Annotated in this window: 103 protein-coding genes and 1 pseudogene (2 of these 104 only partly in view); 56 read left to right on the top strand and 48 right to left on the bottom strand. The window is 70.3% G+C overall.

The genetic code is table 11. The features are described 5' to 3' along the window. From ACFYPA_RS02275 to ACFYPA_RS02265, 3 genes are all read left to right on the top strand, one after another. Positions 1 to 1,385 carry the 3' portion of an ABC transporter ATP-binding protein gene (locus tag ACFYPA_RS02275; protein WP_359084193.1) on the top strand. 388 nt of this gene lie to the left of the window's left edge, so 1,385 of the gene's 1,773 nt are visible here — the last part of the coding sequence; its start codon lies beyond the left edge, outside the window; it ends in the stop codon at positions 1,383 to 1,385. Further along, a complete protein-coding gene (locus ACFYPA_RS02270; protein WP_359084192.1) occupies positions 1,378 to 2,166 on the top strand; it encodes an SDR family oxidoreductase in 789 nt (262 codons plus the stop codon). Before ACFYPA_RS02275 ends, ACFYPA_RS02270 begins: the two co-directional genes overlap by 8 nt. A gap of 84 nt (positions 2,167 to 2,250) precedes the next feature. Beyond that, positions 2,251 to 2,625 carry a nuclear transport factor 2 family protein gene (locus tag ACFYPA_RS02265; RefSeq protein ID WP_389128906.1) on the top strand — a complete coding sequence of 125 codons (375 nt, stop codon included), beginning with the start codon at positions 2,251 to 2,253 and terminating at the stop codon, positions 2,623 to 2,625. A gap of 558 nt (positions 2,626 to 3,183) precedes the next feature. On the opposite strand, the gene ACFYPA_RS02260 is transcribed toward ACFYPA_RS02265, so the two are convergent. From ACFYPA_RS02260 to ACFYPA_RS02240, 5 genes are all read right to left on the bottom strand, one after another. Beyond that, positions 3,184 to 3,702 (bottom strand): hypothetical protein, encoded by a 519-nt coding sequence (locus ACFYPA_RS02260; protein WP_359084225.1) that lies wholly within the window; start codon positions 3,700 to 3,702, stop codon positions 3,184 to 3,186. A gap of 193 nt (positions 3,703 to 3,895) precedes the next feature. Continuing rightward, positions 3,896 to 4,150, bottom strand: coding sequence for a hypothetical protein (locus tag ACFYPA_RS02255; RefSeq protein WP_359084224.1), 255 nt, complete (start codon positions 4,148 to 4,150; stop codon positions 3,896 to 3,898). 983 nt (positions 4,151 to 5,133) lie between these two features. Further along, entirely contained in the window at positions 5,134 to 7,149 is a 2,016-nt protein-coding gene (locus tag ACFYPA_RS02250; RefSeq protein ID WP_359084190.1) for a DNA recombination protein RecN, read from the bottom strand. After that, positions 7,146 to 7,724, bottom strand: a complete 579-nt coding sequence (locus tag ACFYPA_RS02245; protein ID WP_359084189.1) for an ABC-three component system middle component 2 — start codon at positions 7,722 to 7,724, stop codon at positions 7,146 to 7,148. Before ACFYPA_RS02245 ends, ACFYPA_RS02250 begins: the two co-directional genes overlap by 4 nt. 35 nt (positions 7,725 to 7,759) lie before the next feature. Next, a complete protein-coding gene (locus ACFYPA_RS02240) occupies positions 7,760 to 8,629 on the bottom strand; it encodes a serine/threonine protein kinase (protein ID WP_359084188.1) in 870 nt (289 codons plus the stop codon). 574 nt (positions 8,630 to 9,203) lie between these two features. On the opposite strand from ACFYPA_RS02240, the gene ACFYPA_RS02235 reads away from it, so the two are divergent. The 5 genes from ACFYPA_RS02235 (at position 9,204) to ACFYPA_RS02215 (ending at position 13,298) form a co-directional block, all read left to right on the top strand. Beyond that, positions 9,204 to 10,436 carry a TIGR02391 family protein gene (locus ACFYPA_RS02235; protein WP_359084187.1) on the top strand — a complete coding sequence of 411 codons (1,233 nt, stop codon included), beginning with the start codon at positions 9,204 to 9,206 and terminating at the stop codon, positions 10,434 to 10,436. A 464-nt stretch (positions 10,437 to 10,900) separates the two neighbouring features. After that, positions 10,901 to 11,320, top strand: coding sequence for a hypothetical protein (locus ACFYPA_RS02230; protein WP_359084186.1), 420 nt, complete (start codon positions 10,901 to 10,903; stop codon positions 11,318 to 11,320). A 386-nt stretch (positions 11,321 to 11,706) separates the two neighbouring features. Then, positions 11,707 to 12,444 carry an HNH endonuclease gene (locus ACFYPA_RS02225; protein WP_359084185.1) on the top strand — a complete coding sequence of 246 codons (738 nt, stop codon included), beginning with the start codon at positions 11,707 to 11,709 and terminating at the stop codon, positions 12,442 to 12,444. Positions 12,445 to 12,538: 94 nt separating this feature from the next. Then, the gene (locus ACFYPA_RS02220; RefSeq protein WP_359084184.1) at positions 12,539 to 12,736 is read left to right on the top strand and encodes a hypothetical protein; all 198 of its coding nucleotides are present in this window, start codon (positions 12,539 to 12,541) and stop codon (positions 12,734 to 12,736) included. Between the two features lie 196 nt (positions 12,737 to 12,932). Continuing rightward, on the top strand, positions 12,933 to 13,298 hold the full coding sequence (locus ACFYPA_RS02215; protein ID WP_359084183.1) for a catalase-related domain-containing protein: 366 nt from the start codon (positions 12,933 to 12,935) through the stop codon (positions 13,296 to 13,298). Positions 13,299 to 14,425: 1,127 nt separating this feature from the next. On the opposite strand, the gene ACFYPA_RS02210 is transcribed toward ACFYPA_RS02215, so the two are convergent. From ACFYPA_RS02210 to dnaK, 8 genes are read right to left on the bottom strand one after another with little or no spacing between them, the layout of a single operon-like run. Then, a complete protein-coding gene (locus tag ACFYPA_RS02210; protein WP_389128898.1) occupies positions 14,426 to 16,177 on the bottom strand; it encodes an FAD-dependent oxidoreductase in 1,752 nt (583 codons plus the stop codon). Further along, positions 16,177 to 16,440 carry a UBP-type zinc finger domain-containing protein gene (locus tag ACFYPA_RS02205; RefSeq protein WP_359084181.1) on the bottom strand — a complete coding sequence of 88 codons (264 nt, stop codon included), beginning with the start codon at positions 16,438 to 16,440 and terminating at the stop codon, positions 16,177 to 16,179. Before ACFYPA_RS02205 ends, ACFYPA_RS02210 begins: the two co-directional genes overlap by 1 nt. A 28-nt stretch (positions 16,441 to 16,468) precedes the next feature. Further along, positions 16,469 to 16,912 (bottom strand): thioredoxin, encoded by a 444-nt coding sequence (trxA, locus tag ACFYPA_RS02200; RefSeq protein ID WP_359084222.1) that lies wholly within the window; start codon positions 16,910 to 16,912, stop codon positions 16,469 to 16,471. A 5-nt stretch (positions 16,913 to 16,917) separates the two neighbouring features. Further along, entirely contained in the window at positions 16,918 to 19,560 is a 2,643-nt protein-coding gene (gene clpB / locus ACFYPA_RS02195) for an ATP-dependent chaperone ClpB (RefSeq protein WP_389128895.1), read from the bottom strand. After that, positions 19,551 to 19,961, bottom strand: a complete 411-nt coding sequence (locus ACFYPA_RS02190; protein WP_359084179.1) for a chaperone modulator CbpM — start codon at positions 19,959 to 19,961, stop codon at positions 19,551 to 19,553. The genes clpB and ACFYPA_RS02190 overlap by 10 nt, the downstream gene beginning before the upstream one ends. Then, positions 19,958 to 20,905, bottom strand: coding sequence for a DnaJ C-terminal domain-containing protein (locus ACFYPA_RS02185; RefSeq protein WP_359084178.1), 948 nt, complete (start codon positions 20,903 to 20,905; stop codon positions 19,958 to 19,960). Before ACFYPA_RS02185 ends, ACFYPA_RS02190 begins: the two co-directional genes overlap by 4 nt. 6 nt (positions 20,906 to 20,911) lie before the next feature. Next, entirely contained in the window at positions 20,912 to 21,427 is a 516-nt protein-coding gene (locus tag ACFYPA_RS02180; protein WP_359084177.1) for a nucleotide exchange factor GrpE, read from the bottom strand. A gap of 9 nt (positions 21,428 to 21,436) precedes the next feature. Next, positions 21,437 to 23,347 (bottom strand): molecular chaperone DnaK, encoded by a 1,911-nt coding sequence (gene dnaK / locus ACFYPA_RS02175; protein ID WP_359084176.1) that lies wholly within the window; start codon positions 23,345 to 23,347, stop codon positions 21,437 to 21,439. Positions 23,348 to 23,615: 268 nt separating this feature from the next. On the opposite strand from dnaK, the gene ACFYPA_RS02170 reads away from it, so the two are divergent. Together ACFYPA_RS02170 and ACFYPA_RS02165 are read left to right on the top strand one after the other, a co-directional pair. Further along, positions 23,616 to 25,316: a helix-turn-helix domain-containing protein gene (locus tag ACFYPA_RS02170; protein WP_359084174.1), complete on the top strand. Its 1,701-nt coding sequence runs from the start codon at positions 23,616 to 23,618 to the stop codon at positions 25,314 to 25,316. A 20-nt stretch (positions 25,317 to 25,336) separates the two neighbouring features. Then, positions 25,337 to 25,981 carry an MEDS domain-containing protein gene (locus ACFYPA_RS02165; protein WP_359084173.1) on the top strand — a complete coding sequence of 215 codons (645 nt, stop codon included), beginning with the start codon at positions 25,337 to 25,339 and terminating at the stop codon, positions 25,979 to 25,981. Positions 25,982 to 25,989: 8 nt separating this feature from the next. On the opposite strand, the gene ACFYPA_RS02160 is transcribed toward ACFYPA_RS02165, so the two are convergent. Together ACFYPA_RS02160 and uvrA are read right to left on the bottom strand one after the other, a co-directional pair. After that, positions 25,990 to 28,173 carry an FUSC family protein gene (locus ACFYPA_RS02160; RefSeq protein WP_359311748.1) on the bottom strand — a complete coding sequence of 728 codons (2,184 nt, stop codon included), beginning with the start codon at positions 28,171 to 28,173 and terminating at the stop codon, positions 25,990 to 25,992. A 280-nt stretch (positions 28,174 to 28,453) separates the two neighbouring features. Beyond that, positions 28,454 to 30,922, bottom strand: coding sequence for an excinuclease ABC subunit UvrA (gene uvrA / locus ACFYPA_RS02155; protein WP_389128889.1), 2,469 nt, complete (start codon positions 30,920 to 30,922; stop codon positions 28,454 to 28,456). Positions 30,923 to 31,146: 224 nt separating this feature from the next. On the opposite strand from uvrA, the pseudogene ACFYPA_RS02150 reads away from it, so the two are divergent. The 4 genes and pseudogenes from ACFYPA_RS02150 to ACFYPA_RS02135 all read left to right on the top strand — a co-directional run bounded on the left by ACFYPA_RS02150 (position 31,147) and on the right by ACFYPA_RS02135 (position 33,910). Continuing rightward, positions 31,147 to 32,006 (top strand): annotated as a pseudogene (locus ACFYPA_RS02150) (transposase). 381 nt (positions 32,007 to 32,387) lie between these two features. After that, the gene (panD, locus tag ACFYPA_RS02145) at positions 32,388 to 32,813 is read left to right on the top strand and encodes an aspartate 1-decarboxylase (protein WP_389128887.1); all 426 of its coding nucleotides are present in this window, start codon (positions 32,388 to 32,390) and stop codon (positions 32,811 to 32,813) included. Positions 32,814 to 32,842: 29 nt separating this feature from the next. Further along, a complete protein-coding gene (locus ACFYPA_RS02140; RefSeq protein ID WP_389128884.1) occupies positions 32,843 to 33,205 on the top strand; it encodes a GNAT family N-acetyltransferase in 363 nt (120 codons plus the stop codon). Between the two features lie 66 nt (positions 33,206 to 33,271). Further along, on the top strand, positions 33,272 to 33,910 hold the full coding sequence (locus tag ACFYPA_RS02135; protein WP_389128881.1) for an aspartate/glutamate racemase family protein: 639 nt from the start codon (positions 33,272 to 33,274) through the stop codon (positions 33,908 to 33,910). Positions 33,911 to 34,344: 434 nt separating this feature from the next. Here the strand turns inward: ACFYPA_RS02135 and ACFYPA_RS02130 are convergent, their stop codons facing one another. The 6 genes from ACFYPA_RS02130 to ACFYPA_RS02105 form a co-directional block, all read right to left on the bottom strand. Then, a complete protein-coding gene (locus tag ACFYPA_RS02130; protein WP_389128878.1) occupies positions 34,345 to 34,788 on the bottom strand; it encodes a hypothetical protein in 444 nt (147 codons plus the stop codon). Then, on the bottom strand, positions 34,785 to 35,297 hold the full coding sequence (locus tag ACFYPA_RS02125) for a MarR family winged helix-turn-helix transcriptional regulator (protein ID WP_389128875.1): 513 nt from the start codon (positions 35,295 to 35,297) through the stop codon (positions 34,785 to 34,787). The genes ACFYPA_RS02130 and ACFYPA_RS02125 overlap by 4 nt, the downstream gene beginning before the upstream one ends. Before the next feature lie 61 nt (positions 35,298 to 35,358). Then, complete coding sequence (locus tag ACFYPA_RS02120; RefSeq protein WP_389128872.1) at positions 35,359 to 36,720, bottom strand: diaminopimelate decarboxylase; 1,362 nt, start codon at positions 36,718 to 36,720, stop codon at positions 35,359 to 35,361. A gap of 222 nt (positions 36,721 to 36,942) precedes the next feature. Next, the gene (locus ACFYPA_RS02115; RefSeq protein ID WP_389128869.1) at positions 36,943 to 37,740 is read right to left on the bottom strand and encodes a family 1 encapsulin nanocompartment shell protein; all 798 of its coding nucleotides are present in this window, start codon (positions 37,738 to 37,740) and stop codon (positions 36,943 to 36,945) included. Next, positions 37,740 to 38,810 carry a Dyp-type peroxidase gene (locus ACFYPA_RS02110; protein WP_389128866.1) on the bottom strand — a complete coding sequence of 357 codons (1,071 nt, stop codon included), beginning with the start codon at positions 38,808 to 38,810 and terminating at the stop codon, positions 37,740 to 37,742. The genes ACFYPA_RS02115 and ACFYPA_RS02110 overlap by 1 nt, the downstream gene beginning before the upstream one ends. A gap of 469 nt (positions 38,811 to 39,279) precedes the next feature. Beyond that, complete coding sequence (locus ACFYPA_RS02105; protein WP_389128863.1) at positions 39,280 to 40,239, bottom strand: LysR family transcriptional regulator; 960 nt, start codon at positions 40,237 to 40,239, stop codon at positions 39,280 to 39,282. 140 nt (positions 40,240 to 40,379) lie between these two features. Between ACFYPA_RS02105 and ACFYPA_RS02100 the strand changes: the two genes are divergently transcribed. Then, positions 40,380 to 41,075: a type 1 glutamine amidotransferase domain-containing protein gene (locus ACFYPA_RS02100; RefSeq protein ID WP_389128861.1), complete on the top strand. Its 696-nt coding sequence runs from the start codon at positions 40,380 to 40,382 to the stop codon at positions 41,073 to 41,075. Positions 41,076 to 41,271: 196 nt separating this feature from the next. Here ACFYPA_RS02100 and gndA read toward each other — a convergent pair whose 3' ends face one another. Beyond that, the gene (gene gndA / locus ACFYPA_RS02095; RefSeq protein ID WP_389128858.1) at positions 41,272 to 42,711 is read right to left on the bottom strand and encodes an NADP-dependent phosphogluconate dehydrogenase; all 1,440 of its coding nucleotides are present in this window, start codon (positions 42,709 to 42,711) and stop codon (positions 41,272 to 41,274) included. 527 nt (positions 42,712 to 43,238) lie between these two features. On the opposite strand from gndA, the gene ACFYPA_RS02090 reads away from it, so the two are divergent. Both ACFYPA_RS02090 and ACFYPA_RS02085 read left to right on the top strand, forming a co-directional pair. Beyond that, the gene (locus ACFYPA_RS02090; protein ID WP_359084154.1) at positions 43,239 to 43,832 is read left to right on the top strand and encodes a TetR-like C-terminal domain-containing protein; all 594 of its coding nucleotides are present in this window, start codon (positions 43,239 to 43,241) and stop codon (positions 43,830 to 43,832) included. A 207-nt stretch (positions 43,833 to 44,039) separates the two neighbouring features. Continuing rightward, on the top strand, positions 44,040 to 45,395 hold the full coding sequence (locus ACFYPA_RS02085) for an ROK family protein (protein WP_389128855.1): 1,356 nt from the start codon (positions 44,040 to 44,042) through the stop codon (positions 45,393 to 45,395). Between the two features lie 26 nt (positions 45,396 to 45,421). Here the strand turns inward: ACFYPA_RS02085 and ACFYPA_RS02080 are convergent, their stop codons facing one another. Both ACFYPA_RS02080 and ACFYPA_RS02075 read right to left on the bottom strand, forming a co-directional pair. Then, positions 45,422 to 45,739: a hypothetical protein gene (locus ACFYPA_RS02080; RefSeq protein WP_389128853.1), complete on the bottom strand. Its 318-nt coding sequence runs from the start codon at positions 45,737 to 45,739 to the stop codon at positions 45,422 to 45,424. A gap of 43 nt (positions 45,740 to 45,782) precedes the next feature. Further along, positions 45,783 to 46,883, bottom strand: a complete 1,101-nt coding sequence (locus tag ACFYPA_RS02075) for a LacI family DNA-binding transcriptional regulator (RefSeq protein ID WP_359311769.1) — start codon at positions 46,881 to 46,883, stop codon at positions 45,783 to 45,785. 183 nt (positions 46,884 to 47,066) lie between these two features. Here ACFYPA_RS02075 and ACFYPA_RS02070 point away from each other — a divergent pair, with 183 nt between their 5' ends. Next, positions 47,067 to 48,419 (top strand): transglycosylase family protein, encoded by a 1,353-nt coding sequence (locus ACFYPA_RS02070; RefSeq protein ID WP_359311772.1) that lies wholly within the window; start codon positions 47,067 to 47,069, stop codon positions 48,417 to 48,419. On the opposite strand, the gene ACFYPA_RS02065 is transcribed toward ACFYPA_RS02070, so the two are convergent. After that, positions 48,389 to 49,729 (bottom strand): DMT family transporter, encoded by a 1,341-nt coding sequence (locus ACFYPA_RS02065; RefSeq protein WP_389128849.1) that lies wholly within the window; start codon positions 49,727 to 49,729, stop codon positions 48,389 to 48,391. The two genes, ACFYPA_RS02070 and ACFYPA_RS02065, sit on opposite strands and share 31 nt — an antisense overlap. Before the next feature lie 234 nt (positions 49,730 to 49,963). Between ACFYPA_RS02065 and ACFYPA_RS02060 the strand changes: the two genes are divergently transcribed. The 3 genes from ACFYPA_RS02060 to ACFYPA_RS02050 all read left to right on the top strand — a co-directional run bounded on the left by ACFYPA_RS02060 (position 49,964) and on the right by ACFYPA_RS02050 (position 56,212). Next, positions 49,964 to 50,677 (top strand): (2Fe-2S)-binding protein, encoded by a 714-nt coding sequence (locus ACFYPA_RS02060; protein WP_359311777.1) that lies wholly within the window; start codon positions 49,964 to 49,966, stop codon positions 50,675 to 50,677. Between the two features lie 437 nt (positions 50,678 to 51,114). Continuing rightward, a complete protein-coding gene (locus ACFYPA_RS02055; protein WP_389128846.1) occupies positions 51,115 to 53,721 on the top strand; it encodes a PA14 domain-containing protein in 2,607 nt (868 codons plus the stop codon). Positions 53,722 to 53,860: 139 nt separating this feature from the next. Beyond that, positions 53,861 to 56,212 (top strand): GH92 family glycosyl hydrolase, encoded by a 2,352-nt coding sequence (locus ACFYPA_RS02050; RefSeq protein ID WP_359084143.1) that lies wholly within the window; start codon positions 53,861 to 53,863, stop codon positions 56,210 to 56,212. Positions 56,213 to 56,284: 72 nt separating this feature from the next. Here the strand turns inward: ACFYPA_RS02050 and ACFYPA_RS02045 are convergent, their stop codons facing one another. Next, positions 56,285 to 56,617: an STAS domain-containing protein gene (locus ACFYPA_RS02045; RefSeq protein ID WP_389128844.1), complete on the bottom strand. Its 333-nt coding sequence runs from the start codon at positions 56,615 to 56,617 to the stop codon at positions 56,285 to 56,287. A gap of 250 nt (positions 56,618 to 56,867) precedes the next feature. Beyond that, positions 56,868 to 57,380, bottom strand: coding sequence for a MarR family transcriptional regulator (locus ACFYPA_RS02040; protein ID WP_359084141.1), 513 nt, complete (start codon positions 57,378 to 57,380; stop codon positions 56,868 to 56,870). Between the two features lie 80 nt (positions 57,381 to 57,460). Between ACFYPA_RS02040 and ACFYPA_RS02035 the strand changes: the two genes are divergently transcribed. Continuing rightward, complete coding sequence (locus ACFYPA_RS02035; RefSeq protein ID WP_359311783.1) at positions 57,461 to 58,639, top strand: PP2C family protein-serine/threonine phosphatase; 1,179 nt, start codon at positions 57,461 to 57,463, stop codon at positions 58,637 to 58,639. Positions 58,640 to 58,667: 28 nt separating this feature from the next. Here ACFYPA_RS02035 and ACFYPA_RS02030 read toward each other — a convergent pair whose 3' ends face one another. The 5 genes from ACFYPA_RS02030 to ACFYPA_RS02010 all read right to left on the bottom strand — a co-directional run bounded on the left by ACFYPA_RS02030 (position 58,668) and on the right by ACFYPA_RS02010 (position 63,716). Beyond that, on the bottom strand, positions 58,668 to 59,123 hold the full coding sequence (locus ACFYPA_RS02030) for an ATP-binding protein (protein ID WP_359084220.1): 456 nt from the start codon (positions 59,121 to 59,123) through the stop codon (positions 58,668 to 58,670). A 97-nt stretch (positions 59,124 to 59,220) separates the two neighbouring features. Further along, the gene (locus ACFYPA_RS02025) at positions 59,221 to 59,664 is read right to left on the bottom strand and encodes a response regulator (protein WP_359084139.1); all 444 of its coding nucleotides are present in this window, start codon (positions 59,662 to 59,664) and stop codon (positions 59,221 to 59,223) included. Continuing rightward, the gene (locus ACFYPA_RS02020) at positions 59,661 to 61,307 is read right to left on the bottom strand and encodes a CHASE3 domain-containing protein (protein WP_389128838.1); all 1,647 of its coding nucleotides are present in this window, start codon (positions 61,305 to 61,307) and stop codon (positions 59,661 to 59,663) included. The genes ACFYPA_RS02025 and ACFYPA_RS02020 overlap by 4 nt, the downstream gene beginning before the upstream one ends. Then, positions 61,297 to 62,556 carry a SpoIIE family protein phosphatase gene (locus ACFYPA_RS02015; RefSeq protein WP_359084219.1) on the bottom strand — a complete coding sequence of 420 codons (1,260 nt, stop codon included), beginning with the start codon at positions 62,554 to 62,556 and terminating at the stop codon, positions 61,297 to 61,299. The genes ACFYPA_RS02020 and ACFYPA_RS02015 overlap by 11 nt, the downstream gene beginning before the upstream one ends. A 260-nt stretch (positions 62,557 to 62,816) precedes the next feature. Beyond that, the gene (locus ACFYPA_RS02010) at positions 62,817 to 63,716 is read right to left on the bottom strand and encodes an RNA polymerase sigma factor SigF (RefSeq protein WP_359084137.1); all 900 of its coding nucleotides are present in this window, start codon (positions 63,714 to 63,716) and stop codon (positions 62,817 to 62,819) included. A 360-nt stretch (positions 63,717 to 64,076) separates the two neighbouring features. On the opposite strand from ACFYPA_RS02010, the gene ACFYPA_RS02005 reads away from it, so the two are divergent. Next, a complete protein-coding gene (locus tag ACFYPA_RS02005; RefSeq protein ID WP_389128835.1) occupies positions 64,077 to 65,561 on the top strand; it encodes an SDR family NAD(P)-dependent oxidoreductase in 1,485 nt (494 codons plus the stop codon). 332 nt (positions 65,562 to 65,893) lie between these two features. Next, on the top strand, positions 65,894 to 66,070 hold the full coding sequence (locus ACFYPA_RS02000) for a hypothetical protein (RefSeq protein ID WP_359350029.1): 177 nt from the start codon (positions 65,894 to 65,896) through the stop codon (positions 66,068 to 66,070). Between the two features lie 115 nt (positions 66,071 to 66,185). Here the strand turns inward: ACFYPA_RS02000 and ACFYPA_RS01995 are convergent, their stop codons facing one another. Then, the gene (locus ACFYPA_RS01995) at positions 66,186 to 66,560 is read right to left on the bottom strand and encodes a CrcB family protein (protein ID WP_359084134.1); all 375 of its coding nucleotides are present in this window, start codon (positions 66,558 to 66,560) and stop codon (positions 66,186 to 66,188) included. Next, positions 66,557 to 67,027: a CrcB family protein gene (locus ACFYPA_RS01990; protein ID WP_359084132.1), complete on the bottom strand. Its 471-nt coding sequence runs from the start codon at positions 67,025 to 67,027 to the stop codon at positions 66,557 to 66,559. The genes ACFYPA_RS01995 and ACFYPA_RS01990 overlap by 4 nt, the downstream gene beginning before the upstream one ends. Before the next feature lie 199 nt (positions 67,028 to 67,226). Here ACFYPA_RS01990 and ACFYPA_RS01985 point away from each other — a divergent pair, with 199 nt between their 5' ends. The 9 genes from ACFYPA_RS01985 (at position 67,227) to ACFYPA_RS01945 (ending at position 75,433) form a co-directional block, all read left to right on the top strand. Continuing rightward, entirely contained in the window at positions 67,227 to 68,189 is a 963-nt protein-coding gene (locus ACFYPA_RS01985; RefSeq protein WP_359084130.1) for an urea transporter, read from the top strand. 63 nt (positions 68,190 to 68,252) lie between these two features. Then, positions 68,253 to 68,558, top strand: coding sequence for an urease subunit gamma (locus ACFYPA_RS01980; RefSeq protein WP_359084128.1), 306 nt, complete (start codon positions 68,253 to 68,255; stop codon positions 68,556 to 68,558). Positions 68,559 to 68,561: 3 nt separating this feature from the next. Further along, positions 68,562 to 69,470: a sirohydrochlorin chelatase gene (locus ACFYPA_RS01975; RefSeq protein WP_389128830.1), complete on the top strand. Its 909-nt coding sequence runs from the start codon at positions 68,562 to 68,564 to the stop codon at positions 69,468 to 69,470. Next, positions 69,467 to 69,958 (top strand): urease subunit beta, encoded by a 492-nt coding sequence (locus tag ACFYPA_RS01970; RefSeq protein WP_359084124.1) that lies wholly within the window; start codon positions 69,467 to 69,469, stop codon positions 69,956 to 69,958. Before ACFYPA_RS01975 ends, ACFYPA_RS01970 begins: the two co-directional genes overlap by 4 nt. Further along, a complete protein-coding gene (ureC, locus tag ACFYPA_RS01965; protein WP_359084122.1) occupies positions 69,958 to 71,682 on the top strand; it encodes an urease subunit alpha in 1,725 nt (574 codons plus the stop codon). The genes ACFYPA_RS01970 and ureC overlap by 1 nt, the downstream gene beginning before the upstream one ends. 5 nt (positions 71,683 to 71,687) lie before the next feature. Then, entirely contained in the window at positions 71,688 to 72,434 is a 747-nt protein-coding gene (locus ACFYPA_RS01960; protein WP_359084120.1) for an urease accessory UreF family protein, read from the top strand. A gap of 37 nt (positions 72,435 to 72,471) precedes the next feature. After that, complete coding sequence (ureG, locus tag ACFYPA_RS01955) at positions 72,472 to 73,092, top strand: urease accessory protein UreG (protein WP_359084118.1); 621 nt, start codon at positions 72,472 to 72,474, stop codon at positions 73,090 to 73,092. A 1-nt stretch (position 73,093) separates the two neighbouring features. Next, positions 73,094 to 74,053: an urease accessory protein UreD gene (locus ACFYPA_RS01950; RefSeq protein ID WP_389128825.1), complete on the top strand. Its 960-nt coding sequence runs from the start codon at positions 73,094 to 73,096 to the stop codon at positions 74,051 to 74,053. Positions 74,054 to 74,083: 30 nt separating this feature from the next. Beyond that, positions 74,084 to 75,433 carry an ammonium transporter gene (locus tag ACFYPA_RS01945; protein WP_359350036.1) on the top strand — a complete coding sequence of 450 codons (1,350 nt, stop codon included), beginning with the start codon at positions 74,084 to 74,086 and terminating at the stop codon, positions 75,431 to 75,433. Here the strand turns inward: ACFYPA_RS01945 and ACFYPA_RS01940 are convergent. The 3 genes from ACFYPA_RS01940 to ACFYPA_RS01930 are packed head-to-tail and all read right to left on the bottom strand — an operon-like array spanning position 75,396 to position 78,251. Continuing rightward, complete coding sequence (locus ACFYPA_RS01940) at positions 75,396 to 76,841, bottom strand: lipase maturation factor family protein (protein ID WP_389128822.1); 1,446 nt, start codon at positions 76,839 to 76,841, stop codon at positions 75,396 to 75,398. The two genes, ACFYPA_RS01945 and ACFYPA_RS01940, sit on opposite strands and share 38 nt — an antisense overlap. A gap of 34 nt (positions 76,842 to 76,875) precedes the next feature. Further along, complete coding sequence (locus ACFYPA_RS01935) at positions 76,876 to 77,400, bottom strand: DUF1990 family protein (protein WP_389128820.1); 525 nt, start codon at positions 77,398 to 77,400, stop codon at positions 76,876 to 76,878. Continuing rightward, on the bottom strand, positions 77,397 to 78,251 hold the full coding sequence (locus tag ACFYPA_RS01930; RefSeq protein WP_389128817.1) for a YndJ family protein: 855 nt from the start codon (positions 78,249 to 78,251) through the stop codon (positions 77,397 to 77,399). Before ACFYPA_RS01930 ends, ACFYPA_RS01935 begins: the two co-directional genes overlap by 4 nt. A gap of 199 nt (positions 78,252 to 78,450) precedes the next feature. On the opposite strand from ACFYPA_RS01930, the gene ACFYPA_RS01925 reads away from it, so the two are divergent. Further along, positions 78,451 to 79,647, top strand: coding sequence for a DUF6777 domain-containing protein (locus ACFYPA_RS01925; protein ID WP_389128814.1), 1,197 nt, complete (start codon positions 78,451 to 78,453; stop codon positions 79,645 to 79,647). A gap of 26 nt (positions 79,648 to 79,673) precedes the next feature. Here the strand turns inward: ACFYPA_RS01925 and ACFYPA_RS01920 are convergent, their stop codons facing one another. Next, positions 79,674 to 81,107, bottom strand: a complete 1,434-nt coding sequence (locus tag ACFYPA_RS01920) for a carotenoid oxygenase family protein (protein WP_389128812.1) — start codon at positions 81,105 to 81,107, stop codon at positions 79,674 to 79,676. Positions 81,108 to 81,288: 181 nt separating this feature from the next. Between ACFYPA_RS01920 and ACFYPA_RS01915 the strand changes: the two genes are divergently transcribed. Together ACFYPA_RS01915 and ACFYPA_RS01910 are read left to right on the top strand one after the other, a co-directional pair. Further along, positions 81,289 to 81,885: a hypothetical protein gene (locus tag ACFYPA_RS01915; protein WP_389128809.1), complete on the top strand. Its 597-nt coding sequence runs from the start codon at positions 81,289 to 81,291 to the stop codon at positions 81,883 to 81,885. Positions 81,886 to 82,008: 123 nt separating this feature from the next. After that, complete coding sequence (locus ACFYPA_RS01910) at positions 82,009 to 83,061, top strand: chitinase (RefSeq protein ID WP_389128806.1); 1,053 nt, start codon at positions 82,009 to 82,011, stop codon at positions 83,059 to 83,061. 65 nt (positions 83,062 to 83,126) lie between these two features. Here the strand turns inward: ACFYPA_RS01910 and ACFYPA_RS01905 are convergent, their stop codons facing one another. Beyond that, the gene (locus ACFYPA_RS01905; protein WP_359311813.1) at positions 83,127 to 84,494 is read right to left on the bottom strand and encodes an FAD-dependent oxidoreductase; all 1,368 of its coding nucleotides are present in this window, start codon (positions 84,492 to 84,494) and stop codon (positions 83,127 to 83,129) included. 284 nt (positions 84,495 to 84,778) lie between these two features. On the opposite strand from ACFYPA_RS01905, the gene ACFYPA_RS01900 reads away from it, so the two are divergent. The 6 genes from ACFYPA_RS01900 (at position 84,779) to ACFYPA_RS01875 (ending at position 91,591) form a co-directional block, all read left to right on the top strand. Continuing rightward, positions 84,779 to 86,845 carry a SpoIIE family protein phosphatase gene (locus ACFYPA_RS01900; RefSeq protein WP_359084104.1) on the top strand — a complete coding sequence of 689 codons (2,067 nt, stop codon included), beginning with the start codon at positions 84,779 to 84,781 and terminating at the stop codon, positions 86,843 to 86,845. A gap of 175 nt (positions 86,846 to 87,020) precedes the next feature. Next, positions 87,021 to 88,421 carry a wax ester/triacylglycerol synthase family O-acyltransferase gene (locus ACFYPA_RS01895; RefSeq protein ID WP_389128803.1) on the top strand — a complete coding sequence of 467 codons (1,401 nt, stop codon included), beginning with the start codon at positions 87,021 to 87,023 and terminating at the stop codon, positions 88,419 to 88,421. Positions 88,422 to 88,541: 120 nt separating this feature from the next. Continuing rightward, entirely contained in the window at positions 88,542 to 89,525 is a 984-nt protein-coding gene (locus tag ACFYPA_RS01890) for an aldo/keto reductase (RefSeq protein WP_389129294.1), read from the top strand. A 1-nt stretch (position 89,526) separates the two neighbouring features. Further along, on the top strand, positions 89,527 to 89,838 hold the full coding sequence (locus tag ACFYPA_RS01885; RefSeq protein ID WP_359084102.1) for an L-rhamnose mutarotase: 312 nt from the start codon (positions 89,527 to 89,529) through the stop codon (positions 89,836 to 89,838). A 1-nt stretch (position 89,839) separates the two neighbouring features. Further along, on the top strand, positions 89,840 to 90,697 hold the full coding sequence (locus ACFYPA_RS01880) for an amidohydrolase family protein (RefSeq protein WP_389128800.1): 858 nt from the start codon (positions 89,840 to 89,842) through the stop codon (positions 90,695 to 90,697). Positions 90,698 to 90,730: 33 nt separating this feature from the next. Continuing rightward, complete coding sequence (locus ACFYPA_RS01875) at positions 90,731 to 91,591, top strand: DNA-formamidopyrimidine glycosylase family protein (RefSeq protein WP_359084099.1); 861 nt, start codon at positions 90,731 to 90,733, stop codon at positions 91,589 to 91,591. A 20-nt stretch (positions 91,592 to 91,611) separates the two neighbouring features. Here the strand turns inward: ACFYPA_RS01875 and ACFYPA_RS01870 are convergent, their stop codons facing one another. Further along, positions 91,612 to 92,283 (bottom strand): zf-HC2 domain-containing protein, encoded by a 672-nt coding sequence (locus tag ACFYPA_RS01870; protein WP_359311820.1) that lies wholly within the window; start codon positions 92,281 to 92,283, stop codon positions 91,612 to 91,614. A 46-nt stretch (positions 92,284 to 92,329) separates the two neighbouring features. Here ACFYPA_RS01870 and ACFYPA_RS01865 point away from each other — a divergent pair, with 46 nt between their 5' ends. The 4 genes from ACFYPA_RS01865 to ACFYPA_RS01850 all read left to right on the top strand — a co-directional run bounded on the left by ACFYPA_RS01865 (position 92,330) and on the right by ACFYPA_RS01850 (position 96,174). Further along, positions 92,330 to 93,082 (top strand): LytTR family DNA-binding domain-containing protein, encoded by a 753-nt coding sequence (locus ACFYPA_RS01865; RefSeq protein WP_359084097.1) that lies wholly within the window; start codon positions 92,330 to 92,332, stop codon positions 93,080 to 93,082. A gap of 64 nt (positions 93,083 to 93,146) precedes the next feature. Next, the gene (locus tag ACFYPA_RS01860; protein WP_352120758.1) at positions 93,147 to 93,509 is read left to right on the top strand and encodes a hypothetical protein; all 363 of its coding nucleotides are present in this window, start codon (positions 93,147 to 93,149) and stop codon (positions 93,507 to 93,509) included. Further along, positions 93,506 to 94,987 carry a cation acetate symporter gene (locus ACFYPA_RS01855; RefSeq protein WP_389128795.1) on the top strand — a complete coding sequence of 494 codons (1,482 nt, stop codon included), beginning with the start codon at positions 93,506 to 93,508 and terminating at the stop codon, positions 94,985 to 94,987. The genes ACFYPA_RS01860 and ACFYPA_RS01855 overlap by 4 nt, the downstream gene beginning before the upstream one ends. Continuing rightward, entirely contained in the window at positions 94,984 to 96,174 is a 1,191-nt protein-coding gene (locus ACFYPA_RS01850) for a histidine kinase (RefSeq protein ID WP_359084094.1), read from the top strand. The genes ACFYPA_RS01855 and ACFYPA_RS01850 overlap by 4 nt, the downstream gene beginning before the upstream one ends. 18 nt (positions 96,175 to 96,192) lie before the next feature. Here the strand turns inward: ACFYPA_RS01850 and ACFYPA_RS01845 are convergent, their stop codons facing one another. Continuing rightward, positions 96,193 to 96,702: a hypothetical protein gene (locus ACFYPA_RS01845; RefSeq protein ID WP_359350063.1), complete on the bottom strand. Its 510-nt coding sequence runs from the start codon at positions 96,700 to 96,702 to the stop codon at positions 96,193 to 96,195. 124 nt (positions 96,703 to 96,826) lie between these two features. On the opposite strand from ACFYPA_RS01845, the gene ACFYPA_RS01840 reads away from it, so the two are divergent. Further along, a complete protein-coding gene (locus ACFYPA_RS01840) occupies positions 96,827 to 97,024 on the top strand; it encodes a zf-HC2 domain-containing protein (protein WP_359311827.1) in 198 nt (65 codons plus the stop codon). Here ACFYPA_RS01840 and ACFYPA_RS01835 read toward each other — a convergent pair. Further along, positions 96,958 to 97,527, bottom strand: coding sequence for a sigma-70 family RNA polymerase sigma factor (locus ACFYPA_RS01835; RefSeq protein WP_359084091.1), 570 nt, complete (start codon positions 97,525 to 97,527; stop codon positions 96,958 to 96,960). The genes ACFYPA_RS01840 and ACFYPA_RS01835 overlap by 67 nt on opposite strands. A gap of 187 nt (positions 97,528 to 97,714) precedes the next feature. Continuing rightward, positions 97,715 to 98,176, bottom strand: a complete 462-nt coding sequence (locus ACFYPA_RS01830) for a universal stress protein (RefSeq protein ID WP_359084090.1) — start codon at positions 98,174 to 98,176, stop codon at positions 97,715 to 97,717. Between the two features lie 164 nt (positions 98,177 to 98,340). Here ACFYPA_RS01830 and ACFYPA_RS01825 point away from each other — a divergent pair, with 164 nt between their 5' ends. After that, a complete protein-coding gene (locus ACFYPA_RS01825) occupies positions 98,341 to 99,186 on the top strand; it encodes a polysaccharide deacetylase family protein (RefSeq protein WP_359084089.1) in 846 nt (281 codons plus the stop codon). Positions 99,187 to 99,238: 52 nt separating this feature from the next. Here the strand turns inward: ACFYPA_RS01825 and ACFYPA_RS01820 are convergent, their stop codons facing one another. After that, on the bottom strand, positions 99,239 to 99,898 hold the full coding sequence (locus tag ACFYPA_RS01820) for a class F sortase (protein WP_359084088.1): 660 nt from the start codon (positions 99,896 to 99,898) through the stop codon (positions 99,239 to 99,241). 313 nt (positions 99,899 to 100,211) lie between these two features. Here ACFYPA_RS01820 and ACFYPA_RS01815 point away from each other — a divergent pair, with 313 nt between their 5' ends. After that, positions 100,212 to 100,928 (top strand): hypothetical protein, encoded by a 717-nt coding sequence (locus ACFYPA_RS01815; protein WP_389128789.1) that lies wholly within the window; start codon positions 100,212 to 100,214, stop codon positions 100,926 to 100,928. Positions 100,929 to 101,020: 92 nt separating this feature from the next. On the opposite strand, the gene ACFYPA_RS01810 is transcribed toward ACFYPA_RS01815, so the two are convergent. After that, complete coding sequence (locus ACFYPA_RS01810; RefSeq protein ID WP_359084085.1) at positions 101,021 to 101,575, bottom strand: hypothetical protein; 555 nt, start codon at positions 101,573 to 101,575, stop codon at positions 101,021 to 101,023. Positions 101,576 to 101,747: 172 nt separating this feature from the next. Then, the gene (locus tag ACFYPA_RS01805) at positions 101,748 to 102,515 is read right to left on the bottom strand and encodes a hypothetical protein (protein WP_359084084.1); all 768 of its coding nucleotides are present in this window, start codon (positions 102,513 to 102,515) and stop codon (positions 101,748 to 101,750) included. 82 nt (positions 102,516 to 102,597) lie between these two features. On the opposite strand from ACFYPA_RS01805, the gene ACFYPA_RS01800 reads away from it, so the two are divergent. The 4 genes from ACFYPA_RS01800 (at position 102,598) to ACFYPA_RS01785 (ending at position 107,429) form a co-directional block, all read left to right on the top strand. Further along, positions 102,598 to 102,981 carry a hypothetical protein gene (locus ACFYPA_RS01800; RefSeq protein WP_359311836.1) on the top strand — a complete coding sequence of 128 codons (384 nt, stop codon included), beginning with the start codon at positions 102,598 to 102,600 and terminating at the stop codon, positions 102,979 to 102,981. Positions 102,982 to 103,277: 296 nt separating this feature from the next. Then, positions 103,278 to 104,237: an SCO0930 family lipoprotein gene (locus ACFYPA_RS01795; protein WP_389128786.1), complete on the top strand. Its 960-nt coding sequence runs from the start codon at positions 103,278 to 103,280 to the stop codon at positions 104,235 to 104,237. A 202-nt stretch (positions 104,238 to 104,439) separates the two neighbouring features. Then, a complete protein-coding gene (locus ACFYPA_RS01790; RefSeq protein ID WP_359312405.1) occupies positions 104,440 to 105,258 on the top strand; it encodes an SAM-dependent methyltransferase in 819 nt (272 codons plus the stop codon). Further along, positions 105,255 to 107,429, top strand: a complete 2,175-nt coding sequence (locus tag ACFYPA_RS01785; RefSeq protein WP_359084081.1) for an EAL domain-containing protein — start codon at positions 105,255 to 105,257, stop codon at positions 107,427 to 107,429. Before ACFYPA_RS01790 ends, ACFYPA_RS01785 begins: the two co-directional genes overlap by 4 nt. Positions 107,430 to 107,449: 20 nt before the next feature. On the opposite strand, the gene ACFYPA_RS01780 is transcribed toward ACFYPA_RS01785, so the two are convergent. Further along, positions 107,450 to 108,367: a LysR substrate-binding domain-containing protein gene (locus tag ACFYPA_RS01780; protein WP_359084080.1), complete on the bottom strand. Its 918-nt coding sequence runs from the start codon at positions 108,365 to 108,367 to the stop codon at positions 107,450 to 107,452. 94 nt (positions 108,368 to 108,461) lie between these two features. Here ACFYPA_RS01780 and ACFYPA_RS01775 point away from each other — a divergent pair, with 94 nt between their 5' ends. Genes ACFYPA_RS01775 through ACFYPA_RS01765 form a run of 3 tightly spaced genes read left to right on the top strand, consistent with a single transcriptional unit; the run spans position 108,462 to position 111,863 of the window. After that, positions 108,462 to 109,169 (top strand): succinate dehydrogenase, encoded by a 708-nt coding sequence (locus ACFYPA_RS01775; protein WP_359084079.1) that lies wholly within the window; start codon positions 108,462 to 108,464, stop codon positions 109,167 to 109,169. Between the two features lies 1 nt (position 109,170). Beyond that, entirely contained in the window at positions 109,171 to 111,120 is a 1,950-nt protein-coding gene (locus ACFYPA_RS01770; RefSeq protein ID WP_389128781.1) for a fumarate reductase/succinate dehydrogenase flavoprotein subunit, read from the top strand. Then, on the top strand, positions 111,117 to 111,863 hold the full coding sequence (locus ACFYPA_RS01765) for a succinate dehydrogenase/fumarate reductase iron-sulfur subunit (protein ID WP_389128778.1): 747 nt from the start codon (positions 111,117 to 111,119) through the stop codon (positions 111,861 to 111,863). The genes ACFYPA_RS01770 and ACFYPA_RS01765 overlap by 4 nt, the downstream gene beginning before the upstream one ends. Positions 111,864 to 111,927: 64 nt before the next feature. On the opposite strand, the gene ACFYPA_RS01760 is transcribed toward ACFYPA_RS01765, so the two are convergent. Then, positions 111,928 to 113,177, bottom strand: the 3' portion of a protein-coding gene (locus ACFYPA_RS01760) for a glycosyl hydrolase family 18 protein (RefSeq protein ID WP_359084076.1). It continues 517 nt past the right edge of the window; the window shows 1,250 of its 1,767 coding nt (coding positions 518–1,767); its start codon lies off the right edge, out of view; the stop codon is at positions 111,928 to 111,930.

The raw sequence follows: 113,177 nt of genomic DNA, 5'->3' as shown, positions 1-113,177 counted from the left end.
CCACGACCGACGCCGGCCTGGTGTCGGTCGCTCTGCGCGACGCCGCGCCAGAGATGGTGTTCGCCCTTGCCCAGGCGCTGATCATCATCGTCGCCGTCGTCCTGCTCTCCCCCGTGCTGGGCGCCGTCGGACTGGTCGCACTCGTCGCCATCCCCGTGATCCTGCGCTGGTACCTGCGCCGCGCCCGGTCGGCCTATCTGGCCCAGGCAGCCGCGCATGCCGAGGTCGCCGACGTCCTGGCCGGCACCGCCGCCGGCGCCCGGACGGTGGAAGCGCTCGGCCTGCAGGAGCGGCGGGCCGCCGACTGCTCGGCCGCGATCGCCGCCGCGACAGCGGCCCAGCTGCGCACCCTTCGCCTGCGGAGCGTGTTCTTCCCGACCATCGACGCTTCCACCGCCCTTGCCGTCGGCGCCGCGTTCGGCGTGGGCGGCCTGCTCTACATGGACCACCAGCTCAGCCTCGGCACCGTCGTCGCGGTCGTCCTCTACCTGCGCCAGCTCACCACCCCGATCGACACGATCCTGATCTGGGTGGAGACGTTGCAGAGCAGCGCCGCTTCGTTCGCCCGCATCGAGGGCCTCGCCTCGTCAGCGGAACCGCCACGACGCAGCGCCGAGGGTGTCACGGCCGTCCCCACCGACATGGACATCGTCGTCACCGACGTCCGCTACGCCTACGACGGGGCCGACGTCCTCCACGGTGTCGACCTCGACGTCCGGGCCGGCGAGCATCTCGCCGTCGTGGGGACGTCGGGAGCAGGCAAGACCACCCTGGGTCGCCTCATTGCCGGCATCGACCGTCCCCGATCAGGAAGGGTCACCGTGGGCGGTGCGGACGTCGCCGACCTCGCACCCGAGCAGCTCCGCCAGCACATCGTCCTGGTGACCCAGGAGCACCACGTGTTCGCCGACCCTCTGCGCGACAACCTCACCATCGCGGCACCTCACGCCACCGACGCCGAGCTCCTCGAGGCCCTCGACGTCCTCGGCGCAGACTGGTTCGACGACCTCCCCGACGGGCTCGACACCGACCTCGGCACCCATCGGCTCGGCGGCGCCCAGGCCCAGCATGTCGCGCTCGCCCGAGTCGTGCTCGCCAATCCCCGCACCCTCGTCCTCGACGAGGCCACCGCCCTGCTGGACCCGACGACCGCTCGCCGCACCGAACAAGCCCTCGCCGCCACCATCCAGGGCCGCACCATCATCGCCGTCGCCCACCGACTCCAGACAGCCCGAGACGCTGACCGCATCGCCGTCATGGAAGGGGGCCGCATCACCGAGCTCGGCCACCACGACCACCTCGTCACCACCGCGACCTCCTACGCAGCCCTCTGGGAAACCTGGAGTGCAGACACCAGCCACGACAGGACTGACAACCATGAGTGACACACGAAGCCGAACCGCGGGACCCGTGCCACCGGCAGTCCGTCCGCTCACGATCGTCACCGGCGGGGCGCGGGGGATCGGCGCTGCCACCGTCGCGCACCTGGCGCGTGCAGGACACGACCTGATCGTCGGCTACCGCGACGACCGCGCCTCCGCCATGAGGGCTGCCGCGGCAGCACAGGACCACGGCGTGAGAGCTGTTGCCGTGGCCGGCGACGTGACCGACGAGGATGACGTTGCCGAGCTGTTCGCCGCTGCCGCGGACCTGGGCGCCGTCACCGGACTGGTGAACAACGCCGGACTGACCGCACACCTTGGAGACTTGGCGGACACCCCGGTCGCGGTGCTGCGCCGGGTCGTCGACGTGAACCTCGTCGGCGCGCTGCTGTGCGCGCGTGAGGCGGTCCGGGCAATGTCCACCACCCGCGGCGGACACGGTGGGGCAATCGTCAATGTCTCCTCGGCAGCAGCCACGCTGGGCTCGGCACACGACTACGTCCACTACGCCGCAGCCAAGGCCGGGGTCGAAGCGATGACCGTGGGACTCGCCAAGGAGGTCGCCGATCAAGGGATCCGGGTCAATGCCGTGGCGCCGGGCACGGTGCACACGAGGATCCACGCCGATGCCGGGGATCCGGACCGCGCCGGGCGCGCTGCCACACGCATCCCGTTGGGCCGAGCCGGAGAGCCCGACGAGATCGCTCCGGCCATCGTTTGGCTGCTCGGCTCCGAGGCCAGCTATGTCACCGGAGCCAGCATCCGAGCGGCTGGTGGACTGTGACCCGCTCGGCCGCTGACGATCGCGAAGGTCGGCGACGTCGAGCCCGCAGCACCAGCACGCGTGTTCTGGCGAGAGGATGATTCAGTGCCCCATAGTGACGACAGGCCGTCGACGTTCGCCCGATCGCGGGAGCTCCGAGAGCTGTACGAGGCATTCAACGCCCGCGAGATCGATCGGGTCCTCGCGGCCATGACCGCCGATGTCCAGTGGCCCAACGGCTGGGAAGGCGGGCACCTCGAAGGACGGGCGTCGGTCCGAGACTACTGGATTCGCCAGTGGGCTCAGCTTCGGCTGTCCCTCACGCCTGTGCAGTTTCGGGAACGGGGCGACGGCCGGATCGAAGTCGCGGTCAGACTGGTGGCTCGCGACCCGGGCGGTTCCGTTCTTGCTCGAGAGGAGGTCCGTCATGTGTACGAGTTCGAGGGTCGTCTGGTCCGTCGCATGCAGGTCGAGCAGTAGTCGGCGATCGCCCGAATCGGGTCACGGTCTCAGAGGGCGGTATGCGAGTCGTTGTCTGATATCTGACTCTGTCATGGGATTGGCGTGCAGGTCAGGGCTGGTGACGATCGCCGGTTGCATGGCGAGGGCGAAAAAGTCAGCGGGCTGCCCCAGCCTGGGCTCTGCGACATACTGCGGTCATGAGCGGAGAGGAATCTGCGCGGCTGGCGAGAGCCTCATCGAGTTCCGTGAGGCCGAAGGCATCTCGGAACGTGAACTCGCGCGCTGCACCTGGCTGAGTGAGGCGACCTTCAGGACCTTCGAAGGCGACCGTGGGGACCTGCCCACCCCGATTGTTGCCCGAAGCTTCGAGGAAGTCCTAGGCTGGGCTCCGGGCACATCAAGGCCACGCCGTCCGAGGCGATGGGCCGTGAGCCATCGGCGGACTCGGCCATAGACCTCGAGTAGGCGCGCTGGGCAGGGCTGAAATACGAACGCAAGGCCGATCACTTCCTGGGCTTCACCAGTATCGCCTGCACGCTCATCTGCTACCGCAGACTCACCAAATGAGATGACTTTTCAGTCCATCGGATAGAAGTCAGGATCCGGAAACGGCCTCGCGATCGAGAACGGATCGAAATCGGGATCGGTCAGCACTCGGCAGACGAACTCGGAAGTGGACATGTTCACTTCGTGCCAGGGATACGGATCTCCCTGTGTGACGATGGGCCAGCTCGCCGGATCCTCATCCGCGGACGCCAGCCAGAAGTAGCTGCACTTCATCTCACCGAACGCCCAGGGAATGAGGCCGCGCTGACCTGGCCGGTACATCCGGTAAGGCTTGAAGGCGGGATCTGGGCCGCTCTCCGGGCCGCCCTCGAGATACTTCTTCCAGATCCTGACCAGGTCGAACTGCCTCGTGGTATCGACGGTGAAAACACGCAAGAACTCCGAGAATTCGCCCTTGCCGAACGTCTCGGCAAGCTTCTTGTAATCTTCGGGCAGTTGAGTACCAAGATCTTCCTCGATGCTGTTCCAGGGAATATTGAGCCGAAGCGGCTCCCAGTGCGTGGCCTCAGCGATTCGCTCGATCCACATTCTGTTCACATTCCGATCGAAGGCTTGGGCAGGGGGCGTATCAGATATACGACACGCCCCCGATCTCACTCTATGGGGTGTTGCAGACCGGTACCGCACCGCTTCGAACGACGGCGCATCGCCCGCCTGGCCTGCGGTCACGTGGAACGGGAACGGACGAGCGTGGCTGTCGCTGGCAAGATGCACCTTGTGCTCAGGCCGCCGCGGGAACGTCCGAGCCCGTGATCGTCAGGCTCAGCCCGATCTGGCGCCCCCTCTTCCTTGCTCCCGTTGCGTGCTGGTGGGCCCGGCGGACGGTGGAGTCCACAGATACCGTCCAGCCGATGTCGTTGCCCTCGTCGGCGGCTGCAGGGACCGCAGTGAGGATTCCCTCCCACGTTCCGTCCACGGCCCAGGCGTCGTCCGGCTCTACGTCTTCGTCACTGTCCTGCTGCTCTGGGTCTTCCATGGGCACCAGCATTCCCTGGCCCACCGACACCGGCCCCGCATTTTTTCGGGCCGCCTGCTTGGGGCCGCACGCCGTTGGCCACCGCCGTGCCGACGATGTCGGCCTCGGTGCCGACACCGGGCGGAGGGATCAGGGGAGTGGGTCCCGCACCTACGCCAGTATCCCGTGGAAGGGACCGGGTCGGACTCGTCTCGACGGTGAAGGTTTTGATCACCTACAGTCACGCGGGGTGTCGAGTAGCCTCCTTTTCTTGGATGCCTCGCCGGCGTGGCGGTCACCAGCGGAGCCCCACACTGTCGATCGAGAAGCGCGTGATCGGATGTGCTTGACGCGGCTTCTTGTGCCTCTCGTACCGGTGCAGCGAACGCTGCACCGGATCCGATGGAGCCGGATCGAGGGGGATTCAGCCGGATGGAAACAGGACGGTATATCCGTGTCTCTGAGAAAACCGCAGGTGAGACGTGTCACCGTTTTGGGTTCGAGTCCCACCCGCCCCACCCAGCATCCCCAGGCAGAATCGTTCTGACCTGGGGAAACGTGGATTGCACGGCTGTTTTCCGTGCGGTACTAGCCGCGCGCCGTGCGGTACTGACCCGCTGTCGCAGGCTGTCAGAGCACTTCAGATGCGTCTGACCTGGCCTTTTATGGTGGTTGCCTGAGGGAGCGTCGTGGCGCGGTCCCACGGCCGAGTTGACCTCGGGATCTGGCGCACAGGTTGGGTGATGCCGGTGCCGGTCCAGCCCTTCAGGAGGTCTTGAAGAAGGTCCAGGACCTGGTAGAGGGTCAGGTCGGCATGTAAACTTTTGGGTCGAGCCGCCTGAGGGTGAGGAATGCCTGGGCGGCGGTCACGAGGGACGTGTTCGTCCGCCATTACGTGGCCACCACCAGGGCGCGGCCGCGCCCTGAGACCGCTGGCGGCCGATCGCCAAAGCCGCGGTAGGCGCAGGCGCGGACGGGTGAATGGCCTAGGCAGGGTGAGGAGGTCATTCGGGGTTGCCTTCGTCTGTAGTGGTCTCGTCGTCGATCAGCCCGTAGGGGGGCCGGTCCTCGTTACGGCTGTACCTGACCACGACGTTCTCTTCTACGAGCATGGGCGGACTGTTGTCGACGATGATCACCTGGGCGCCGGCTCCCTGTTCAGCCAGCCAGCTGGTCAGGTGGCGGTAGAAGTCCTCGATGGCGATCGCGTCCGCAATTACCGCGTCCCGGGTGCCGCCGTGGCCCAGATTCTTCTGCGGGCTGTCGATCATGAGGAAGCCGGGGTGGGCGGCCGATGTTTCGACGGCCACCTCGAAGACGGCCAGCTGCCAGGCCAGGGTCAGGAGTGTTCGGGCGCCGGATGATGCCTCGCGGTAGGAATCACCGCGTACGTGAGGAACCAGGTTCGTGTCGATCATCGGCTGGCTGAGTTTCGGGTAGTGCCACTGCCGCAGGAGTTCGCTGTACCGGCCGTTGATTCGGCCGATGACCAAGTCCCGGTCCTGTGCGGCATCTCCCAGCCGGTCGCGTTCCTCCCGCAGGCGTTCGATCTGTGCCTCCTGCCGCTCCACGAGCGCGGCGCGCTTCTCCAGGCCAGCCTGAAGCTTCGTCGCGTTCTCGGCGTGCTGGAGGTGACGGAGGGCTTCCTCGCGCCGACGCTGGAGGTTGTCGCGAGCGGCGAGGAACGGGGTGACGGTGGGCGAAGTGGCTTCGTCGACCGCGGCCGCGGCACGTTCTTCGTCGGTGGCGGCGCCTTCTGCCTGAATCTTCAACGTGGCGAGCGAGCTGTCCAGGCCCTCGATGTAGGCAGTGATCTCCTTCAAACGGGCCTTGGTGGCTCTGACCTCGGCCGCGACATTCAGCCGCTCTTCATCCGACGAGTGTTCGGCCGTGGCGGTGCCGAGCGTCAGGTGCCCGTCGCCATGGGGCAGCTCGTGGCTGCACAGACTGCACGAGCCGTTCTCCACCGACGGGGGAGCGGGTAGCCGATTCAGGCACGCCGGGCAGGTTGTGACACTGAGTGGGTCGAACAGGCGCTGCGCTTCGGCCAGCATATTGAGCTTGACGAGGTCGTCCGCGTACTGCGCCCTCAGGGGCATCATCCGGGTGAGTTGCGTCTCGCAGTCACGTACCACGCCTGCGGCTCGCCGGGCGCGCTGGGCAGCTTGCTGGTGTTCGCGGCGCAGACGTCCAGCGAAGGTGGTGCCGGCTTGCGCTGCCTCGTCGAGGGCCCGTAGCTGCTCGGTCAGCTCCCGCAGCTCGCCTTCGTATTGCTCAGCGATCAGCGCGCCAACGGTGGGAACGTCCTGCTCGTCGACGAACGCCCGTGCTGCGGCGAGTTCGGAGCGTGCCTGGGTGAGCCGGGCGCCCAGTTCCTTGATGCGTTGCCCAAGCTCGACGGCGCGGTCGTCATGAACGCCGAAGACGACGTCGACCACCTGCTTCAGCTTGTGCTTCTTCATGTACTCGTTCTCGAACAGGAAGTTCTTGGAGGCTATGCGCTCGTTGGGCAGGAACGCGAGGTTCATGAGGTCGCGGATGCTCAGGGGGTCGGTCCGGGACTCACGGCTGGAGGGGGCCTCCCGCAGCTGGACGCCTTCGAGCTTGCAGTGCCCCAGCAGCAGAGCGGAGAGGCTCTCGGGGGCTCCCGCCGGCTCGATGGTCCTGCCTTCAGGTTTGGAAAGCAGCGGGCTGTCCAGTGTCCCCCGGCGTACGTAGGCGACCTTCGACGGCTCCCCGACGGGCCGCTCGATGACGTGCGGTTCGCCGGACAGCTCGACTTCCAGAAGGCAGGAACGGACCTTCCGCAGCACCTCAGGATGCCGTGGATGGCGCTTCCCACCGAGGCCGTAGGCGATGAACTCCAACACCGCGGTCTTGCCCGAGCTGAATGCCCCGGCCACCACGGACAGGTCCCGCACCCGCTGGTCCTGCGTGAAATCGACGTCATAGTTCCGGCTGACGCCAGCAAGGCGCAGGCGCCGGATCCGGATGCCGGGCAGAGGCTGCATGGTGGTCATCCCTCCCAGGGCATGTCAGGTGCCTGCGGTCCCGGTCCCAGGACGCTGAGGAGCGCGGCACCGGGCCCGCCCTCTCCATCCGGCCGTAGCCACCGTGCCGTCTGTTCCCGCAGCGCCTTGTCGCTGAGCTTGCGAAGGCGACGCACGACGATGGACGCCGCAGTGGCGAACGACGCGGCGTAGGTGGCGGTGAAGCGAGCCCCAAGTTCCCGACCGCGGTTGCTGATCGAATAGGCGAAGGCGCCGTTGCGGTTATGCACCTCGCAACACCCGTAAGCCACGAGCAGTCCGAGGTCGTGCTGGATGCGCTCGCGTCGACTGGTAAAGCGCTGCGAGGAGGACGCGTACGAAAGCACCTGCGGATCGAACCCGGCCAGCCGGAGCATATTGCCCTCCCGGCCGTCGGAATCGACGACGAGGAAGGGATTCGCCGACAGGAAGTCGTAGTAGCCGATGCGCTCCAGACTCGCCCCCTTGGCGTCCTGTCCGGCGACAGCGTCGAGAAGAAGCAGCAGCTGCGCCAGCCGGAAGGTCACCTCGTCCTCCGGCATCATGACCGGCCGGTGTGCTTCCACAGCGAACTCCTCGTAGGTCGGACAGGCGACGGCGGTCAGCCGTCGGAGTGCTCGGCGGCGATCTGCCGCCAGTGTTTGACCCAGCCCGCCTTGCGGTTGTCCACCAGCCGGTGGACCAGCCCCCAGCTATGCACCAGCTCCAGGCGGAGCGACTTCGGCAGTTTGTCGTGCTCGTTGCGTACATCCCGCCAAACACGGGGGTGGAGAACCCGAAGCGCGTCCTCGGCCGTGCATTCGTTGAACTGCATCTCCCATAGACCGTGGAGCGTCGCATCGGCGGAACTGAGCGCAGCCACCTCCGCCGGAACGTCCTTGTGCGCGATCTCGCGAGCCACAAGATCGGCATTGAAGAACTGCCTCTTGGCCGAGTCCAGCTCCACGTGACCGGCCTCGGCCATCTGCCGAATGAACAAGGCGGAGCCAAGGGCGGCTGCCTTGTCGTCCTCGACTTCGAGTACCAGCCGAAGCTGCTCCACGGAGGCGGGGGCGGCCTGAGCGTACGTCTCGTAGAAGCCGCGACGCACGTCGTCGCCTTCGGGGCTAAGCAGCTTCTTCCGGAGGGCGGTCTCGTCCCAGAGCTGGATGACGAGGCTGTGTTCCTTCTCCTTCGCCTTCGTCCACGTGTCCCACCATGCCGTCATGGGGCCGTCCATGCTGGAAGGGATGCACAGAATCCAGCTGGCGATGGTGTGGCCGTTCTTAACGGCTGCCTTCAGCACGTTGTCGAGCGAGTCTTCGACCTGCTGTACGTGCTTCTTGGTGGTGACATGCATGAAGTACTTCGACTGCCACACTGTGATCGCCCCGCCGAGGTTTCCAGCGAAGGTGTCGATACCCCAGTCGCCCGGGTTGGCAGCGACGGACCGTACGTTTGGGGTAGTTGCGGCGGCGAGCTGAGCGATCATCGTTTCGAAGTCGTCGCGGGCTCCGCCGAGGCCTCCCCCGCGGACTACGTGCACGTCAAAACTGATTGGCTGGACACCCGTCGGCACGGCTATTGAGTCAGGCACAGCCCACCCCCCTGGGCCGGTGGCTGCACACAAGATGTTCCCCGTGCGTCACACACCGTATCGGTGGAGCCTATCCAACGGCCACTCGTCTGATCAAGAAGTGGAACGCGCAGCATCTCAAATACGGCATGGGGTCTATCCGGAGCGAAGGACGTCATCGGCCGGACTACCGTGATAGCCCAAAGCCGTCCTGGCCCAGCTCGCCACGGACCACATCGGCATGGATAAGGCGACAGCTCTGGCCTCCCACCTACGCAGCATCCGTTCCGCCTCGGCAACCGCCTCGCTGTAACCGGCTAGCCCCGGCGCTGGCCGCAGCCCTGCACCCCCGGCAGGGCCGCCAGCCCCCTGAAGCCCGGACGTCCGCTGAGTTTTCCTCAGGGAAAAGAGCGCTGCGAAAGGAGGCGACGAGCCTCACGGCAGTGCGTACGCTTCCAACAGACTAGTGGCGCAGCAAAAAGGGGCATACGTGGGCGAGTTGACTGGACATCGGATAAATGTTCCAGCCGGTGCCGCCGGACAGCTGGTGATCGATCGCGTGTTCCAGCACTTCCGCGAGTCCAGTGCCTGGCCAGAGTTCGACCTCATCGACAGGACACTGTACGCGGAGGGAGTCAGCAGCGAGGAAGCCTTCGAGCAGCTTCCTGAGGGGCTGCTCATCGGGCCTGATCGGAACCGGTGGAATCATCTGCCCTCCCCTGAGACGCCACTGGAACTCACTCTGATGGGTGCGATCAACTGCTCCGGTGACTCTGCTCTACCCGAAGTAGAAGGTGCAGTTTTGTTGACTCGGCTTGCCGCAGAGGCGGACCGGCATTGGAAGCCCACTTCTGAGCGCCGTGATCCATTCCTCCGGAAGGGGCGGGCTATCAACATCCTCAAGGAATCCGGGTTGCCGTGGCCGAAAAGTATGTCTTACTTCGTGGACAGCAACTTTCCGTTTGCTGGTCTCTCTTTCCTGGGCCCTGACGCCGAGAAGAGGAACGCAGCGCGCCGTGAGGGACGCTTCGACCTAATGTTGAGGGCCGCAAAGCTATTGACGCGCGAACCACAGTTCAAGGGGGCGGGGTTCAGTGAGGAATTTGGGTGGGAGCTGCGATTCGATCGCGCGATCAGACCGTTCGCCGGCGTTGAGACGATCACCGACTACTGGCGTCGTCGGTGTGATCTGGTTCTAAACCTTGGCGTCGCAGGCATGATTGCAGCGGTTGTGACCGAACCGGACCGCGATGAGCGCGAAGTAGATTCTCCTGCTTGCAGCGAGGACGCCTCAAGATGGTCGGTCGAATGCTCACTTCATGACGGGATAGTGGAAGCTGTGGCGGACCGATACGCGTCCGGTCACCTCGCCGACGCTGTGCAGAAGGCGTTCCAGGCTGTGGAGTACCGAGTGCAGGGGCTCCTTGATTCGTCCGAGGTCGGGGCCAAGCTAATGGGCAGCGCCTTCGGTGGCGTGACTCCTCGGCTGATGGTGGTGCGGGCCGATGGTGCGTCTCAGGTCAGTGAACAGGATGGCTTCCGCGACCTGTACCGCGGCGCCATGTCGGGACTGCGCAACCCACGTGCGCACGGCCCTCATTACGCGGAGGAGGAGGCGGAAGTCCTTGAGATCCTGGCCTTCGCGAGCTTGCTGATGCGGAGACTCGACCTTGCCGAGCAACGGCTCCGCTCGGCAACGGAAGCTGACGGCTCGACAGAGTGATCCCGCGGCGCGGGGCCGACTGCCCGGGAGGACGTCGTGGGTCTGCGCTAGCCGATTACCGACGTCTGGAGTTGGCTGGACTACAAGCCAGTTATGGCAGACCCGCGCCGACCGGGCCGTAACGCCTGGGCGGAGCTGACCTCATCCTGGGTTCCCGACGAGGACCTGCGTCGCCTGGCGGCCTACCGCCTGCTTGCCGCTTACGACTCCAACCAGGCCGGCCAGGTTGCCGCGATCACCAGGGACGACGACTCCGGAACCGAGCGGCGTGAACTTGGCAACGCCTCACAGCTCATCGACACTGCCCTCGGCTACCTTCTTGGCTCCGAGCACAATCACCGTGGCGGGAGCGGAGCATCCCGACGACGAGCCGACGAACGACGCCGCGATGGCGCTCGCAGTACAGGACAAGCTGAGGCAGTGGCGGATAGGGAATTGCTGCCGCTGCGTATCCAGCAGGCGGAGTGGACCGCGATCTGCTGGGCGACGCGGTCTACAGTCTTGCCAAGGTCCGGGCCGGGATGGTCTGGCAGCTCAACGACAAGGGGTGCATGGGCGTCCTCGACACCTCCGCGCGGCTCTCTGAACTGCGCTCCCGCGTCGATCACATCATCGACCGGATCGCCGCGAACAGCCGCCTCACCGCCGCCGCCGGACTGGGCACCCCGCCCCGACCGCATTGCCTTCCGGCTGCGCTCTGCAACTGGCTCTCGGCCCGCTGGACCCCCTCGTCCGCCATCCGGTTGGCCCGGACCCACAAATGCGCCGTCCTGCTGTGCATGGAGCAACGCCTTCACCAGGCCGGGAAGGCCGAGGGATGGCCTGCGGGCGAGACTCTTGCCGCTCGCCTGATGTGGGGCCCACACACCGACGGGCCGTGCTGACGTCCTGGACGAAATGGTCAAGGCCGTCGCCCCCAGCGTCGTGTCGGTGGAGACGGTATTCGCATGCTGATCGACATCGGAGACCCGATCGATGACGCCCAAGCGGAGATCGCGCGCATCCAGTCCAGACCTTCGAGGGGCGCCGCCCGTCTCGCCGGCGTCACCGGGGACAACGCTGCGGTTCGCGAGTACCTGGGACTGCCCGCGGCGCTGACCACGGAGCTTCCGGTGCCACTCATTCCGTCCAACGGCGGGGACTTAGCAAGTCTTCGGGCACTCCGCCGGATGGCTGCCGTCTTGTTGCCGTCTGCTTGCCGTGAGGCTGCCAGGGCGGTAGAGTCCTGCGGCAGATGGCACACGAAACGTCAGGGTGAAGGAGGTGTCGGGTGAAGGGAGTATCGAATCCACCGCCAAATTGGCGTGATGGGGAGCTGAAGCTGGGTACCAAGGTTCGGGTCGCGGCCTGGCTCGCCTCGGAAGTGGGAGAGGGGAACACGTTCACTCGCGAGCAGCTGCGTGTGGCGTTTCCTGGGGCGACCCAGGTGGAGCGGCGTATGCGGGACCTGCGTGAGCACGGCTGGGAGATCGACATCGCGCGCATGGCCGATGGCGTGCACATGCGATTGGTGAAAATTGGGGAGCCGGTCTGGAGTCCCGAAGGGCGCCTAGTCGCGAAGCGCCAGATTGGAACCTCCGCAGTGCGTCGAAGCGAGATTCTCCGCCGTGACAATTACGTCTGCACGTCCTGCGGCGTCTCGGCTGGCGAACCCCATCTTGATGCCCAGAATTCGCTTGCCAGGCTGTCCGTCCGTCACCTCGTTTCGCTTGCAGAGGGTGGCACCGATGGGCCGGAAAATCTAGTCACTATCTGTGATCGCTGCAACCTCGGAGGAGCCTCTATCCCTAGCGTGAACCGGGAAGAGGTGGCGCGCCAGATTCAGGACTTGTCCATGCAACATAAAACGGTCCTGTTGGCGTGGATGGCCCGAGGGGAGCGGACGCCTTCGCCGCTTGACCGCGCTTGGGCAATGTTCCGACACCTTGACCCGGGAGGACGGAAGGAGGTCGTGCGCGTACTTGCTGAAGCCGTAGAGCGCATGGCTGGCGAGGATGGCGCGACCTAGCCCAAATGCACCGTCGACCCCGAGCACCTACCACAGCATCACGGGGCCGACGGCCGTCACGACCACCGCTATTACGAGAGGAGGTGACAACTCCATGATGACGTATCCGCATGAGAGGGGCCTACTGCCCCGCCTGGCCGGGTGGCAGAAGCTCTTGCTCTGGCTGCTGTTCCTGTTGGGCCTGCTGCTGCTCCTGAGTAGCTACAGTCCAGAGCAGGTCGGGGACCTGTTGGGCGCGCTGATCAGCGTCCTGATCGTGCGAATGGTCGAGGCCAAGGTTCGTACCGCGTGACCCAAGGCGGCGGAGCGGCACCGCTCCGCCGCCGAGCGGGCGGTTACTTGCGCAGCGCGGACTACTCTGTGGGGGCGCTGGAGAAGACTTGCGGATGGTTCATGCATGACGCGCCCCTTACTCCCCAACCCAGTTGAACCGGTCGGGTACCGCCATGATGGGCGGCTGATCTCCCTAATTCTCGGTGTTGCTCCCGATGACGACTCCAACAACCCCGGGACGAAGGCAGATGGTCCGCGGCCTACCCCCTGCACTCCGCGGCGACGACTTCACCCAGGCCGGCAACATGGTCCGCAAGGTCCTCGACGACGACGCCCGCGAACGACCGATCGGCAACGTGACCTGCTACCTCCTCAACAAGGTCTCCCGACCGGTCCTGGAACGCGCGGTCCATTACTGGCGGAACGTCGGCCGCATCACCGGAGACAGAAGTGCCCGGGGCGCCCTTGTCACCGGACGCCCGCGAACACTCCAACCCAACACCCCCCAGGCCCCACTACGAAGGTTGGGGCGGACGGCTATACGCCTGCGGCTCCCCGGGCCCGGTCGATACGGGGTGTGACTGCGCCGGGCAAGGGGAGAGGCGTTAACGGAGTCGGCGGCAAGCGCTACGGCTGAGCCGCACGGTTGGCTGCCTTGCAGCGGGTGTGCCGGGTGGGCCGTCTCCTACTGCAAGGACCGTGGATGCCCCGTAGCCGTGCGGTACGTACCGCACGGCACCGTGGTTGCCGGGGATCGAGGCGGACGCAGCGGGATCCAGCAGGATGTGAATGTCCGCCTCTGTGGCGTTTCCGCAGGTGAGAGGCATCACGCTTTGGGTTCGAGTCCCACCCGCCCCACCAGTTTCACCCTGAGGAAACCTTCTGACCTGGGGAAACAAGTTTTCTGGGGCCATTTTGCGTGTGGCGGACGGCTCGCGGGGTGCGGCGAACGTGGGTTCCCGTACAGCGATGGCGGTCCTTGAACGGCTTTGACCCGGACTTTTCCAGTCCCGCTACCGTGGGATCGTGGTCAGCGGTCCCAGCCTTTCCACCACAGGGCGCGCTGAGAATCGCCCTGACGAGCGGCGATTCTCGGCTTGGTCCGTGGTCCGTGGTCCGCCGACGAAGGCGAACAGCGTTACGCGATTTATCTGTGACGCGGAGTCCTGCGTCCCGGTCCTGAATCTTCGGTTCGGCAGCGGCAGCCGCACGCAGCCCACGAGCACACGAAGCGCCTGGCCATCGGAGCACCGACCGGGCGGTCCTCCGGCAGGACCTGCTGATAGGAGGGCAATACGGCTAGCCGTCAGGCGGACGCCCGCTCAGGGGGAAGGACCCGCACCTGTCGGCGGCGCCCGGCGGGCGGATCCGGGCCGGGCTGTTGTGCTGGTCGGGGCGCCCCCCCACCCGTACACCGGAGAGAGCCGGATGAGAACCTACCGCGTGGTACCGCCGCCGACTCCGATGCCCGTCACCGGGGACGGGGGACAGGCTGGACGGCCTGTTGCACCGCGCGGGGAGTGGGTGGTCATCGGCGCGCCTCCGGCCCCGGCAACTCCATTGTCGCCCGGGCCCTCCCGTGCCCGTACCTCCGTGCCCCGGCCTCCCGGTGAGCACACACTTGCAGGTGAGCCCCCGCCCCGGCGCTGGACGACGACAGGGCGGTCCGCCAAGCCGCCCATGGCACGCGCAGGCGGCAGGGGAAGCGTCAGGACGCCGACTGGCCGGGCACGGGCTGAGACTCGTTCCGCCCGGGCTCGCGGACGAGGTTGCCCTCCTGAGCCCGGTGTTCGTGGACGAGCCGGACAGCCATGGCGCCCTCGCCCGCGGCGGAGGCGACCCGCTTGACCGATCCGCTCCTGACATCACCCGCGGCGAAGACGCCCGGCAGCGTGGTCTCCAGCATCAGTGGTCCGCGCCCGAGCGATTCCCAGAGACTCTGGTCGGCCGATGCCCGGGCATCGGCGCCGGTGAGCACGAATCCGCGGGTGTCCAGCCCGACTACGCCCTTCAGCCATTCGGTGTGCGGCCGGGCGCCGATGAAGACGAAGAGGGCACGTGCCGGCAGTTCGTGCCGGTCGCCGGACTCGCTGTTTTCCACGGTCAACGAGTCCAGGGCCCCCTCCCCGTCGACCCGGCGCACTTCGGTGCGGGTCAGCACCTCGACCTTCGGATGGCGTGTCACCAGGTCCACGAGATAGCGCGACATGTCCTTGCCGAGGTCGCCACTGCGGACGAGCAGATACACCTTGGGCGCGTACTCGGCGAGGAAGAGCACCGCCTGTCCTGCGGAGTTGCCGCCGCCCACCACGGCCACGGGGTCCATTCGGCACAGATTGGCTTCGTGGAGCGTGGCGGCGTAGTAGACGCTGGTGCCTTCCAGCCGGTCGATACCGGGGACTTGGAGCCTGCGGTAGCGCACTCCCGAGGCCAGGACGACGGTGCTGGTCCGTACCTCGGAGCCGTCCGTGAAGGTGATGGCGTACCGCCCGTCGCGTTGTTTGAGTGCGGTGGCCTCGGCGGGGACGGTGATCCGGGAGCCGAATTTGCGGGCCTGGAGCACCGAGCGTTCCATCAGTTCACCACCCGAGATCCCGGACGGGAAGCCCAGGTAGTTCTCGATGCGCGAGGAAGTGGCCGCCTGGCCTCCGGTAGCTATGGCGTCGACGGTGACGGTGGCGAGGCCGTCGGATGCGCCGTAGACGGCGGCAGCGAGTCCGGCCGGACCGGCGCCGATCACCACCAGGTCGTATGCGCCGGAGTCGGGCACAGAGGGGGGGAGTCCGACGAGGCGGGCGAGGTCCGTGATGTCGGGATTGCGCAGTACCTGCTCGCCTCTCCATATGACGACCGGCGTCTCGTCCGGACGGATGCCGAAGCGGCGCAGCAGCGCCTCGGCTTCCGGGTCCTTCTCCAGGTCGATCCATCGGTGCGGAAGCCGGTTACGGGCGGCGAACTCGCGCAGCCGCAGGGTGTCGGGTGAGTAACGCGAGCCCAGGATCCGGAAGCCGGCGCCCAGGCCGATGAGCAGGGACCGGCGCCCCAGGTAGGCGCGCAACACCAGGTCTCCGAGGACCGGATCACGTGCCACCAGGGCCTGTTGACGCTCCACCGGGACCGCGAGGACCTGGCCGGGCACACGCACGATCGCGGTGTCGAATGCGGGCTGCCCTTCGAGCAGGCCGAGTTCGCCCAGGAACCGGCCGGGCCCGTGCATGGCCACGGTGCGTTCGTCGGGACCACCGTAGTCGTGGATGATCTCGACCATCCCGCTGGCGACGGCAAAGAACTCCTCGCCCGGCTCGCCCTCGCGAAACAGCACCTCGCCCTTCTGCGTGGGACGGTGCTCGCCATGCTGGGTCAGCGCTTCGAGCTGTTCCGACGTCAGCCGGGGGAAGGCGCCGAACCGGTCGGGGGTTTCGGCGATGGCCCCGTGTGGGTCCTCCGTACCCGCCCTCATCAGACCATTGCCTCGTGGACGTAGCACCAGCGCCAGTTCTCTCCCGGTTCGAGGGGCCGCACAATGGGGTGGCCGACGTTGGCGGCGTGCAGTCGAGCGTGCTTGAGCGGCGAGGAATCACAACATCCAACGTGACCGCAGGTCAGACACAACCTGAGGTGCACCCATGGGGAGCCCAGACGCAGACACTCCTCGCAGCCCTCGGGTGTGCGTGGCGTCACCGGGCGTACGAGCGACAGGTGCCAGTCGCTTTCGGTGGTCATGATGATCGTCCTTCCCTTGACGAGCGGCTCAGCGGCGCCCCGCGAGGGTGTCCTCCACCCATTGGCGCAGTGTTTTGGCGGGAGCGGCGCCGGCCTGCCGCGCTATGACCTTTCCCTTGTCGAGAAGGAGCAGGGTCGGCACGGCCTGCACCTGGAACCGCTGGGACAGCTGGGGAGCCTGGTCGACATCGACCTTGACGAGCTTGATCTTTCCCGCGAGCTCGCGGGCGACCTGTTCCAGCGCGGGACTGACCATGCGGCATGGACCACACCATGTGGCCCACAGGTCGACGAGGACGACGGGCGCCGCCCGCTCGGCGATCTCCGCGAAGTCGTCATCGCCGGCATCCACGATCCAGGGCAGTGCGGCCCCGCAGTTCCCGCACTGCGGGCGTCCCTCCGCTGCTGCCGGCACCCGGTTCTTACGGCCGCACTTCTCGCAGGCGACCGTCTTGCTCCGGTTCGTAGTCACCGTTCTCACGCAGCCATTCCATGGTCTGCCCGGGCCGGCCCGTCGTAGGTCACGACCAGTTCAGCGTTCTGGGCGTCGACCCGGATCGCCGAGCCGTCCTGCACATCGCCGCGGATCAGCGCCCGCCCGACGAGCGTTTCCACTTCATGGGAGATGAAGCGGCGCAGCGGCCGTGCCCCGTAGACGGGGTCGAAGCCCTGCTGGGCGATGAGCTCCCTGGCCCGTTCGGTGAGCTCGACGGTGACCTGGCGTTCGGCCAGGCGCCGGCGCAGGTCGTTGAACTGCAGCTCGACGATGTGCTTGATCTGCTCCATGCCCAGCGGCTTGAACAGCACGATGTCGTCAACGCGGTTGAGGAACTCGGGCCGGAGGTGGCTCTGCAGCTCACCCATCACCAGGGCCCGGGCCTCGGGTTTGATCTCGCCCTCGGCGCTCGCCCCGTCGAGCAGATGTGTCGATCCGATGTTGGAGGTCATGATGACGACGGTGTTGCGGAAGTCGACAGTGCGGCCCTGGGCGTCGGTGATCCGGCCGTCGTCGAGTACCTGGAGCAACGTGTTGAAGACATCGGCATGTGCCTTCTCCACCTCGTCGAACAGGACCACGGAGTAGGGCTTGCGGCGGACCGCCTCGGTGAGCTGGCCGCCCTCCTCGTAGCCGACGTATCCGGGCGGCGCCCCGACCAGCCTGCTGACGGTGTGGCGTTCCTGGTACTCGCTCATGTCGAGGCGGACGATGCTCTCTTCGGAGTCGAACAGTGCCGCGGCGAGCGTCTTGGCCAGTTCGGTCTTGCCGACGCCGGTGGGGCCGAGGAAGATGAACGAGCCGATGGGGCGGCGCGGGTCGCGGATTCCGGAGCGGGCTCGGATGATGGCGTCGCTGACCAGCTTGACGGCCTCGTTCTGACCGACCACGCGTTCGGTGAGGATCTCGTCCAGCCGCAGCAGCTTCTCCCGTTCGCCTTCCTGCAGTCGGGTCACCGGGATGCCGGTCCAGGCGGCGACTATCTCGGCGATCTCGTCTTCCGTGACGACCTCGCGCAGGAGCCGGGTTTCGCCCTGCTTGGCGGCGAGCGCCTCCTCTTCGGCGGCCAGCCGGCGTTCGAGCTCGGTGAGTGTGCCGTAGCGCAGCTCGGCGGCGCGGTTGAGGTCGTAGTTGCGCTCGGCCTCCTCGGCGTCCTGACGCACCTGTTCCAGTTCCTGACGCAGTTCCTGCACCCGCCGGATGGCCTGGCGTTCGGCCTCCCACTGGGCGTTCATGGCGTCGGCCTCGGCACGCAGGTCGGACAGTTCGCGCCGGAGCTCTTCCAGGCGTTTGCGGCTGGCGGGGTCGGTCTCCTTCGACAGGGCCGCTTCCTCGATCTCCAGGCGGGTCACCCGGCGGGTGCTTTCGTCGAGTTCGGCCGGCATGGAGTCGATCTCGGTGCGCAGCCGTGCGCAGGCCTCGTCGACGAGGTCGATGGCCTTGTCCGGCAGGAACCGGTCGGAGATGTAGCGGTGGCTGAGGGTGGCAGCGGCGACGAGCGCGGTGTCCTGGATCTTCACACCGTGGAAGACCTCGAGGCGTTCGCGCAGGCCGCGAAGGATGGAGACGGTGTCCTCCACGCTCGGCTCGTCCACCACGACCTGTTGGAAGCGGCGCTCGAGGGCGGCGTCGGATTCGACGTGCTTGCGGTACTCCTCCAGCGTGGTGGCGCCGATCATGTGCAGCTCACCGCGGGCGAGCATCGGCTTGAGCATGTTGCCGGCGTCCATCGCGCCCTCGGCGCCGCCACCGGCCCCGACGACCGTGTGGAGCTCGTCGACGAAGAGCAGGATGCGCCCCTCAGCGGCCTTGACCTCGCTCAGGACGGCCTGCAGTCGTTCCTCGAACTCACCGCGGTACTTGGCACCTGCCACCAGCGAGCTCATGTCGAGGGAGAAGATGGTCTTCTCGCGCAGCCCCTCGGGCACGTCGCCGCGGACGATCCGCTGTGCCAGGCCTTCCACGATGGCCGTCTTGCCGACGCCCGGATCTCCGATCAGCACGGGGTTGTTCTTGGTTTTGCGGCTGAGGATCTGCATCACCCGGCGGATCTCCGCGTCCCGGCCGATCACCGGGTCCATCTTGCCGTTCCGCGCCTCGGCCACCAGATCGCGGCCGTACTTCTCCAACGCCTCGTACGCACTCTCCGGCGTGGCCGAGGTGACACGCTGGTTCCCCCGGATCCGGGTCAGCGCGGACAGGAAGGAGTCCTTGGTGATGCCGTGTTCCTTGAGCAGGCGCCCCGCCGCGGTCCTGGATCCCTCGTCGGCCAGTGCCAGGACGAGGTGCTCCACGGACACATATTCGTCCTTGAGGCGCTTGGCCTCCTGCTCGGCGGTGTCCAGCAGCTTGGCCAGCCGCTGGGTGACGTATACCTGCCCAGGTGTGGCGCCGGGGCCGGTCACCTTCGGTCTGCGTGACAACTCGCTCATGAGCGAGGCGCGCAACGCCTCCGTGTCGGCGCCGGCTTGGTCGAAGAGCCGTGGAACCAGACCCTCCGGCTGGTCGAGGAGCGCCAGCAGCAGATGCTCGCCGTCGACCTCGGTCTGGTCCATCCGGCCGGCGATCGTCTGCGCTTGCTGAAGAGCTTCCTGGGACTTCTGGGTGAGCCGGTTCATATCCACGATTCATCACTCCTAGAGCCGGCGTTGCTGCGCCTCAACGCGGCCTCCAGTTCGCTGATCCGGTCGAGCAGGTCGAGCACCACACCGAGGGATGCGTAATTGAGGGGGAGCCCGGCCCGTAGCCGTTGGATCCGGGCGAGCGCGGCGGGGGCTGTCGGTTCGAACCACAGCCGCTCCTTGTCGTCCCGCGTGGCGTCGACCAGGCCGAGTGTGACGAACCGCTCGACGAGATCGGGGTGGAGTCCGGAGCGTCGGGCCACGACGTCGAGGCTGAGTCTGTGAACCGGCACGATGGCGTAGTTGCGGACAACGACATTCAGGGGCTGCTGCGGACCTGGGGCCGTCACCCGGCGATACCCGGCCTCCGGCCCGGCGGCAGCACGCCGCGGATCATGGGTCATCCTGGCTTCCTCGGGTCGAAGGTGGACACGGCAGCCAGCTCCTCGAAGAGCTCACGCTCCCGGTCGGTGAGTTCGGGCGGCACCATGATGCGGACCTCCGCGTAGAGGTCTCCGTCGGTGCCACGGGGGTTGGGCATGCCCTCGCCGCGCAGCCGCAGCCGGCGGGCGCTGGAGGAGCCCTTGGGTACGGTGACCTTGGCAGTTCCGCCGGGCGTGGGAACCGGTACCGTCGCGCCGAGCGCCGCCTCCCACGGCGTCACCGGCACCGCGACATGGATGTCCCGGCCCTCCAGGCGGAATCGCGAGTCGGGCTTGATCCGTACACGTAGGTACAGATCCCCCGGTGGGCCGTAGCCCCTCCCCGTTCCGCCTTCCCCGGCCAGCCGGATGCGCTGCCCGTCTATCACACCCCGGGGGATGTTGACGTCATAGGTCCGCTGTCCGCTGAGCCCGGCGAGGGTAACGCTGCGGTGGCCGCCGCGGTACGCCTCCTCGACACCGAGCTGAATCTCGGCCTCCTGGTCGGCGCCGGGTACCGGCCCCCCGCGCCGGCCGCTGTCTCCGCCGCCGAACATCCCGCCGAAGAGGTCCTCGAAGTTGACGCCGGAGCCGTCGAATCCCTCGCCGTAGTCGAACCGGACCCCGCCGTCGCCGCCCCGGCCGGACGCACCACGGCCACGGGCTCCTGCCCCTGCGGCCACCCGCTCGTCCCAGTCCTCCGGGATCTGCCGGAAGTCTTCGCCGAAGCGGTCGTAGCGACTGCGGGTCTTGGGGTCGGACAGCACGCTGTACGCCTCGTTGAGCTCCTTGAAGCGCTCCTCGGCCTGCGGATCCTTGTTGATGTCGGGGTGGTATTTGCGCGCCAGTCCGCGGAACGCCTGCTGTATTTCGTCGGAGCTCGCGTTGCGCTGCACCCCGAGCACGTCGTAGTAGTCCCGTGACATGGTGCGTCACTCCTGCCGCTTGGTGACCATGACGGCTGCGGGACGCAGCTGTTGGCCGCCCTCGCCGTACCCGGGACGCAGGATCTGGACGACGGTGTTCGGCTCGGCATCGGGGTCCTCGACGGTGCCGACGACCTCGTGCCTGGCTGGGTCGAAGGGCACGCCGGTCTCCTCGTACCGGGGGTACCCGAGTCGGCCGAGCACGTCGACCGCCTGGTCGCGTACAGCTTTGACGCCCTCCAGTACGGCCGACGTGTCGGATCCGGCGTGTGCGAGCGCCAGGTCCAGATTGTCGATCACGGGCAGCCAGGCCGCCGCGGTGCGGGCGCGTTCGGTACCGCGTTCGCGCTCCAGTTCCTTCGCGTGACGCTTGCGGAGGTTGTCCAGGTCCGCGAGCGCGCGACGCCATCGGTCCTGGAGTTCGTCGAGGGCTGCGGCGTGGTCGTCCACCTCCTGCTGCTCCGGGGACGGGGCCTGGGTCAGCTCCTCCTGGGGAGTGGTCGGCTCCTGTTCGGTGGACATCACCGCACCTCAGCTCTTGTCGAATTCGGCGTCGATCACGTCGTCGTCGGATCCGCCGGAGCTGCTCGGCCCGCCCGCTGCCGCGGAGCCTGCCGTGGCCTGGTCCTCCGCGGACGTGCCCGCGCCTGCCTGGTGGGAGGCCAGCGACGCGTGGATCTGCTGGAGCTCGGAGGTCAGCGACCTGACCCTGTCGAGCGGCGCTTCCTGCGTGACGGCTTCCCGGGCGTCGGTGACGAGCATCTCGGCACGTGCCCTCTCGTGCGCGGGCGCGGCGTCGGCCAGTTCGTTCAGCCGGCGTTCGACCTGGTAGGCAACGGCGTCCAATTCGTTGCGGGCGTCCACCGCCTCGCGCAACGCCTGGTCCTCGCCGCGGTTCTCTTCGGCTTCCCGGACCATCCGCTCGACCTCACTCTGGTCGAGGTTGGAGCCCTCGCTGATGGTGATGCCCTGCTCGGCTCCGGTGTTCTTGTCCCGTGCGGTGACGTTCAGGATGCCGTTGGCGTCGACATCGAAGGTGACCTCGATCTGCGGCTCACCGCGGGGCGCGGGCCTGATGTCCTTGAGCTGGAAGCGCCCGAGGACACGGTTGTCCTTCGCGAGCTCCCGCTCGCCCTGCAGGACGACGATGTCGACGGCTCCCTGATTGTCCTCGGCGGTGGAGAAGGTCTCCGTGCGGCGGACCGGGATGGTGGTGTTCCGCTCGATGAGTGTGGTCATGACACCGCCGCGGGTCTCCACCCCGAGCGACAGCGGGATGACGTCGAGCAGCAGGACGTCCTTGACGTCGCCCTTGAGTACCCCGGCCTGGATCGCGGCTCCCATGGCCACGACCTCGTCGGGGTTGACGCTCATGTTCGGGTCCTTGCCGCCGGTAAGCCGGCGGACGAGGTTCTGGACGGCGGGGATGCGTGTGGAGCCGCCCACCAGGATGACCTCGTCGATATCGTTCTCGCTGATCTTGGCGTCGGCCATCGCCTGCTTGACCGGTTCCATGGTTCGCTCGATGAGGTCCTCGGTGATCTGCTCGAACGTGGACCGCATGACCGTCTCGGTGAGATGCTTCGGTCCGGCGGCGTCCGCAGTGATGAACGGCAGGCTGACCGGAGTCTGAGTGACCGAACTGAGCTCGGTCTTGGCCTTCTCGGCGGCCTCGAAGAGCCGTTGCAGGGCCTGCGGGTCGCTCCGCAGATCGATGCCGTTGTCCCGTTGGAAGTTGTCCGCCAGGTGGTCCACCAGCCGCCGGTCGAAGTCATCACCGCCCAGGTGACTGTCGCCCGCGGTCGACCGGACCTCGACCACCCCGTCGCCGACGTCGAGCAGGCTGACGTCGAAGGTGCCGCCGCCCAGGTCGAACACGAGCACGGTCTCGTGTCCCTTCTTGTCCAGTCCGTAGGCGAGGGCCGCCGCTGTGGGCTCATTGATGATGCGCAGGACCTCAAGGCCCGCGATGCGCCCCGCGTCCTTCGTCGCGGTGCGCTGGGCGTCGTTGAAGTAGGCGGGGACGGTGATGACGGCTTCCGTCACCTTCTCGCCCAGCTGCTTCGCGGCATCGTCGGCGAGCTTGCGCAGAACCAGGGCGCTGACCTCCTCCGGCGCGTACAGTTTGCCGCGCACATCGAAGCGGGCATTGCCGTGCTCATCGGCGACCACGTCGAAGCCGACGGCCTTTGCCTCGTCGGATATCTCGTCGTAGCGGCGGCCGATGAACCGCTTGGCCGAGTAGATGGTGCCCTTGGGATTGAGGATCGCCTGGCGGCGGGCCAACTGTCCGACGAGCCGTTCGCCCGTGTCGGTGAACGCGACGACCGACGGAGTCGTGCGGTTGCCCTCGGAGTTCGGGAGAACCGCCGCCTCACCGCCCTCCCATGCGGCGATCACGGAGTTGGTGGTGCCGAGGTCAATCCCGACTGCCTTAGCCATGAGGTACTCCTTCGTTGCACATGGGATGACGGTCCTGCATGCACACGGCCCCTTCTCCGGACGACACGCGGCACCACTGGATCACCGCTGACCGCTTCAGTCTCACCGCCGATGGTGCCCCGCGGCCTGCGCCTGGGAGGCCGAAATCTCTACGCGAGCTCGGTCTGACAGGACGAGCACAGAGAGGGGCATCCACGGACAGGACCTACATATATGAGTAACGTGGGACTTCAGGGATTGTTCACCCAGGAAGGTCCCGGCAACAGACATGGCCACGACCTCGGGCGCCGCCGGTAGATCCACCGGAAACACCGGGGGCCGTGAGCATCTGGCGAGCGTGTTCAGCCTTTTCGTGCTCTCAATGATCATGAACGACGGGCCGGACGAGCGCGAAGTGCTGACGCTGGCGCTCACAGCCGTGGGCAGCCTCGGTCCGTTCAGGGCCGAGGCCGCCTACCTCACTTCCGACAGGGGCCTGACCCGAACCCCCGCCGACTGGTCGCACGCCACCCCCCACATCGATGCCCAGGTCACGATGGAGAGCGGCCGGGACGGGCCGGTCACGGTGCCGGACCGGGCATGGGGCTGGAACTTCGCACTGCGCGGCAAGGCGGACAGCATCGGACAATTGGTGGTCAGTTCTCGATCACAGCCCACGGGTGACGAGTGTTTCCTGCTGCGAGTCCTGGCGCAGCAGACCGCGGCGGCCCTGACACATGCCATGACCCGGCGGACCGAGCGAGCCGGCGCACAGCAGCTCCGGAAGGTGAACGAGGACCACTCGGCCACGAACGCCCGGCTCACCACGTCGCTCTCCGAACTGGAGCATCAGCGTTCCGTCCACGAGATGCTCAATGACGTCTCCGCGAACGATGACGGCGTACAAGGCATCGCCGGTGCCCTCCACCGGCTCACCGGCTACCCGGTCGCCATCGAGGACCGCTTCGGCAATCTGCGGGCCTGGGCAGGCCCGGGCCCCCCCGACCCCTACCCCAAGTCCGAGGCGGCCCCGCACGAAGAGCTACTGCAGGGGGCGGCCCGCCGGCTGCGGCCGGTGCGGATGGGGGAGCGGCTCATCGCCCTGGCCCGGCACCGTGGCGAGGTCCTCGGCACCGTCGCCCTGATCGACCCCGCGGCCAGTACCGGCGAGCAGGAGCAGTTCGCCCTCGATCACGCCTGCACCGTGCTGGCCCTGGAACTGGCCCACCTGCGCAACCTCGCCGAGGTGGAACTGCGGCTACGGCGCGAGCTGGTGGACGACCTGATCACCGGCACCGACGACGACAGCGCCTACGCCAGGGCCGCCGCGCTCGGCCACGACCTGCACCGCCCGCACTATCTTGCCGCGGTGCAATGGGTGGGCCAGCCGGCTGACGACACCTTCGTGCAGGCGGTCGGCCGGGCTGCGGCCGGGCTGTCGATGCGGTCAATGCTGGTCAGGCGGTCCGGGATGGCCGTCCTCGTCCTGCAGGGCCGTCCCCGGGCGACGGCCCTGTACGAGGCAGTGGCCGGCGAACTGGGCTCGCCCACCGGTTCCATCGGTGTGGGCGGACGCTGCGACACCCCGAGCGAGATCTCGCGCTCGTACCAGGAGGCGCTGCGCTCTCTGGAGGTCCGTCAGCACTCGCGGTCACCGCACGGCGCCACCACCTTCGACGAGCTGGGCTTCTATCGCATCCTTGGGCCGGGGGGCAGCTACCGCGAAGTCGAGCAGTTCGTCCGTGAGTGGCTCGGGCCGCTCCTGGACTATGACGCCGCACACCACTCGGACCTGGTCCAGACCCTTTCCCAGTACTTCGAGTGCGGCGGCAACTACGACGCCACGGCCGGCGCCCTCGCCATCCACCGCAGCACTCTGCGCTACCGGCTCCAGCGCATCCGCGAGGTCAGCGGTACGGACCTCGGCGACGTCGACAACCGGCTGAATCTGCACGTCGCCACCCGGGTGTGGAAAGTTCTGGGCGGATGACCCTGATCAGGAGGCGAGCGATGCATCGACGGACAGAGGAGACCCTCCGGGCATCCGTCGCTTCGGTGAGCGGTATTCCGCTGGCTGCTGGTGACCATGTCTGCGCCCTGTACCGGGGCCGCGCCGAGCGGGACCGGCTCGTGGCACCGTACTTCGCGGACGGCCTGGACAGGGGGCACACCTGTCTCTTCCTGGCCGCGGAGGGAGAGGGCCCCACGGTCCGCGACGTCCTGACCGCGGCCGGGCCCGCAGGCGGCCGGGGTCTGGAGAACCTCCAGATCAAGGGCCCGACCGAGTACCTGCAGAACGGGACCTTCGACGGAGACCGCACACTGGCCCGGATGTACGCCTGGTCCGACGAGACGTTCCCGGGCGGCAACGGCGCCCTCGCCCGGCTGGCAACCGATATGAGCTGGGCCCGGCCCCTCGTGCAGCTTTCCTTCGTCCGGGCACTCGTCCGGTACGAGGTGAACGCGACACGCTGGCTGCGGGCCTATCCCCAGGTGGGCATGTGCATGTACGACCTGGATGTATTCCGCAGCGATGTGATCCTTCCCCTGGTCAAGGCCCACCCGCTGGTCTGGCTCAACGGCATGATCATGGAAAATCCGTACTGCCCGGCGCCCGGGAAAGCGCCCGGCGCGACGGCCGCCGCCGAAGGCTGACGGCCCGCTCAGATGCCCTCCCGCGGCGGTCGGGCCGATACGTCGTCCTGCGCTCCCTCTTCCATGTCCGCTCGTGCCTGCCGATCCTGCCGGACCGACGCCACCTCCCGCTCCAGCGGCGACGTACCGATGGCGGTCGTCAGCTCCTCAAGTGCCCGGAGCACGAGTTCGGCACCGCGCCGCACCACCGGAGCCGGGCTGTCCTCGGCGCTCTCCCAGGCGGCGAGCGCCTCCTCGACCCGGTCCCAGGACGGGGTCAGCCGCTGACGTACCTCCCGTGCCGCCTGCGCGGTGTCCGCCCTCAGGGACTCGGCGAACCGCTCGGCGTCGGGGACAGGCCGCGTCCCCCGCGCCGGCAGATGGGCCTCCAGCAGCATCGCCGCTCGCCCCAGCGATTTGAGTGCTTCCCGGGCATCCTCTGCCGCACTGCGGCTCAGTCCACGGTGCTTGACGGGCTCCCGCCCGGCCCGGTCGAAGGCCTCGTCCCACGCTGCCTCCGCCGCACGGCTGGCGAGCAGGGCCCGCCGCACTTCCGCACGGTGCCGGTCCGCCGGATCCGCGTACGCGGCGATCACCGCCGCCGCGTAGCGCCCGCTCGCGGCGAGCCAGTCCGCGAGCCGGTCAAGCAGCCGCGGGGTCTCCCAGGCCGGGAAAACCACGTAGGCCAGCATCGCGAGCGCACCGCCGATCAGCGTGAGCAGCACCCGGTCCGGCACGGTCTGGTGCCACTCCTCGCCCCCCATCCCGAGCAGGAAGACGACATACGCCGCCACAAAGGACTGGGAGACCGCGTACCCGGTGTGCATCAGCAGGTACAGCAACGCGGCCGAGGACACGGCCAGCCCGCCCGCCAGATACGGGCCCGGATCCAGCAACTGAACCACCCCGGTGGCCAGCCCGACACCGATCAGAGTGCCGACGAACCGGGCCACGGCACGGGCATAAGTCTGATGAAAGTCGGGTCGCAGCACCATGACGGAGGTGATCGGCACCCAGTAGCCGTGCCCCAAGGGGAGCGCCGTACCGAGCAAGTAGCCGAGGGAGGCCACCACCGCCAGGCGTATGGCGTGCCGGAGGACCGGCGAGTCCCGCACGAGTTCGTGACGCATCGAACGCAGGACGGTCGGCACCATCCGGAGCACGGTCGGACGCAGCAGGGGCGAGGCACCCGGCTTCCCGGGGGCAGGGGCGAACCCCGCGTGGCTGTCACCGCACTCTGCGGTCTCCACGACTTCGCCGAGCAGGTCGACCAGCCGGGACGCGGCCGCCCTCGCCGGACCCTTCAGCACCTCCTCCCTTGCCCCGGCCCGAAGCGCCTCCATGGCCGGGGCAGGGACCTGGGCCGGGGCACCGCGGCGGATGGACCGAGCGGCGGAGTCCAGGACCTCGGCGGCCGTGGCCAGCAGTTCCCGCGCCCGGTCGCGTTCCGGGCCCTCCGCCGGTGCGCCCACCGCGGGGTCGGCGAGTGAGGCCAGGACGGGCCGGATGCGCTCGGCCAGGCCTCGGGGGCCGTGCAGGGCAGCGGGCCGCGTGCGTGCCTGCAACGGCGTGACCGCAGCGGCATCCCGGGCCGTCATCAACGGCTCCGGGTCGAAGCGGGCCGTGGGATCGTGCCGCAGCCGCCGGGCGTAGTCCGCCACGGCGGCGAGGGCGTCGGCGAGCGCGTCCCGGTGTGCTCCCCATCGGCGGATCGGGACCAGCAGGATGAGTGTCGCCTGCACCACTCCGCCGAAGGCGATGATCGCGGCGTGCTCCCCTGCCTCTCCGATGCTGGTGGGCAGGGTGACGGTCACCAGCATGATGCCGACGGTGGTGGTGGCGACGATCCCGGCTGTCGGGCTCGCGGCCCAGGCCACCCCGGCGAGAAACGCCCACACGGCGAGCAGTAGAAGGAACGCTACGAGGTGTGCCGCCGCGACATAACCCAGGAAGGTACTGAGCGCCAGACCGGCACCAGCAGCCAGCGCGAGCACCTTGCGCGGGCGCCAACTGCGCTGGAACGTGGCGGTGCCGGCAGAGAACGCGCCGAACGCCGCGGAGGCGGCGGAGGCCGGGGAGGAAAGCCACAGAGCGAGTCCGATCACGACTGCGAGACCGGTCGCAGCGCGCAGCGCGACCAGGGGTTCGAGCCGCGCGCGCTCGATCGTCAGCCCGGATCGCACGACCTCCACCAGCGCCCGCAGCCACGTCACGGCGCCGAGCTTAGGCCGAGGCCAGGGCCGTCCGCGTCAGCCGCACCGAGCCCCGGTCCGTGGATCGGCGCCGCGGTGTCAACCGGCACCCGCATCGCGGCCGCCTTCGACATCCCAAGATGCGCCACGCCGCCGAACTCATCGTGGAATGGGCCCAGACGGAGCACCTCCGGAGCGTGGCTCTGGCCACGAGAACGCCACAAGCTGGAACGCGCCAGGGCGACGCGGGCGGCCGTGCGCTCCGACCCCGGCTGATCGGTGCTCAGCCCTTCGCACGGCGTCAGGAGCGTGCGAGCCGGGCCGCGAGATAGGGCGCGGTGGCGCTGCGGCGGGCCCTCGCCAACTTGGCCGGCGGGCCCGCCGCGACCACCCGCCCTCCCGCGTCGCCGCCGCCCGGCCCGAGGTCGATGACCCAGTCGGCGGTGGCGATCGTGTCCAGGTCGTGCTCGACGAGGACGACCGTGTTGCCGGCGTCGACGAGCCGGTGCAGCTGTCGCAGCAGCAGCGCGATGTCCGAGGGGTGCAGCCCGGCCGTCGGCTCGTCGAGCAGGTAGAGCGCGTGCCCGCGGCGGGCTCGCTGCAGTTCGGTGGCCAGCTTGATGCGTTGCGCCTCACCACCGCTGAGTTCCGTCGCGGGCCGGCCCAGCCGTAGGTACCCCAGTCCCACCTCGCGCAACGTCTCCAGACTGCGGGAGGCGGCAGGAACGGCGGAAAGGAACTCGGCGGCGGCGTCGACCGACAGCGCCAGCACTTCCGCGATGTTCTTGCCGCGGTAGGTGACTTCCAGCGTTTCCGCGTTGTACCGGGCGCCCTGGCAGGTAGGGCATGGCGCGTAGGTGCCGGGCAGGAACAGCAGTTCTACCGCGACGAATCCTTCGCCCTGGCAGGTCTCGCACCGCCCTTCGGGCACGTTGAAGGAGAACCGCCCGGCCGAGTAGCCACGCGCCCTGGCCTCGTCCGTCGCCGCGTACAGCTTGCGCACCGCGTCGAACATCCCCGTGTACGTGGCCAGGTTGGACCGGGGAGTTCGGCCGATGGGCCGTTGGTCGACCCGGACCAGCCGGTCGAACGACTCGACCCCCGACGCGTCCTGGACGTCGACCTCCAACTGCGCCTCGTCGGGCTCCTCGGGTATGAGTCCGAGGTGGGCGCGGACGACCTCGGCGAGCACCTGCGTCACCAGCGTCGACTTTCCGGAACCGGACACGCCCGTCACCGCCGTCAGTACGCAGAGCGGTACATCGACGGACACGTCGTGCAGATTGTGGCGGGAAACGCCGCGCAGGTGCAGCCAGCCGTGCGGTGTGCGTGGGCGGTGATCGAGCGGCTGGGCGCGCCCGAACAGGTACTGGCTCGTGGCCGACTCCCCGACCCGCTCAAGACCGGCGACCGGGCCGCTGTACAGCACGCGTCCGCCGCCCTCGCCCGCACGGGGTCCGATGTCGACCACCCAGTCCGCCCGCCGTACGACGTCCATGTCGTGCTCCACGACGAACAGTGAGTTGCCTGCCGCCCTGAGGCGGTCCAGTACGTCCAGCAGCGGTTCCGCGTCAGCCGGGTGCAGGCCCGCGGAGGGTTCGTCGAGGACGTAGACGACGCCGAACAGACCCGAGCGCAGCTGGGTGGCGATGCGCAGGCGCTGCGCCTCGCCGGGTGACAGGGTCGTCGAGCGGCGTCCGAGGCTGAGATACCCGAGGCCCAGGTCGAGCAGTACGTCGACCCGCGCGACCAGATCGCCGCAGATCCGGACCGCGACCTCGGTCGTCTCCCCGGATCGGGCGGTCGCTGTGGTGGCGTCGGCCCTGGACCGTCCCGCGACGGGCCGCAGCATCGCCACGACCTCGGTGAGCGGCATCGCGTTGATCTCGGCGATGGATCGTCCGGCGAAGGTCACGGCGAGTGCCTCGGGACGCAGCCCGCTGCCGTGGCAATCGGGGCAGCGCACACTCCTGACGAACCGGAGCGCCCGTTCGCGCATCTTCTCGCTCTTGGAGTCGGCGAGGACGTGCATGACGTGCTTGCGGGCACTCCAGAACTTGCCCAGGTAGCCGTAGTCGACGCGGCCCTGCTCCGGCTCGATGTACACGGAGGGCTGCTCGTCCGTGTACAGCAGCCAGTCCCGGTCCTTCTTCCTGAGCCTGCGCCACGGGCGGTCGATGTCGATCCCCAAACCGCTCACGACACTGCGCAGGTTGGCGCCCTGCCAGGCACCCGGCCAGGCGGCGATCGCCCCCTCGCGGATGCTGAGCGAGGGGTCCGGGACGAGCAGGTCCTCGGCGACGTCGTGTACGAGGCCCAGTCCGTGGCACTGCGGGCAGGCGCCGGCCGGGGTGTTCGGTGAGAACGACTCCGCTTCAAGCCGTGCGGCCCGGGGCGGATAGGTGCCGGCGCGGGAGTACAGCATGCGCAGCAGATTGGACAGCGTGGTGATGGTGCCGACCGTCGAGCGCGAGCTGGGCGCCCCGCGGCGCTGCTGCAGGGCCACGGCCGGTGGCAGTCCGGTGATTTCCTGCACGTGCGGTGCGCCGACCTGCTGCAACAGCCTTCGGGCGTACGGTGCTACGGACTCGAAGTAGCGCCGCTGGGCCTCCGCGTAGAGCGTGCCGAACGCGAGCGAGGACTTGCCCGAAGCGGAGACGCCGGTGAAGGCGACCATCGCGTCCCGCGGAACATCGACATCGATGTCCCGCAGGTTGTTCTCACTGGCGCCCCGGACATGGACGAAGGGGTCGCTCGCGTCCTTGTTCACCGTTCCTGCTTACCTGATCGCGCCGTGAACCGCGCGACAGGTACCGTCACCGAGTTCGCTCACACGACCGTTCGAAGTGTCCCGGATCCATTCTCGACACACGGCTAGTAGCGCTTGGTTACCCTGGGTGATAGTTGCTGGTGGAGGGCGTTTTCCGGGCGTCTGGACGTGAATCTGAGCGATGTGGAGGGGCTCCGGCCTGAGATGACGGAGTTCGTGGCGAGATGTTCAGGTCGTTGCCGCCGCGCGATCAGTGGCGGTGGGGCGCCTGCTATCTGCGGGGCCTGATGCTGAATGGCCGGCGCAAGTCGATCCCGCCGATGGCTGCTCGTCTCCGGGACGGGAACGTGCAGGCAGAGGTTGCCCGGCAGTATTGCGGGGCGCTGGGCAACTGGGCGAACTGCCAGGTCGCGGTCAGTATGCATGCCGTGACCGACACAGCGTCCCGCCCTTGGAGTGGCAGTTGTATTTGCCGAGGGGCTGGACGGACGAGCCGGAGCGCTGCCGCCAAGCCGGTATCCCGGAGAACGCGGTGCGCCAGGAGCAGTGGCGTCTTGCGCTGAGCCTGCTTGACCACGTCCCCAGGCGAAATCTGAGCGACCCGGTCGTCGGCGACGCGGGTTACGGCGTCAGCACGCCCTCCCGTCCCGGTCTTGCGGAACGGGGCCTGTCCTACGTCCTCGCGCTGACAGGCAAGGAAGTCGCCCGCGGGCCGGCGGACGTCGTGCCCTACCGGCCCGGCGGGGACGGTGGCGCGGCATGCGGGGCAGGCGGGCGCGCGGTACCGAAGCGGGTGGCCGCGGTGACACACGCGATCATGACCTCGGTGGTGAGAGCAGGCTTTGTACTGGGCGACCGAAGAGATCTGCCCTACCGCCTGCACCGGTCGGCGGGAGCCAGCGTGTCACGTCGTGCCCACGCCACCCCGGGGGCATCTTGTGGGCACCCGCGATCGCGGGGGGACAGCCGACGAAAAGGGTCCAGCCATGCCGGTGTCCTCGCAGGGCGTTACGGTCGTGGCTCTCCTCGCGGACCCGGACGCGCCGACCGAGATCGCTCAGCGCATGGCCCAGACACTTCCTGATCGGCTCGCCGGCAAGTCAGGCCAGGGGCGACGGTTCGACGTCGAGGTGGTCCGTGAACCGGAGCGGTGTCGGTGCCCGACAGTGTGGTGGTGCGTGGGCGCACTTCGTCCGTGTGCTGAGGGGGCTTCGTGCTGAGGGGTCTTCCGCATGCATGATGACTCGTCAGGTATGTCAGCATCCGGCCAGCACGAGGCCCCCGCGCGTTCCGGGGCGATTGTCCCAACAGAGGCCTGAGCGAAGGGAAAGCCCAGGTAGGAAGCCACTTCGCCTGACCGGAGGCGATGTTCTTCACAAACATCGTTCGGCACGTGCCGGTGTACACTCAAGACCGCCCTTGACCTGCACAAAGCAGGCAGGGAGCCGTCTCGGAGGAGTCCCAAGTGCTGCGTACTCTGTTCAAGTCCAAGATCCACCGTGCCACCGTGACCCAGGCCGACCTGCACTACGTCGGCTCCGTCACGATCGACTCCGCGTTGATGGAAGCCGCCGACCTGCTGCCCGGCGAGCTCGTCCACATCGTCGACATCGACAACGGTGCCAGGCTGGAGACGTACGTCATCGCGGGCGAGCGCGGCTCCGGTGTCATCGGGATCAACGGAGCCGCCGCCCACCTCGTGCACCCCGGTGACCTGGTCATCCTCATCAGCTATGCGCAGGTCGACGACGCCGAGGCGCGCGAGCTGATTCCGCGTATCGTCCATGTCGACGCGGGCAACCGGATCGTCGAGCTCGGGGCCGACGCCTCCGCGCCCGTGCCGGGTTCCGACACCGAGCGCAGTCCGCACGCCGTGCCCGCGGCGCGCTGAAGCGCCTCATCAGCGAGGGAGCATCGACCATGGGAGAGCAGTCCGGACAGGCCGGTCCCGACATCCGTGACGACCGGGCGGCGGGCAGACTGCTCGCTTACGTGGAGGGCGAGGCCGCCGGGGTCATCGTCTACTTCGTGCTGGCCGGGACACCTGCGGCGCTCGTCGCCGTGCACACCGTCGTCGAGCAGGGGCACGAGGGCAAGGGCATCGGTGGCGCCCTGGTCAAGGAGTTCTACTCCATGGCCGCCCGCGAGGGCGTCCCGGTGGTCCCGCTCTGTCCGTACGCCGCCAAGTGGGCGTCACGTCACCCCGACGAGGCCCCCGAGGCCCCGGCGGAGCTGGTGGAGCGGGCAATGAAGGAGCTCGCTTCACACCCCGAGCTCCAGTGACCCGCTGTCCGGGCGGGCGGCGGACAGCTGCCGGGCGTGGGTCGGGCTGCCGGTAGCGTGTCGCGGATGAGCCTCGCACTTCTGCACACCTCTCCGGTCCACGTCCCGGTTTTCGATGCCCTGCGGGACGCCCACCATCCTGGTCTCGTCGTGCGCCACTTCGTGTACGAGGACCTGCTCGACCGGGCGGGCGTGCTGGGGCCGGAGGCGGTGGCGGGCGATGTCGAGGCGCTGGTGAGCAGCGCCGCCGCCGAAGGGGCCGCCGCGGTGCTCTGCACCTGTTCGACGATCGGTGGCGTCGCCGAGTCCGTCGGGGCGCGGCTGGGCGTTCCTGTTCTGCGCGTCGACCGGCCGATGGCGGCCGCCGCCGTCCGTGCCGGGAGGGTCACCGTCCTGGCGGCGCACCACGCCACCCTGGAACCGACCCGGGCTCTGATCGCCCAGGAGGCGGAGCGGGCGGGGAAGCGGGGCCTTGAGGTGCGCACGGTGCTGGTCGATGGTGCCTGGGAGCGCTTCGTGGCCGGTGATCAGGACGGCTACCTGGATCTCGTGGCGGCCGCGGCCGACGCCGTCACGGACGCCGATGTGATCGTGCTGGCCCAGGTGTCCATGGCGGGCGCGGCCGCGCGTACGGTCACCCGGATCCCGGTCCTTTCCAGCCCGCGCCCGGGGCTGGACGCCGCGGCGGTCGCGGCCGTGCGCTGACGGCGTCACCCGCTCACGGTCTCGACGGGCGAGGCGAACGGGTGAGGCGAACGGGTGAGGTCGTGAGCCGGCCCGGTGCATCCGCAGCCCGTACGTGTGGACTCGCCGGGCGCGGGCAGCCGCTCCGGGAGACGGTGGAGGAGATCCACCCCGACCTTTCGGAGGCCCGAGATGACCCATCCGTTCCCCGATCCGGTTCCGCCGGTGCCCACCCCCGGACCGATGCCGGGGCCGCCCGAGCCGCTGCCCGAGCCGACGCCGGTGCCGCCCGGCCCGGGGCCGACGCCGCCCGTGCCCACGCCGCCGGGCCCGGCTCCGGACCCGATCCCGCAGCCACCCGCGCCGAACCCCGAGCCGGTGCCGTCGCCCGAGCCGGAGCCCTCACCGGTCGGCTGACCTGCTCGCGGGCCCGGGTCCGGCACCGGTCGTTCGGCTCAGCCCCCGGCCAGCACGGTGTTGGCCCGTGCCGTGACCTCGGTCAGGACCCGGCCCGCCGCCGCCAAGTCGTCGGCCGGCAGGTCCGCGTACAGGCGGGCGGTGATCTCGGCGAGAGCGGCCCTGTGCGTACGGTGCAGCTCGCTGCCCCCGGCCGTCATGGTCAGCCGCGCAGGGTCTTCCGGCTCCACCTCCAGCAGCCCTTGCGCGATCAGCTCGGCCAGGGCCGTCTCCACGGTGGCGGCGTCGATCTTCAGCGTGGAGGTCATCCGCTCGACGAGCGGGCGGCGCTCGATGCTTCCGCCGTTGTCCGCCGTGGCGTTCAGCGCGACGGACTCGTGGAACGTGGTGCCGGTGGCGCCCAGCACCCCTTCGAGAACGGCGCGCGTGGCGTAGTGGGCCTGGCCGATGATCTGGCCGTTGACGGTCGGTGCGCTGGTCATGATGACTCCTCGGTGGAAGGACCGGTGACTGCGGGGACCGGCACGTCGAGCAGTGCCGTGAGTGCTTGGGCGAACGCCTCGGAGCCCGGGCCGTCGAGGCCGCCCAGAGGGGCGAGCAGCGCGTCGATGAGCCGGCCCACCACCTCGACCGCGCGGCCGGTGACCGTGAGGCCCTCGGCGGTCAGGGACAGCTGGACCGCACGGGTGTCGGCCGGGTCGGCCGCCCGCTCGACGAGCCCGGCGGCCTCCAGGCCGCGGGCCAGTTTCGAAACGTAGAGCGCTTCGAGTCCGGTGTGGTCAGCCAGTGCGCGCTGGCTCGGACGCAGCCCCGCTTGCTGCATCCCCAGCAGGGAACCCAGCAGCGAGTACTGCGCGTGCGTCAGTCCGAGCGGCGCCAGGGCCCGGTCGATGGCCACCCGCCATTTCATCGACAGGCGCCAGACCAGGAAGCCAGGGGTGGGGCCCGCGGGACCCGCTGGAGCGGCCGGAACCTCAGGTGCGTTGCTCATGGCCGATACGGTACATGGCTACTATGTACATGGCTAGTAAAAAGACGGACGGGGAGGTGGGTCAGGCGTCCAGCTGCAACAAGGCCTCGACGTGCGCCAGTCCGCTCTCCGCGGCGATCGAGTCCAGCGACTGGGCGTCACGCACCGGAGCGAAGCGGACCGTCGGGCCGTCCTGTCCCGCGCCCGCCGCCGCGCTGAATCCGTACACCGCGGGCCGCGGCAGGCTGCCGCAGGCCCACGGCGTGGAGAAGCAGCCCGCCCCGGTGTCGTACAGCACCACGTAGTCGCCCGCCCTCAGCTCGGGCAGCTCCCGTGCGGGAGCGACGACGTCACCGGCGAATCCGCACGGCCCCGCGATGTCCTGGACGAGCGCCGGCCCGGTCTTCGGGAGTCCGTCGGCGTCGAACGCACCGACCCGCAGCGGCCGGGCGCCCCGCATGAGGACGGTACGGGTGGCTGTCTGCGCGCCCGCGTGGGTGAGTGCGATCCGCCGTCCACCGGAGTCCTTCGTGTGCTCGACCAGCGCGCCGATGAAGCCGTTCTCGGCCATCAGTGACCGGCCGAATTCGGTGACGAGCGCGTACCGCCCGTCGAACAGGGCCGGCACCGCCGCGCGCAGTGCGGCCACGTACGCGGCGAAGGCGGGGCGGACCGTGTCGTCGGCGACGCTGACGGGCAGGCCGCCGCCGATGCCGAGGCCGGTGATCTGGGGGCGGCCGAGCCGGTCGTTGATGTCCTCGGCCAGCCGGTACACCTCGCCGATGCCGGCCGCGATCAGCTCCGGGGAACAGCCCTGCGAGCCGGGACGGGCGTGCAGGCGAGTCAGCCACGGGCGGGCCGCGAACGCCTCGATGACCCGCTCGCGCGCGCCGGGATCGCTCAGCGCCACGCCGCACCGCGGGGCGGGCGCGGCCGGGCCCTTCGCGCCGATGGACCCGCCGCCGACCTGCGGGCCGACCCGGAGCCCGATGGCGGACACCGCGTCCGAGGGGCGCAGCGAAGCGATCCGGTCCACCTCGGCGAGGTTGTCGGCGTTGAGCGCCGCACCGAGCGCCAGGGCCCGCCGGATCTCGTCACGCGTCTTCGCGGGGGAGTCGAGGACGATCTTCGACGGTGCGAACCCCGCGTCGAGCGCGATCCGCAGTTCACCCGGGCTCGCGACCTCGCAGCCCATGCCGCACGCCGCGAGGAGCCGCAGCACGGGCACGAGCGACGCGGCCTTCGCGGCGAAGGTGTGCAGCACACCGGGCACCCCGGCGAACGCCTCGTGGAGCGCGGCGACCGAGTCCCGCACGCCGTCCGTGTCGACGAAGCCGGCGACCGGGCTGGACTCGCCGAGCAGACCTGCCGCGACGGCGTGGCGGACCGCGGCCGCGACACGCGCGGAGGGGGGCGGGTCGGAGGATGAGGGCAAAAGGCTCATGGAATCAGTCGTGGTGATCGGTCGCCCCGCAGTCTCCGTCCCACAGGACGCCATCGGTCTCCGTCCCACAGGACTGCATCGGTGCGGGCCCTCGGCCCGGCGGCCGGAGAACGGTACGGACCGCGGCCGGCCCGTTCGGTGCGGCGGACGGTGAGTGGGGTGAGCGGTGAGTGGGATGAGCGGCCGGTGAAGGGGGTCGTCCGGACCCCCTTCCGCCGCGGTTCAGGCGATGATCGGAACCACCGCCTCCGGGGTCAGCATCCGGAAGGTGAACGACTGGTGGAAGTACAGCCGGATGTCCGTCGCGTCATGGTCCTGGTAGCCGATGGACAGGTCCTCACCCAGGCACAGTTCGAAGTCGCCGCCCCGGGTGGACAGCAGCACCCCGCCCGCGACCGCCGGCGCCCACAGGATCTGGTCGTCCAGCAGCCGGGTCAGGTGCGTGGAGACGGGATAGCCGTGGTCGGACGTCTCCGTCGCCTCCGTGAACGCGTCCGCGCCCAGCAGCAGCCGGTACGGCCCGTCCACACCGGCGAGGCGCAACCGGGTCAGTGCCTGGCTGACCGCGGCCGGATAGTCGCGCGCATCGGCCGGCAACGGCAGCGGGGCGTGCGAGGAGCCGTCCCGCAGACCGGTGATCCCGGCCGCGGCGTAACCGTCGATGACCGCCATGTCCTCGGCGAAGGCACAGGTGCGGGCGGCGTCCTTGACGGGCTGCCAGTCGCTGTCGTCCGAACCGCGCTCGACATCGTCGACGGCCGCCCGCGTCACCGTGAACGGCACCCGCCACTCGATGACGGGCATCGACGTACGGGCCCGGGCGATGACGTCGGGGGTGGGTGGGTCGATGACGCGCAGATGGCCGTCGCCGACCGCTGCCAGCCGCGGACCCTCCGGCCCGCTGACGTCGACGACACGGCGGCCGGCCAGATGGCGGCTGAAGGTGCGCCGGGCCTCCTCTTCGATCTGGTCCCAGGCGGCCTGGGTGACGGGGGCGAGTTCGCGATGGAGGTTGTTCATCACTGGGCGCTTTCTCGCAGGCTGCCGATGCGCAGCGAACCGTCCCGTACTCCCGGCGCGACCACGGTCCTCGCCACCGGCGCGGACGCCGGTTCGGGCTGGGGCGTGGCCTCGACGGCGGCGGGCGACGGCGGCGGGGCGTCGAGGAAGTCGGCGCCGGGGGCGTGGAAGAGCGTGCCGGTGACCGCCGTCGAGAAGTCGAGGATGCGGTCATGGGTGCCGGGTGGATCGCCGAGGAACATGTTGCGCAGCATCCGCTCGGTGACGTCCGGGTCGGCGGCGAATCCGATGAAGTACGTGCCGAACTCGCCCTGTCCGAAGCTGCCGAAAGGCATGTTGGCCCGCAGGATGTCGCGCTCCGTGCCGTCCGGGTCGGTGATGGTGTTCAGCGCGACATGGGAGTCGGCCGGTTTGCGGTCGTCGGCCAGCTCGATGTCGGTGAACTTCGTCCGACCGATCACCCGCTCCTGCTCCTCGGTCGGCAGGGCGTTCCATGCGGCCAGGTCGTGCAGGTACTTCTGTACGACGACGTAACTACCGCCCGCGAACGCGGGGTCCTCGTCCCCCACGAGGGCCGCCGAGCGGGCGTCGTCGCCCACCGGGTTCTCGGTGCCGTCGACGAACCCGAGCAGGTCCCGGTGGTCGAGGTAGCGGAACCCCTGCGTCTCGTCGACGACCTTCACCGCCCCGCCCAGCCGGTCCAGCAACCGCGTGGCCCACTCCCAGCACACGTCCATCCGCTCGGCCCGGATGTGGAACAGCAGGTCGCCCGGGGTCGCCGGGGCGTGATGACGGGCGCCTCGCAACTCCTGGAAGGGGTGCAACGCGGCCGGCCTGGGGCCCGAGAACAACCGGTCCCAGGCGTCGGAGCCGAACCCGGTCACACACACCAGCCCCGCATCCGGATAGCGGAAGCCGATGGACCGGGCGAAGGCCGCCAGATCCGGCAGCGCTTCGCGGACGACCCGCTCACCGCCGGGCTCGATCGTGGCGACGAGGATCAGGGCCGCACCGGACAGTGGCGCGACGACGGGCTGTGCCGGGGCCGGTTGCTCGGTGATCTCGGGCATGCGGCGGCTCCATGAGCTGGCTCGGCGGTACGACGCGGTGGAACACGGTCCCTGCCGCGGCGACGGCGTGCGGGACCCGCTGCCACTTACCCACATCCCGGGGCCCGCCGCACCCCGGGTCACCCGGCCGGGCGACCGGTCACCCGGCCCGTCACCACTCTGCCAGGACCCCTGCTTCCGGACGGTCATGCGACGCACGGCCGCGCAGCACGCCGCCGACGGGCCCGGGGGGCATCACGCCGCCGATCGGTCGAGCGTGGGGCATCACGCCGCCGACCGACCCGATCGCACGGCGGGTGTCCCCGCGCGCGGCCCGGAAGCACTGATCCGCGAGCACGCCGCCCCGGCGCGCGGCAGGCGCCGGCCCGGACTCCGCGCAGGCCGGCCCCGTCGTCGACGTGGTCATGGCCGTGTACGCGGAACTCCGCGAACAGCCGGACGGCCCCGCTCTCCGGGAACGGTTGCCGGTCTACCAGCCCCGGCCCGCCCGCACGAGATGGTCGCGGACCAGGGCCACATGGGGGTTCGCCGCGGAGCCCGGCCGCTGCACCAGATAAACCGTGTTGATCGGCGGGTCCTCCGGATCGGCGAGCAACGTCAGCGCTCCCGAGGTCAGTTCGGCCGTGCAGAGATAGCGGGGCAGCACCGAGAAGCCCGCGCCCGCGGCGACCAGGGAGAGGACGCCGCGCAGGTCGGGGACGGTCACGGCGGCCGAGCAGTCCAGTCGTCTGCCGAACACGTGCCGCCAGTAGCGGCGGGCGATCGGCAGGTCCTCCGCGTACGTGATCAGCGGCACCCCGTGCAGCACGACGGGCCCGGCGGCGGCCACTGCCGGCGGGCCTCCGACGCGCTCGGCGACGCCGGGCGCCGTGACCAGGACGAACTCCTCGTCCATCAGCGGGACGGCGCTCAGGGAGCGGCCCCGCGGCCGGACGGTCGAGATCACCAAGTCATGCTGACCCGAGCGCAGTTCGTCGAGCAGCGGGTCCGTCAGGCCGGTGCTCGTGCGCAACCGCACCCCCTGGGTCACAAGCGCCGCGAGTGCCGGGAGCGCCCGCAGGCACAGCAGCTCGGCGGGTCCGGCCAGCCGGACCGGACCGGCTACCGGCGCTCCGGTGCGGCCGTCGTCCCCGGTGACCACCGCCAGGTCGTCGAGGGGTGCGGCGACACGGAGGGCGAGAGCGTCCGCGAAGGGTACGGCCACCACGCCACGCGCCTGCCGCTCGAAGAGGTCGCGCCCCAGTCGGCGCTCCAGGGTGCGGATCTGAGTGGTCACCGTCGGCTGGGACAGACCCAGCACACGGGCGGCGGCGGTGAAGGAACCGGAGCGGTGAACGGCGAGGAAGGTACGCAACAGGTTGAGATCCGTCGGGCCGGTGGCAGCCGTCTGCCCCATTCCCGTCATCCCATTGGATTCCCTATCGCTCATGGGGGCGATCCTATTGGATTCATGTAGGGGACCGGCCGTACCGTGGAATCCGTCGGCGTGACGGCGGCCCGAAAGAGCGGGGCCGCCGGAGCGCGTAAACCATGGGGCGCCGGCCGCCCCGTCTCTCCGAAAGATGTGACATGGCAAAGATCCTTTTCGTGGTGACCGGGTCCGACCACTGGACGCTGGCCGACGGCACCGCCCACCCGACCGGCTTCTGGGCGGAGGAGGTCGTCGCCCCGTACGAGAGGTTCCGCGCCGCCGGACACGAGATCGTCGTCGCCACCCCCGGTGGAGTGGTGCCGACCGTGGACCGGGGCAGCCTCGCCCCCGAGTTCAACGACGGCCAGGAGAACGCCGACAAGGTGGCGGCGGCCGTCGCCGGCATGACGGAGCTTGAGCACCCGCTGAAGCTGGAGGACGTGAACCCGGCCGACTACGCGGCGGTCTTCTACCCGGGCGGGCACGGCCCCATGGAGGACCTGGCGGTCAACGCCGACTCCGGCAGGCTGCTGATCCGGGCGCTGGACTCCGGCATGCCTCTCGGCATCGTCTGCCACGCCCCGGCCGCCGTACTCGCGGCAACGAAGGGCGACGGCACCCATGCCTTCGCCGGGTACCGGCTCACCGGCTTCACCAACACCGAGGAGAGCCAGGCAGGCTTCGCCGACAAGGCCAAGTGGCTGCTCCAGGACCGTCTCGTCGAGATCGGCACCGACTTCCAGGAGGGCGAGCCGTGGGCCCCCCACGTGGTCGTCGACCGCAATCTGGTCACCGGTCAGAATCCGGCATCGTCCGGCCCGCTCGCCGACGAACTGCTCAAGAAGATCGGCTGACGGCGATCGGCTGACGGCGTCGCTCCGGCGGTAGGCGCGCGCCGGACGGAGAAGTCCCGCTGCCCCCGGTGGGCGCCGCCGGCAGCCGTTCGGCGCGCGGGCCGCCGTCGTACGGGAGTGTCGCGGCGAACTGGGGGGCCGGCACAGTACGCCACAAGGGCCACCTGAGGGCCGGCGGCCTCTGCGCGTGTGTCGGTCAGCTCTTGACTTCGGTTCGGTCGCCGCCCCAGAGGGTGTGGAACGTGCCCTCGCGGTCGGTGCGGTGGTAGGTGTGCGCGCCGAAGTAGTCGCGCTGCCCCTGGGTGAGGGCCGCGGGGAGACGTTCGGCGCGCAGGGAGTCGTAGTAGGCGAGGGTGGCGGCGAAGGCGGGGGTGGGGACGCCCTGGGTGACGGCGGTGGAGATCACGGCGCGCCAGTCGTTCTGCGCCGCCGCGATCTCCTGCGCGAAGCTCTTGTCGGAGATCAGGCTCGGCAACTGCGGCTGCGCTTCGTAGGCACTGGTGATGCGGTCGAGGAACGCGGCCCGGATGATGCATCCGCCGCGCCAGATCGCGGCGACCTTGCCGAGGTCGATGTTCCAGTCGTACTGCTCGCTGCCGGCCGCGATCTCGTGGAAGCCCTGGGTGTAGGCGACGATCTTCGAGGCGTACAGCGCCTGCTCGACCTGGTCGGCGAAGGCCTTCGCCTCGTCCTCGCCGAGCTTGTCGGCGGTCGGGCCGGCGAGGTGGCGTGAGGCTTCACGGAGTGCGGTGTGGCCGGAGACGGAGCGGGCGAAGACCGCCTCGGCGATGGCGGAGACGGGAACGCCCACGTCCAGGGCGATCTGTACGGTCCAGCGGCCGGTGCCCTTCTGCTCCGCCTGGTCGAGCACGACATCCACGAAGGGCGCACCGGTCGACGCATCGACATGTGAGAGCACTTCTGCGGTGATCTCGATGAGGTAGGAGTCGAGGCGGCCGGAGTTCCAGGCGCGGAAGATGTCCGCGATCTGCGCGGGGGAGTAACCGGCCACGTCGCGCAGCAACTGGTAGGCCTCGCCGATGAGCTGCATGTCCGCGTACTCGATGCCGTTGTGGACCATCTTCACGAAGTGCCCGGCGCCGTCCGGCCCGATGTGGGTGGTGCAGGGCGTGCCGTCCTTCGCCTTCGCCGCGATCCTCTCCAGCATCGGCCCGAGCGAATCGTAGGACCGGGCCGAACCGCCGGGCATGATGCTCGGCCCGTTCAGCGCGCCCTCCTCGCCGCCCGAGATGCCCGCGCCGACGAAGTGGATGCCTCGTTCACGCAGTTCCTTCTCGCGGCGCCGGGTGTCCTCGAAATGTGCGTTGCCACCGTCGATGATGATGTCGCCCTCGTCCAGCAACGGGGCGAACTCCTGGATGACCGCGTCCGTGGGCTCGCCCGCCTTCACCATGACGACCAGGCGGCGCGGCCGTTCCAGTGCCGCGACGAACTCTTCGGGCGTGCGCGCGGCGACGAAGGCTCCCTCGCCACCGAACTCCTCCACCAGGGCATCCGTCTTCGCCGTCGTGCGGTTGTGCACCGCGACCGTGTAGCCGTTGCGGGCGAAGTTGCGGGCCAGGTTGCGGCCCATCACCGCGAGTCCGGTGACGCCGATCTGCGCAGTGCCGCTCATCTGTCTGCTCCTGCAATCTGTCGGGAAGAGGGGGGAGGGTCCGGCCGCGGGGGTCCGGGGTGCCGATGTCCAGTATGGATACGGGGGCGCGGGACGGCCTGTTCAGCAGCCGGATGGAACAGGGCTCCCCACCGGGCCCCGACCGCTCGTCGTTCAGGCACCCTCGACACCCCCCTCAGCGGCGGCGCAACAGTGAGGACACTGCGGGAGAGCGCTCTTTCGCTCGCGCATCCGGAGCCCGCTCCCGGCGTCCTCTCCCCGCGGCTTCGGTCCGGCCCGTGCCTCGTCCAGGGGGGCACGCACCGGTTGCGCCGTCCAGCAGGTCGCACCCCGCCGACCGAGGAGAGCGCTCTCCCGTCGAGCCGCCCGCGCCGTCCCTGCCCGCGCCGCCGGCGCGGTGCACCAGCCCGCGGCGATCACGGCAACCCGTGACCACCGCAGGCCGGCGGGGTTCTCGGCGGGGCCCCCGCGCTGTGTATATTTCGGAAAGCCAAGGGGTCTGGGCAGTACGCCGGTTTGGGGTGGGCATGGTTCGCGCGGGGCTCACGACCGACCGGGTCGTGGCGGCGGCTGCCGATCTGGCCGACTCGATCGGCTTCGACAAGGTCACCATCTCCGCGCTGGCCCGCGGCTTCGGCGTCAAGGACGCCAGCCTGTACTCCCACGTCAAGAACCTCCAGGACCTGCGCACCCGGGTCGCCCTGCTGGCCGCGGGGGAGTTCATCGACCGGATCGAGGCCGCCGTCGCCGGCCGCGCCGGGCGGGACGCCCTGATCGCGTTCGCCGACGCCTACCGGTCCTTCGCGCTGGAGCGCCCGGGCCGGTACGCGGCGACGCGGACGCGCGTCGATCCCGCAGTCCTCGCCGCGGCGCCCGCGTACCACCGCACCATCGAGACCACCTCGTCGATGCTGCGCGCCTATGGCCTGACCGAACCCGACCTCACGGACGCGGTACGGCTGCTGCGCAGCACGTTCCACGGCTTCACCGCTCTGGAGGCCGACGGCGGCTTCGGTGCGCCGCGCGCCGTGCAGACGTCGTGGGAACGCGGTGTCGAGGCCCTGCACTTCCTGTTGGCCAACTGGCGGTCGGCGACCGCCGGGGCCGGACGCGGAGCCTGAACGCCCTACGGGCAGCGCGAGCGATCTCAGGTGTCGGTCGGACGAGGGAGCAACTGCTCCGGACCACGGGCGAGGACATGTGGGTGTGCGGGAACCGGGCGGATTACCCCCTCCCGGCACTCATTAATTTATAGCGTGAAGTAAGTGGTGAGGGAAGGTCGCGTCAAGTCCTGCGGTCGCGGTATGTTGCGGGAAGGAAGGAGCCACATGGCTGAGCGCAACAGACGGACCGTGCGTGACCTGCGACGGGGTAACCGGGCCAGGGTATTGCAGCGGTTGTATTTCGACGGCCCGCTGAGTCGCCAGGAGCTCGGTCCCGCGACGGGGCTGAGTTCAGGTTCCATCAGCAATGTCGTCGCCGAACTCGTCGCGGAGAACCTCCTGGAGGAGGCCGGCGTCGTCGACTCCGACGGCGGCCGACCCCGCACGCTGCTGCGCGTCGCGCCCGGGGGCGGGCTCCTCATCGGCATCGACATCGGAGAGACGCGGATAAGGGTCGAGCTCTTCGACCTCGCCCTCACCGAACTCGCCCGCACCGAACGCCTGCTGGCGCAGCACGGTTACGACGTCGACCGCATCGTCGGTCACGTCCGCAGCGGGGTTGCCGACGTGCTGCGGGACGCCGGAGCCGATCCGCACCGGCTTCTCGGCATCGGGATCGGCGTCCCCGGCATCATCGAACGCCACGCACCGGTCGGAGCGGTCGGGGACGTGGGATCCGTCGTCCACGGTCAGACCATCGGGTGGAGCGACGTCGCCTTCGAGCGGCTGCTCCGCGACGCTGTCCGGATCCCCCCGGAGGTGCCGTTCTTCATCGACAACGGCGCCAAGACCCTCGGCCAGGCCGAGATGTGGTTCGGCGGCGGCCGCGGCGCGGGGGCCTCGGCCATCGCCCTGATCGGCTCCGGCGTCGGCGCCTGCGTCAACCACGGCGGCCTGCTCGACGAGGACCGCAGCAGCATGGCCCTCGAATGGGGCCACACCACCGTGCAGTTGCGCGGCCGTCGCTGCCGGTGCGGCTCGATCGGCTGCCTGGAGGCGTACGCGGGCGCCGAGGCCATGCGGGAGCGCTGGCACGAGGCGGGGGGCCCGCTGCCCGCCGACGCCGATGACGAGACCGCGCTCGCCGCGCTGCTCGCCGCCGCATACCCCGGCCCCGGTCGCGAGGCCGACCCGTTGGCGGTCGCGGTGCTCGACGAGACCGCCGCATGCCTGGGCGCGGCGCTGGGTGACCTGATCAACCTCTTCCTGCCCGAACGCATTCTCCTCGGAGGGTGGGCGGGCCTGCTGATCGGACCGCGTCTGCTGCCCGACATCCGTCGCTACGCGCAGGAGTACGCGCTCCGCCACGCCGCGGCCCGCACCACGATCGAGCTGGGCCGTCTCGGCCCCGACGCGGTGACGGTCGGCGCCGCGACGCTCCCTCTGTCCGACTTCCTGGCCAGGGGCGGCACCCGCCCGTCCCCCGAGCCGCAGCCCGGCACGGGGCCGGGGTTCCGGACGGCGGCGGAGGCGGTACGGGGGAGGGGGCGCGCACGTACGGCCTCGGACGCGGCGGGGTGACGAGGGCCCTGACGGTGCGCGCACCCCTACGACGTGATCTTTTCCGGCGTCGGTTGCAGCTCCATCGGCCCCGATGCCAGGCCGCGGGCGGCGGCGATCATGTGGTAGCGCGCCGCCGGCTCCTTCACGGCATGGGCGTACTCGGCATAGGCCGTCAGGCGGTGCTCGTCCCACCGCACCGACTGCTGCCGACGCCACCTCGCCCGCTCGTTCAAGCTGCTCACCAGGCATGGCATGAGCACTCCCAGAGCGACACCCGCGAGCGGAAGGATCCGGTCGGTCGGGCTCACCGAAGATGCCCGATCACGCGGCAAAGCGACGCCATGATCCTGTCCGGTGCGCACGACCGGCACAACTCCTCGTCGGGCAGCGTGGCGTGACGCCGTCCTACGCCGACTCCCGCACCACCAGCGACGGTTCGAAGATCACGGATGATGCCGCCCTGTCCGGGCCCGACAACTGGTCGATCAGCAGCCGGGCCATCTCGGCGGCCATCGCCTCCACCGGCTGGCGGACCGTGGTCAGCGGCGGGCGGCAGGCGGAGGCCGCGCTGCTGTCGTCGAAACCGATCACCGCGACGTCCTCCGGCACCCGCTTGCCGTGTTCCCGCAGGACATGACAGGCGCCCGTCGCCATCAGGTCGTTGGCCGCGAACACGGCGTCCAGGTCCGGGTGTTCGGCCAGCAGCCACTCCATCGCGGCCTCGCCGCTCTCCTGGGTGAAGTGCCCCTCGGCGACCGGGACGAGGGAGTGTCCGTGGCTCGCCAGGGTGTCGCGGAACCCGGCCAGCCGCTCCTGGCCCGCCGGCACGTTCAGTGGCCCGGTGATGGTCGCGATGCGCCGGCAGCCCCGGGTCAGCAGGTGTTCGGCGGCCAGTCGGGCGCCGTCCCGGTGGGCGAGATCCACATAGCTGATCCGGGCGGGCGGGGCGGGCCGTGCGTACAGCACCGCGGGCAGTCCGGCGTCCGTGAGCAGGCCGGGCAGCGGGTCCTCGGCGTGTGTCGAGACGACCAGCGCGCCGTCCGCACTGCCCTGGCGCAGGAACGAGACCACGTCCGCGCGGGCCCGTGACGTCTCGGCGAACATCAGGACCGGGTGCATGCCGCGCGGCCGCAGATGGTTGACCACCCCCGTCACGATCCGGCCGAAGAACGGGTCCGCGAAGACCTGGGCGGTGAAGGACGATCCAATGTCCTCGCCGGCCCTCTGCGCCCGGTCCGGCCCCGTGTCGCCGCCCGCTTCGGGTTCGACACCCGCACCCGACACCACCAGGGCGATCGCGTCGGTGCGCCGGGTCACCAGGGAGCGGGCCGCGCGGTTGGGCGCGTAACGGGTGAGCTCGACCGCCCGGCGCACGGCGTCCTGGATCGCCGGGTCGACATTCCGTACGCCGTTGATCACCCGGGAGACCGTGGCGCGGGAGACGCCGGCCGCCCTCGCCACATCTTCGAGCGTGGGCGTACCTACCGATCGTGGGTCATCCGTCATGAGGGCATTTATAGCATCAGCGGAGAGCGCTCTCCCGACGGGTGGGGACGGTCACGGGAGGCGGGGTGGCCTCCGACCGGCCACGGCGGTGGCCGGAACTCGCTGTGCTCTTGTCATCACCCGTTGTCTGCACATAAGTTGACCGCTTGCGACGTGTCCTACTGTCAGTGGGGGAGCCCAGTCATGGCCGCGAACGGACGGCACCGCAGATATCAGCCGAGCCGCATGAACCGCGTCTCGCTCACGGTCACGGCGGGCGGTGCGGGTCTTGCCCTCCCGCTCATCACCGCAGCGTCGGCAGGTGCCGCGTCAGGTGATGTCTGGGACAAGGTCGCCGCGTGCGAATCCACCAGTAACTGGGACATCAACACGGGCAACGGGTACTTCGGCGGCCTTCAGTTCACCCGGTCGACCTGGGCGGCGTACGGCGGTACGGACTACGCGCCGCGTGCGGACCTGGCCAGCAGGGACCAGCAGATCGCCATCGCGGAGAAGGTGCTGGAGGGGCAGGGCCCTGGCGCCTGGCCCGTCTGTTCCGCGAAGGCGGGCCTGACACGGGGCGGTGACGGGCCCGACATCAGCCCGCAGACCGAGCGGACCGCTCGGGTCGCGACGCCGAAGAAGGCCGAGTCCCGCGCCTCCACGCCGCAGAGGGCCGGGACGAAGAAGGCTACGCCGACCACGGTGCCGGGCAAGCGCGACTCGTACACCGTGGCGCGCGGGGACTCGCTCTCCGGGATCGCGGCCGACCGGCGCCTGGAGGGCGGTTGGCAGCGGCTCTACTCGGCGAACCGCACGGTCGTCGGCGACGACCCGGACCTGATCTTTCCCGGGCAGCGTCTGAGCCTGGACCTGGCCGGGACCCCGAGGACGATCACCCGCGCTGCCCCGAAGACGGAGGCCGAGCCGAAGCCGCGGGCCAAGGAGAAGGCGGCGCCCGCGCCGACGCGGACGGTGCAGCCCGAGCACCCGCGGTCGGCCCGGCCCACGCCGCAGGCGAAACCCGAGCAGGCGGCGCAGCCGAAGCAGGCAAAGCCCAAGCAGACGCAGCAGGCACAGCCCAAGCCCAGGAAGACCGAGAGCCACAAGACCGGGACTCGCAAGACCGAGGCCCCTAGGACCGCGGAGAAGCACTCCGGGCTCTCGGCCCCGGTGGCGGCTCGCACGGGCACCCCGTACCACCAGGCAGGTTCCTGGTCCAGCGGCTATCACACGGGAGTCGATTTCCCCGTGCCCACCGGTACGTCGGTGAAGGCGGTGGGCTCCGGCACCGTCGTCTCGGCGGGCTGGGGCGGAGCGTACGGCTACCAGATCGTCATCCGGCACGGTGACGGCAAGTACAGCCAGTACGCGCACCTGTCGTCGCTCCTGGTGCGTTCCGGCCAGCACGTCGGCGGCGGACAGCGCATCGCCCGCTCCGGCTCCACCGGAAACGTCACAGGACCGCACCTGCACTTCGAGGTCCGGACGGGCCCCGGCTACGGCTCCGACATCGACCCGCTGGCCTACCTCAGGGCGGGCGGCGTCAGGGTCTGAAGGCCCGGCCGGTCACCTGCCGAGGTGACGGAGGCGGTGGACCCCGCGGGAGACGCGCCCTTGCGCGCTCCGCCGCCGGCCGGCCGTGTGCCCGGCCCGAACGCCGCCTGACCCACCCGCCGCTCCAGCGGCCTCCGCGCGGGCAGCGGCAGACGGGCCGGAAACGTTTCCGCGGCTGCCGTCGGCGGCGTCGTCCCCCCGGGGCCGGTGGCCGGCCCCACGGGCTCGGTGAAGGTCACGACGGCCGGTGTCGTCGACCGTACCGGCCGCGGCAGCGTGCCCGCCGGGTCGGTCGGTGCGCCGCCCGCCGGGTCCGGTGAGCCGGCGGGCCCGGCGAAATCCCCCGCGTCCTTCCCGGGGGTGCCGGCGCCGCGGTCCCCGGACGTGGGCGCGGCGACGGTGGCGCCCCCGGATGTCCTGCCCGCACGAGTGGCGGTCTGCTCGCGCTCACCGTCGTCCGCGGCCTGCCGGCCCTCGCGGCGCTCCGCGCTCATCCGTTCCGTGGTGAGCATGATCAGTCCGCCGGCCGCCACGGCCCCGCAGGCGAGGGCGAGCAGCGTGCCCGCGGTGCCGTGCCGGAACTGCTCGCCGAACAGCGTGATGCCGACAGCGGCGGCCACCACCGGGTTCACGACCGTCACCGTGGCGAGCGGCGCCGTCAGGCCCGCGCCCCGGTACGAGGCCTGGGACAGCAACAGCCCGGACCCGGCGAGCGCGGCGATCACCAGCAGCGTCGGAAGACCCGCGCCCACCGCGCCCGAGGTCCACTGCATGGCCACGGTCTTCGTGAACACCGACGCGATACCGAAAGCCACCCCGGCGGCCCCGGCGAGGACCACGCTGCGCATCACCGGCCGGCGCATGGTCTTCGCGACCAGCATCAGTGCGGCCACCGCACCGAACGTCACGATGGCGAGCGTCAGTTGCTGCGGCCCGCCGAGGGAGTGCGCGTCGGAACTCCCGGTCAGGGCCAGCAGTCCCGCGAGCCCCACCGTCGCCATGACCGCGCCGCGCCAGGCGGTGGCCCCGGCCCTGCGGCGTACGAAGAGGGCGGCCATCGGCAGGGCGAAGACGATGGTCAGGGCGCCCAGTGGCTGCACGAGGCTGAGCGGTCCGTACGCCAGCGCCACGACGTGCAGGACGGCGCCCACGCCGTTCAACGCCACCGCGGCCCACCAGACCCGGTCGCGCAGCGGTGCGAGAGAGCGGCCGTCGGAGGCCGTGGCCACGCGCTCCTGGACGATCGCCCCGGCCGCGTAGGCGACCGCGGAGACCAGTGACAGCAGCACGGACAGCGCGAGGGAACTCATGTACACCACGATCTCCCTTCAAAGCCCCCGCGTCGTCGTCCCTGAGGCGGCGATTCGGCATACTGCTTTGGTAGTACGGGAGCGGTCCCGGTGTCCTCCTCCCGACGGTAGTCCTCCCTGCGGCCGACGTCAGAACGATCATCCCGCAGGGAGACGGTGCACCGCGAGCCGCGGTACTGCCGGTGCCCGCGGCGTCACGACCGGTGGCCGGCGGAACGGGGAGAGGACAGCGCGGTGAACGGGAACGAAGAGGCCGGTCCGGGCGGGTTCTTCGCCTTGCGGACGTCCCCGGTGCCGGACGGCGGTCACCTTCCGCTGGCGCGGTTGTACGCGGGCGAAGGCGCACCGCTCGCGAGCCGGATCGACACCGTCGCGGCGCGGCTCGGGACGACCGAACGGCGCGTCGCCGCCTCCGTCGCGCATCTGGGGCTGGCCGCGCGGCTGTGGTCCACCGCCCTCGGGCCGGCGGTCCTCACGGGCGGCTTCCCCGGTCTGCGGGCCGAGGACCTTCACTGGGACCCCCGGCTGCCCGCCCCGGACGACCTGTGGTCCGACGGGGGAACCGTGCTCCCGGGCTCGGCCGCCCGGATCCGGGACGTCGTCCAGTACGGCCATCTCGCACCGCTCGGCGACGCGGTACGCCGGGACACCGGCGTGCCTGCCCGGCTGCTGTGGGGCAACGCCGGGTCCGCGCTGGCGGGAGCCGTGCGCCAACTGATCACGTGGGCAGGCACCCACGGCAGGCCGGACGCCGTCGCGCGCACCCGCGCCCTGGCCGCCGAACTGTTCGACCATCCGGATCTGCGGGGCACGGGCACGCCCCATGGACCGGCCTACCGCAGGGGCACCTGCTGTCTCTACTACCGCGTGCCGGACGGCGGGCTGTGCGGTGACTGCGTCTTCGACAAGGCACCCCGGGGCCCGTCCGGGCGTTCCGACAGAGGGTGAGGAGGCGCCGGAGCGTCCGTGACAGAAGCTCGCGTGGAGGGGACCGTTCCCCGTCGACTTCGTAGGGTCTACACGGAGGGGAAGCGGCGGCGGAGCAGCCGGCCGCGCCGGCCCCCGAAGTGGAAAGCCGTCAGGACCGGGCGATGGTGACGCTCTCCCTGCTGGCGGGGCTGTGGCTGGTCGGCCTGAGCCTCTACCGACCCGTCTGATCCCCGTCGCGCTCCGGGCATGCCGAAAGCCGGCGCGGTGAGCCGGTCGTTGCCGTCGCGCCGAGGGCCCTGACGTGGGCTCTTCCGGAATTCCTCCGCTCCGCATCGGGGGTTGTCATGGACCTGGACAGCCCTGCGTCCGGCGTGCTGTCATGCCAACTGCCATTCCTTCCAACGTTGTACATCGTGTGGCAACGAGCCGCCACCCTTCCTCACCAAGGAGGATCCGTGCGCATCGACAAAAGACTGATTCTGTTTTTGGCAGCAGCAGTGGGCGCCGCCGGTCTGTCCGCCGTGCCCGCCGCCTCGGCGGCCGGCCAGGACTCCGGAGGCTCCACCGAAGCGCAGGGGCTGAAGGGGGAGTACTACACCCAGTCCGCCCCTGGGGCCTTCGACTTCGCGACGCTCAAGGCCACCGGCTTCGACCCGTCCATCGACTTCCCGAGCCTGGAGTCGCGGCTGACCTCGGCCACCGGCCAGGCCGACGACGCCAGCATCCGGTGGACCGGGAAGATCGTGCCGGAGAAGTCCGGCACCCATACGTTCTCCATGACCGGGGACAACGGCTTCCGCCTCTGGATCGACGGGAAGCCGGTCATCGACCACTGGGTCGACGACTGGGACAAGGAACAGACCTCCCAGCCGGTGGAGTTGACCGCCGGAACCGCCTACGACATCAAAGTCGAGTACTTCGAACACTTCGGAGGCTCCAACCTCCACCTGAAGTGGACCGAACCGGGCGGCACCAAGGTGCCCGTACCGCAGTCCGCCTTCCGCCTGCCCGACGACTTCGCGTACGACGGTGCCATCGGCGCCACCGTGCTCGCCGACGGCCGTACCCTCAAGCTCGACTTCGCCCAGAAGCTCGGGGCCCTTCCGGCCGGTCTGGTGAACCATCTGGACGCCGTGATCGGTGGCGCGCAGTGGCCGCTGGGGGCGGTCGAGGCCGACCCGGCCGACCCGCGCAGCCTGACCGTCGCCCTCGAGGAGCCGGTCGTCGGGAACAAGGCCGGTGATGCCACAGGGCTGGCCGACATCCGCTACGACGGTGACGGCGCCCTGGCCGGCGAGAACGGCAAGGCCGTCGGCGCCTTCTGGTCCAGCGGGCCCAACCACTCCACGTACCAGCTCCGCACGAAGTGGGCGGACAAGGTCGGACCGAAGAACGCCCTGCCCGAGTACCCGCGTCCGCAGCTCACCCGCGACAAGTGGCAGAACCTCAACGGCTCCTGGGAGTTCGCCGCGGCCGAGGCGGGCGAGCAGCCGCCGGTCGGCAAGAGGCTCGGCGAGAAGATCCTCGTGCCGTACCCGGTCGAGTCGCAGCTCTCCGGGATCGAACGGCACGAGGACCGCATGTGGTACCGCCGGACCTTCACCGTCCCGAAGAACTGGAAGGTCGGCTCGGGCAAGCGGCTCCAGCTGAACTTCGGCGCCGTGGACTGGCAGTCCGAGGTCTACGTCAACGGGCACAAGGTCACCGAACACAAGGGCGGTTACGACAAGTTCAGCGCCGACGTCACCGACGCGCTGAAGCCCGGCCGTACCCAGGAGCTGATCGTCGGCGTCTACGACCCGACGGACGCCAAGGACGGCGAGAACCCGCCGATGGGTAAGCAGCGTCTGGACCCGAGCGGCATCTGGTACACCCCGTCCTCCGGCATCTGGCAGACCGTCTGGATGGAGCCGGTCGCGGCCGACCACGCGGACTCGCTGAAACTCACCCCCGACGTCGCCGGCGAGAGCGTCACCGTCGAGGCGCGTGGCGTACGTGACGGGGTGCCGGTCACGGCCACCGCGTACGACGGCAGGCGCAAGGTGGGCACGGTCACCGGGCGGACCGGATCGGCCCTGAAGGTGCCCGTCCCGGACCCGCACCTGTGGTCCGCGGACGATCCGCACCTCTACCAGCTCAAGGTCTCCGTCGGATCCGACCGGATCGGCAGCTACTTCGGCATGCGGTCCATCGCCGTCGAGAAGGTGAACGGCACCCCGCGCACCATGCTCAACGGCAAGCCGGTCTTCATGATGGCCACCCTCGACCAGGGCTTCTGGCCGGACGGGCTGCACACCGCGCCCACCGACGAGGCGCTCGCGTACGACCTCAGGATGCACAAGGCGATGGGCTTCAACTCGGTCCGCAAGCACATCAAGGTGGAGCCCGACCGCTGGTTCTACTGGGCGGACAAGCTGGGCCTGATGGTGTGGCAGGACATGCCGGCGATGAACACCGTCAACCCGTCCGCCGCCGCCCGCGCCGAGTACGAGCACGAGATGAAGGAGATGATCGACGAACACTCCAGCCACCCGTCCGTCGTCATGTGGGTGACCTTCAACGAGGGCTGGGGCCAGTACGACGAGGCCCGGATCGCCGACCAGGCCAAGGCCTGGGACCCGACGCGCCTGGTCAACAGCATGTCCGGGATCAACCTGGGCGTCGACGGCGGCACCGGGGACATCATCGACGAGCACGGCTACCCCAGCCCCGCACTGCCGGCACCGGACGGGCGACGGGCCCTGATGAGCGGCGAGTACGGCGGACTCGGACTCGCGGTGCCCGGCCACGCCTGGGCGGTGCAGCAGTCGTACATCGCGGTCGACCCGGCCACCTACACCGACGACTACCTCACCAAGCTCGACGAGGTGCACGCGCTGGCCTGCAAGGGCGGCAACGGCGCGGTGTACACCCAGATCTCGGACGTGGAGGGTGAGCTGAACGGTCTGCTCACCTACGACCGCAAGGTCGTCAAGCCCGATGTGAAGCGGGTCCACGACGCCCAGCAGGCGCTGATCCGCGACGCTTCGAAGGACGTCGTGGCGGGCTGCCCCACCGCCTGACCCGGTCCGACCTCTCGGGCCGCTGTGGACCTTCCCTTCGCGGGGCGGACCACAGCGGCCCCGTCCCACCCCTTGACGCGGATCAATGGGGAACCAAGAATGATCGCGCTCTGACAACGTTGTCCGAAGGAGTATCCCCATGCACCGGATCCCACGGCCGCGACTGCGCGGCCCGGCGGCCGCACTCGCCGCCGCCGCGCTCCTGGGCGGTGTCCTCACCGGCGGGGCCACGGCCCAGGCCGCGCCCCGGACCGACGGCCGGCTGACCGACCTGGTCAACCCGTTCATCGGCACCCAGAACGAGGGCAACACCTATCCCGGCGCCTCCGTGCCCTTCGGCATGGTGCAGCTCTCCCCGGACACCGGCCACAACACCGGGTACGACTACGGCGAGAACCACATCCGCGGCTTCTCCTCGGTCCATCTCTCCGGGGTCGGCTGCGGCCTGGGCGGCGACCTGCCGACCCTGCCGACCACCGGCGACGTCACCGAGACCGACTATGCGAAGTACGCGGCGGAGTTCAGCCACGACGACGAGCAGGCGAGCCCCGGCTACTACCGGGTCGGGCTCAAGACCGGCATCGAAGCCGAACTGACCGCGACCCCGCGCACCGGAGTGCAGCGCTACACCTTCCCCGCCACCGACAAGGCCAACGTCCTGCTCAACGCGGGCCAGTCACTGCACAAAACGCTCTCCTCCGAGGTCGAGATCCTCGACAACCGGACCGTGCGGACCGCGATCAGGGGCAGCGGCTTCTGCCAGGACACCAAGGCGTACACGGTCTACACCGTCACCCACTTCGACCGGCCGTTCACCACGTCCGGCACCTGGAACGGCGCCACCGTCACCGAGGGGTCGAAGAAGTCCTCGGCCACCGACGCCCGCAACGGCGCCTGGCTGCGCTTCGACACCACCAAGGACCGCACCGTCGAGGCCACCACGGCCCTGAGCTACGTCGACGCCAAGGGTGCCGCGCTCAACCTCCGAGCCGAGGGCGGCCACAGCTTCGACCGCGTCGAGCGCGCGGCCCAGCGCACGTGGGAGGAGCGCCTCGAAGGCGTGAAGGCCCAGGGCGGCGGTGACGAACTGCGCCGCACCTTCTACTCCTCCCTCTACCGCTCCTTCCTCGCGCCCAACGTCGGCAGCGACGTGGACGGCCGCTACACCGGCTGGGACCAGAAGACCCACCGCGCCAAGGGGTTCACCTACTACCAGAACTGGTCGCTCTGGGACACCTACCGCACCCAGGCGCAGCTCCTCTCGCTGCTGGCCCCGCGCGAGTCCCGCGACATGGCCATATCGGTCCTGCGGATCGACGCCGAGAGCGGCTGGCTGCCCAAGTGGGGCTACGGCACGGTCGAGACGAACATCATGACCGGCGACCCGGTCACCCCCTTCCTCACCAACGCCTACCAGCAGGGCCTGCTGAAGGGGTACGAGGAGGAGGCGTACCGCGCGCTGAAGAAGAACGCCGACGGGGTGCCGGCCACGGACTCCGCACCGGTGGGCCGCGAGGCGAACGTCGAGTACCTGAAGGACGGCTACGCCCCGTACGTCAAGGACCGTCCGCACGCCAAGCCCGGCGACTCCGACTACGACCACGGCGCCTCCGCCACCCTGGAGTACGCCCTGTCCGACGGCATGCTCGCCGAGATGGCACGTGACCTCGGCCACGACGCCGACGCCGCGCGCTACGAGGCCCGCGCCCAGAACTACCGCAAGATCTTCGACCCCTCCACCGGCTTCTTCCGCGCCCGCGACGCCTCCGGCGCCTTCACCGGCCCCGCCGACCCGGCGCAGAGCGAGGGCTTCCACGAGGGCACGTCCTGGCAGTACCAGTGGATGGTGCCCCAGGACATCCCCGGCATGGTCGACCTGATCGGCGGCAAGGAGGCCGCCAACCAGCGGCTCGACTCCTTCTTCGCGTACGACAAGCTCCTCGCCGACCCGGCGAAGACCGCGCGCGAGGTGTGGGTCAACGGCCCGTACGCGTACTACAACGCGGACAAGTACAACCCGCAGAACGAGCCCGACCTCATCGCCCCGTACACCTACCTCTCCACCGGCCAGCCGTGGAAGACGACCGATGTGGTCCACGCCGCCCTGACGCTCTTCACCAACGGCCCGACCGGCATGACGGGCAATGACGACCTGGGCACCATGTCCGCCTGGATGGTGCTGTCCTCGATCGGTGTCTTCCCGGTCCAGCCGGGCACCGACACCTGGGGTCTGTCCACGCCGGCCTTCGAGCGCGTCGACATCAAGCTCGACCGCCGGTACTACCCGCGCGGTTCGCTCACGGTGAGCGCGCCCGGGGCCTCGGACACCGACCGCTACATCCAGTCGGCACGGCTCGACGGTGCGCAGCAGTCGCGCACCTACCTGACCACGGACGACATCCGCTCGGCCCGTTCGCTCTCCTTCACGGTGGGCAGCGAACCGTCGGCCTGGGGCACCTCGCCCGAGGACGCGCCGCCCGCGCTGGGCTGACCTCCCCCCCCGACACGCCGAGCGCCCTTCCCCTCATCGAATGAGGGGAAGGGCGCTCGGCGTGTCACGGACTCAGTCGGGCAACGGGGGATCGAGCGCCTCGGCGACCGTCGGGAAGACCGGAAGCACGGTGTCGAGGCCCAGCATCCCGATCAGCCGCTCCATGAACGGGGACGGCGCGGCGAGCCGCAGCCGGGGGCCCAGCAGGGTCTGGCCCGTGAGAAGCACGTTCACCGTCGTCGAGTCCGCGAAACTCACGTCGGACAGGTCAACGACGACGGGCGCCGCACCGTCCGGCGCCGCGCGCTCCAGCGCGGCGCTGAGGGGGTCGACGTTGTCGATGTCGAGGTCGCCGGTCACGGCGAGCACCAGCGCGCCACGGTCCTGCCGTGGGACGATTCTCATGGATCTGTCGGCGCTGGGGGATGGAAGCACGGTCACCTCGTGATGCACTGGGTGGCGGGGGAGACCGCCGTGACGTGGGACGGTCTGGTGCGAGTTCGTCCCTGGTCGCGGCGGTAGAACAATAACGATAGAAGCAATAGTTGCCATTTGACAACATTCTTCATTGGGCAACAATCTGTACCCGCACTGATCAACGAACGCACCCCCCCCAGGAGTGCCTGAACAACGCGGAAGCAGGGGCTGGATGAAGCTAGGCGCTGTCCGCGATGTCGTCGCGCAGCCGGTCGGCCGGACTCCGGCCGGGGGTGAGCCGCTGCGACGCGGCCGAGTGGAAGGCGGCCAGCCCTTCGGCGAGCGCCGCCACGTCGGCGGGCTGCATCTGTTCCAGCACGGCGGAGAGTTCCCGCGCGCGGATCGCCCGGTACTCCTCCAGCAGGGCGCGGCCCCGCCCGGTCAGCCGGAGTTCGACCTCGCGGCGGCTCGTCGGGCTCGGGTCCCGCTGGACGAGGCCCATGGCCTCCATCCGGTCGCAGAGCCTGCTCACGGAGGGAGCGCGCGAGCCGAGCGCCTCGCCGAGCGAGCGAAGGTTGCTGCCCTCCAGCTTCTCGATGACGAGCAGGGCCCGCAGCTGCGAGGGCGAGACCGTGCCCAAGGGTGCGGACTCCTGGCCGCGGCCCCACAGCACCTCCAGCAGCTCGGATGCGGCGCGGACGTCCTCGGACACCCGCTCAATGCGGTGAGGGAGACCGGGGCGGTGGGGCATCCGTCCACTGTGCCACCCGGAACGCCCTCCTGTCAGCCCGGCCCCGTCCTCGTCATGGGACGCAGAATGAGCGGAAGACCGTGAACGCCCGTACCGAAATCGAAAGAGCCGTACGCGCTGCGGCACCGCATGCCCTCGTGGAGGCGGTGCGCGACGCACTCGCGACCGCGTACGACGCCCGGTCCGTGCGGCTGCTGCTGGCGGACTACGCCATGACCGTGCTCAAGCCGGTCGGCCCCGCGCCGGAGGGCGAACTCCTCGCGCTGTCGATGCACAACAGCCCCCAGGGCCGCGCCTTCGGCAGCCAGCGCCCGCACGAGGAGCCGGCCGGGAACGGCGGCCAGGTCGAGCACCACTTTCCCGTGACCGTGCGGGGCGAGCGCCTGGGAATCCTCAGTGTCCGCCTTCCGGCCGGACGATCGACCCCACAGACCACGGACGAGCTGGCTTACGTGGCCGACCTTCTGGGCCACGAGATCATCGTCGCCGAACGGGACACCGACCACTATCAGCGGGCCCGCCGCGTCACCCGGCTCACCCTCGCTGCCGAGATGCAGTGGCAACTGCTTCCCGCCCGCGCGTTCACCGCGGCCGAGTACGCCATCGGCGCGCAGCTGGAGCCGGCCTACGCCATCCACGGAGACAATTTCGACTGGACCGCGGACGGTGACCAGCTGACCGTCGCGGTGACCAATGGCATGGGCGAGGGCATCCAGGCGTCGCTGCTCACCAACCTCGCCGTGAACGCGTTGCGCAACGCGCGAAGAGCCGGCATCGGCATCGAGGACCAGGCGGCCCTCGCCGACCAGGCCCTCTACGACCAGCACCGCGGCAGCGCCCATGTGTCGACCCTGCTGCTCCGCTTCGACCTGGCGACCGGAGCGGTCGGCGCGGTGGACGCGGGCTCCCCGCAGCTGTGGCGGTTGCGGGGCAGGACGGTCGCACGCGTGGACCTGGAGGCCCAGCTGCCGCTCGGCATGTTCGAGGAGTCGCAGTACGTGGTCCAGAACCTGCGGGTGGTTCCCGGCGACCGGTTGCTGCTCGTCAGCGACGGGGTGTACGACACCGTGTCACCCCTCGGCGAGCCCTACGTGGAGCGGGGCCTGGCCAGGGCGATTCTCGCGACGCGGCTGCTGCCCGCGGCATCGGTGCCCGGGGCCGTCCTGCGGGAACTCGCGGACTACCGCGACGGAGAACCGCTCGACGACGCGATGGTCGTCTGCATCGACTGGTTCGGCAGGCAGGCAAGCGGCAGCTGACGCAGCGGCCCGGACGCCGTCGGGCCGCTCAGCTGCTGAGCGTGAACTCCGCACGGATGCGCTTGCCGACCGGCACGCGCTCGGCCGTCAGACGGTCGCACAGGGCCACGACGATCTCCATGCCGTGGCCGCCCAGCCGGCTCGGGTCGGGGGAGTAGAGGACCGGCAGGGCGCTGCTGCTGTCGTACACCGTCACGCTGATCCGCTCGGCGGTGCCCTCCAGCTCCAGCAGGTAGGGGCCGTGGCTGTAGCGGTCGGCGTTGGTGACCAGCTCGCTCACGGCCAGCATCAGATCGTCGCGGGTGTGCGTGCCGAGCACGGCCAACCACTCGGCGACGAGTCGCGCGAGGAACCGGTCGGCCAGGGCGCGAGCCCGCGCGATGCAACCGGGCTCGCCGTCGAAGACCTCGGCGCTGTGCAGTGCCTCTGTCGGCGGCCGACTCACAGGGAGGTCGTCGGGCCGTGAGGTGGGCTGTTGGTTCATGTGCTCCAGCCAGGGCGCAGCGGGGGAGGCCAGGACCTCTTCTCGCTGGACGTGTACCCGCCTCGGGAGATCCCACTCCCAGGCGATGTCGGAGAAATCAAGCACGCCCGGGCAGCCGGACCACCGATACGAAGAACTCGTCGATCTGGCGAACCGCCGCGATGAACTGATCGAGGTCGACCGGCTTCGTGACATAGGCGTTGGCGTGCAGTTTGTAGCTGCGCAGGATGTCCTCCTCGGCCGAGGAGGTGGTGAGCACGACCACGGGGATGAGTGAGAGTTCAGGGTCCTGCTTGATCTGCTCCAGCACCTGGCGCCCGTCGTATTTGGGCAGGTTCAGGTCGAGGAGGATCAGATCGGGGCGCGGGGCACCGGCGTGCCCGCCGCGGCGGTAGAGGAAGTCGAGCGCCTCCTGTCCGTCGCGGACCACATGGAGCGTGTTACGGATCTTGTTGTCCTCGAACGCCTCGCGCGTCATCAGCTCGTCGCCGGGGTCGTCCTCGACGAGCAGGACCTCGATGGGCTCTACGGGAAGGGTCACGCGGTATCTCCGGAGATCTCGGCGGGGCCGGCCGCGTCCTCGGCGGCAGGCTGGGGTTCGTCGGCGTCATCGGGCTGGGGGTCGTCGGCGTCGGCGGGGAGGGAGAAGTGGATGCGGGTGCCGGAGCGGGGCTCCGGATCCAGCCAGATCCTGCCGCCGTGGAACTCGATGATCTTGCGGCAGAGTGCGAGACCGATGCCCGTGCCGTCGTACTCGTCGCGGGCGTGCAGACGCTGGAAGATGACGAAGACCTTCTCGGCGAACTCGGGGGCGATCCCGATGCCGTTGTCCGTCACGGTGAAGTGCCATACGTCCTCCTCCCGCACACAGCCGACCGTGATGACGCACGGCTCGTCCGGGCGGCGGAACTTCACGGCGTTGCCGATCAGGTTCTGCCAGATCATCCCGAGCGTCGTCACGTCCCCGTTCACCTTGGGGAGCGGGTCCGCCCGCACCACCGTGGTGCCCGACTCCTCGATGCCCAGGGCCAGATTGGCGAGGGCCCGGTCCAGTGTGTGTTCGAGGTCGACGGAGCTCCAGCTGTCGTGTACCCGGCCCACCCTGGAGAAGGTGAGCAGGTCGTTGATGAGCACCTGCATCCGCTTGGCGCCGTCGACGGCGAAGTCGATGTACTGCTTGCCCCGCGCGTCCAGCTCGGTTCCGTACCGCTTGTCCAGCAGCTGGCAGAACGACGCGACCTTCCGCAGCGGCTCCTGGAGGTCGTGCGAGGCGACGTAGGCGAATTGCTCCAGCTCGGAGTTGGAGCGGCGCAGCTCTTCCGTCTGCTGCGCGAGCAGCTCCTCGCGTTCCTGCGCGGCGTCGAGTTCCTCGACCAGCCGGCACCGCATGTCCTCGACGGCGGCGGCGACCGCACGCACATCGGAGGGCCCGGGCACGTCGATCTGCCGGCGGAAGGCGCCGGCCCGGACCCGGCGGGAGGCCTCGGCCAGGGCGTTGAGCGGCCGCCCCACCACCCGATGCAGCAGCAGGCTGAGGGCGATCACGCCCATGACGAAACAGGCCACCAGCGCGATCAGCGCGCGGTCGCGGGTGGTGCGTGCGTCGTTGAGCTCGGCCCGCGCGTGGTCCCGGGCGGCGTCGAGCCGGGACTGCTGCGCCGCGTAGAGCCGCCGTAGCCCGTCGAAGGCGGCTTTGCTCCCGGCGGTCCTGGCGGACGAACGCGCCTCCGGCCCGTCGCGGCGGACCGCGGCGATCAGCGGTTCGGCGTGATCGCTCCGCCAACGAGCCGCGGCCGCGGCGATCCGGTCCAGATCGCGGGCGTAGGGCCCGCCGTCCCCCATGGCGGTTCGGACCTGCGCCAGACGCGTCTGCTCGTTGCGCTTCCCGGCCGCGTACGGCTCGAGGAAGGAGGAGTCGCCGGTGAGGGCGTAGCCGCGGACGCCGGTCTCCTGGTCGAGCAGTGCGTTCTGCAGCTGGAAGGAGGCCGAGCGGGCCGGCTGGATGCGGTCCACCAGTTCGGTGGTCCGGTCGGATATGGAGGCCAGGACGAGTCCGCCGACCACCAGGCAGGCGCACACGACCAGGACGAAGCAGGCCAGGATCAGATGGACCCAGTTCTGGACCGACAGCCGGGCCAGTCGCCCCGGCCGCTGCGGGATGACGTCCTGCGGGTCACTGCTCATGTGGTGTCCGTTTCCAAGCGAGATGCACGACGGCCACATCGTCGGCGAGGCCGCCGTAGGGGGCCGCCCCTTCGGCGGCGCCGGCGACGAGCGCGTCGATGAACGGCCGGGCCGGCAGACCGGCCCGGTCCTGGGCCATGGCGAGCAGGCCCTCCTCGCCCAGTCGGGAGTCGGGCCCGGTGCGCCCTTCGAACAGGCCGTCCGTGAAGAGTACGAGACCGGCGCCGGGCTCCAGGGCGTGTTCGGTCGAGACCCACTGACCGTGCCCGGGCAGCAGCCCGAGCGCGATGCCGCCCTCCGGCTCGACCCACTCGATGCCGGTGCTCCGGCGCAGCAGAAGCCCCGGGTGGCCCGCTCTGACGATCCGGACGCGGTCCCGGTCCGGCGGGAACACGAGCGAGGTGACGGTCGCGAAGACATGGGGGTCGGAACGTTCGGCGACGAGGATCTCCTCGAGCAGCCCGAGCTGTTCCAGGGGGTCGGTACCGCACAGGACAGCGGTGCGCCAGGCGACCCGCAGGCACACCCCGAGCGCGGCCTCGGCCGCACCGTGCCCGGACACGTCGCCTATCACGGCGTGGACCGTGCCGTCGGGTCTCTGGACCACGTCGTAGAAGTCGCCGCTGAGAAGTCCGTGGGCGCGGCCCGGCTCGTAGCGGGCGACGACCTCGAAGCCGTCGTCGTGCAGGAGCGGTACGGGCAGCAGTCCCCGTTCGAGGCGTGCGTTCTCCTGGGCCATCTGCTGAGTGGCGCGCAGGGCGGAGGCCGCTCGCTCCACCTGTTTGCGCTGGAGGGCGTAGCGGACCGCGCGCGACAGGGCCTGCGGGTCGATCCGTCCCTTGACGAGGTAGTCCTGCGCCCCGGTGGCCACCGCGTTCAGACCGGCCTCGGCCTCCGCCATGCCGGTCAGGACCACGATGGCGGCGTCCGGGGTGGTCGCCACGATCTGGGTGACGGCACTCAGCCCGTGCACATCCGGGAGGTGCAGGTCCAGCAGGACGCAGACGGGGGCCCGGTGGCTGCGCAGGAAGGCCAGCGCCTCGGAAAGGCTCTTGCACCAGGTGAGCGGGGCGTCCAGCTCACCGTCGACGAGCATCTCTTCGACCAGCAGGGCATCGCCCGCGTCGTCCTCGACCAGGAGGATGGAGGCGTTGACGCCCCAGACGGAGGGCCGGTCGGCCGGTGCGGAGCCGGTCTGTGCCGGAAATGTCGCCGCGACCGGGTGCAGGGCGGGGGAGCCGGTGCGCATCTCAGTCACGCTTCACCCTCTCGTCGCGCCCGAGCGGGCAGCCTGTATCGCCCGAATCATATGTGAACGGCGCCCGTCGTCGTGCGACGGGCGCCGTTCACCCATGTGGCGGAAGTTGTGGGACCGCGGTGGTGCGGGAGGTGGTGCGGGTCCGCTCGTCCGGGCGCGGTGCGTCGCGCGGGGCGATACCGGCGCACGGTCGGATACGGAGGAGAGCGAGGCCCCTGGGAGGGGCCTCGCTCATGTGAGAGAGATCACGCTTACGCTTCGACAGACATCCCGGCGCGCAGCCGCTTGACGATGCGCGCGATCAGCCGGGAGACGTGCATCTGCGAAATCCCGAGTTCGGCGCCGATCTGGGCCTGTGTCTTCTCCTGGCCGAAGCGCATCTGCACGATCCGGCGCTCGCGGTCGTCGAGCTCTTCCAGCAGCGGCGCGAGCGTGTGGAGGTTCTCGACGGTTTCCATCCCGGGATCGTCCTCGCCGATCAGATCGGCGAACGACCGCTTGTCGCTGCCGGCGTCGGTCTCGGCGGAGGGGGCGTCCAGGGATCCCGCCGCATAGCCGTTGGCGGCGACGAGCCCTTCGATGATCTCTTCCTCGGGGCGGTTGAGCAGGCCGGCGAGCTCCTTGACCGTCGGCTCGCGGTCCAGCTCCGCGGAGAGCTGCTCCTTCGCCTTCGCGAGCTCGACCCGCAGTTCCTGGAGCCGGCGCGGCACGTGCACGGCCCAGGTGGTGTCCCTGAAGAAGCGCTTGATCTCCCCGACGATGTAGGGGACAGCGAACGTGGCGAACTCCACGTCCCGCGAGAGATCGAACCGGTCGATGGCCTTGATGAGCCCGATGGTGCCGACCTGGATGATGTCCTCGGTGTCGTCGCCACCGCGGTTGCGGAACCGCGAAGCGGCATAGCGGACCAGTGAGACATTCATCTCGATGAGGGTGTTACGCGCGTACTGGTACTCGCGTGTCCCCTCCTCCAGTACCTGCAAGCGGTCGAAAAACAGCTTGGACAGCGCGCGGGCGTCCTTCGGGGCCACCTTGCCGGTGTCCTCGATCCACGGCAGTTCCGAAGCGGTGGCGCCGCTGTGCGCGCCGTGGTGCCCCGGGATGATGCCGACGGTGCCGAGGGCCTCACTGGGCTCCGTTGTGCTCGCCATTGTCTTCGCCCCTCCTGTGGTCAAGTGCGTCAGCACCTCGTGTGCCCCGTATCAACGAGGTCATGCGCATCAAATCAAGTTCTCTTTCGATGCCGTGCTGTCGCACGTTCCGCCGTGGCGGCGCAGGGCCGGCTGCCGGAGCATGCCAGGGGCTGGCGCGGCCCCCCGGCGGACTCGAATGGAGCAGCGTCGGGAGCATGGCAAACTTGGCGGGGGCGTTCGGCCCGCAGTGCGGCGGCTTCGCGCGGAAGCCCGCGGCCGGACCTCAGACCCGTGGATGTCAGTCCTCGTGAGCCCGGCCCGGCGGCGCGCCACGGTCCGCCGAAGAGAATCCGGCGGCACGAGCAACAGAGGAACGCAATGACGGTGACAGAGGACAGCCCGGGGATCGCGCCCGGAATCGAGGAGTTCGGTCCCGGTATCGACCCGCAGCGGCTGGCCGTCTGCCTGAGCGTGCTCGACGAGCTCGACTCCATCGACGTCGACCACCCGGACGCCATCGCGGTGCGCCGCGCCACCGCCGGTGTCTACCGCACCGTGAAGCAGCGCCGCCGCCAGGAGCGCCGTGCCGCGAAGACCGCGCACGACAAGGCCGTGACCGAGGCCACCGCGACCGGCTCGGCCGAGCGCATCGACGACGAGACCCAGGGCGTGCTGCCCTCGTCGTCCGCCGCCTCCGAGATCGCGGGTGTCCTCCAGCGGCCCAGGTCCTGCTACATCTGCAAGACGCGGTATGTCGAGGTCGACGCCTTCTACCACCAGCTCTGCCAGGACTGCGCCCGCGAGAACCGCGACCGGCGTGACGCCCGCACCGACCTCACCGGCCGCCGGGCCCTGCTCACCGGCGGGCGCGCCAAGATCGGCATGTACATCGCGCTGCGGCTGCTGCGCGACGGCGCGCACACCACGATCACCACCCGCTTCCCCAACGACGCGATCCGCCGCTTCAAGGCGATGCCGGACAGTGACGAGTGGATCCACCGCCTGAAGATCGTCGGCATCGACCTGCGCGACCCGGCGCAGGTGGTCGCGCTCGCCGACTCGGTGGCCGCCGAGGGGCCGCTGGACATCCTGATCAACAATGCCGCGCAGACGGTCCGCCGTTCCCCGCAGGCGTACAGCGAACTGCTCGGCGCCGAATCCGCGCCGCTGCCCGCGGGCGAGCTGCCGGCCGCCGAGGTGATCGGCACCTTCGGCAGCGGCACCGTCGACCGCGTGGCCGCGCTGCCCGCCGCCCGTAAGGAGGGGCTGAGCGCACAGGACGTCACGGAGCTGGCCCTGGTGACCGGTTCGGCGTCGCCTGCGCGCATCGCCGCCGGCACCGCGATCGACGCGGGCGGACTCGTCCCGGACCTGCACCACACCAACAGCTGGATCCAGACAGTCGACGAGGTCGAACCGATCGAGCTGCTGGAAGTCCAGCTCTGCAACTCCACCGCGCCGTTTATCCTGATCAGCAGGCTCCGCCCGGCCATGGCGGCGACCGCAGCCCAGCACTCCTACGTAGTCAACGTCTCCGCCATGGAAGGCGTGTTCGGCCGCGGTTACAAGGGTGCGGGCCACCCGCACACCAACATGGCGAAGGCAGCGCTGAACATGCTGACCCGCACCAGCGCCCAGGAGATGTTCGAGAAGGACGGCATCCTGATGACCGCCGTCGACACCGGCTGGATCACCGACGAGCGCCCGCACCCGGACAAGATGCGCCTCGCCGAGGAGGGCTTCCACGCCCCGCTCGACCTGGTCGACGGTGCCGCCCGTGTCTACGACCCGATCGTCCGGGGCGAAGCGGGCGAGACGATGTACGGCTGCTTCCTCAAGGACTACGCCCCCGCCAACTGGTAGCACGTCGCGAAGTCACGGACCCGGCCCGGGAACCCCCTGGGCCGGGTCTTTTCGCTGCATGGTGGCTGAAAGTGACCCAGAGCACACGTTCCATCGAGCAAGGGCGCGCTCATTTGGTTACTCTGAGGGGAACGGACGCCACCAAGGGATCCACGAAGATTCCTCGGCCGTCCTGGGACAGGCCCGACAACCGGGTCGCCGTCCCGCCCCGTACCCGGCGCCACCGCGACCGAACAGTTCCTGCCCTGCCCCGCACCACAGGCGGTCGACCACCGGATATGACGCCGGACCGTCGGATACGCCGGGGGCTATGCGACACAGAGGAGTGCGCGGTGACGACACCAGAACTGACGAAGCGCGAGCAGCGACCGGCCGAGCGGCTCGGAGAGCGGGCCCGCAGGCCCGAGAAGCTCCGGAACATCGAGGTCTGGGCCAGGTCCGCACCGATCCGGCTGGCCGGCTACGAGGACGATCTCGCCGAGCCGCACATCCTGCCCGGCATCGACTGAGCGCTTCCGCCCGAGTTCCGGCCCGCACCTCGCACAGGGGCGGGGCCGGAACTCGGGTATGGGGCGGGGCGATGGGAAGGCGGCGTCCCTCACCGCGACCGCGGCTGCGGAGCGGTCAGAAGACCGCGTTCGCCACGGCGGCCCCGGCGAACGAGAGCCCCACGCCCGCGCAGACCGTGAGCAGCAGGTATCCCGCCGCCAAGCCCAGCCGGCGGGCGGACGTCAGGGTCAGCAGCTCGTAGGAGAACGTCGACCAGGTCGACAGGGCCCCGCAGAACCCGGTGGCGAGGAGCAGATTCAGCCGGGTGCCCAACTCGCCGTCCGTCGCCGCCTCCGCGATGAAACCGAGGAAGAGCGCAGCGGCGGCGTTGGCCGCGAAGGTGCCCCACGGAAAGACGGAGTGAAGGCGGAACTTCGCGTCCACGCCGAGGTAGTAGCGCAGCGGTGCGCCCACCAGTCCACCGGCGAGTACGAGCAGCCAGTCGGTCATGAGGCGGCGCTCCCCGTGCCGTAGGTGCGCCCGAAGGCGAAGTGGGTGGCGAACGCGCCCGCGGTCACCGCGGCCAGCGCGGCCACCACGGTCAGCAGCAGGCAGCCGACCGCGTAACCGGGCTGATGGTTCTCGAACAACTCCCGCACGTTGTCCGTGTAGTGCGAGAACGAGGTGAACCCGCCCAGCACGCCGGTGCCGAGAAGCGGGCTGATCAGCCGGGGCGCGCCGGGGAACCTCAGTTTCATGGTGACCATCAGGACGCCCATCAGGAAGCACCCCACCGTGTTGACCAGCAGGATCGTCCACGGAAAGGCCGAAGTGCCGTTCGGCCAGAGGCGTTCGGCGCCGTACCGGGCGGCGGCTCCCGCGGCCCCGCCGATCGCGACGACGCCCACGACTGACCACTGCACTCCGGGATGGTGGTCGGGGTGGCTGTGGCGGTGCAACTGCATCTTGAGGGACATTCCGTGAATCTACGGAGCGATCCGGAGCGGCCCGGCCGGAGCGCGCTGGCCGTGTCGGCCCCGTACCTGACTGGACCAACCCCGCTGCCACACAGCGCGACAGCTTGGTCACCTTATGTCTTGATGTGAGTTGTAAGGATTTGTCCTCCCGCCCGTGAGCCGGAGGACTACCCGCGCTGCCGAGTCGCTGGAGCCAGCCTTGTCCCTCGCCGAGCCGGAAATCGTCCGGAGGCTGGAGAAACGTCAGCCGTTCGCCTATCTCCTGGCCAGTCTGCGGGGTGTCGGACAGGTCGACCTCCAGCCCGCCCTTCTGACGGGTGTGGCGATCCTCGTGGCGCTGTGGGTCGCGGGCTGGGAGACCGGCCTCTTCGCCACGCTCGGCACGCTGATCGCCACCGCGACGGCCTACGCCCTCGCGGTCGACCGGGCAGGCATCGCGCTAGGTCTCCAGGGATACGCCGGCTGCCTCACCGGCATCGCCCTCATCTCCTCACTGGGCAACCACCCGGCCACCTACGTCCTGACCGTCGTCGGCGCCATTCTGTGCACCCTTCTGATGGCGGCTCTGGGCACCTTCCTCACCCCCTACGGGCTCACCCCCCTGACCGCGCCCTTCTGCCTGGTCTCCGGAGTGATGGTGGTGGGAGCGCCCTCGTTCGACCGGGTCTGGCACGGCGCCCCGGCCTCCGTTTCCAGTACCACCAGCGGCGACACCGCCATGTCGTGGGACGCCCTGTGGCACGCGTTCTTCAACAACGTCTCGCAGATCTTCCTGGTCGAGAGCTGGTACGTAGGCCTGATCATGCTCGTCGGGCTCGCCCTGGCCGGCCTGCGCGTCGTCCTCTACGCGGCGGCCGGCAGCGTGGCCGGGATCGTCGCCGCGTGGCTGCTGGGCGCCCCCACGGCGCTGATCGCCAACGGCATCTACGGATACAACGCGGTGCTCGTGGCCATCGCCATCGGTGCCGTCTTCATGGCCAACACGGTCTGGACCGGGGCCTACGCTCTGTTCGGCGCGGCGGCGACCACCGGCCTCACCGCGTCGCTGACGTCCTTCTTCAAACCGTTCGGCGGCCACACCTTCACCTGGCCGTTCATTCTCACCACCTGGGTGCTGATGGCGGCCGTTCCCCTGCTGCCACGCCTGCGCCGGAGCGAGTGACCGCTCCGCCGGCCCCGGACCTCCCGCCCTCAGCCCCGTACATCACCGAGGAAGGTACTGACGATGAACCTCGCCCCTCGCGAGATCGACAAACTGCTGGTCTACGTGGTGGCCGATCTGGCCCGCAAGCGACAGGACCGCGGCCTCAAGCTCAACTACAGCGAGTCGGTCGCGCTGATCACCGAGGCAATCCTCGAAGCGGCCCGCGACGGCAAGAGCGTCGCGGACTGCATGGAACTGGGCCGCCACGTCGTGGGGGAGTCCGACACCATGCCCGGCGTACGGGAGATGCTCGGCCTGCTGCAGGTCGAGGCGTCCTTCGTGGACGGGACCAAGCTCGTGTCCTGCCACGACCCCATCGGTGGCTGACCGGTGACCGATTCCGTTGCCGTCGTCGCCGTATGCGGTCATGAAGCCGCCTACGGGCGTGCCCTGGACGGCGTCGTGGACGCCGGGGTCAGCGTCGTGTCGAGCGGACGCGAACTGTTCCGGAGCATCGCCGAGCACGGGCGCCGGGGCGCGGAGACCGTGGTCGTCCCCATGACGCTCGGCCGCGATCCGGAGCTCGTCGCGGACACCGCCCGGACACTGCGCGCCGTACCCGCCGGCGAACGCGGCACCACCGTGCTCGCCGAGCCGTTCGGGACCGCCCAACACCTGGTCGCGTGGCTGCGGGCGGCGGCGGGCCGGGTGTCCGGTGACTCCGCGCTGCTGGTCACCGCCCCGTCCGGGGACCCGTTCGAGGACGCCGAGCTGTACCGGATCGCCGCGCTCGTGCGCCGCTACGGCCGGCACGCCCTCGTCGAGGTGGCGTTCGCCGGAGGCGACCCGGACCCGGCCGAGGGCATCCGGCGGTGCCGGCTGCTCGGCGCGCAGCGGGTGACCCTGCTCCCCGCCGCGTTCGCGCTGCCGGACGCGCCCGAGACGGCCGGTGCGCAGCCGGTACCCGTCGACCTGGCGGGTCCGCTCGTACCGGCGTCGGCCCTGCGGCGGGTCCTCGACGAGCGTGTCACCGACGCGCGACGGCGCCTGCGCGAACACGGGGACGACGGCGTCTCGGCCGGACTGACCGCCGCAGACAACCACGGCCACTCCCACACGCACCCGCCGGGCGAAGGACACGACCACGGTCACGCGCACGCCCCCGACGAGGCGCACGACCACGGTCACCACCACCCCCACGAACCGGGCCACCCCCACGCACACGGCCCCGGCCCCCTGCACACGCACCACCGCCCGTCCGCCCCTGGCGCGGACCAAGTCATCAGGAGCATCGCATGACGTTCCGTCAGAAGTATCTGTACGGCGAGGACCCCATCGAGCTGAACGCGGGCCGCCGCACGCTGAGGCTCACCGTGAGCAACACCGGTGACCGCGCCGTGCAGGTCGGTTCCCACTACCACTTCTTCGAGGTCAATTCCGCGTTGTCGTTCGACCGCCAGGACACGCTCGGGATGCACCTCAACATCGCCGCCGGTACCTCCGTGAGGTTCGAGCCCGGCGGTTCGCGCGAGGTGGAGCTGTGCGCGTACGCCGGGACCGGCCGTCTCGTCGGCTTCAGCGGATTGCTCAACGGCAGCCTCTCCTCCCACCCCGCACGCGTCGAGGCCGTCCGCAAGGCCATCGAGCAGGGCTTCGAGGGCGCGCAGACCGCCCCCGCGGCCAAGGGCTCCAAGGCTCCCGCCGCGAACGGTGACAAGGGCGCCACGAACGCCAAGGGCTCGAAGAGTTCCAAGGCCAACAAGGAAAAGAAGAAGGGTTCGCGCTGATGCCCATCCTGCCCCGCAAGCAGTACACCGACATGTTCGGCCCGACGGTCGGCGACCGTTTCCACCTCGCCGACACCAACCTCGTCGTCGAGGTCGAGAAGGACTACAGCGAGGGCCTGTACGGCGACGAGGTCGTCTACGGCGGCGGCAAGACCATGCGTGACGGCATGGCCTCCGACCCCCAGGCGACCGCCGCCCAGGGCGCACTCGACACCGTCATCACCAACGTGGTCGTCATCGACCCGATGATCGGCGTCGTCAAGTGCGACATCGGCATCAAGGACGGCTTCATCGTCGGCATCGGCAAGTCCGGCAACCCTCAGACGCAGAACAACGTCGACCCGGACCTGGTCATCGGCCCGGGCACGGAGGCCATCGCGGGCGAGCACCTCATCGCCACCGCGGGCGCCATCGACACCCACGTCCACCTGATCGCCCCGCAGCAGGCCGAGCAGGCGCTGACCAACGGCATCACCACCCTCATCGGCGGCGGCACCGGGCCGACGGACGGCTCCAACGGCACCACCTGCACCCCCGGCCCGTACAACATCGCCAAGCTCCTCCAGGCCGCCGAGACCCTGCCGGTCAACCTCGGCATCATGGCCAAGGGCAACGGCAGCCTGCCGGAGGCGCTCAACGAGCAGATCGTCGCCGGGGCCTGCGGGCTCAAGGTGCACGAGGACTGGGGCGCGACCCCGGCCGTCATCGACAACGCGCTGAACGTCGCCGACGAGCACGACGTCCAGGTGTCCATCCACACCGACAGTCTGAACGAGAGCGGCTTCTTCGAGGACACCCGCTCCGCGATCGACGGCCGGGCCATCCACACCTTCCACAGCGAGGGGGCGGGCGGCGGCCACGCACCCGACATCCTGCGCGTGGCCGGTGAGCCCAACGTCCTGCCGTCCTCCACCAACCCGACGCTGCCGTACACCGTCAACTCGGTGGACGAGCTCCTCGACATGGTCATGGTCTGCCACCACCTCAGCCACGACATCCCCGAGGACGTGTCCTTCGCCGACAGCCGGGTCCGGGCCGAGACGATCGCCGCCGAGTCGGTGCTCCACGACCTCGGCGTGATCAGCATCTTCTCGTCCGACTCCCAGGCCATGGGCCGCATCGGCGAGTCCGTCACCCGTGCCTTCCAGACGGCCCACCACTGCAAGGACAAGCTCGGCACGCTGGAGGGCGACTCGTCCCGCAACGACAACCAGCGGGTCCTGCGCTACCTCGCCAAGGTCACCATCAACCCGGCGATCGCCTCCGGCATCTCCGACCACGTGGGATCGATCGAGAAGGGCAAGCTCGCCGACATCGTGCTCTGGCCCATCCACTCCTTCGGCGCCAAGCCGAAGATGGTGATCAAGGGCGGCATCATCTCCTGGGCGCAGATGGGCGACCCCAACGCCTCGCTGCCGACCCCGCAGCCGGTCATCTACCGGCCGATGTTCGGCCAGTACGGCAAGGCGATGCAGGCGACCCACGCCACCTTCATGTCCCAGGCGGGCATCGCCGCCGGGGTTCCGGCCGAACTGGGCCTGGAACGGCAGGTCCTGCCGGTCCGGCGCACCCGCACCATCGGCAAGCACAACATGGTCCGCAACGACGCCCTGCCGGACATCCAGGTCGACCCGGAGACGTTCAAGGTCACGCTCAACGGCAAGGTGGCCACCATCGACCCGGCCGAGAAACTGCCCCTCAACCACCTCTACTTCCTGGTCTAGGGCCGATGTACCGAAACGAGGGCGACACCCCGGCGGACACCGCGGCCGCGGTGAACGGGATCGGAACGGGACTCGGACCGCTGCTGGTCAGCCTCCAGCTGACCGACTCGGCGTTCCCGAGCGGCTTCTACACGCTGTCGCACAGCCTGGAGGGCTTCGCCCAGGCCGGGGCGGTCGACCCCGGCAGCCTGCCGCTGCTGCTCCGGGACCTGCTGCTGCACGGCGTCGGCCCCGCCGACGCCACCGCGCTCGCCCTCGCCCACCGTGCGACGGCGGCCGGCGACCCGGCGGCCGTCGTCCGGATCGACGAGCACCTCCTCGCCACCAAACTGGGCCGGGAGATGCGCCAGGCCGCCACCCGGACCGGCCGCCAGCTCCTGGACCTCGGCCATGAGGTCTTCGACCGGCCGGAGATCGGCGACTACTTCGACCGGGTCGTACGGCGGGAGGCGCCGGGAACCCAGGCGGTGGCCGCGGGGGTCATCTACGCGGCCACCGGCGTTCCGGCCCGGCAGGCCATCGCCTCCGACCTGTTCGCCTTCTGCGTCAGCTTCGCGGGCGCCGCCCTGAGGCTGCGGCTGACCGACCACCGCACGACGCAGACCCTGATCCGGGGCGCCGCCCCCGTGATCGAGGAGACCGTCGAGGCGGCGCTGCGACGGGAGCTCGACGACGTCGGCGCCACCGTCTTCGCCTCCGACATCATGTCGGGCCGTCATGAACGCGCCGAGGCACGGCTCTTCGCCAGCTGACAACCATCCGACTCACCCAGCGATCACAGGGAGCACCATGGACGACAACGTACTGCGGGTCGGTATCGGCGGCCCCGTCGGCTCCGGCAAGACCGCGCTCATCGAGGCGCTGGTCCCGATCCTGATCGAACGCGGTCACCGGCCCGCGGTCATCACGAACGACATCTACACGCAGGAGGACGCCCAGCACGTCCGCCGCACGCTGGCCGGGGTCCTGGAACCCGAGCGGGTCGTCGGTGTCGAGACGGGCGCCTGCCCGCACACCGCCGTTCGCGACGACCCCACGATGAACCTGGCCGCCGGCGCGGAGATGCTGGAGCGCTTCCCGGACACCGACACGCTGCTCTACGAGTCCGGCGGCGACAACCTCACGCTGACGTTCAGCCCGGCCCTCGTGGACCTCTTCATCTTCGTCCTGGACACGGCGGAGGGGGAGAAGATGCCTCGCAAGCGCGGACCCGGCATCACCGACTCCGACCTCCTGGTCATCAACAAGATCGACATCGCGAAGTACGTGCGCACGGACATCGACGTCATGGAGTCCGACGCCCACCGGGTCCGGGACAACCGGCCCGTCGTCCTCACCGACTGCCTCACCGGCGTGGGCATCGACGACATCGCGGTCTACCTCGAGTCGCGCCGCAAGGTGCTGATCTGACATGCCGCTCGCCCCGTACCTGCCCCGCGCCGACCGGCTCGCCGAGAAGTACTACGCCGCGGTACGCGTCCCTCCGGACGTGGCGGAACTGGCGTCCGTGCCGGACACGCTCGCCCCGGGCTCTCCGGCCAAGGTCGGCATCCTCGACCTGGCCTTCGCGGTACGGGGCGAGCGCACCGAACTCGTCGAGCGCTACCAGAAGACACCCCTGCAGATCATGCGGCCGCTGTGGATCGACCCCGCGCTGCCCGGCATGAGTTACGTCTACATGATGGCCACCGGCGGCGGGATCGCCCAGGCGGACCGCTACCGGATGGACTTCCGCTGCGGTCCGGACACCCAGGTCCACCTGACCACGCAGGCCGCCACCAAGATCTTCCGGATGGAGCACGACTACGCGAGCCAGCGGGTGCACCTGACGGCGGAGGCCGGGAGCTACGTCGAATACCTGCCGGATCCGCTGATCCCGTTCAAGGACTCCCGCTTCTACCAGCGGACCGAGGTCACCGTCGCACCGGGCGCCACCGTCGTCGTCGGCGACACGCTCACCGCGGGCCGGCTGGCCCGCGGCGAACGGCACGCCTACCGGGTGCTCGCCACGGACCTGCACATCAGCCGGCCCGACGGCACCCTGCTCGCCGTCGACACCCTGCGCCTGGCCCCCGGACGACGGGGGGAGGGCGTCCTGGGACCAGGCGTCTTCGCGGGTCACGACCACGTGGCCTCACTGTTCGCCGTGACGGACCGCGTCCCGGCCACCGAACTGGCCGAAGCCCTGCACGAAGCGCTCGCGGGTCTCGGCGTCCTGTACGGAGTGAGCGTCCTGCCCCGGGACTGCGGGGCCTGGGCACGTGTGCTGGACGACAGCCCGATCCGGGTGGCCGCCGCGCACGAGGCCGCACGCCAAGCCGTACGGCGCCTGCTCACCGGCCACCCGGCCCCCGACCTCCGCAAGCCCTGACCTCCCCAACGACCCCACGAGGATCCGCCGATGAACACCGCTCCCGCGCCGATGCCGGCCGCGTACGACTCCGGGGACACCGCCTGGCTCCTCGCCGCCACCGCCATGGTGCTGTTGATGACGCCGGGCCTCGCCTTCTTCTACGGCGGCATGGTGCGTACCCGCCACGTGCTCGTGATGATCAAGATGAGCTTCGCCGCGCTCGCGTTCGGCACCCTCGTCTGGTGGGTCATCGGATACACGCTGGCGTTCGGCCCCGATGTCGGTGGGGCCGGGATCATCGGAAACCTCGATCACGTGTTCATGCACGACATCGAGCTGACCACGCTGACCGGGGCGATCCCCACGTACGTCTACAGCACCTTCCAGATGGGCTTCGCCATCATCACGGTGGCGCTCGTCAGTGGATCGATCGCGGACCGCGCCACGATGCGGGGCTGGCTCGTCTTCGTCGTGCTGTGGCTGCTCATCGTCTACATCCCCATCGCGCACTGGGTGTTCGACACGGACGGCTGGATCGTGAAGCACCTCGGTGCCCTCGACTTCGCCGGCGGTCTGCCGGTGGAACTCAACTCCGGCGTCGCCGGTCTGGCCGTCGCCCTCGTCCTGCGGGCTCCGCGTGACTTCGCCCGCCGCGAGGAGCGCCCGAACAACATCCCGCTCGTGGTCATCGGCGTGGGCCTGCTCTGGTTCGGCTGGTTCGGCTTCAACTCCGGTTCCGCGCTGACCGACCAGGGAACCGCCGCGGCGGCCTTCATCAACACCCAGCTCGGGGCCGCGGGAGCGATGGTCACCTGGCCGCTGGTGGAGAAGTGGCGCACGGGCAAGGTCACCACCATGGGCGTCGTCTCGTCCGCCGTCGCGGGCATGGTCGCCATCACCCCGGCCTGCGGTGAGATCGACACGCTCGGCGCGGTCATCACCGGTCTCGTCGTCGGCGCGGTCTGCGCCTTCGCGATCACGCTCAAGTTCCGCTTCAACGTGGACGACACGCTCGACGTGGTGGGCGTGCACGGCGTCGGAGGACTGATCGGCCTGATCATGGTCGGGCTGTTCGCCACCGCGCGGATCAGCGGCAAGGAAGGGCTCTTCTACGGCGGCGGCTGGGGGCTGCTCGGCAAGCAGCTCGTCGCCATCGTCTCGGTGATCGCCTTCTCCTTCATCCTCACCTGGCTCATCGCCAAGGCCGTGGACCTGACCGTCGGATTCCGCGCCAAGGAGGAGTACGCCAACGTCCCCGGCGAGGAGGAGGAGCGCGCGTACGACTTCCAGACCGCCGAGCGGCTCGGCGCGCTGGTCTCCGGCAAGCCGGGGTCCGAGGACGACGAACTCGTCAAGCGGATCAGTATGTTGCTCCGGGACCGCGAGAGCGGCCGGTAGCCGGGCCCCGCGGCGTCGGAGCCAGGAACTCCCGCACGTAGGTGCGGTGCCACCAGCAGCCCGTGGCCCGCAGCTCGCGCCAGGTCGTGTACCGGTAGCGGTACACCCTGGCGCGGACGTGTGCCGGGGGCTCCTCGGGGAACGGGTTGTGCCGCAGCAGCCGCAGCGTGTCCCGGTCGTTCTCCAGCAGCCGCTCCACGAACGGCCCGAACCAGGGCCGGGCGTACGCGGGCGAGAGCGCCGCGAACCACATCATCCAGTCGAGCCGCAGATGGTACGGGGCGAACTGCCGCGGCAGCCGTCGCGGATCGCCCGGCTTGCCCCGGAAGCCGTACTCCCGCCAGACCGTGCCCGGATGGACCACCTGCTCGTCGGTGCCCTCGACCACCACCTCCGTCCGGACCCGGCTGACGCTGCCGAAGGCGCCGTACGTGTTGACCAGGTGCAGGGGGTCGAAGGAGCGGTTCATCACCTGCCGGCGCGAGAACAGATTGCGGGCCGGGCGGTAGCTGAGGACGACGACCAGGGCCGTGACGGCGATGACCACCACCTCGTACCAGAGGGGCACGGCGCTCTGCGTGGGCGGTTCGGCGAACGGGGACCAGTCCACGGCCGACAGGGCGAGGGCGATCGTCAGCCAGTTGAGCCAGGCGAAGTTGCCGGACAGCACCAGCCACAGCTGCGTGAGCACCATCAGCCCGGCCGCCGCGCTCGCCACGGGCTGCGGGGTGAGGAGCAGGAACGGGACGAGGAGCTGGGTCACGTGGTTGGCCGCGGCCTCGGCGCGGTGCAGGGGCCGGGGGAGGCGGTGGAAGAACCAGCTCAGCGGACCCGGCATCGGCTGGGTCTCATGGTGGAAGTACAGGCACGTCAGTTTTCGCCAGCACGCGTCCCCACGGATCTTGATCAGCCCGGCACCGAACTCCAGCCGGAACAGCAGCCAGCGCAGCAGCCACAGCACGAGCACCGGTGGCGCGGTGTCGGCGTTCCCCAGGAAGACGGCGAGGAAACCCGTCTCCAGGAGCAGCGACTCCCAGCCGAAGCCGTACCACGTACCGCCGATCTGCACGATCGACAGGTACAGCGCCCAGGGCAGGGCCCACAGGAGCATGGCTCCCCACAGCGGCACGAAACGGTCCGCACCCGCGAGCAGCGCGGCGGAGACCACGCAGCCGCACCAGGCGACCACGGCGAAGAACCGGTCCGAGTAGTGCAGGCGGAACAGCCCCGGCGCGGCGCGCCAGTCCGTGCGCCGCAGGAGTTCGGGGGCGGGCAGCATGCCACGCTCGCCGATCAGCGCCCGGAACTGGAGCGCGGAGGTGAGGAAGGCGGTCAGATAGATGACGGCCAGGGCCTTCTGGAAGAGGAGCCGGCCGAGCCAGTAACCGTCTGCGGTGAACCAGTCCATCGCTTCCAGTATCGGCCCGCCGCCCCCCGGCGCCTCACATCTGTCGCGCGCGTCCTTCCGCGACGATCCGGCGCAGCGTACGGCCGAGCCGGCGCGCGTACCAGCGCTGGACCATCGGGACGAGTGGTCCGGCGAGGCGGGTGTACCAGCGGGCGGGCCGGCTGAACGCCAGGACGGTGAAGGAGACCGTGCCGTCGTCCGCGAGTTCGGCCACGAAGCACTCCTCGCCGCACTCGGGGTGGCGGGCGAGCGTTCCGTAGGCGAAGCCGATGCGCCCGGGACCGTACTCGGCCCAGACGACCCGGCAGGGCGCGGTGAACCGGAGCGGCCCGACACCCAGCGCCATCCGAACGGACGCACCGGGCTCGGCGCGTGGCGCGGAGGCCCTGACCCGGGCCCCGGAGGCGCGGTGCATGCGGAATTCCGTGATCGCGGCCCCGGCGGTCTCGAAGTCGGCGCGGCCGTGCCCGATCCGGGTGCGGTGGTGCAGGTGGTGGTAGCCGTGGGGGAGCGGGCCGAGCCGGGTGGCGCCCGCCTCCGGATACGTGAGGGTGCTCATGCGGTCCTTCCTTCGTGTGCGGTGCGGTGGTTCAGACGCTGCCAGGCGAGCACCGAGCAGAGCGCGAAGCCCAGGGCGTTGCCCACGCCGTGCGTGGCGGCCATCCAGGTCAGCGTGGGGTGCGGGAGGCCGGTGGCCTCGCCCAGCGCCCAGCTCAGTGCGAGCACCATGGTCGCCGCGAGCACGGCGGCCGAGGCCGCCAGCAGCAGCCGGGTGGTCAGGTCGTGGGCCGCGGGCCGGACGGTGCGCCAGGTGAGGAAGGCGACGGTCCACATGCCTGCTGTCAGGACCACCGCCCCCGCCAGTTCGGCCCGGTCTCCGATGAAGTAGCCGATCAGGACCAGCAGGGTGCCCAGCGGCACGCTCAGCGCGGCGAACCGGCCGGCCGCGCTGTCGGCCACGCGGCCGACCAGCCCCGAGACCAGAGCGGCGGCGAATCCGGCGAAGTGGAAGTGCGGCACGGTCAGGGCCAGGATGCCGAGGCCGAAGCCGAACAGCGGATGCCCCGAGCGCTCGGCGACCAGTGCGGTGGCGGCGACGGCCGGGGTCACCAGAGCGGTGAGCAGCGCGATCTCGGCGGGTGCCGTCCGCCAGGACAGCAGCGGATCAGGGCGCCGGACGACACGCGCCGGGGCGTGCAGGGCGAGGAGCGCGGCGCCGAGTGCGTAGCCGAGGGCCAGGGCGGTGGCGGCCGGTCCACGCGGCAGCCAGAGGGCGACGGCCCCCGGCACGGCGAAGACCGGCCACAGGCGCCGCATCCGGTCCAGGTCGGGGGCGCGGGTCAGCCGCAGGCCGGCGGGCACGATCACCAGCATGCCCAGCATCACGATCAGACTCACCAGGACCGACATGGCCCACCCCCGTCTTGAACACGTTCAAGTGCTGTCGGTGTCGACTCTAGAGCCATTCTTGAACGCGTTCAAGGTGGCGGGCCTCCGGCCTCGCCGGGGGCTCCGCGCGCCGGCGAGGCCCCGGCTTGCGGGTCACACGGAACTGCGGCAGACATGAGAGGACCAACCCGGCACCGGTGACCAGGCAGGAGACCAGTTCGTGCACGCACCGACCCGTATGTGCCGCGCCGTGCTCGCCGTACTCTCCGCCGGCATCCTCGTCACGGCGGGCTGCGCCCGGGAGAGCGGGAGCGGCGGACAGGGCACCGAGGGGACGGCCGAGGCCGACGAGGTCCTCCTCCAGCCGGCCGCCGCCCAGGGGCCGGACCCCTTCACCAGGTCCACGGTGGACCCGGCCGGTGCGCCGCCGGCCGTGCCCCGCACGGCCCCGCCACGCAAGGCCGCGCCCGGTGGCAGGGCCCCGCACACCCTCCCCGGCTCGACCCCCGGCCTCTACGGGGGCACCCGCTCCGTCGCCTCCTGCGACGTCGGACAGCAGGTCCGCCTCCTCGCGGTCGACCCGGCCAGGGAGGAGGCGTTCGCGCAGGCCGCGGGCGTGCCCCGGGCCGGTGTCGCGGACTTCCTGCGCGGGCTGACCCCCGTGGTCCTGCGCGCCGACACCCGGGTGGGCAACCACGGCTTCCGCGCGGGCTCCGCCACCACGTTCGAGTCCGTGCTCCAGGCCGGCACCGCCGTGATGGTGGACGGACACGGACTCCCGCGCGTCCGCTGCGCCTGCGGCAACCCGCTGAGCCGGCCGGCCGGGGCGGGGGCCCCCGAGGGCGCGAGCGGCGAGAAGTGGGCGGGTTACGACCCGGCGCGGCTCGTCGTCGTCGCACCCACCGTGAAGGCCGTCACCGACCTGGTCGTCGTGGACGCGGACCACAACAGCTGGATGGAGCGGCCGGTCGGTGACGAGGGTGCCCGGGACCACACCCCCGAGGCGCCGCCGCCCTACGCTCCGGGCACCGACATCACCGGTCCGCTGCCCGACGTACCTCCGGCGAAGCCGAAGGAACCCGAACGGCCGAAGAAGTCGGCTGCGCCGACCCCGTCGCCCTCCGCTCCCGGGGACTGCCCGACGCCCATCGATCCGACCCCGCCCGGCGAGGCCGTCGCGGCGACGGACGAGCCGGCCGTCGCGCCGACGGACTGTCCGGCGCCGACCGCTGTCCCGTCCGACGGCCAGACAGAGGAGTACCCCCCGCTCCCGACGGACGAGCCGCCCGGCCCTCCCACGGACCCGGACGAGCCGCCGGGCCCGGTGCCGCCCATGACGGACGAACCGCAGACAGCCATCGAACTGCCCTGGCAGGAGGACGCCCCGGTGGGCATCGCCGAGCCCGTCGGGGGATAGCCGCCCCGCTCGCGGGGACCGGCGGCTCACTCCTCGGTCGGCAGCCAGCTCCCGTGCAGTCCCAGCGGGACACGTACCGGGATCCGCACCCGGGCGACCGGGCCGGAAGCCGGATCCTCGGCGGGGATGACGAGCAGCCAGCTGCTGTCGTCCGTGCGGTCGGTGGCGTACGTCATCCAGTGGCCGCCCCCGCCGTCCGCGGTGCCCGGTGAGGGGGCGAAGACCGGCTCGCCGACGGACAGGTCCCCGGCCCGCCACACCACGCTCGTGCCCGACGCGTCCCTGCCGTCGTACCAGCGCAGTGCGTCGAACTCGCCCGGCAGCAGATCAGGGGCCCCGGAATCGGAGGCCACGGCCAGTTGGTGATGCCGTCGGCCGATCAAGCGGTCGTCCGTGCGGGGCAGTTCCATCCTGGCGTCGTCGAGCATGGTCCGGTGCATCGTGCCGGCCACGGGGTCGATCACTGCGCGGACCAGGCCGGCGGTGTTGGGTGATCCCGAGCCGTCCGGCGCGCCCAGGGACAGACGGGACCACTGCACGTAGTCCAGCACGACATCGCCGCCGCCGGACTCGGTGTCGTACGCGTTGACGGTGTGCCAGAGCCAGAACGCCTCGTCGGACGCCCAGCGCACCGGGCCGCCGTCACGGGGGACCAGGGCCACCCGGGTGCCGCGCTCGGGCCGCCAGTTGATCATGGATCCACCGCTCATCGCGGCGGCGATGTCGAAGAACACCGGCGCCAGCACGATCACCAGGAACCGGGCGGTCAGTGCCATGTCGTGGATCATCATCGCTTCGTCGAGTCCGTCGATCGTGGTGGGGCCGCGGGTCACGGCGCCGGTGGGACCGATGGCCGACCAGGTGAGGTAGGGCGGTTCCAGGCCGTAGCAGAAGACCAGCATCTCGCCGGTGAGCGGGTCGATCTTCGGGTGTGCGGTGATACCGGCCGGCAGCCCCCCGCCGAACGTCTCGCCGCCTGCCGTCTCCAGCCCCGGTGTGATCAGGAACGGGCGGTCGGATTCGGCGAGGGCCAGCAGACGGCCCGCGTGACGTATCACGTTGATGTCGGGAAGGTCGCGGAACGTGCCGGCCAACTCCGGTTCCACATCCGGCACCTGGGGGAAGATCATCGATTCGATGCCGCCCCACAGCGCCCGCCCCGCGCGTTCCTCGGCGAGTACGGCCGGGGTGCGGACGAAACGGTTGCGGTAGCGGGCCTGCCCATCCGATATCCACACCCCGTGCAGCATGCCGTCCCCGTCGATCGGGTAGAGGTACGAACCGATGGGACTGAAGCGGGGGTTGGGCCCGTTGCGCAGGAACAGTCCGTCGAGATCGTCCGGCAGTTCCCCCACCACCTCCAGCCCGGTCTCGTCCACCTCTTCGGTCACCGGCGCGAAACGGCCGGACAGATGGACGACGCGGGCGGGGTCGAAGGCCTGCGAGGCGTGTGCGGCCATGAGTGGCCTCCCTTTACCGGGTGTGCGCACCTGGGGAACGTGCCGTGCCGATCCTTCATTCAATCTCCGGGCCACCACCGCTGCAACGCGGGCCCCGCGACGCGGAGATGCGGAGGCCGGGCCCCGGCTTCACCATGGAGGCAGCGGCAGAGCGCCGCGGGACCTGCCGCGGAGGTGTCCGGTGGACCCAACGAAGTCCGGGCGGCGGACCGGGAATCTCTTCTTCGCGTTCGCCCCGTGGATCATCTTCGATGTCATCGCGTCCCCCAGCACCTGGGAGTATGCGGCGCTGGCCGGACTCGTCTCGGCCGTCGTGCTCAACCTGCCCGACCTGCGCAGGGGTTCGCTCAAGGTGCTGGAGATCACCGGCATCGCCTTCTTCGCGGTCCTCAGCATCCTGGCCCTCTTCCTGGACCGCCAGGACCTGTACTGGGTGGAGCGGTACGCGCAGGTGCTGTCCAGCTCCGTGATCGCGGTGGTGGCGCTCGGCTCGCTGGCGTTCGTCCCCTTCACCGAGCAGTACGCACGGGAGACCACACCCCGTGAGGTGTGGGGCTCGCCCGTCTTCCGGCAGGTGAACCGGGTGCTGACACTGGTCTGGGGCGGGGTCTTCGCCGTGACGGCCCTGCTCGGCCTGCTCGCGGTGCACACGTCGTCCGGTGGCGACTGGCTGAACTGGGTGATTCCCGTGGTCCTGCTGGTGCTGGCGGTCCGTTTCACGGAACGCTACCCGGACAGGGTCCGGGAGCGGTCCCGGAGCGCGCGCGCCGGGTCGTGACCGCCCCGCTGTCACTTTTGGTCCAGACCTATTGACGGAAGGTCTGGACCACTTTACGTTGAGCGCAGGCGCGGTCCCGTGCTGAATTGTCAGGGGCATGTCACATACGGAAGGGGTTCCGTCATGTTCGGTCGCACCTCACGGCTGTGGGGAGCCGGTCTCGCGGCGGCGTGCATCGTGCAGATGCTGGTCGCGGCCACACCGAGCTCCGCGCAGGAGGACACCTGCGCGGTCAAGTCGAAGCCGGCCGGCAAGGTGCTCCAGGGGTACTGGGAGAACTGGGACGGCGCGTCCAACGGGGTGCACCCGCCCCTGGGCTGGATCCCCCTCACCGACAGCCGCATCCCGCAGCACGGGTACAACGTGATCAACGCGGCCTTCCCGGTGATCCTCTCAAACGGCACCGTCCTGTGGGAGGACGGGATGGACTCGACCGTGAAGGTGCCGACCCCGGCCGAGATGTGCCGGGCCAAGGCGTCCGGGCTCACCACCCTCATGTCCATCGGTGGTGCTGCCGCGGGCATCGACCTCAGCTCCAGCGCGGTCGCCGACCGCTTCGTCGAGACCGTGGTGCCGATTCTCAAGAAGTACAACTTCGACGGCATCGACATCGACATCGAGACCGGCCTCACGAGCAGCGGCAACATCAGTCAGCTGTCGGCGTCGCAGGCCAACCTGATCCGCATCATCGACGGCGTGCTCGCGCGGATGCCGTCGAACTTCGGTCTGACCATGGCACCGGAGACGGCGTACGTCACCGGCGGCAGCGTCGCGTACGGCTCCATCTGGGGTGCGTACCTGCCCATCGTGAAGAAGTACGCGGACAACGGCCGGCTCTGGTGGCTGAACATGCAGTACTACAACGGCAGCATGTACGGATGCGTGGGCGGCTCGTACTCCGCGGGCACCGTCGGGGGCTTCACGGCGCAGACGGACTGTCTGAACCGAGGGCTCGTCATCCAGGGAACCACCATCAAGGTGCCCTACGACAAGCAGGTGCCGGGTCTGCCCGCCCAGCCGGGTGCGGGTGGCGGCCACATGGCGCCGAACCTCGTCTCGCAGGCCTGGAACCACTACGGGGGCGGCCTCAAGGGGCTGATGACCTGGTCGCTCAACTGGGACGGCTCCAGGAACTGGACCTTCGGCGACAACGTCAAGGCGCTCCAGGGCCGCTGACACCGGAGACGGCGAAGGCCCCGCAACACCCTGCGCGAGGGCGTTGCGGGGCCTTCGCCGTGGTGTCAGTTGCCGGGCTCCGAGGCGTCCAGCATGGCGTCGCGCTCCACGACCTTGACCCGCTCGCGCCCCTGCGCCTCGCCCAGGGCGCGCTCGTGCGCGTCCAGGCGGTACCAGCCCTCGCGGGTGGTGTAGCGGACGCCGCGGGACTCCAGGAACGCGGTCACGGCCGACGGGTCGGGCTGTGCCGGGGCGGGCAGCCGGCCGGTGGTGTGGTCCTCCAGCAGGCAGGCGACCGTTTCGTTGGCGTCGCCCTTGGTGTGCCCGATCAGGCCGACCGGGCCCCGCTTGATCCAGCCGGTGACGTACACCGACTCCATCGGCTCGCCGCCTGCGAGAACCCGGCCGGCGGCGTGCGGCACCGTGCCGGACGCGACGTCGAACGGGAGCTTGGGCAGCTCCTGCGAGTAGTAGCCGACGGCCCGGTAGACGCTCCGCACGTCCCAGTCGTGGAACCGGCCGGTGCCCTTCACGTTGCCGGTGCCGTCCAGCTCGGTGCGCTCGGTCCGCAGCCCGACGACGCTGCCGTCCTCGCCGAGGATCTCCACGGGGGACTCGAAGAAGTGCAGGAAGAGCTTGTGCGGCCGGTCGCCGACGTCGCGGATCGCCCACTTCTCCAGCGTGGAGGCGACCATGTTGGCCTGCTTGTTCCCCCGCCGGGTCTCGATCGAGCCCGCGTCGTAGTCGATGTCCTCGGGGTCGACGATGACCTCGATGTTCGGCGAGTGGTCCAGTTCCCGCAGCTCCATCGGGCTGAACTTGGCCTGGGCGGGACCGCGCCGCCCGAAGACGTGCACCTCCAGCGCCTTGTTGGCCTTCAGGCCCTCGTGGACGTTGGCGGGGATCTCGGTCGGCAGCAGTTCGTCGGCGGTCTTCGCGAGGATGCGGGCGACGTCCAGGGCCACATTGCCGACGCCCAGGACGGCGACCTTCTCGGCCTCCAGCGGCCAGGTGCGCGGCACATCCGGATGGCCGTCGTACCAGGAGACGAAGTCGGCGGCACCGTGCGAGCCGTCCAGGTCGCTCCCCGGTATGTCGAGGGCGCGGTCGGCGTCGGCGCCGGTGGAGAAGATCACGGCGTCGTAGAAGCCGCGCAGCTCGTCCAGGCCGATGTCGTTCGGGTAGTCGACGTTGCCGAACAGCCGGATCTGGGGCTTGTCCAGGACCTGGTGCAGCGCCTGCACGATGCCCTTGATCCGCGGGTGGTCCGGGGCCACGCCGTAGCGGATCAGGCCGAAGGGGGCGGGCATCCGCTCGAACAGGTCGATGGAGACGCCCGGGTCGGCGGCGGCGTCGGATTTGAGCAGCGCGTCCGCTGCGTAGATTCCGGCGGGGCCGGCTCCGACGATGGCTACGCGGACGGGGCGTGTCATGGAGGGCTGTTCCTTAGGACGAACGAGCAGGAGCGGGGCGGGCCGTGGTAAGGCTTGGCTTACTCCACCCCACGCACACGTTAGCCGCTGCACCTGCCCGCTTTCGGGGCGGGTCGGCGTTCTGCGGCGATATCCGGTGCCCCGCACCTTTGCCGTTCCTCGGAAATCCGCGGAATTCCCGGGGGAGCGGCCCTGCGAAGCGGCTCGTAAATGTGTTCCATCGCACGTTCACCTGATGGACGGTTCGCGCGAACAATCGGGCAAATGGTGGCAGAGTTACGCATATGGATGATCGGGCAGTGGGTGCCCTGTCACTCCCGGACGACTGGCCCGCCCACCCGGACCTCAGCCTCGCCCTGAACCGTATGGGCAGCTTCGACTGGGATCTGGACAGCGGCCTCATGCACATGGACCAGCAGGCCCTCGACGTGTTCGACCTGACGGCCGGCGAGTACGACAACCGGCCGGAGACGCTTGGGACGCGGGTGCCTCCGGACGAGGCCATGCGGCTCGACGCCATGGTGACGCAGGCGCTCAAGACCGGACGGACCAACTACGGGGCGTATTTCCGCATCCTGCGGCGGGACGGGAGCCTGCGCTGGATGCACACGCAGGGCTTCGTCCGCCGTGACGCCACCGGCCGGCCGCGCCGGATCATCGGCATCGTCCGGGACGCCACGGAGGAGCTGGCCGACTCCACCGCCCGCCGCGAGCTGGACGTGGAGCGGCAGCGGCGGACCAGTCTGGTGGAGGCCACCACGGCTGCCCTGGCCCACGCCCGTACCGTCAGGGACGTCATCGACGTGCTCAAGAACTCCCAGGGGCTGGCGCATCTGGGGGCGACCAGCCTGGTGATGGGGCTGATCGAGGCCGGCCGCATCCACCTGGTGGCGGACGGGCCCGAGGGGGCCTTCGTGCCGGGCACCCGGTACACACGCACGGACGAGCAGTACCCGATGAGTGAGGTCGTCCGCACGCTCGGCCCCCGCTTCATCGAGTCTGCCGAGGACTTCGCGGACTCGTACCCGGTCCTGTGGCCCCACATCAGCCATCTGGGCATCACCTCGGCCGCCTATCTGCCGCTGATCGCCCAGGCCCGCCCCATCGGAGCCCTGGGGCTCCTCTACAGCAACAAGAACGGCTTCACCGGCGACGAACGCAATCTCCTGGTCGCCCTCGGCAGCTCCATCGCCCAGAGCCTCCAGCGCGCCATGCTGTACGAGCAGGAGCACGACCTCGCCGAGGGGCTCCAGCAGGCCATGCTGCCGCGCCGCGTCCCCGAGGTGCCGGGCGCGCAGATCGCCGTGCGCTACCGCTCGGCGAGACTGGGCCGGGACATCGGCGGCGACTGGTACGACGTCATCCCGCTGCCCGGCGGCCGGGTCGGCACCGTCATCGGGGACGTGCAGGGCCACGACACGCACGCCGCCGCCGTCATGGGGCAGCTGCGCATCGTGCTGCGCGCGTACGCCGCCGAGGGGCACAGCCCCGCGACGGTCATGGCCCGGGCCTCCGTCTTCCTGCACGAACTGGACACCGACCGCTTCGCGACCTGCACCTACGCCGAGGCCGACCTGACCACCGGCGTGGTGCAGGTGGTCCGGGCCGGCCACATCGATCCGCTGGTGCGCGATGCCGACGGGAGCTGCCACAAGGTGCTCGTCGAGGGAGGGCTGCCGCTGGGGCTCTCCGCCGAATTCGGGCGGCTGGAGTATCCGGTCAGCACGGTCGAGCTGGACCCCGGGCAGACCATGGTGCTCTTCACGGACGGCCTGGTGGAGCAGCCGGGGAGCGACCTCGACGAAGGGGTGCAGCTGCTCACCGCCATGATCAGGAACGGCCCGCAGGACCTGCAGCGGCTGGCCGACCGGCTCTGTGCGTCGGTCGACGAGCGCGGCGGCGAGGACGACGTGGCGGTGCTGCTGCTGCGCCGCAAGGCCGCCCACGCCCCGCAGCCCGGCGGCCGGCTCCAGCAGCACGTGGGACAGAACGACCCCGAGGCGCTCAGCTCGGCACGGCACATGATCCGTGCGGCGGTGCGGGCGTGGGGTGCGAAGGAACGGGCCGACGAGGTGGAGCTGGCCGCCGACGAGCTGACGACCAACGCCCTGATGCACACCGACGGCGGTGCGATCGTCACCATCCGGGTGCTCACGGGGCCCGAGCGGCGGCTGCGGGTCGATGTCGAGGACCGGTCCAGCGCTCTGCCGCGCCGCCGGGACGCGGGCGAGGCGGGGGTTTCGGGCCGCGGCCTGATGCTCGTCGACCAGCTCGCGGACGCGTGGGGTGTCGAGTCCCGGGGCACCGGCAAGTGCGTCTGGTGCGAATTCGTCATACCGCCGCGCGGCTGACCCGGTGAGGGCGACTGCCCTTCACGGGGATGGAGCATTACTGAAAAGTAACAGTACGTAACGTGTCTGCGCTTGACCGTTACCGATCGCGAGGGATTGACTGCGATTTCGTCGGCCTTCGTCTTCGTCTTCCGTGACACCTCTTCTTCCCTTTCATCCATGACATGAGGACCCGTTGGGCACTGAGCTACTGGCACCTCTCGATCTGGCCTTCTGGCACCTCGAGTCCGATGCGCACCCCATGCACCTCGGCGCGCTCGCCGTCTTCGAGCCGGGCGGCCCCCGGCCCCCCGGCCCCGACGGCCTCCTCGACCTGCTCGGCACCCGGGCCGCCGCCATCCCCCGGCTGCGGATGCGTGTACGCGACGTGCTGCTGCCCGTCGGGGGCGCGGCCTGGTCGGTGGACAAGGACTTCGACGTCCATCAGCACGTCAAGCAGGTGCGACTGCCCGGGGCGGAGACCACGGGCGAGGGTGAGGCCGGGTTCATGGCGGCGGCCACCCGGCTCGCGGGCGAACTGATGGAGCGCCCGTTGCGCAGAGGGCTGCCCCCCTGGGAGATGTACGTCATCGGCGGCGCTCCGGACGGCCCCTTCGCCGTCCTCGTCAAGCTCCACCACGCCCTCGCGGACGGCATGCGCGCGGTCGCCATCGGGGCCGGGATCTTCGACGAGATCGCCTCGCTCGCGGGCCGGAGCCGGCCGGGACCGGCGGCCGGGCGGGTCCGGCCCGTGCCGCCGCGTTCCTGGATGCCCGGGCCCCGCCAGGTCGCGGGACTCGCCCTCGGCCGCATCGAGGACCTCGGCCGGGCCTTCGGCGTCGGGGCCTCGCTGGTGCGCGCCAGCCGCCTCGACCTGCGCGGCGCGCCGGCCCTCAGCGCGAGCTCCTCCGGCACCCGGCGCCTCGCCACGGCCGATCTCGACCTCGAAGCCGTGCAGCGGATCCGGCGGGCAGCGGGCGGCACGAGCAACGACGTGCTGCTCGCGGTCGTGGCGGGTGCGCTGCGCCGCTGGATGCTGGAGCGCGGCGAACCGCTGCCCGTCGCCGATCCGCGTGCCCTGGTGCCCGTCTCCCGGCGCCGCCCGGGCGGCACGGCCGCGGTCAACGGAAACCGGCTCTCCGCCTACCTGCTGGGTCTTCCCGTCTCCGAACCCGACCCCTGGGAGCGGCTGCGGGCCGTTCGCGGCGCCATGGACCGCAACAAGTCTGCGGGGCCGTTGCGCGGGGCCGGGGCGGTCGCGGTCCTCGCCGACCAACTGCCTTCGTTGGCCCACCGCTTCGGCGCACCGCTCGCCGGGAGTGCCGCCCGGATGCTCTTCGACGTGCTGGTCACCAGCGTGCCGCTGCCGCGTTCGGCCCTCTCGCTCGGCGGCTGCCCGCTGCGCGCGCTCTACCCGATGGCGCCGCTGGCCCGCGGCCAGTCCCTGGCCGTCGCGCTGTCCACGTACGGCGGTGCGGTCCAGATCGGGCTGGTGGCCGACGGGAAGGCACTGCCGGATCTGGAGCGGCTGGGGCGCTGCGCCGAGGAGGAGGTGGCCGAACTGCTGACGCTGCTGCCCATGAGCCACACGCCATAGATCGGACAGATGGCGGCGCATTTGCTGCCTTTGATGTCCTCCCAGGTGTTGACTCGCCCAAGTGATCCGATGAATATTCGCTGTGTGCAGGAAGCGATCTTCGGGGAGGGCGGCGGAAAGATGCGGCGCAACAGGCTGGGGAACAGCGCGGTCGAGGTCACCGGGCTGTCCTTCGGGGCGGCTGCCATCGGCAATCTCTTCAGCGCCGTGGAGCCCGCGCAGGCCGCGGCCGCCGTCGACGCCGCGTGGGACGAGGGGATCCGCTACTTCGACACCGCGCCGCACTACGGGCTCGGCCTCTCTGAACGACGGCTCGGCGAGGCCCTGCGCGGCCGGCCCCGCGACGCGTACGTCCTGTCCACCAAGGTGGGCCGGGTGCTCGACCCCCTGCCCGGCGGCGGGGCCCCCGCGTCCGCATCGCTCTCCGAGGGCTTCGCCGTCCGCGCCACGCACCGCAGACGCTGGGACTTCAGCGCCGCCGGTGTCCGCCGCAGCATCGAGGACAGCCTGGAGCGCCTCGGCCTCGACCGCATCGACATCGCCTACCTCCACGACCCCGACGACCACGCCGAAGCGGCCTTCGGCGAGGCGTATCCGGAACTGGAGAAGCTCCGGGCCGAAGGGACGATCGGGGCCATCGGCGCCGGCATGAACCAGACCGCGATGCTCACCCGCTTCGTCGTTGAGACCGACGTCGACGTGGTGCTCTGCGCCGGCCGCTACACCCTCCTCGACCAGTCCGCCCTGAACGATCTGCTGCCCGCCGCGGCCGCCCGCGGCCGCAGCGTCGTCGTCGGAGGCGTCTTCAACTCCGGCCTCCTCGCGAACCCGCGCCCCGGCGCCACGTACGACTACGCCGCCGCGCCGCTGAACCTCCTGGACCGGGCCCTGCGCCTGAAGGCCGTCACCGACGGCCACGGCGTGCCGCTGCGCGCCGCCGCCCTGCACTACCCGCTCGCCCACCCGGCGGTCGCCGGCGTGCTCGTGGGCACACGGTCCCCCGACGAGGTGCACGACGCCGCCGCGCTGCTCCGCCGGGAGATCCCCGACGCCCTCTGGGACGACCTGCGCGCCGAGGGCCTGCTGACCGAGAACGGACACTGACATGCGTATCGCCCTGCACACCAAGGTCCGTGCGGACCGGATAGCCGAGTACGAGGCCGCACACCGTGAGGTCCCGGCCGAACTGACCCGTGCGATCCGCGCGGCAGGCGCCACGTCCTGGACGATCTGGCGCAGCGGCACCGACCTCTTCCACGTCATCGAGTGCGACGACTACGCCCGGCTCCTCGCCGAACTGGAACAGCTCCCCGTCAACGTCGCCTGGCAGGCCAGGATGGACGAACTCCTCGACGTCCCGCACGACTACTCCTCGGACGGCGCCGAAGCGGGCCTCCCCGTCGCCTGGGAGCTGTGAGATGACCGGCAACCCCCGCGTCGTCGACGCGCACCACCACGTGTGGGACCTGTCGGTACGCGACCAGGCCTGGATCACCGGCGAGGAACTGGCGCCCCTGCGACGCGACTTCACCCTCGCCGACCTGGAACCGGAGGCACGGGCCAACGGTGTGCGCGCGACCGTCCTCGTCCAGACCGTCACCGTCGCGGAGGAGACGCCCGAGTTCCTCGCGCTCGCGGACGGCAGCGATCTGGTGGCCGGCGTCGTGGGCTGGACCGATCTCACCGCCCCGGACGTCGCCCGGACCCTGGCCGCCCTGCGCGAGCTCCCCGGCGGCGACCGGCTCGTCTCGCTCCGCCACCAGGTGCAGGGCGAACCCGACCCCCGTTGGCTGCTGCGCGCGGACGTCCAGCGCGGACTGGCCGCCGTGGCCGACGCCGGACTCGCCTACGACCTGGTGGTCCAGCCCCACCAGCTGCCCGCCGCCGTCCGGGCCGCCGAACTGCTGCCCGCTCTCACCTTCGTACTCGACCACGCGGGCAAACCGCGGATCGCCGCCGGGGCGACGCGGCCCTGGGCCGACGACCTGCGGGCGCTCGCCGCCCTCCCGAACACCGTGTGCAAACTCTCCGGCCTGATCACCGAGGCGGACCCGCACGACTGGACCGTGAGGGACCTGCGACCGTACGCCGACACCGTCCTGGAGGCCTTCGGGCCCGGCCGGCTGATGTTCGGTTCGGACTGGCCGGTGTGCCGGCTCGCGGCGACGTACACCGAGGTGGTCGAGACCGCGCTCGTGCTCCTCGACGGCCTCACGGAGGACGAAAGGGAGGCGGTTTTGGCCACCACGGCCGAGCGGGTGTACGGCCTCCGGTAGGCGCCGGGGCGGGCGCTGCGGCAGGCTGGAACCATGCCCGAACTGCCGGAAGTCGAAGCCCTGCGGGTCTTCCTCGACGACCACCTGGTCGGCAGGGAGATCGACCGCGTCCTGCCGCTGGCCATCAGCGTCCTGAAGACGTACGACCCACCGCTCACCGCCCTGCACGGCGGTACGGTCACCGAGGTCCGGCGGTACGGCAAGTTCCTCGGCGTCGCCGTCGGCCCGCTGCACCTGGTCACCCACCTCGCCCGGGCCGGCTGGCTGCACTGGAGGGACGCCTTCCCCGCCGCGCCGCCGCGCCCCGGGAAGGGGCCCCTAGCGCTGCGCACCGTCCTCACCGGCGGCGACGGCTTCGACCTGACCGAGGCCGGGACCACCAAACGCCTCGCCGTGTACCTGGTCCACGACCCGGCGGAGATCCCCGGGGTGGCGCGCCTGGGGCCCGACCCGCTCGACCCGTCCTTCGACCGCGACGCGTTCGCCGCGCTGCTCGACGGGGAACGCCGCCAGATCAAGGGCGCCCTGCGCGACCAGTCGCTCATCGCCGGCATCGGCAACGCCTACAGCGACGAGATCCTGCACGTCGCGAAGATGTCCCCGTTCAAACTCACCGCGCGCCTCACCGACGACGAGATCACCACGCTCCACACAGCCCTGCGCACCACACTGAACGACGCCGTCGCCCGCTCCAGCGGGCTGGCGGCGGGACGGCTCAAGGCCGAGAAGAAGAGCGGCATGCGCGTCCACGGACGCGCCGGTCAGGCGTGTCCGGTCTGTGGGGACACCATCCGCGAGGTGTCCTTCAGCGACTCCTCGCTCCAGTACTGCCCGACCTGCCAGACGGGCGGCAAGCCGCTGGCCGACCGCCGACTCTCCAGACTGCTCAAGTAGGGGCTGATCAGGACAGGGGCTCAGCGGGAGAGCCGCAGCCGCGCCGCCGCCGTACGCACCTCGAACCGGTCGATGGCCCCGGGCGGCAGGGCCGCGCCGCCGCTCAGCCGCAGCGGAGCCCCGCCCGGACCGGCCGACGACCAGGTGGCGACGGTCTCCTCGTCCCCGTCCCGCCCCACCGCGACCAGCGAGCACACTCCGGGCGCCGGCACCCCCGACACCTCCAGGCGGACATCGGCGCCCCACTCGCGCGCCCCGGCCGTCACGACCGCCGTCATCCCGGAGCCCCGGTCCGCGGCCGTCCACCGCTCGGTGCCCGGGCCCCCGCCGGACATCGCGAACGGCGCGCCGGCCGCCAGCACCACGGCCGCCGCCGCCACGGCCAGGTGCCGCCGCCGTGTCCTGCGCCGCCCGGCCGCCACCGCCCCCACCGCCCGCAGCACCGGACCCGGCCCGGCCCGCGCCACGGGATCGATGCCCGGCGGCGTCAGCCGGGCATAGCGTCCGAGGACGGCCGCCACCCCGCCGAGCTCCACCACCCCGCCCGCACACAGGGGGCAGCCCTCCAGATGCTCCTCGAAACGGAAGGAGTCGGCGGCACCGAGCACGCCCAGGACGTAGGCGCCGACCTCGCGACGGTGTTGCGGGCTGCACATGACGTCCCGTACGGAAACAGCCCGTGAATCACTCACCACCGCCCCTCCGCATCGCCCCGCACAGCCCCTAAACTCCGGCCTCATGCTCCGCGTACTCGCCGTCGACGACGAAGAACCCGCCCTGGAGGAACTCCTGTACCTCCTGCGCGCCGATCCCCGGATCCGCAGCGCCGAGGGAGCCACCGGCGCCACCGAAGCTCTGCGGCGCATCGGCGGCGCCGTCGACGCCGGTCCCGACGACCCCGCCGCCATCGACGTCGTCTTCCTCGACATCCACATGGCGGGCCTCACGGGACTCGACGTCGCCCAGCTGCTGGCCGGGTTCGCCGCGCCCCCGCTCATCGTCTTCGTCACCGCCCACGAGGGCTTCGCCGTGCACGCCTTCGACCTCAAGGCCGTCGACTACGTCCTCAAACCCGTGCGCCGCGAGCGTCTGGCCGAAGCGGTGCGCCGCGTCGCCGAACAGGTCGGCGGCCGTTCCGGGCCCGCCCACGACCAGGCGCAGGACCAGATCCCCGTCGAACTCGGCGGTGTCGTCCGCTTCATCCCGATCGACGACATCGCCTACGCCGAGGCCCAGGGCGACTACGCCCGGCTGCACACCGCCACCGGCAGTCACCTCGTCCGCGTGCCCCTGACCACCCTGGAGGAGCGCTGGCGCACCCGCGGATTCGTCCGCATCCACCGCCGCCACCTCGTGGCACTCGGCCGGATCGACGAACTGCGCTACGACGCGGGCAGCATGAGCGTGCGCATCGGCACCGCCTCGCTGGCCGTCAGCCGCCGCCACACGCGTGCGCTGCGCGATCTGCTGATGCGGCAGACCGGCCGCTGACCAGCGTCTACCCGCGCCCGGACCCCTTCCCAGCGGGGTCGGGTGCTGCGTACACTCCGGCCCCATGTCCGCAGAGCCAACGCCCCGGCGTGAAGTGGTGACGGGGGAGCCCCGCCGGGTGCGTCCGCTGCCGCGCTACCGCACGCAGTCGGAGATCGACGAGCAGACCGCGCTCGGCGGCGCCTACGTCCGCTCGCTGATGCGCAGCCAGCTGCGCGCCGGACTCACCGCGTTCACCGTCCTCGCCGTCGTCGTCGGCACCCTGCCCCTCGTCTTCGAGGCGCTGCACAGCTCCGCTGTCGTCTGGGCCGTCCTCGGCTTCGCCGCCTACCCGCCGCTGACGCTGCTCGCCTGGTGGTACGTGCGCCGGGCCGAGCGCAACGAGCGCGACTTCGCCCGGCTCGTGGAAGGCCGCCCCGCGCAGTGAGCCGCACGTACGCGGTGGCGGCCGTCGCCGCCGTCGTTCTCGCCACCGTCCTCGTCGGCGGGTTCGGGCTGCGCATCTCGCGCACCACCTCCGACTTCTACGTCGCCTCGCGCACCGTACGGCCCCGGCTGAACGCGGCCGCGATCAGCGGCGAGTACCTCTCCGCCGCCTCGTTCCTCGGCATCGCCGGTCTGGTGCTCGTCCACGGACCCGACATGCTCTGGTACCCGGTCGGCTACACCGCCGGCTATCTGGTGCTGCTCGTCTTCGTCGCCGCCCCGCTGCGCCGCTCGGGGGCGTACACCCTGCCCGACTTCGCCGAAGGACGGCTCGAATCCCGGCAGGTACGCAGACTCGTCAGCGTCCTCGTCGTCGGCGCAGGCTGGCTCTACCTCGTCCCACAGCTCCAGGGCGCCGGACTCACCCTCAAGATCCTGACGGGGGCGCCCGGCTGGCTCGGTGACGTCCTCGTCGCCTCCGTGGTCGTCCTCGCCGTCGCCGCGGGCGGGATGCGCTCCATCACCTTCGTCCAGGTCTTCCAGTACTGGCTGAAGCTGACCGCCCTCCTCGTCCCCGCCCTCTTCCTGGTGCTCGCCTGGCAGGGCGACGGACGGCCCCGCGTCACCTTCGACGAGCAGCTCTCCGTCTTCCGCGCCGACCATCCGCTCTACGCCACCTACGGGCTCATCGTCGCCACGTTCCTCGGCACCATGGGCCTGCCGCACGTCGTCGTCCGCTTCTACACCAGCCCCAACGGCCGCGACGCGCGCCGCACCACCGTCGCCGTCCTCGCCCTGATCGGCGTCTTCTACCTGCTGCCGCCCGTCTACGGAGCCCTCGGACGGCTGTACGCACCCGAGCTCATCCAGGGCGGCGACGCGGATGCCGCCGTACTGCTGCTGCCCGGCCGGGTGATCGGCGGGCTCGGCGGCGACCTGCTCGGCGCACTCATCGCGGGTGGCGCCTTCGCCGCGTTCCTGTCGACCGCCTCCGGACTGACCATGGCCGTCGCCGGTGTCATCACCCAGGACGTCCTGCCCTCGCGCGGCGTACGGCACTTCCGGCTGGCCACCGTCCTCGCCATCTCCGTCCCGCTGGCCGGTTCGCTGATCGTCAGCCGGGTACCGGTCGCCGACTCGGTGGGGATGGCGTTCGCCGTGTCCGCGTCCTCCTTCTGCCCCCTGCTGGTCCTCGGCATCTGGTGGCGCCGCCTCACCCCGCCCGGCGCCGTGGCGGGACTCGTCCTGGGCGGCGGATCCGCGCTGCTCTCCGTCGCCATCACCGTCAGCGGGGCGGTGCGCCCGCCCGGCTGGCCGCACGCCCTGCTCGCCTGGCCCGCCGTCTGGTCCGTGCCCGTCGGCTTCCTCGCCATGATCCTGGTCTCGCTCGCCACTCCGAGCCGGATACCCGCCGGCACCAACGCCGCGATGACCCGCTTTCACCTGCCCGAGGCACTCACCACCGGGAGGCACTGGTGACCGGAGCCGGATACGCCGTCATCGCGCTCCTCGTCCTGCTGCTGTTCGGCGGCGGCCTGCTGACCGGCCGGCGCACCGCACGCCCCGTCCGCACCAGCGATGTCGGCACCCCCGTCGAGCACGCCACGTTCGAGACCCTGCACACCGCGTCGCTCGCCGCGCCACCGCTGCGCGCCGGACTGACCGAGGAGAGTGCCCGGCGGTCCGCCCGCCGGCTCCGGTCGCTGCTCGGCACCGACGCCCTCTGCCTCACCGACCGGGACCGGGTCCTGGTCTGGGACGGCGAGGGTGACCATCACGGCCGCCACGTCATGCAGGAGGTGGGGGAACTCCTGGCCGGCGGCCGCGGCACCGCGTTCCGCAGCGAGTGCGACGACCTGGACTGCCCGCTGCGCTGGGCCGTCGCGGTGCCGCTCACCGTCGACCACCGGGTCCTCGGCGCTCTGATCGCCTACGCCCCGCGCGAATCCGCGGTCCTGGCGAGGGCGGCGGGCGAGGTCGCGCGCTGGGTCTGCGTACAGCTGGAGCTGGCCGAACTCGACCGCTCGCGCACCCAGCTCATCGAGGCCGAGATCAGGGCCCTGCGTGCGCAGATCTCCCCCCACTTCATCTTCAACTCCCTGGCAGCCATCGCCTCGTTCGTACGCACCGACCCCGAGCAGGCCCGCGAGCTCCTCCTGGAGTTCGCCGACTTCACCCGCTACTCGTTCCGCAGCCACGGCGACTTCACCACCCTCGCCGACGAACTGCACTCCATCGACCAGTACCTGGCCCTCGTCCGGGCCCGGTTCGGCGAACGCCTCTCGGTCACCCTCCAGGTCGCCCCGGAGGTGCTGCCCGTAGCCCTGCCGTTCCTCTGCCTCCAGCCCCTGGTGGAGAACGCCGTCAAGCACGGACTCGAAGGGGCCGTCACCTCCAGCCGCATCACCATCAGCGCGCTGGACGCCGGCTCCGAGGCGGAGGTCGTCATCGAGGACGACGGCACCGGCATGGACCCGGAGCGCCTGCGCCACATCCTGCGCGGCGAGGGCGGGAAGTCCACCGGCATCGGACTGCTCAACGTCGACGAGCGGCTGCGCCAGGTGTACGGGGACGACTACGGGCTCGTCATCGAGACGGGCATCGGCGCGGGCATGCGCATCACCGTACGTCTGCCGAAGTACCGCGCCGGGGTGCACGGTTCCTGAACCGATGGCGGGGAGCCCTCAGTACAGGTGGATCGAGAGGTGTCCCAGCGGCAGCCCCAGCTGCCAGGCGGGTGTCCACACCTGGGCCGCCGCCCCCTCCTCCGGGTCCTGGGGGCTGTCGGCCGGCTCCCACGGCGGCGGACCGATCGTGTCCAGGTCGGCCGCCAGGAGTTCGGTGTCCTCCAGCCACCGCCAGGCCGCGCGGGCCAGGGCGAGGTCCGGGCCGGCGTCACCCGCCGCCTCCAGCGCGTCGAGCCGCGCGCAGACCCAGCCGCTCCACGGCCCCCCGTACGCCGTCAGCAGCCGCAGTTCCTCCACCCGGGTGGCAGGCAGCGCCTCGGCCACCGCCCCGTCGGAGAGGAACACGGTCAGGGCGAGCGCGTCGCGCCCCGCCCGGTACTCCAGCGTCGCCGGTTCCATCAGTTCGCCGGTCCGCAGCAGTTCGTCGGCGATGTACTCCGCGTACATCCAGGCCATCGGGATCAGCAGCCCGCCGTCACTGGATCCGCCTTGACGTTCCGGACGCATCCGGTCTCGCCCCATTCCGTTCTCGGTACGGCCCTACACGCAGCATTGAACCGGGGGAGCGCGCCCCGCGTGGCCAGAAGGACAGGATCCGTCGGACCCGATGCGTCACAGACATGAGGTTGCGATGACCGCCGACCCAGCGGAGGGACCGCACATGCGGCAATTGCTCGGCGCCTACGTCCTGGACGCGCTCGCGGCCGGGGAGGCGCGCGCCGTCGCCCGCCACCTTCGGACCTGCGACCGCTGCGCCGCCGACTACGCGGCGGTCGCGGAGGCGGCGGCCCTGCTCCCGCTGCTCACCGAGGAGGACCTGCTGGAGTAGCCGGGCAGGTTGCGGGAGAGCAGGCGCAGCGCGTAGTACGAGCGGGACTTCACCGTGCCGGCGGGTATCCCGAGAACCTCCGCGGTCTCGCCCACGCTCAGCCCCCGGAAGTAGATCTGGACGAGCACCGCCCGGTGTTCCGGGCTGAGGGTGCGGACCGCCTTCCGCACATCGAGTGCCGCGACCGCGGACTCCGCGGTGTCCTCCCCGCCCGGGGCGCTCTCCAGCACCGCGTCACCGACCTCGGCCGGCCGCGCCAGCCGTGACCTGCGGGCGTCGATCGCCAGCCGGCGCCCGACCGTGAACAGCCAGGGCCGCATCGACTCGTACGGGCCGTCGAACGCCTCCGGGTGCTGCCAGGCCCGCACCAGCGTCTCCTGGAGGAGATCCTCGGCCCGCTGCCGGTCGCCGAACGTCAGGCCCAGCAGGAAATGGAACAGGGCGGGACCGTGCTCACGCTGCAGATCCGCGAGTGCCTGCTCATCGGTCGTCGTCGTGGTCATGGTGAACGCCCTTCCCCGCCATGGTCCGTGCCGCCTCGTTGCCGACTGGCGTATACGAACGCATTCGCGCCCGGGGGAACAGGACATACGCGGCTCCGTGCGACGAGCGGTCGCACGGAGCGGCGAATGGTGCGGTGAACGGTCGGGCGGCGGCGGCGCGGGGCCGGTGCGAGCGGGGACGGCGCGGTTACGGGACCACGGTGACGGGCCAGCGCCCGGCCTTCACCAGGCGGACGGCCACCGACCCGATGAACCGGTGCCCCGCCGACTCGGACGCGCCCACCACGACGGCGTCGGCCTTGAGTTCGTCCGCCGCCGTCACCAGACCGTTGTAGGGATCACCGCGAAAGGTGTGGAACTCCCAGCGCACGTCCCATATGTCCTTCATCCGCTCCGTCGACTCCCGGATCTCGCTCACCAGCCCCTCCGCGACGTCCCCGGTCGCGTCACCGACCGGCGCACCGAGCGCGGCACCCGCCGCCAGTACGGGCTGGACGTAGACGAGGGCGAGCATGGCCCGCTGCCGGCGGGCGAGACCTGCGGCATACGCCGCGGCGCGCATGGAGGACTCGGAACCGTCGAGGCCCGCGACGATCACTTTCGGGCCGTCTGTGCCACGTTCGAACTGGTGGGGCTGCTGGTCTGTCACGGCAGTGAGGCTATCGGCTCGCCCGGCCGGCCCCGGCCCGGGCTCCCGAGTGCCCCGGCGCGCTGCTGCCGGTTGCGCGGGCGCGCTCCCCCCATTGGGTGCAAAACCCTCCATGACCGGTGTCGTTGAGAAGGGAGACAGAGCGGATGTGCGAGCAGTGGGTCATGAAGAATGATCAGATGCCGCCGATGCGCAGAACGCTGCTGAGGCTGGCGGCCGGGCTGGGTGCCGCCACTGTCGTGCGCCTGGTCGCGGCGGACTCCGCCGGTACGCCGTTCCGGCGTCCCGCGCCGCCGTCGGCCGCCGCGGCCGGTCCGCAGGCAGCCGCCCTGCGGACCCGGCCGCTCGCCTACCGGCTGAGACCCATGACCGCGGACAGCCCGCCCCGCTACCGTCCGGCGGCGCCACCGGTGCGTACCCGCCCCTTCGAGGAACTGCCCGACATCGGCCGGGCCATGGTCCTGAGCTTCGACGACGGACCCGATCCGCTCTACACCCCGCACATCCTGGACGCGCTGCGCCGGCACGACGTACGGGCGATGTTCTTCCTCTGCGGGGAGATGGCCCACGACAACCAGGACCTGGTCCGCAGGATCGCCGACGAGGGACACACCGTCGGCAACCACTCGTGGACCCACCCGCTGGTCACCAAACTCTCCCGGGCCGGTGTCACCGATGAGCTGGGCCGTACCAGCGAGACGATCGAGAGGATCACGGGCGCGGCGCCGCTCTGGTACCGGGCGCCCTACGGGGCCTGGAACCGGAACTCGTTCGAGATCGGGGCCGCGCTCGGCATGGAGCCGATGGCGTGGACGGTGGACACCCTCGACTGGACCGAGCCGGGCACCGACAGCATCGTCCGCAGGGTCAGGGAGGGCGCGGCGCCGGGGGTCGTGGTGCTCTCGCACGACGCGGGCGGCAACCGTTCGCAGAGTGTGGCCGCGCTGCGCCGCTATCTGCCGGAGCTGCTGGACGACGGCTACCGGATCACGGTGCCGGAGCGCCGCTGACCCGGCCGGGAGATGCTGCCGGGGCGGGACAGCGGGCCCCGGCAGCAGGCCCTCAGCGGGTCGCGACCAGGCGGGCGAAAGCCACCACGTTGCCGTCGTAGCCGTTGGCCTTCGTGTATCCGCCGCCGCAGGTGATGACCCGCAGCTCCGCCTGCCCCGTGTCGCCGTACACGCGGGCGCCGGGGAAGTCGTCCTTGGAGAACACCTCGACGCCGTAGACCTCGAACACCGCGACCCGGTCGTCACTGCGGGTGATCTCGATGCGTTTGCCCTTCTTCAGCGAGCCCAGCCCGTAGAAGACGGCGGGGCCCGCCTGGTTGTCGACGTGACCGACGACGACGGAGGTGCCGATCTGTCCGGGCGCGATGCCGTTCTGGTACCACCCGGCCAGGTTGGGATCCTGCGGGGGCGGTGTCTCGATCCAGCCGTTCGCGTCGAGGTTCACATCGATGACCGGTGCGTCGACCCCGATCGAGGGGATGGCCACGCGTGCGACGGGCGCGAACGCCAGCGGCTTCACGGCCGGGCCGGCCACCGGGGAGCCCGGGGCGACCTTGTGTTGGTCCACCGAGGTGGCGGCGACCGGCTGCGGCGGGCCGGGTGAGAGGTCCGCGCCGTTCCGCATCAGCGCGAGACCGGTGAGCATCGCCAGCGCCAGTGCGCCCCAGGGCGAGTGTCTGATCCGTTCGGGGCGCCAGTTGTCCCGGCCCATGGTTCTCCCTTCGTCGCGACGAGGGGAACGCTAGGCGTGAGGCGCTCGCGCGGCACTCAGGGAAGTGCGAACGGGTGGCGGCGGTCCGGGGGACTTCTCATCGGAGTAGTAGCCGGATAAAACTTCTGACGCTCTGTGACCTGCGGCTCCATCAGGTCGGCGGGTGTCCGCACGGTGTGTCGGATCACCGGGGTGGAGCAGTCCCGAAATGCGCTGGATCAGGGATCTGGTGAGGGTTCGTCATGGGGAGCGTTCTCGTCGATTCATCCCGGCACACAGAGTTCCGGGTCGCTTCCCGCTGGAGGTTCGAACGATGCGTGCTACACGCGCTCTCGTTGTCGCCGCGACCGCCGTCGCCGCTCTCGGGCTCGGTGCCCCGATGGCCGCAGCCGGTGGGGATGTCGGGAACGGCCAGAACAACGGCAACAGCCAGAACGACTGGAACGACCCGGGTGACTGGGACAACGGCAACTGGAACGGCAACGGGAACGGCAACGGGAACGGCAACGGGAACGGGAACGGCAACGGCAACGGGAACGGGAACGGCAACGGGAACGGCAACGGCAACGGCAACGGGAACGGGAACGGCAACGGGAACGGCAACGGGAACGGGAACGGCAACGGCCGCGCCAACGGCCCGAACAACGTGACCGTCGACCCCGAGCGCGTGCACCAGGGCGCGGCCATGCAGGTCAGCGCCGAGGGCTGCGGCCGGGGCGGCAGCGTCTCGTCCAACGCGTTCCGCACCACCAGGCTCTCGGCGGGCCGGGTCGGCCACGCCCGGGTGCGGATCCTCAACGACGCGACGCCCGGCTCGTACAACCTGACGGTGCGCTGCGACGGCACCGACCGGACGGCCGGACACCGCTTCACCGTGCTCAACAGCCGCGGCGCGCAGGGCGGCTTCGGTGGCTCGATGGCCGCGAGCCCGACGGAGATGGGCGTCGGCGCGGGCCTGGTCGCCTCCGCGGCCCTCGGCGGAGGCATGTACGTCATGCGCCGCCGGAGGACGAGCCATGGGGCGGTCTGACCGTAAGGACGCACCCCCTGGCCCGATAACCGAAGTCGCCCCGAGTCCTCCAGGAGGACTCGGGGCGACTTTCGTTCGCCGGCGGATGCCGGTCAGTGCGAGCGGCTCTCCCTGCGCCGCCGCACCACGAAGACGGTGCCTGCGGCGGCCGCTACGGCCAGCGCGGTGCCGGCCACGATCTTGCCGGTGTTCATGCTGTCGATGCTGCCACCGAGACCGCCCTGGACACCGGCCGGGGAGGCGGAGGACACCGCGGAGCTCGTCGAGCTCGTCGTGGGTGTGCTCGTGGCGGCACTGATCGTGAGGTTCACCTTCGCCATGGAGCTCGGCGAGGTGTTGCAGGTGAACGTCACCTCATAGGAGGCGCCCGGCTTGGCGTCCCCGTCGACCGTCGCGCTGCCCGTGCCGTCGTGGGGGATGGTGACGGTGTCGAACACTCCCGAGGACGCCGTGGCCGTGGTGGAGCAGCCCTTGGCAGCCAGGGTCACCTGTCCGCCGGGCGCGATCACCGAGGGCGTGACGGTGTAGCCGCTCCCGCTGTTGGACGGACCGCCCGTGGTAGCGGCATACGCGGTCACAGCCGGTGCGGTCAGGGCGAGTGCTGCTGCGCCGAGCAGAGCGACGGGGGTGACACGTATTGCGCGCATGGTGAATCCTCCGGGTCCCCGAGGAGCAGCTGCGGAACGGATTTCCACAAAGCGTCAGAAATGCACCTCGATGCGGACAACGCTAGAAGTGGTGCATTTCGCCCGCGATCGGGGTGCGCCGCCCGGGGCACCGCTGTCCCCCGAGCGGCGCACCGCCCGGGGGACGCGTCGTCTACCCGCCCGTCGCGTCCGGGAAGAGATCCAGGAACGGCGCGGCGGTGGCCGAGATGCCCCGGCCGAAGGGGGAGTCGAAGTCCCAGATGAGAAACAGGAGGAAGGCGATCAGCACGCTGAAGAGACCGGCCAGCAGCAGTTCGCGGAACGTACGGCGGATCTGCAGGGTGAAGATCAGCCCCACCGTCACCAGCGCCCCCGTGATCAGCCCGAACCAGACGACGCCCGGCATCGTGGCGCCGGCGCTCTGCCCCCGTGCGTTGCGGGCGTCGTCCACGGCCGCGACCTGGTCGACCAGCGGCTGGTAGGCCTGCCCCTCGTGGTCCGTCTTGGGCCGGTAGTCCGTGACGTCGGCGCGCACCCGGTCCAGGAGCTCGGTGCCCCGGTCGCTGAGCGTGCCGTGCTTGCTCATGGTCCGCCACTCGTCGTGCACGACGTAGCTGACATAGGCGTCGACGTCCGCGCGGATCCGGGTCCGGACCTCGACGGGGTAGACGGAGGAGCGCGCGCTGACCTCGTGCAGCGCCTGCGCCTCCTGGCGTACGTACTCCTGGGCGGCGCCGCGGCCTTCCCAGACGCCCGCGATGGCGAGGCCGAGCACGATCGCGTAGACCACCCCGATCATCATCGTCATGTACTCGATGACGTCAGGGGTCTCGGACGGGTCGTCGTCCTCGGGCAGCCGCCGGTTGTTGAGTACGGCGATGGTCAGCACGACGGCGCTGGCCGCGGCCATGGCGAGGGTGAGAACAAGCCATTCCGACATGGGTGCCTCCGTAGGTCATCGGGAACGGGGCCGCAGTACGGCGACGGCGAACACTGCGGGGGCGGTGATCATCAAGGTGAGCGTGACCAGGGAGGTGTGGCGTTCCGGTGCCTTCCGGACGGGTCTGCGGTACGAGGGAAGCGCCACCGGCGCGGGAGGCGCCGGACGTGCGGACGGTGTGGGGGACGGAGACGGAGGAGGCGACGGAGCGGGCGGTGGTGGCGGTGGCGGCGGAGGCGGAGGCGGTGGCTCGGGCGCGGGTTCGGGTGCGGGCGGCGCGGCCGGTGGTGGCGGCGGTGGTGGCGGCGGTGGCGGTGGCGAAGGAGGTGGTGGCGGGGGCGGAGGCGGCGGCTTCGGCTTCGGGGTCGGTGAAGGCGCGGGCTCGGGCTCCGGCCCCGCGAAACAGCTGCCGTCGCCGCTGTCGGCCACTGCCACGCCCCCGTCACCGTCACCGATCGAGGCGTAGGCGCAGCTGTCGGCCAGCGCGGGGGCCGGGGCGGTCAGCAGCCAGGTGAGAGCGACGGCCGCGGTAAGTCGGCCGATGAGTGATCCGTACACGAGGGCAAGCATGTTCCGGGCCTTGGCCGGGTACGCCGGACGGGCGCAAGGTTCCCCTGATGGAGGGGACATGAGGCACTCGGGGTTTGAGGCTCCGGAAGAATCTGCGTACGCATTGAACAAAGAACGGCCCGGCGCCCGTATTGAGGGTCATGAACGGCGCGAACCCGCGTCGCAACTGGCAGAAGTACCACGGGAGTTGACATGAACACCTGGCGGAACGCCTCGCTCGCGGTGACCGCGGTGACCCTGTTGGCGCTGACGACGGCGTGCGGTCAGGACAAGGGCGAAGAGTCGCCCAACGGGCAGAACGTGGGCAACGCGAGTCCGGCCGGTCAGGCGGCCGACAGCTATGGGTCGGACAGCGGATACGGCTCCGGGGCGACGACGGAGACCGCCTCGGCGAAGCAGGCCGGTCAGCTGGCGGTGTGGGACAGCAAGAAGCTCGGCAAAGTCGTGACGGACAGCGAGGGATTCACCCTCTACCGATTCGACAAGGACACCGCGAACCCGCCCAAGTCGAATTGCGAGGGCGACTGCGCGAAAGTCTGGCCGCCGGTGCCGGCGGGCAATGTCACAGCCGCCGCCGGAAGCGATGCCGCTCTGGTCGGGAAGGTCACCCGTGCCGACGGTACGCAGCAACTCACCCTGGCGGGATGGCCGATGTACCGGTACGCCAAGGATGCGCAGCCGGGTGACGCCCAGGGGCAGGGAGTGGGAGGTACCTGGTTCGCCTCGGCGCCGGACGGGAAGAAGGCGGCGGTGAACGCGGACGGCCCTTCCGGTACGGAACCGGCCGACCTCGCGGGGCTCTCGGTGCGCAAGGATCCGAAACTCGGCGATATCGTCGTGGACAAGCGCGGCATGACGGTCTACCGGTTCAAGAAGGATGTCGCTTGGCCGATGAAGTCGGCCTGTACCAAGGCCTGTCTCTCGAAGTGGCCGGTTGTCGCACCGGTCGCGAAGAATGATGTGAAGGGCGTCACCACGAAGGGCTTTGTCACCTTCGACCGGCCCGACGGACTCAAGCAGCAGGCCATTGACTGCTGGCCCCTCTACACCTTCTCCGGGGACGTCAGGCGTGGTGACACCAACGGCCAGGGCGTCGGGGGCACATGGTACGCCGTGTCCCCCCACGCCAAGCTCGTCGGTGCGCCGAAGTAGGCGCCCACCGGCCTTCTCGCACCGTCCCGTCGCCGAATGTCACAGGCAGCGACGGGGCGGTTGCACATGCCACGGGTGTGTGACCAATAACGGACCGCTAATTTCCGTTTCCGCTCGCTCTCCTGGCGGTGGATCAGTAGCCTCTGGTCAACACTGACCATGAACATGGCCGGATCACCGTGGCGACTTGTTGGAGACATCGATGGAGCGTCCCGCCTGGGCACCGCAAGGCATTGACATTTCGGTGCCGAGCGTGTCCCGAATGTACGACTTCTATCTGGGCGGCTCGCACAATTTCGAGGTGGACCGGGAAGCGGCTCGCAAGGCCATGGAGTTCATGCCGGGACTTCCCAAGATCATGCAGGCGAACCGGGCCTTTATGCGCCGTGCCGTGCGCTTCGCACTGGACGAGGGCGTCACGCAGTTCCTTGACATCGGCTCCGGGATACCGACCTTCGGAAACGTTCACGAGGTCGCCCAGACGATCGACCCGCAGGCCAAAGTGGCCTATGTCGACCACGATCCGGTCGCTGTCGCACACAGCCAGGCCGTGCTCGAAGGCAACGACGGCGCGGTGATCGCCTCCGCCGACCTGCGCCGGCCCGATGAGATCCGCGACAACCCCGAGATCTCCAAGCTGCTCGACTTCGACCGTCCGGTGGCGCTGCTGCTCGTCGCCGTCCTCCACTTCATCGAGGACACCGACGACCCGCAGACCGCCGTCGCCGCGCTGCGCGACATCCTGGCCCCGGGAAGCCTCCTGGTCGTCACCCACGCCTCGTACGAAGGGGTTCCGGTGACCAGGGAGGAGGCCGGCGGCGCGGTGGGGGTGTACAAGAACATCCGCAACCCGCTGGTCATGCGCTCCCGCGAGGAGGTCGCCCGCTTCTTCGAGGGCTACGAAATGGTCGAGCCCGGACTGGTGCAGATGCCCGACTGGCGCCCCGAGAGCCCCGTCGCGCAGGAGAACGAGGACCCGTACGCCTTCGCGGGCTTCGCCGGAGTGGGACGCAAGGCGTGAGTATTCCCGCCCAGGCGTCCGGAGCCCCGGACGCGGAGCCCGACGGCCCCGAGGACCGGCTCCGGAGATTCGCCACGATCTGGAGCCGCGCCATCTTCCCGTCGACGGCCACCTCCATGACCCGGCCGGAGTTCGAGCAGCATCTGCTCCCGCTCGCTCGCGCGCTCAGCGACACGCTGCACGCCCGCCCGTTCGACGCGGCGCACGCGAGCGGGGTGGGCTCCGCCCTCGTCGCGGCGCACTGCACGGACCCGGACGCGCTCAGCTCCACGCTCGGTGTCGTGGACTCGTACCTGGTGCTCTACTGCGGAAGCAACGGACCGGCCACGCTCTCGACCGAGGACAGCCGCTCCCGCTGCGCGCGCATCCAGCACGCCGTGGCGGGAGGCTTCTCCCAGGCGCTGCGCGAGCGGACCCTCACCGAGCAGGAGGCGATCGCCCGCTCAGCGCTCTCCGCACGCTCGCACGCGGAACAGGCACTGCACGCGACGGAGGCGCGCTTCAGGGCCGTCTTCAAGGACGCGGCCATCGGCATCGGCATCGCCGACCTGGACGGCAACCTGCTGGAGATCAACGACACCCTCACCCGGATGTTCGGCGGTCTCGAGAACCACGTCCTGAGCCACCGCCTCAACGAGTGGGTCCACCCCGAGGACACCCCGCAGGTCTGGAAGTACTACAACGAGCTGGTCCGAGGCGAACGCGAGCACTACCGGGTCGAGAAGGCGTACTACCGCAACGACGGCACCGTCCTGTGGACCAATCTGACGGTGTCGCTGCTGCGCGACTCCGAAGGCCGGCCGGAGTACCAGCTGGCACTGATGGAGGACACCACCGAGCGGCGGCTGCTCAATCTGCGGCTGCGGTACGAGGCCACGCACGACGCGCTCACCGGCCTGCCGAACCGGACGCTCTTCTTCGAGCGTCTCGAGAAAGCGCTCTCAGCAGGCGACGGAGGCCGGTTCGGCCTCTGCTATCTGGACCTGGACGGTTTCAAGGCGATCAACGACAGCCTGGGCCACGCGTCGGGCGACCGGCTGCTGGTCGAGGTCGCGGACCGGCTGCAGAGCTGCGCGACCGCGCCCGGCGAGATGGTGGCGCGGCTCGGCGGCGACGAGTTCGTGGCGCTCACCACCGGACCGGACACCGCCGAGGAGGTCGACGAGCTGGCGTGCCGCATCCTCGGTGTGCTGGCCGCGCCGATCCGCCTCGACGGGCGTGAGCTGACCGTCCGCGGGTCCATCGGCATCGTCGAGGGGCCGGCCGGCGAACGCAGCGCCGCTGAGGTGCTGCGCAGCGCCGACATCACGATGTACCGGGCCAAGTCCGCGGGCGGCAACCGCTTCGAGTTCGCCGACGCGGAGGCGGACGCCCGTGCGATCACCCGGCACGGCCTGACCACGGCGCTGCCGGCGGCGCTGGAGCGCGGCGAGTTCTTCATCGAGTACCAGCCGCTGGTGCACCTGGACGACGGCTCGGTGCACGGCGCGGAGGCGCTCGTACGCTGGTGCCACCCGCAGCACGGGGTGCTGGGACCGGACCGGTTCATCGCGCTCGCCGAACACACCGGGCTGATCGTGCCGCTCGGCCGCTGGGTGCTCGAGGAGTCGGTACGCCAGGCCAACTTCTGGCAGGAGCGCCACACCGACGGCGGTCCGCTGCGGATCAACGTCAACCTCTCACCGGCCCAGCTGCACCACCCGCGGCTGGTCGCGGAGACCGTCGAGGTCCTGGAGCGCTCGGGGCTCGAAGCGGGCGCGCTGTGCCTGGAGGTCACCGAGTCGGCGCTCATCGGGGCGGACGAGGACCTGCTGAAGCCGTTGCGGCAGCTGGCCGAGATGGGCGTCGACATCGCGCTCGACGACTTCGGCACGGGGTACTCCAATCTGGCGAACCTGCGGCGGCTGCCGGTGAGCGTCCTGAAGCTGGACCGGTCCTTCACCCAGGGGATGCAGCACCATCCGGCCGACCCGGTGGACCTGAAGATCGTCGAGGGGATCGTGTCGCTCGCGCACAGCCTGGACCTGGCCGTGACGGTGGAGGGCGTGGAGACGGGGGCCCAGGCCGAGCAGCTGCGACAGCTGGGCTGCGACACCGCGCAGGGCTGGTACTACGCGCGCCCCGGTGCGCCGGACCGGATCCACTCCCTGCTGCTGGCCGACGCGGTGTGAGCCGCGCGGACGCTGTCCGCTCAAGCCCGTCCCGCGCTCGGGGGCACAGCGTCCGCACGGCTGGCCAGGAGCACCCGCTGCAGCTCGCGCGCCGCCCGCGGCGGGGCCACGTCGCTGCGGTGCGCCAGGGCGATCGTGCGGCGCAGTCCCGGCCGCGCCAGGGGTGTCGTCCGCAGGCCCTGGCCGGCCCGGGTCGCGACCATGCTCGGTACGAGCGCGCTGCCCAGGCCGGCCCGCACGAAGCCGAGTACGGCGTCCATCTCGCCGCCCTCCACCGTGAACGTCGGCTCGAAGCCCTCGGCGCGGCAGGCGGCGACCGTGAGCTCCCGCAGGTCGTAGCCGTGGCGGAACATGACCAGGGGCTCACCCTGAAGATCCGCGATCCGGACCGTGCCGCCGCGTCCGGGCCGCGGGCCGCCCGCCGCGGAGACCACGACCAGATCCTCCTGGAGCAGCTCGACCGTGGTCAGGGCCGGTGAGGCAGCGGGCAACGGCAGCACCACCAGGGCCAGGTCGAGTGCGCCGCGCGCCAGTTCCCGTACGAGGTCGTGCGAACCGCCCTCCTCCAGCAGCAGCTGGATCCCCGGGTGCAGGTCGTGGAACGCGCGCAGCACGTCGGGCAGGAGCCCCGTGCAGACGCTGGGGGTCGCCCCCAGCCTGACCCGGCCGCGGCGCAGCTGGGCCAGCTCCTGGACCTCGTGCCGCGCGGTGTCGGCGTCGGCCAGGATGCGCCGGGCGAGCGGCAGCAGGGCCTCGCCCGCGTCCGTCAGCGTGATGTTGCCCCGGGCCCGGCTGAACAGCTCGGCGCCCAGCTCGTTCTCCAGGGCTCTGATCTGCTGGGAGAGCGAGGGCTGCGAGACGTGCACCTCCTCCGCGGCGCGGGTGAAGTGCCTGGCCTCGGCGACCGCGACGAAATAGGTGAGCTGTTGGAACTGCATACCTTCAGCCTACCGCTGTCGATAGCGACTGCCTATGGATATGAGCCATTCCATGTCTTGGACTGATCGGGCCCTCGGCCCTAGCGTCGTGTCCATGGCATTGGCAACACGGACGGACCGACGGCCGTCCATGACGCGCACGCTCTGGGACTCCTCCGTCGGCAAGAAGACGATCATGGCCGTGAGCGGTCTGATCATGCTCCTCTACTTGGTCGTCCACATGGTCGGCAACCTGAAGATCTTCTTCGGTTCCGACGAGTTCAACGGCTACGCGCACTGGCTGCGGGTGATGGGCGAGCCCTTCCTGCACCACGAGTGGGCGCTGTGGATCGTCCGTGTCGTGCTCGTCGCGGCCGTGGTGCTGCACGCGGTCTCCGCGTACCAGCTCAGCCGGCGCGACCTCAGGGCGCGCCCCGCCAAGTACGTACACAGGAAGCCGCGCGCGAGCTATGCCACCAACACCATGCGCTACGGCGGCATCATCATGGCGCTGTTCATCGTCTGGCACATCCTGGACCTGACGACCGGCACCGTGCACACGGGCGGCTTCCAGTCCGGGCACCCGTACCAGAACGTCATCGACACCTTCTCCACCTGGTACGGCAACGTCATCTACATCGTCGCCATGCTCGCCATGGGGCTGCACGTCCAGCACGGGTTCTGGAGCGCGGCACAGACCCTCGGCGCGGGCCGCGCGACCCGCGACCGCGTCCTGAAGACCATCGCCAACGTCCTCGCGCTGGTGCTGACGGTGGGCTTCGTCTCCGTACCCGTCGCCGTCATGACCGGAGTGGTGAGCTGACATGAACGACTACACGGACTACGTGACCGGCACACCGGTCACCGACACCAAGGCTCCCGACGGCCCCGTCGCCGAGCGCTGGGACACCCGGCGCTTCGAGGCCAAGCTGGTCAACCCGGCCAACCGCCGCAAGCACACCGTCATCGTCGTCGGCACGGGCCTGGCCGGCGGTTCGGCCGGCGCGACGCTGGCCGAACAGGGCTACCACGTCGTCCAGTTCTGCTTCCAGGACTCGCCCCGCCGCGCCCACTCCGTCGCGGCCCAGGGCGGCATCAACGCGGCGAAGAACTACCGCAACGACGGCGACTCCGTCCACCGGCTCTTCTACGACACCGTCAAGGGCGGCGACTTCCGCGCCCGCGAGTCCAACGTCCACCGCCTCGCCCAGATCTCCGTCGAGATCATCGACCAGTGCGTGGCGCAGGGCGTCCCCTTCGCCCGCGAGTACGGCGGCCTCCTCGACAACCGGTCCTTCGGCGGCGTCCAGGTCTCGCGCACCTTCTACGCCCGCGGCCAGACGGGGCAGCAACTGCTCCTCGGCGCCTACCAGGCACTGTCCCGCCAGATCGCCGCCGGCAACGTCGAACTGCACCCCCGTACCGAGATGCTCGACCTGATCGTCGTCGACGGAAAGGCGCGCGGCATCGTCGCCCGTGACCTGGTCACCGGGAAGATCGGCACCTACTTCGCGGACGCGGTCGTCCTGGCCAGCGGCGGCTACGGCAACGTCTTCTACCTGTCGACCAACGCGATGAACTCCAACGCCACCGCCATCTGGCGCGCCCACCGGCGCGGCGCGTACTTCGCCAACCCCTGCTTCACCCAGATCCACCCCACCTGCATCCCGCGCACCGGCGACCACCAGTCCAAGCTGACGCTGATGAGCGAGTCGCTCCGCAACGACGGCCGCATCTGGGTGCCGAAGGCCAAGGGCGACGACCGCCCGGCGAACGAGATCCCCGAGGACGAACGCGACTACTACCTGGAGCGCGTCTACCCGGCCTACGGGAACCTCGTGCCGCGTGACATCGCCTCCCGCGCCGCGAAGAACGTCTGCGACGAGGGCCGCGGCGTCGGGCCCGGTGGCCAGGGCGTCTACCTGGACTTCGCCGAGGCCATCGAGCGGATGGGCCGTGCCGAGGTCGAGGAGAAGTACGGCAACCTCTTCGACATGTACGCGCGGATCACCGCGGAGAACCCGTACGAGACCCCGATGCGGATCTACCCGGCCGTGCACTACACGATGGGCGGGCTCTGGGTCGACTACGACCTCCAGACCACGATCCCGGGGCTGTTCGCGATCGGCGAGGCCAACTTCTCCGACCACGGCGCCAACCGGCTCGGCGCCTCCGCGCTGATGCAGGGCCTGGCCGACGGCTACTTCGTCCTGCCGGCGACCATCAACGACTACCTGGCCCGCAACCCGCACCACGACGAGGTCGACGCCGCCCACCCGGCAGTGGAGGAGGCCGTCGCCGAGACCGAGGACCGGCTCAATCTGCTGCTGGCCGTCGACGGTGACCGGACCCCCGACTCCTTCCACCGGGAGATCGGTGAACTCATGTGGGAGTACTGCGGAATGGCCCGCACCGAACAGGGGCTGCGCAAGGCGATCGACCGGATCCCGCAGATCCGGGAGGAGTTCTGGCGCCGCATCAAGGTCCCCGGCACCGGCGAGGAGTTCAACCAGTCGCTGGAGAAGGCCAACCGGATCGTCGACTACCTGGAGCTCGCCGAGCTCATGTGCCTCGACGCCCTGCACCGCGCGGAGTCCTGCGGTGGCCACTTCCGCGAGGAGTCGCAGACCCCGGACGGTGAGGCCGCCCGGCGCGACGAGGAGTTCTCCTACGGTGCGGCCTGGCAGTTCACGGCCACCGGCCGAGCCCCCGTCCTGCACAAGGAAGACCTCGTCTTCGAGTACGTCCACCCCACTCAGCGGAGCTACGCATGAAGCTCACCCTGCGCGTCTGGCGCCAGAAGAACGCCGACGCCCCCGGCGCCATGTCCACCTACGAGGTGGGCGGAATCTCGCAGGACATGTCGTTCCTGGAGATGCTCGACACCCTCAACGAGGAGCTCATCCTCGCCGGCGACGACCCCGTCGCCTTCGACCACGACTGCCGCGAGGGCATCTGCGGCGCGTGCAGCCTCGTCATCAACGGCGACGCCCACGGCCCGGAGCGCACCACCACCTGCCAGCTCCACATGCGGTCCTTCCGGGACGGCGACACGATCGACATCGAGCCGTGGCGGGCCTCGGCCTTCCCGGTAGTCAAGGACCTGGTCGTGGACCGTTCGGCGTTCGACCGGATCATCCAGGCCGGCGGTTACATCTCCGCTCCGACCGGCACGGCGCCCGCCGCGCATGCCACGCCCGTGCCCAAGCCGGATGCCGACTTCGCCTTCGAGCACGCCGAGTGCATCGGCTGCGGCGCCTGTGTCGCGGCCTGCCCCAACGGTTCGGCGATGCTGTTCACGTCGGCGAAGGTCAACCACCTGAACGTCCTGCCGCAGGGCGCGCCGGAGCGTGAGACGCGGGTCCTGGACATGGTGGGGCAGATGGACAGCGAGGGCTTCGGCGGCTGCACGCTCACCGGTGAGTGCGCCACGGCCTGTCCGAAGGGCATCCCGCTGCCGTCGATCTCCGCGATGAACAAGGAGTGGCTGCGGGCGACCCGCAAGGTCCACCGCTGAAGCACGAGAACCCCGTCCCGGAGGCCGCCCGCCTCCGGGACCGGGGATCCTGTCGTACCGTCGGTCAGGAGGTCACGGAGAGGTCGTCCCCGTAGACCGTGCCCTGCCCGTACCAGCCGTGCAGATAGACGGTCACCGTGCCGTTCGCCCCGGTGGTGAAGGCCACCGACTGCTTGGCGTACCCGCTCGACAGGCCCCAGGTGCTCGCCGAGGCGCCGCCCCGGACGCCGAGGTAGGCGTAGTTCCCCTGCACCCACCCCTGGAGGGTGTACTTGGTGTTGGGGGACAGGGTGAGCGTCTGGGTGCACTCGCCGGTCTGCGAGGAGGTCGCCGCCGCGGCCAGCGCGTGCGTACCGCCGTGCACCGGGGAGGAGACGACCGCGCCACCGGACTCACAGGTCCAGGGCCCGAGCGAACCGGTCTCGAAGCCGCCGTTGACCAGGGATCCGGTGCCGCCGCCCGGACCGGAGACGGTCAGGGTGTACGGGGCCGTGTGGCTCACCGTGCCCGAAGTGCCGGTCACGTTGATCGTGTACGTGCCGGGCGCGGCCGACGCCGAGGCGCTGACCGTCAGGGTCGAGGTGGCCCCCGCGGTGACCGACGTCGGGCTGAGGGACGCCGTGACTCCGGCCGGCGCCCCGCTCGTCGTCAGCGCGACGGTCCTGGCGCTGCCCGAGGTGACCGCCGTCTTCACGGTGGCCGTGGCCGATCCGCCCGGTGCGACCGTCGCCGAGCCGGGCGTGAGCGCCACCGAGTAGTCGTCCGTCACCGGGCCGCTGCCACCGCTGGTGAACGGGGCGAACGTGTGGCTGAAGTACCAGGTGTCCTGAGCGATGCCGGAACAGGAGTCGCTGCCGCCGGTGCCCGGGCAGCCGCCGTTGTCGCGCTGGAGCGCCCAGAACGACAGGGTGCTGACGCCTTTGGTGACGGCCCAGTCGTAGACCTGGGTGGCATCGGCCGTGGTGAACGTCTCGGCCGGGCCGTAGTCGTCGATGCCCGGCATCTCGATGATGCCGGTCATGCCCCAGAGCTGGGCGTCGGTCTTCGACGGGTAGAGACCGGCCAGCTGGCCCTTGAGGCCGGTGATCGCCGTCCGGGTGTCCTGCGCCATGTTGTGCGCGGCGCCGTCGTAGTAGTCGAACGTCATGAGGTTCACGACGTCGACCTTCGCCCCGTTGGACACCGCGTTCTCCAGCACCGCGAGACCGCTGTCGGCCAGCCCGCCCGTGGTGGTCGGCAGGGTGTACGAGATCTGCACCGAGCGCCCGTTGGCGGCAGCCCAGTCCTGGACCTTCTTGATCGCCTTGTTGCGGC

It is taken from the genome of Streptomyces sp. NPDC005775 (genome assembly GCF_042871565.1).
GTDB lineage: Bacteria > Actinomycetota > Actinomycetes > Streptomycetales > Streptomycetaceae > Streptomyces.
Note: the sequence above shows the minus strand (reverse complement) of the source record. Positions and strands in the feature narration are given on the sequence as shown.

Coding starts and splice junctions, on each gene's coding strand:
- ACFYPA_RS02270 (WP_359084192.1), top strand. CDS start 1,378: ATGAGTGACACACGAAGCCGAACCGCGGGACCCGTGCCACCGGCAGTC.
- ACFYPA_RS02260 (WP_359084225.1), bottom strand. CDS start 3,702: ATGTGGATCGAGCGAATCGCTGAGGCCACGCACTGGGAGCCGCTTCGG.
- ACFYPA_RS02255 (WP_359084224.1), bottom strand. CDS start 4,150: ATGGAAGACCCAGAGCAGCAGGACAGTGACGAAGACGTAGAGCCGGAC.
- ACFYPA_RS02250 (WP_359084190.1), bottom strand. CDS start 7,149: ATGACCACCATGCAGCCTCTGCCCGGCATCCGGATCCGGCGCCTGCGC.
- ACFYPA_RS02240 (WP_359084188.1), bottom strand. CDS start 8,629: ATGATCGCTCAGCTCGCCGCCGCAACTACCCCAAACGTACGGTCCGTC.
- ACFYPA_RS02220 (WP_359084184.1), top strand. CDS start 12,539: ATGATGACGTATCCGCATGAGAGGGGCCTACTGCCCCGCCTGGCCGGG.
- ACFYPA_RS02215 (WP_359084183.1), top strand. CDS start 12,933: ATGACGACTCCAACAACCCCGGGACGAAGGCAGATGGTCCGCGGCCTA.
- ACFYPA_RS02210 (WP_389128898.1), bottom strand. CDS start 16,177: ATGAGGGCGGGTACGGAGGACCCACACGGGGCCATCGCCGAAACCCCC.
- ACFYPA_RS02205 (WP_359084181.1), bottom strand. CDS start 16,440: ATGACCACCGAAAGCGACTGGCACCTGTCGCTCGTACGCCCGGTGACG.
- ACFYPA_RS02190 (WP_359084179.1), bottom strand. CDS start 19,961: ATGACCCATGATCCGCGGCGTGCTGCCGCCGGGCCGGAGGCCGGGTAT.
- ACFYPA_RS02185 (WP_359084178.1), bottom strand. CDS start 20,905: ATGTCACGGGACTACTACGACGTGCTCGGGGTGCAGCGCAACGCGAGC.
- ACFYPA_RS02180 (WP_359084177.1), bottom strand. CDS start 21,427: ATGTCCACCGAACAGGAGCCGACCACTCCCCAGGAGGAGCTGACCCAG.
- dnaK (WP_359084176.1), bottom strand. CDS start 23,347: ATGGCTAAGGCAGTCGGGATTGACCTCGGCACCACCAACTCCGTGATC.
- ACFYPA_RS02170 (WP_359084174.1), top strand. CDS start 23,616: ATGGCCACGACCTCGGGCGCCGCCGGTAGATCCACCGGAAACACCGGG.
- ACFYPA_RS02165 (WP_359084173.1), top strand. CDS start 25,337: ATGCATCGACGGACAGAGGAGACCCTCCGGGCATCCGTCGCTTCGGTG.
- ACFYPA_RS02140 (WP_389128884.1), top strand. CDS start 32,843: ATGGGAGAGCAGTCCGGACAGGCCGGTCCCGACATCCGTGACGACCGG.
- ACFYPA_RS02135 (WP_389128881.1), top strand. CDS start 33,272: ATGAGCCTCGCACTTCTGCACACCTCTCCGGTCCACGTCCCGGTTTTC.
- ACFYPA_RS02130 (WP_389128878.1), bottom strand. CDS start 34,788: ATGACCAGCGCACCGACCGTCAACGGCCAGATCATCGGCCAGGCCCAC.
- ACFYPA_RS02125 (WP_389128875.1), bottom strand. CDS start 35,297: ATGAGCAACGCACCTGAGGTTCCGGCCGCTCCAGCGGGTCCCGCGGGC.
- ACFYPA_RS02120 (WP_389128872.1), bottom strand. CDS start 36,720: ATGAGCCTTTTGCCCTCATCCTCCGACCCGCCCCCCTCCGCGCGTGTC.
- ACFYPA_RS02115 (WP_389128869.1), bottom strand. CDS start 37,740: ATGAACAACCTCCATCGCGAACTCGCCCCCGTCACCCAGGCCGCCTGG.
- ACFYPA_RS02110 (WP_389128866.1), bottom strand. CDS start 38,810: ATGCCCGAGATCACCGAGCAACCGGCCCCGGCACAGCCCGTCGTCGCG.
- ACFYPA_RS02105 (WP_389128863.1), bottom strand. CDS start 40,239: ATGAGCGATAGGGAATCCAATGGGATGACGGGAATGGGGCAGACGGCT.
- ACFYPA_RS02100 (WP_389128861.1), top strand. CDS start 40,380: ATGGCAAAGATCCTTTTCGTGGTGACCGGGTCCGACCACTGGACGCTG.
- gndA (WP_389128858.1), bottom strand. CDS start 42,711: ATGAGCGGCACTGCGCAGATCGGCGTCACCGGACTCGCGGTGATGGGC.
- ACFYPA_RS02090 (WP_359084154.1), top strand. CDS start 43,239: ATGGTTCGCGCGGGGCTCACGACCGACCGGGTCGTGGCGGCGGCTGCC.
- ACFYPA_RS02085 (WP_389128855.1), top strand. CDS start 44,040: ATGGCTGAGCGCAACAGACGGACCGTGCGTGACCTGCGACGGGGTAAC.
- ACFYPA_RS02075 (WP_359311769.1), bottom strand. CDS start 46,883: ATGACGGATGACCCACGATCGGTAGGTACGCCCACGCTCGAAGATGTG.
- ACFYPA_RS02070 (WP_359311772.1), top strand. CDS start 47,067: ATGGCCGCGAACGGACGGCACCGCAGATATCAGCCGAGCCGCATGAAC.
- ACFYPA_RS02065 (WP_389128849.1), bottom strand. CDS start 49,729: ATGAGTTCCCTCGCGCTGTCCGTGCTGCTGTCACTGGTCTCCGCGGTC.
- ACFYPA_RS02050 (WP_359084143.1), top strand. CDS start 53,861: ATGCACCGGATCCCACGGCCGCGACTGCGCGGCCCGGCGGCCGCACTC.
- ACFYPA_RS02045 (WP_389128844.1), bottom strand. CDS start 56,617: ATGAGAATCGTCCCACGGCAGGACCGTGGCGCGCTGGTGCTCGCCGTG.
- ACFYPA_RS02040 (WP_359084141.1), bottom strand. CDS start 57,380: ATGCCCCACCGCCCCGGTCTCCCTCACCGCATTGAGCGGGTGTCCGAG.
- ACFYPA_RS02030 (WP_359084220.1), bottom strand. CDS start 59,123: ATGAACCAACAGCCCACCTCACGGCCCGACGACCTCCCTGTGAGTCGG.
- ACFYPA_RS02020 (WP_389128838.1), bottom strand. CDS start 61,307: ATGAGCAGTGACCCGCAGGACGTCATCCCGCAGCGGCCGGGGCGACTG.
- ACFYPA_RS02015 (WP_359084219.1), bottom strand. CDS start 62,556: ATGCGCACCGGCTCCCCCGCCCTGCACCCGGTCGCGGCGACATTTCCG.
- ACFYPA_RS02010 (WP_359084137.1), bottom strand. CDS start 63,716: ATGGCGAGCACAACGGAGCCCAGTGAGGCCCTCGGCACCGTCGGCATC.
- ACFYPA_RS02005 (WP_389128835.1), top strand. CDS start 64,077: ATGACGGTGACAGAGGACAGCCCGGGGATCGCGCCCGGAATCGAGGAG.
- ACFYPA_RS01995 (WP_359084134.1), bottom strand. CDS start 66,560: ATGACCGACTGGCTGCTCGTACTCGCCGGTGGACTGGTGGGCGCACCG.
- ACFYPA_RS01990 (WP_359084132.1), bottom strand. CDS start 67,027: ATGTCCCTCAAGATGCAGTTGCACCGCCACAGCCACCCCGACCACCAT.
- ACFYPA_RS01980 (WP_359084128.1), top strand. CDS start 68,253: ATGAACCTCGCCCCTCGCGAGATCGACAAACTGCTGGTCTACGTGGTG.
- ACFYPA_RS01970 (WP_359084124.1), top strand. CDS start 69,467: ATGACGTTCCGTCAGAAGTATCTGTACGGCGAGGACCCCATCGAGCTG.
- ureC (WP_359084122.1), top strand. CDS start 69,958: ATGCCCATCCTGCCCCGCAAGCAGTACACCGACATGTTCGGCCCGACG.
- ACFYPA_RS01960 (WP_359084120.1), top strand. CDS start 71,688: ATGTACCGAAACGAGGGCGACACCCCGGCGGACACCGCGGCCGCGGTG.
- ureG (WP_359084118.1), top strand. CDS start 72,472: ATGGACGACAACGTACTGCGGGTCGGTATCGGCGGCCCCGTCGGCTCC.
- ACFYPA_RS01950 (WP_389128825.1), top strand. CDS start 73,094: ATGCCGCTCGCCCCGTACCTGCCCCGCGCCGACCGGCTCGCCGAGAAG.
- ACFYPA_RS01945 (WP_359350036.1), top strand. CDS start 74,084: ATGAACACCGCTCCCGCGCCGATGCCGGCCGCGTACGACTCCGGGGAC.
- ACFYPA_RS01940 (WP_389128822.1), bottom strand. CDS start 76,841: ATGGACTGGTTCACCGCAGACGGTTACTGGCTCGGCCGGCTCCTCTTC.
- ACFYPA_RS01935 (WP_389128820.1), bottom strand. CDS start 77,400: ATGAGCACCCTCACGTATCCGGAGGCGGGCGCCACCCGGCTCGGCCCG.
- ACFYPA_RS01930 (WP_389128817.1), bottom strand. CDS start 78,251: ATGTCGGTCCTGGTGAGTCTGATCGTGATGCTGGGCATGCTGGTGATC.
- ACFYPA_RS01920 (WP_389128812.1), bottom strand. CDS start 81,107: ATGGCCGCACACGCCTCGCAGGCCTTCGACCCCGCCCGCGTCGTCCAT.
- ACFYPA_RS01910 (WP_389128806.1), top strand. CDS start 82,009: ATGTTCGGTCGCACCTCACGGCTGTGGGGAGCCGGTCTCGCGGCGGCG.
- ACFYPA_RS01905 (WP_359311813.1), bottom strand. CDS start 84,494: ATGACACGCCCCGTCCGCGTAGCCATCGTCGGAGCCGGCCCCGCCGGA.
- ACFYPA_RS01900 (WP_359084104.1), top strand. CDS start 84,779: ATGGATGATCGGGCAGTGGGTGCCCTGTCACTCCCGGACGACTGGCCC.
- ACFYPA_RS01890 (WP_389129294.1), top strand. CDS start 88,542: ATGCGGCGCAACAGGCTGGGGAACAGCGCGGTCGAGGTCACCGGGCTG.
- ACFYPA_RS01885 (WP_359084102.1), top strand. CDS start 89,527: ATGCGTATCGCCCTGCACACCAAGGTCCGTGCGGACCGGATAGCCGAG.
- ACFYPA_RS01880 (WP_389128800.1), top strand. CDS start 89,840: ATGACCGGCAACCCCCGCGTCGTCGACGCGCACCACCACGTGTGGGAC.
- ACFYPA_RS01875 (WP_359084099.1), top strand. CDS start 90,731: ATGCCCGAACTGCCGGAAGTCGAAGCCCTGCGGGTCTTCCTCGACGAC.
- ACFYPA_RS01865 (WP_359084097.1), top strand. CDS start 92,330: ATGCTCCGCGTACTCGCCGTCGACGACGAAGAACCCGCCCTGGAGGAA.
- ACFYPA_RS01860 (WP_352120758.1), top strand. CDS start 93,147: ATGTCCGCAGAGCCAACGCCCCGGCGTGAAGTGGTGACGGGGGAGCCC.
- ACFYPA_RS01845 (WP_359350063.1), bottom strand. CDS start 96,702: ATGCGTCCGGAACGTCAAGGCGGATCCAGTGACGGCGGGCTGCTGATC.
- ACFYPA_RS01840 (WP_359311827.1), top strand. CDS start 96,827: ATGACCGCCGACCCAGCGGAGGGACCGCACATGCGGCAATTGCTCGGC.
- ACFYPA_RS01835 (WP_359084091.1), bottom strand. CDS start 97,527: ATGACCACGACGACGACCGATGAGCAGGCACTCGCGGATCTGCAGCGT.
- ACFYPA_RS01825 (WP_359084089.1), top strand. CDS start 98,341: ATGAAGAATGATCAGATGCCGCCGATGCGCAGAACGCTGCTGAGGCTG.
- ACFYPA_RS01820 (WP_359084088.1), bottom strand. CDS start 99,898: ATGGGCCGGGACAACTGGCGCCCCGAACGGATCAGACACTCGCCCTGG.
- ACFYPA_RS01815 (WP_389128789.1), top strand. CDS start 100,212: ATGCGTGCTACACGCGCTCTCGTTGTCGCCGCGACCGCCGTCGCCGCT.
- ACFYPA_RS01810 (WP_359084085.1), bottom strand. CDS start 101,575: ATGCGCGCAATACGTGTCACCCCCGTCGCTCTGCTCGGCGCAGCAGCA.
- ACFYPA_RS01805 (WP_359084084.1), bottom strand. CDS start 102,515: ATGTCGGAATGGCTTGTTCTCACCCTCGCCATGGCCGCGGCCAGCGCC.
- ACFYPA_RS01795 (WP_389128786.1), top strand. CDS start 103,278: ATGAACACCTGGCGGAACGCCTCGCTCGCGGTGACCGCGGTGACCCTG.
- ACFYPA_RS01790 (WP_359312405.1), top strand. CDS start 104,440: ATGGAGCGTCCCGCCTGGGCACCGCAAGGCATTGACATTTCGGTGCCG.
- ACFYPA_RS01780 (WP_359084080.1), bottom strand. CDS start 108,367: ATGCAGTTCCAACAGCTCACCTATTTCGTCGCGGTCGCCGAGGCCAGG.
- ACFYPA_RS01775 (WP_359084079.1), top strand. CDS start 108,462: ATGGCATTGGCAACACGGACGGACCGACGGCCGTCCATGACGCGCACG.
- ACFYPA_RS01770 (WP_389128781.1), top strand. CDS start 109,171: ATGAACGACTACACGGACTACGTGACCGGCACACCGGTCACCGACACC.
- ACFYPA_RS01765 (WP_389128778.1), top strand. CDS start 111,117: ATGAAGCTCACCCTGCGCGTCTGGCGCCAGAAGAACGCCGACGCCCCC.